The organism is Streptomyces sp. MBT53 (assembly GCF_016654115.1).
GTDB lineage: Bacteria > Actinomycetota > Actinomycetes > Streptomycetales > Streptomycetaceae > Streptomyces.
Genome location: NZ_JAEQAZ010000034.1, coordinates 1 through 93,485 on the forward strand (window position 1 = coordinate 1; position 93,485 = coordinate 93,485).

At 69.8% G+C, this 93,485-nt stretch carries 85 protein-coding genes and 4 tRNA genes; 51 read left to right on the top strand and 38 right to left on the bottom strand.

The window, feature by feature from the left end; all coding sequences use genetic code 11:
• Nucleotides 1–304: 304 nt before the first annotated feature.
• On the bottom strand, nucleotides 305–907 hold the full coding sequence (locus JHN45_RS14955) for a TetR/AcrR family transcriptional regulator (RefSeq protein ID WP_200712204.1): 603 nt from the start codon (nucleotides 905–907) through the stop codon (nucleotides 305–307).
• 106 nt (nucleotides 908–1,013) lie between these two features.
• Between JHN45_RS14955 and JHN45_RS14960 the strand changes: the two genes are divergently transcribed.
• From JHN45_RS14960 to JHN45_RS14975, 4 genes are read left to right on the top strand one after another with little or no spacing between them, the layout of a single operon-like run.
• Entirely contained in the window at nucleotides 1,014–2,630 is a 1,617-nt protein-coding gene (locus tag JHN45_RS14960; protein ID WP_201049319.1) for a carboxyl transferase domain-containing protein, read from the top strand.
• 32 nt (nucleotides 2,631–2,662) lie between these two features.
• Nucleotides 2,663–4,606, top strand: a complete 1,944-nt coding sequence (locus JHN45_RS14965) for a biotin carboxylase N-terminal domain-containing protein (RefSeq protein ID WP_201049374.1) — start codon at nucleotides 2,663–2,665, stop codon at nucleotides 4,604–4,606.
• A gap of 8 nt (nucleotides 4,607–4,614) precedes the next feature.
• Complete coding sequence (locus JHN45_RS14970) at nucleotides 4,615–5,553, top strand: hydroxymethylglutaryl-CoA lyase (protein ID WP_200712230.1); 939 nt, start codon at nucleotides 4,615–4,617, stop codon at nucleotides 5,551–5,553.
• A gap of 6 nt (nucleotides 5,554–5,559) precedes the next feature.
• Nucleotides 5,560–6,720 carry an acyl-CoA dehydrogenase family protein gene (locus tag JHN45_RS14975; protein WP_201049320.1) on the top strand — a complete coding sequence of 387 codons (1,161 nt, stop codon included), beginning with the start codon at nucleotides 5,560–5,562 and terminating at the stop codon, nucleotides 6,718–6,720.
• A gap of 19 nt (nucleotides 6,721–6,739) precedes the next feature.
• Here the strand turns inward: JHN45_RS14975 and JHN45_RS14980 are convergent, their stop codons facing one another.
• A complete protein-coding gene (locus JHN45_RS14980; RefSeq protein ID WP_201049321.1) occupies nucleotides 6,740–7,375 on the bottom strand; it encodes a biliverdin-producing heme oxygenase in 636 nt (211 codons plus the stop codon).
• Complete coding sequence (locus tag JHN45_RS14985) at nucleotides 7,372–8,499, bottom strand: class 1 isoprenoid biosynthesis enzyme (protein ID WP_201049322.1); 1,128 nt, start codon at nucleotides 8,497–8,499, stop codon at nucleotides 7,372–7,374. Before JHN45_RS14985 ends, JHN45_RS14980 begins: the two co-directional genes overlap by 4 nt.
• A 257-nt stretch (nucleotides 8,500–8,756) precedes the next feature.
• Between JHN45_RS14985 and JHN45_RS14990 the strand changes: the two genes are divergently transcribed.
• From JHN45_RS14990 to JHN45_RS15015, 6 genes are all read left to right on the top strand, one after another.
• The gene (locus tag JHN45_RS14990) at nucleotides 8,757–9,803 is read left to right on the top strand and encodes an ABC transporter substrate-binding protein (protein ID WP_201049323.1); all 1,047 of its coding nucleotides are present in this window, start codon (nucleotides 8,757–8,759) and stop codon (nucleotides 9,801–9,803) included.
• Between the two features lie 129 nt (nucleotides 9,804–9,932).
• Nucleotides 9,933–10,754 carry a siderophore-interacting protein gene (locus tag JHN45_RS14995; protein ID WP_201049324.1) on the top strand — a complete coding sequence of 274 codons (822 nt, stop codon included), beginning with the start codon at nucleotides 9,933–9,935 and terminating at the stop codon, nucleotides 10,752–10,754.
• A gap of 124 nt (nucleotides 10,755–10,878) precedes the next feature.
• The gene (desA, locus tag JHN45_RS15000; protein ID WP_201049325.1) at nucleotides 10,879–12,321 is read left to right on the top strand and encodes a lysine decarboxylase DesA; all 1,443 of its coding nucleotides are present in this window, start codon (nucleotides 10,879–10,881) and stop codon (nucleotides 12,319–12,321) included.
• Nucleotides 12,305–13,582: a lysine N(6)-hydroxylase/L-ornithine N(5)-oxygenase family protein gene (locus JHN45_RS15005; RefSeq protein WP_201049326.1), complete on the top strand. Its 1,278-nt coding sequence runs from the start codon at nucleotides 12,305–12,307 to the stop codon at nucleotides 13,580–13,582. The genes desA and JHN45_RS15005 overlap by 17 nt, the downstream gene beginning before the upstream one ends.
• Nucleotides 13,579–14,109, top strand: a complete 531-nt coding sequence (locus JHN45_RS15010; protein ID WP_200712213.1) for a GNAT family N-acetyltransferase — start codon at nucleotides 13,579–13,581, stop codon at nucleotides 14,107–14,109. Before JHN45_RS15005 ends, JHN45_RS15010 begins: the two co-directional genes overlap by 4 nt.
• A complete protein-coding gene (locus tag JHN45_RS15015) occupies nucleotides 14,106–15,878 on the top strand; it encodes an IucA/IucC family siderophore biosynthesis protein (RefSeq protein ID WP_201049327.1) in 1,773 nt (590 codons plus the stop codon). The genes JHN45_RS15010 and JHN45_RS15015 overlap by 4 nt, the downstream gene beginning before the upstream one ends.
• Before the next feature lie 67 nt (nucleotides 15,879–15,945).
• Here the strand turns inward: JHN45_RS15015 and JHN45_RS15020 are convergent, their stop codons facing one another.
• Nucleotides 15,946–17,535 (bottom strand): beta-N-acetylhexosaminidase, encoded by a 1,590-nt coding sequence (locus tag JHN45_RS15020; RefSeq protein ID WP_201049375.1) that lies wholly within the window; start codon nucleotides 17,533–17,535, stop codon nucleotides 15,946–15,948.
• Between the two features lie 103 nt (nucleotides 17,536–17,638).
• Between JHN45_RS15020 and JHN45_RS15025 the strand changes: the two genes are divergently transcribed.
• Nucleotides 17,639–18,520, top strand: coding sequence for a DUF4429 domain-containing protein (locus JHN45_RS15025; protein ID WP_201049328.1), 882 nt, complete (start codon nucleotides 17,639–17,641; stop codon nucleotides 18,518–18,520).
• A gap of 83 nt (nucleotides 18,521–18,603) precedes the next feature.
• Here JHN45_RS15025 and JHN45_RS15030 read toward each other — a convergent pair whose 3' ends face one another.
• The gene (locus tag JHN45_RS15030; protein ID WP_200712216.1) at nucleotides 18,604–20,184 is read right to left on the bottom strand and encodes a metallophosphoesterase family protein; all 1,581 of its coding nucleotides are present in this window, start codon (nucleotides 20,182–20,184) and stop codon (nucleotides 18,604–18,606) included.
• 165 nt (nucleotides 20,185–20,349) lie between these two features.
• Between JHN45_RS15030 and JHN45_RS15035 the strand changes: the two genes are divergently transcribed.
• Both JHN45_RS15035 and glmS read left to right on the top strand, forming a co-directional pair.
• A complete protein-coding gene (locus JHN45_RS15035) occupies nucleotides 20,350–20,607 on the top strand; it encodes a hypothetical protein (RefSeq protein ID WP_019065776.1) in 258 nt (85 codons plus the stop codon).
• 12 nt (nucleotides 20,608–20,619) lie between these two features.
• Complete coding sequence (gene glmS / locus JHN45_RS15040; protein ID WP_200712217.1) at nucleotides 20,620–22,437, top strand: glutamine--fructose-6-phosphate transaminase (isomerizing); 1,818 nt, start codon at nucleotides 20,620–20,622, stop codon at nucleotides 22,435–22,437.
• A gap of 118 nt (nucleotides 22,438–22,555) precedes the next feature.
• Here the strand turns inward: glmS and JHN45_RS15045 are convergent, their stop codons facing one another.
• Nucleotides 22,556–23,128, bottom strand: a complete 573-nt coding sequence (locus JHN45_RS15045; RefSeq protein WP_200712218.1) for a GPR1/FUN34/YaaH family transporter — start codon at nucleotides 23,126–23,128, stop codon at nucleotides 22,556–22,558.
• A 120-nt stretch (nucleotides 23,129–23,248) separates the two neighbouring features.
• Entirely contained in the window at nucleotides 23,249–23,776 is a 528-nt protein-coding gene (locus JHN45_RS15050; protein WP_019065779.1) for a universal stress protein, read from the bottom strand.
• 325 nt (nucleotides 23,777–24,101) lie between these two features.
• Here JHN45_RS15050 and JHN45_RS15055 point away from each other — a divergent pair, with 325 nt between their 5' ends.
• The 6 genes from JHN45_RS15055 (at nucleotide 24,102) to JHN45_RS15080 (ending at nucleotide 28,257) form a co-directional block, all read left to right on the top strand.
• Nucleotides 24,102–24,422: a hypothetical protein gene (locus JHN45_RS15055; protein ID WP_200712219.1), complete on the top strand. Its 321-nt coding sequence runs from the start codon at nucleotides 24,102–24,104 to the stop codon at nucleotides 24,420–24,422.
• Between the two features lie 377 nt (nucleotides 24,423–24,799).
• Nucleotides 24,800–26,062, top strand: coding sequence for a GlxA family transcriptional regulator (locus tag JHN45_RS15060; protein ID WP_201049329.1), 1,263 nt, complete (start codon nucleotides 24,800–24,802; stop codon nucleotides 26,060–26,062).
• Nucleotides 26,063–26,185: 123 nt separating this feature from the next.
• Nucleotides 26,186–26,788, top strand: coding sequence for an oligoribonuclease (gene orn, locus JHN45_RS15065; protein WP_200712221.1), 603 nt, complete (start codon nucleotides 26,186–26,188; stop codon nucleotides 26,786–26,788).
• A gap of 81 nt (nucleotides 26,789–26,869) precedes the next feature.
• A tRNA-His gene (locus tag JHN45_RS15070) sits at nucleotides 26,870–26,942 on the top strand.
• A 148-nt stretch (nucleotides 26,943–27,090) separates the two neighbouring features.
• Nucleotides 27,091–27,744 (top strand): restriction endonuclease, encoded by a 654-nt coding sequence (locus tag JHN45_RS15075; RefSeq protein WP_201049330.1) that lies wholly within the window; start codon nucleotides 27,091–27,093, stop codon nucleotides 27,742–27,744.
• Nucleotides 27,745–27,750: 6 nt separating this feature from the next.
• Nucleotides 27,751–28,257 carry a GNAT family N-acetyltransferase gene (locus tag JHN45_RS15080; RefSeq protein WP_201049331.1) on the top strand — a complete coding sequence of 169 codons (507 nt, stop codon included), beginning with the start codon at nucleotides 27,751–27,753 and terminating at the stop codon, nucleotides 28,255–28,257.
• On the opposite strand, the gene JHN45_RS15085 is transcribed toward JHN45_RS15080, so the two are convergent.
• Entirely contained in the window at nucleotides 28,229–29,005 is a 777-nt protein-coding gene (locus tag JHN45_RS15085) for a serine/threonine protein kinase (RefSeq protein WP_201049332.1), read from the bottom strand. The genes JHN45_RS15080 and JHN45_RS15085 overlap by 29 nt on opposite strands.
• Before the next feature lie 30 nt (nucleotides 29,006–29,035).
• Nucleotides 29,036–30,091, bottom strand: coding sequence for a LacI family DNA-binding transcriptional regulator (locus JHN45_RS15090; RefSeq protein WP_200712225.1), 1,056 nt, complete (start codon nucleotides 30,089–30,091; stop codon nucleotides 29,036–29,038).
• A gap of 330 nt (nucleotides 30,092–30,421) precedes the next feature.
• Here JHN45_RS15090 and JHN45_RS15095 point away from each other — a divergent pair, with 330 nt between their 5' ends.
• The 5 genes from JHN45_RS15095 to hutH all read left to right on the top strand — a co-directional run bounded on the left by JHN45_RS15095 (nucleotide 30,422) and on the right by hutH (nucleotide 36,775).
• Complete coding sequence (locus tag JHN45_RS15095; protein ID WP_200712226.1) at nucleotides 30,422–31,741, top strand: ABC transporter substrate-binding protein; 1,320 nt, start codon at nucleotides 30,422–30,424, stop codon at nucleotides 31,739–31,741.
• Entirely contained in the window at nucleotides 31,738–32,760 is a 1,023-nt protein-coding gene (locus tag JHN45_RS15100) for a carbohydrate ABC transporter permease (RefSeq protein ID WP_201049333.1), read from the top strand. Before JHN45_RS15095 ends, JHN45_RS15100 begins: the two co-directional genes overlap by 4 nt.
• On the top strand, nucleotides 32,757–33,662 hold the full coding sequence (locus JHN45_RS15105) for a carbohydrate ABC transporter permease (RefSeq protein ID WP_201049334.1): 906 nt from the start codon (nucleotides 32,757–32,759) through the stop codon (nucleotides 33,660–33,662). Before JHN45_RS15100 ends, JHN45_RS15105 begins: the two co-directional genes overlap by 4 nt.
• A gap of 102 nt (nucleotides 33,663–33,764) precedes the next feature.
• Complete coding sequence (locus JHN45_RS15110) at nucleotides 33,765–34,949, top strand: family 1 glycosylhydrolase (RefSeq protein WP_201049335.1); 1,185 nt, start codon at nucleotides 33,765–33,767, stop codon at nucleotides 34,947–34,949.
• A gap of 293 nt (nucleotides 34,950–35,242) precedes the next feature.
• Nucleotides 35,243–36,775, top strand: a complete 1,533-nt coding sequence (gene hutH, locus JHN45_RS15115) for a histidine ammonia-lyase (protein ID WP_236583701.1) — start codon at nucleotides 35,243–35,245, stop codon at nucleotides 36,773–36,775.
• A 49-nt stretch (nucleotides 36,776–36,824) separates the two neighbouring features.
• Here hutH and JHN45_RS15120 read toward each other — a convergent pair whose 3' ends face one another.
• Together JHN45_RS15120 and JHN45_RS15125 are read right to left on the bottom strand one after the other, a co-directional pair.
• Nucleotides 36,825–37,268, bottom strand: coding sequence for a hypothetical protein (locus tag JHN45_RS15120; protein WP_200717267.1), 444 nt, complete (start codon nucleotides 37,266–37,268; stop codon nucleotides 36,825–36,827).
• 122 nt (nucleotides 37,269–37,390) lie between these two features.
• Nucleotides 37,391–37,795 carry a hypothetical protein gene (locus JHN45_RS15125; protein ID WP_201049337.1) on the bottom strand — a complete coding sequence of 135 codons (405 nt, stop codon included), beginning with the start codon at nucleotides 37,793–37,795 and terminating at the stop codon, nucleotides 37,391–37,393.
• A 528-nt stretch (nucleotides 37,796–38,323) separates the two neighbouring features.
• Here JHN45_RS15125 and JHN45_RS15130 point away from each other — a divergent pair.
• Nucleotides 38,324–39,001, top strand: coding sequence for a hypothetical protein (locus JHN45_RS15130; protein ID WP_201049338.1), 678 nt, complete (start codon nucleotides 38,324–38,326; stop codon nucleotides 38,999–39,001).
• 48 nt (nucleotides 39,002–39,049) lie between these two features.
• On the opposite strand, the gene JHN45_RS15135 is transcribed toward JHN45_RS15130, so the two are convergent.
• From JHN45_RS15135 to JHN45_RS15175, 9 genes are all read right to left on the bottom strand, one after another.
• Nucleotides 39,050–39,385: a hypothetical protein gene (locus JHN45_RS15135; protein WP_200712469.1), complete on the bottom strand. Its 336-nt coding sequence runs from the start codon at nucleotides 39,383–39,385 to the stop codon at nucleotides 39,050–39,052.
• A 17-nt stretch (nucleotides 39,386–39,402) separates the two neighbouring features.
• Nucleotides 39,403–41,385, bottom strand: a complete 1,983-nt coding sequence (locus JHN45_RS15140) for a beta-galactosidase (protein WP_201049339.1) — start codon at nucleotides 41,383–41,385, stop codon at nucleotides 39,403–39,405.
• On the bottom strand, nucleotides 41,382–42,698 hold the full coding sequence (locus tag JHN45_RS15145) for a glycoside hydrolase family 36 protein (RefSeq protein ID WP_201049340.1): 1,317 nt from the start codon (nucleotides 42,696–42,698) through the stop codon (nucleotides 41,382–41,384). Before JHN45_RS15145 ends, JHN45_RS15140 begins: the two co-directional genes overlap by 4 nt.
• 41 nt (nucleotides 42,699–42,739) lie before the next feature.
• On the bottom strand, nucleotides 42,740–43,633 hold the full coding sequence (locus JHN45_RS15150) for a carbohydrate ABC transporter permease (RefSeq protein ID WP_200712472.1): 894 nt from the start codon (nucleotides 43,631–43,633) through the stop codon (nucleotides 42,740–42,742).
• A complete protein-coding gene (locus tag JHN45_RS15155; RefSeq protein ID WP_200712473.1) occupies nucleotides 43,630–44,610 on the bottom strand; it encodes a carbohydrate ABC transporter permease in 981 nt (326 codons plus the stop codon). Before JHN45_RS15155 ends, JHN45_RS15150 begins: the two co-directional genes overlap by 4 nt.
• Nucleotides 44,607–45,905: an ABC transporter substrate-binding protein gene (locus JHN45_RS15160; RefSeq protein ID WP_200712474.1), complete on the bottom strand. Its 1,299-nt coding sequence runs from the start codon at nucleotides 45,903–45,905 to the stop codon at nucleotides 44,607–44,609. Before JHN45_RS15160 ends, JHN45_RS15155 begins: the two co-directional genes overlap by 4 nt.
• A gap of 265 nt (nucleotides 45,906–46,170) precedes the next feature.
• Nucleotides 46,171–47,643 carry a cellulose binding domain-containing protein gene (locus tag JHN45_RS15165; RefSeq protein ID WP_201049341.1) on the bottom strand — a complete coding sequence of 491 codons (1,473 nt, stop codon included), beginning with the start codon at nucleotides 47,641–47,643 and terminating at the stop codon, nucleotides 46,171–46,173.
• Between the two features lie 107 nt (nucleotides 47,644–47,750).
• Complete coding sequence (locus JHN45_RS15170; RefSeq protein WP_200712476.1) at nucleotides 47,751–49,154, bottom strand: HAMP domain-containing sensor histidine kinase; 1,404 nt, start codon at nucleotides 49,152–49,154, stop codon at nucleotides 47,751–47,753.
• Nucleotides 49,151–49,855 (bottom strand): response regulator transcription factor, encoded by a 705-nt coding sequence (locus JHN45_RS15175; RefSeq protein ID WP_201049342.1) that lies wholly within the window; start codon nucleotides 49,853–49,855, stop codon nucleotides 49,151–49,153. Before JHN45_RS15175 ends, JHN45_RS15170 begins: the two co-directional genes overlap by 4 nt.
• Before the next feature lie 111 nt (nucleotides 49,856–49,966).
• Here JHN45_RS15175 and JHN45_RS15180 point away from each other — a divergent pair, with 111 nt between their 5' ends.
• The 3 genes from JHN45_RS15180 to JHN45_RS15190 all read left to right on the top strand — a co-directional run bounded on the left by JHN45_RS15180 (nucleotide 49,967) and on the right by JHN45_RS15190 (nucleotide 52,785).
• Nucleotides 49,967–50,515, top strand: a complete 549-nt coding sequence (locus JHN45_RS15180; protein ID WP_201049343.1) for a hypothetical protein — start codon at nucleotides 49,967–49,969, stop codon at nucleotides 50,513–50,515.
• A 105-nt stretch (nucleotides 50,516–50,620) separates the two neighbouring features.
• A complete protein-coding gene (locus JHN45_RS15185; protein ID WP_201049344.1) occupies nucleotides 50,621–52,180 on the top strand; it encodes an MFS transporter in 1,560 nt (519 codons plus the stop codon).
• Nucleotides 52,177–52,785 (top strand): TetR family transcriptional regulator, encoded by a 609-nt coding sequence (locus JHN45_RS15190; protein ID WP_201049345.1) that lies wholly within the window; start codon nucleotides 52,177–52,179, stop codon nucleotides 52,783–52,785. The genes JHN45_RS15185 and JHN45_RS15190 overlap by 4 nt, the downstream gene beginning before the upstream one ends.
• Before the next feature lie 51 nt (nucleotides 52,786–52,836).
• Here the strand turns inward: JHN45_RS15190 and JHN45_RS15195 are convergent, their stop codons facing one another.
• Complete coding sequence (locus JHN45_RS15195; RefSeq protein WP_201049346.1) at nucleotides 52,837–53,709, bottom strand: spermidine synthase; 873 nt, start codon at nucleotides 53,707–53,709, stop codon at nucleotides 52,837–52,839.
• 57 nt (nucleotides 53,710–53,766) lie between these two features.
• On the bottom strand, nucleotides 53,767–54,201 hold the full coding sequence (locus JHN45_RS15200) for a hypothetical protein (protein ID WP_200712482.1): 435 nt from the start codon (nucleotides 54,199–54,201) through the stop codon (nucleotides 53,767–53,769).
• Between the two features lie 272 nt (nucleotides 54,202–54,473).
• On the opposite strand from JHN45_RS15200, the gene JHN45_RS15205 reads away from it, so the two are divergent.
• Complete coding sequence (locus JHN45_RS15205; protein ID WP_201049347.1) at nucleotides 54,474–55,946, top strand: hypothetical protein; 1,473 nt, start codon at nucleotides 54,474–54,476, stop codon at nucleotides 55,944–55,946.
• Between the two features lie 91 nt (nucleotides 55,947–56,037).
• Here JHN45_RS15205 and JHN45_RS15210 read toward each other — a convergent pair whose 3' ends face one another.
• Entirely contained in the window at nucleotides 56,038–56,634 is a 597-nt protein-coding gene (locus JHN45_RS15210; RefSeq protein ID WP_200712484.1) for a histidine phosphatase family protein, read from the bottom strand.
• A 207-nt stretch (nucleotides 56,635–56,841) separates the two neighbouring features.
• On the opposite strand from JHN45_RS15210, the gene JHN45_RS15215 reads away from it, so the two are divergent.
• The 7 genes from JHN45_RS15215 to JHN45_RS15245 all read left to right on the top strand — a co-directional run bounded on the left by JHN45_RS15215 (nucleotide 56,842) and on the right by JHN45_RS15245 (nucleotide 63,188).
• Complete coding sequence (locus tag JHN45_RS15215; protein ID WP_200712485.1) at nucleotides 56,842–57,819, top strand: phosphatase PAP2 family protein; 978 nt, start codon at nucleotides 56,842–56,844, stop codon at nucleotides 57,817–57,819.
• Nucleotides 57,770–58,903, top strand: coding sequence for a hypothetical protein (locus tag JHN45_RS15220; RefSeq protein ID WP_201049348.1), 1,134 nt, complete (start codon nucleotides 57,770–57,772; stop codon nucleotides 58,901–58,903). The genes JHN45_RS15215 and JHN45_RS15220 overlap by 50 nt, the downstream gene beginning before the upstream one ends.
• Nucleotides 58,894–60,492 (top strand): hypothetical protein, encoded by a 1,599-nt coding sequence (locus tag JHN45_RS15225; RefSeq protein ID WP_201049349.1) that lies wholly within the window; start codon nucleotides 58,894–58,896, stop codon nucleotides 60,490–60,492. Before JHN45_RS15220 ends, JHN45_RS15225 begins: the two co-directional genes overlap by 10 nt.
• Nucleotides 60,489–61,829 (top strand): AAA domain-containing protein, encoded by a 1,341-nt coding sequence (locus JHN45_RS15230; RefSeq protein ID WP_200712488.1) that lies wholly within the window; start codon nucleotides 60,489–60,491, stop codon nucleotides 61,827–61,829. The genes JHN45_RS15225 and JHN45_RS15230 overlap by 4 nt, the downstream gene beginning before the upstream one ends.
• A gap of 184 nt (nucleotides 61,830–62,013) precedes the next feature.
• A complete protein-coding gene (locus JHN45_RS15235) occupies nucleotides 62,014–62,385 on the top strand; it encodes a hypothetical protein (protein ID WP_200712489.1) in 372 nt (123 codons plus the stop codon).
• Nucleotides 62,386–62,509: 124 nt separating this feature from the next.
• Complete coding sequence (locus tag JHN45_RS15240; protein ID WP_201049350.1) at nucleotides 62,510–63,124, top strand: bifunctional DNA primase/polymerase; 615 nt, start codon at nucleotides 62,510–62,512, stop codon at nucleotides 63,122–63,124.
• Nucleotides 63,115–63,188 (top strand) — tRNA-Lys (locus JHN45_RS15245). The genes JHN45_RS15240 and JHN45_RS15245 overlap by 10 nt, the downstream gene beginning before the upstream one ends.
• A 51-nt stretch (nucleotides 63,189–63,239) precedes the next feature.
• Here JHN45_RS15245 and JHN45_RS15250 read toward each other — a convergent pair.
• The gene (locus JHN45_RS15250) at nucleotides 63,240–64,556 is read right to left on the bottom strand and encodes a M6 family metalloprotease domain-containing protein (RefSeq protein WP_201049351.1); all 1,317 of its coding nucleotides are present in this window, start codon (nucleotides 64,554–64,556) and stop codon (nucleotides 63,240–63,242) included.
• A gap of 375 nt (nucleotides 64,557–64,931) precedes the next feature.
• Between JHN45_RS15250 and JHN45_RS15255 the strand changes: the two genes are divergently transcribed.
• A complete protein-coding gene (locus JHN45_RS15255; RefSeq protein ID WP_201049352.1) occupies nucleotides 64,932–66,761 on the top strand; it encodes a bifunctional diguanylate cyclase/phosphodiesterase in 1,830 nt (609 codons plus the stop codon).
• Here JHN45_RS15255 and JHN45_RS15260 read toward each other — a convergent pair.
• On the bottom strand, nucleotides 66,749–67,849 hold the full coding sequence (locus tag JHN45_RS15260) for an LLM class flavin-dependent oxidoreductase (protein WP_201049353.1): 1,101 nt from the start codon (nucleotides 67,847–67,849) through the stop codon (nucleotides 66,749–66,751). The genes JHN45_RS15255 and JHN45_RS15260 overlap by 13 nt on opposite strands.
• A gap of 260 nt (nucleotides 67,850–68,109) precedes the next feature.
• Here JHN45_RS15260 and JHN45_RS15265 point away from each other — a divergent pair, with 260 nt between their 5' ends.
• The 8 genes from JHN45_RS15265 to JHN45_RS15300 all read left to right on the top strand — a co-directional run bounded on the left by JHN45_RS15265 (nucleotide 68,110) and on the right by JHN45_RS15300 (nucleotide 74,725).
• Nucleotides 68,110–69,072 carry a D-2-hydroxyacid dehydrogenase gene (locus JHN45_RS15265; protein WP_201049354.1) on the top strand — a complete coding sequence of 321 codons (963 nt, stop codon included), beginning with the start codon at nucleotides 68,110–68,112 and terminating at the stop codon, nucleotides 69,070–69,072.
• A 22-nt stretch (nucleotides 69,073–69,094) separates the two neighbouring features.
• Nucleotides 69,095–70,477, top strand: coding sequence for an amidase (locus JHN45_RS15270; RefSeq protein ID WP_201049355.1), 1,383 nt, complete (start codon nucleotides 69,095–69,097; stop codon nucleotides 70,475–70,477).
• A gap of 29 nt (nucleotides 70,478–70,506) precedes the next feature.
• Nucleotides 70,507–71,424, top strand: coding sequence for an ectoine/hydroxyectoine ABC transporter substrate-binding protein EhuB (gene ehuB, locus JHN45_RS15275; RefSeq protein WP_201049356.1), 918 nt, complete (start codon nucleotides 70,507–70,509; stop codon nucleotides 71,422–71,424).
• Nucleotides 71,421–72,140, top strand: coding sequence for an ectoine/hydroxyectoine ABC transporter permease subunit EhuC (ehuC, locus tag JHN45_RS15280; RefSeq protein ID WP_201049357.1), 720 nt, complete (start codon nucleotides 71,421–71,423; stop codon nucleotides 72,138–72,140). Before ehuB ends, ehuC begins: the two co-directional genes overlap by 4 nt.
• Nucleotides 72,137–72,787 carry an ectoine/hydroxyectoine ABC transporter permease subunit EhuD gene (ehuD, locus tag JHN45_RS15285; protein WP_200712496.1) on the top strand — a complete coding sequence of 217 codons (651 nt, stop codon included), beginning with the start codon at nucleotides 72,137–72,139 and terminating at the stop codon, nucleotides 72,785–72,787. Before ehuC ends, ehuD begins: the two co-directional genes overlap by 4 nt.
• A 10-nt stretch (nucleotides 72,788–72,797) precedes the next feature.
• A complete protein-coding gene (gene ehuA, locus JHN45_RS15290; protein ID WP_201049358.1) occupies nucleotides 72,798–73,574 on the top strand; it encodes an ectoine/hydroxyectoine ABC transporter ATP-binding protein EhuA in 777 nt (258 codons plus the stop codon).
• A 220-nt stretch (nucleotides 73,575–73,794) separates the two neighbouring features.
• A complete protein-coding gene (locus JHN45_RS15295; RefSeq protein ID WP_200712498.1) occupies nucleotides 73,795–74,553 on the top strand; it encodes an IclR family transcriptional regulator in 759 nt (252 codons plus the stop codon).
• A 98-nt stretch (nucleotides 74,554–74,651) separates the two neighbouring features.
• Nucleotides 74,652–74,725, top strand: a tRNA-Lys gene (locus tag JHN45_RS15300).
• Between the two features lie 47 nt (nucleotides 74,726–74,772).
• Here the strand turns inward: JHN45_RS15300 and JHN45_RS15305 are convergent.
• From JHN45_RS15305 to JHN45_RS15330, 6 genes are all read right to left on the bottom strand, one after another.
• Nucleotides 74,773–75,216, bottom strand: a complete 444-nt coding sequence (locus tag JHN45_RS15305; protein ID WP_201049359.1) for a DUF3592 domain-containing protein — start codon at nucleotides 75,214–75,216, stop codon at nucleotides 74,773–74,775.
• Between the two features lie 87 nt (nucleotides 75,217–75,303).
• A complete protein-coding gene (locus JHN45_RS15310; RefSeq protein ID WP_201049360.1) occupies nucleotides 75,304–76,923 on the bottom strand; it encodes a long-chain-fatty-acid--CoA ligase in 1,620 nt (539 codons plus the stop codon).
• Between the two features lie 39 nt (nucleotides 76,924–76,962).
• Complete coding sequence (locus JHN45_RS15315) at nucleotides 76,963–77,430, bottom strand: DUF3592 domain-containing protein (protein WP_201049361.1); 468 nt, start codon at nucleotides 77,428–77,430, stop codon at nucleotides 76,963–76,965.
• 76 nt (nucleotides 77,431–77,506) lie between these two features.
• On the bottom strand, nucleotides 77,507–78,112 hold the full coding sequence (locus tag JHN45_RS15320; RefSeq protein WP_201049362.1) for a lytic polysaccharide monooxygenase: 606 nt from the start codon (nucleotides 78,110–78,112) through the stop codon (nucleotides 77,507–77,509).
• A gap of 133 nt (nucleotides 78,113–78,245) precedes the next feature.
• Nucleotides 78,246–79,382 carry an SPFH domain-containing protein gene (locus JHN45_RS15325; protein ID WP_200712503.1) on the bottom strand — a complete coding sequence of 379 codons (1,137 nt, stop codon included), beginning with the start codon at nucleotides 79,380–79,382 and terminating at the stop codon, nucleotides 78,246–78,248.
• Between the two features lie 66 nt (nucleotides 79,383–79,448).
• Nucleotides 79,449–80,816 carry a peptidoglycan-binding protein gene (locus JHN45_RS15330; protein WP_201049363.1) on the bottom strand — a complete coding sequence of 456 codons (1,368 nt, stop codon included), beginning with the start codon at nucleotides 80,814–80,816 and terminating at the stop codon, nucleotides 79,449–79,451.
• A 178-nt stretch (nucleotides 80,817–80,994) separates the two neighbouring features.
• Here JHN45_RS15330 and JHN45_RS15335 point away from each other — a divergent pair.
• The 4 genes from JHN45_RS15335 (at nucleotide 80,995) to JHN45_RS15350 (ending at nucleotide 86,289) form a co-directional block, all read left to right on the top strand.
• Nucleotides 80,995–81,068: transfer RNA gene (locus JHN45_RS15335), tRNA-Lys, on the top strand.
• A gap of 356 nt (nucleotides 81,069–81,424) precedes the next feature.
• Complete coding sequence (locus JHN45_RS15340) at nucleotides 81,425–82,138, top strand: FadR/GntR family transcriptional regulator (protein WP_201049364.1); 714 nt, start codon at nucleotides 81,425–81,427, stop codon at nucleotides 82,136–82,138.
• A gap of 315 nt (nucleotides 82,139–82,453) precedes the next feature.
• Complete coding sequence (locus JHN45_RS15345; RefSeq protein WP_200712506.1) at nucleotides 82,454–84,358, top strand: glycosyltransferase family 2 protein; 1,905 nt, start codon at nucleotides 82,454–82,456, stop codon at nucleotides 84,356–84,358.
• On the top strand, nucleotides 84,355–86,289 hold the full coding sequence (locus tag JHN45_RS15350; RefSeq protein WP_201049365.1) for a kelch motif-containing protein: 1,935 nt from the start codon (nucleotides 84,355–84,357) through the stop codon (nucleotides 86,287–86,289). Before JHN45_RS15345 ends, JHN45_RS15350 begins: the two co-directional genes overlap by 4 nt.
• Nucleotides 86,290–86,345: 56 nt before the next feature.
• Here JHN45_RS15350 and JHN45_RS15355 read toward each other — a convergent pair whose 3' ends face one another.
• Entirely contained in the window at nucleotides 86,346–87,374 is a 1,029-nt protein-coding gene (locus tag JHN45_RS15355; RefSeq protein ID WP_201049366.1) for a glycoside hydrolase family 6 protein, read from the bottom strand.
• 153 nt (nucleotides 87,375–87,527) lie between these two features.
• On the opposite strand from JHN45_RS15355, the gene JHN45_RS15360 reads away from it, so the two are divergent.
• Nucleotides 87,528–88,277, top strand: a complete 750-nt coding sequence (locus JHN45_RS15360) for an ANTAR domain-containing protein (RefSeq protein WP_201049367.1) — start codon at nucleotides 87,528–87,530, stop codon at nucleotides 88,275–88,277.
• A 263-nt stretch (nucleotides 88,278–88,540) separates the two neighbouring features.
• Here JHN45_RS15360 and JHN45_RS15365 read toward each other — a convergent pair whose 3' ends face one another.
• Both JHN45_RS15365 and JHN45_RS15370 read right to left on the bottom strand, forming a co-directional pair.
• On the bottom strand, nucleotides 88,541–89,224 hold the full coding sequence (locus tag JHN45_RS15365) for a class F sortase (protein ID WP_201049368.1): 684 nt from the start codon (nucleotides 89,222–89,224) through the stop codon (nucleotides 88,541–88,543).
• A gap of 6 nt (nucleotides 89,225–89,230) precedes the next feature.
• Nucleotides 89,231–89,776, bottom strand: a complete 546-nt coding sequence (locus JHN45_RS15370) for a hypothetical protein (protein ID WP_201049369.1) — start codon at nucleotides 89,774–89,776, stop codon at nucleotides 89,231–89,233.
• A gap of 114 nt (nucleotides 89,777–89,890) precedes the next feature.
• Between JHN45_RS15370 and JHN45_RS15375 the strand changes: the two genes are divergently transcribed.
• Nucleotides 89,891–90,670, top strand: a complete 780-nt coding sequence (locus JHN45_RS15375; protein ID WP_200717370.1) for an HAD-IIA family hydrolase — start codon at nucleotides 89,891–89,893, stop codon at nucleotides 90,668–90,670.
• Here JHN45_RS15375 and JHN45_RS15380 read toward each other — a convergent pair.
• The 4 genes from JHN45_RS15380 to JHN45_RS15395 form a co-directional block, all read right to left on the bottom strand.
• The gene (locus JHN45_RS15380) at nucleotides 90,616–91,362 is read right to left on the bottom strand and encodes a phosphonatase-like hydrolase (RefSeq protein ID WP_201049370.1); all 747 of its coding nucleotides are present in this window, start codon (nucleotides 91,360–91,362) and stop codon (nucleotides 90,616–90,618) included. The two genes, JHN45_RS15375 and JHN45_RS15380, sit on opposite strands and share 55 nt — an antisense overlap.
• Before the next feature lie 7 nt (nucleotides 91,363–91,369).
• The gene (locus JHN45_RS15385) at nucleotides 91,370–92,455 is read right to left on the bottom strand and encodes a TIGR03364 family FAD-dependent oxidoreductase (protein ID WP_236583708.1); all 1,086 of its coding nucleotides are present in this window, start codon (nucleotides 92,453–92,455) and stop codon (nucleotides 91,370–91,372) included.
• An 81-nt stretch (nucleotides 92,456–92,536) separates the two neighbouring features.
• A complete protein-coding gene (locus JHN45_RS15390; protein ID WP_201049372.1) occupies nucleotides 92,537–93,295 on the bottom strand; it encodes a GntR family transcriptional regulator in 759 nt (252 codons plus the stop codon).
• A 32-nt stretch (nucleotides 93,296–93,327) separates the two neighbouring features.
• A partial coding sequence (locus tag JHN45_RS15395) for an LPXTG cell wall anchor domain-containing protein (RefSeq protein ID WP_201049373.1) occupies nucleotides 93,328–93,485 on the bottom strand: 158 nt, incomplete at its 5' end.

The following is a 93,485-nucleotide window of genomic DNA, read 5'->3' on the forward strand; positions in this document are numbered from 1 at the left end:
CGGTAGGCCGAGAGGCCCCGACACGGGGCTCCGCCCCGGACCCCGGGGGCGGCTCGACCGCGCCCTCGTCGTCAGCCGCGCCTGCGTCCGACGACCGCACCCGGTCCGCGGCTTGCGGCCCGGCCTTTGCCCGGAGGGCTTCCGGTCTTCGGTCCTCGGTCGGGCGTTGGCTTCCGGTCTTCGGTCCACGGCCCTCGGCTGCCGGTTTTCGGCTTCGCGCCTCCAGCCTCCAGCCTTCGGCTTGCGGCTTGCGGCTTGCGGCTTCCGTCTCTCGCCTGGCGGTCCCGGCCCGGATCCGCGTCCGTCAGCCCGCCGAAGCCGCCGCCCCGAACGCCCCCCGGGCCATCCGGTGCAGCAGCTCCGCCGTCGCCCCCCTCCCGGGCAGCGAGCCGGGTCGGCCCAGGTGCGGGGTCGAGTTGAGCAGGCCGAACACCGAGTGGACCGCCGACCGCGCGCTGGGTTCGGCCAGGTCCGGGTACACGTCCCGGACCACCTCCACCCACAGCTCGACGTACTGCCGCTGCAGCTGCCGCACCAGCTTGCGGTCGCTGTCCCGGAGTCGGTCCAGTTCGCGGTCGTGGAGGGTGATCAGGGGGCGGTCGTCGAGGGCGAAGTCGATGTGGCCCTCGATGAGGGAGTCGAGGAGCGCCTCGGAGGAGGTCACGCCCTCCGCCTCGGCCAGCCGGCGCTTCGCGCCTGTCAGGAGCTGGCCGCTGATGCCGACCAGGAGTTCCGCGAGCATCGCGTCCTTGCCCGGGAAGTGGCGGTAGAGGCCGGGGCCGCTGATACCGACCGCGGCGCCTATCTCGTCGACCCCGACGCCGTGGAATCCCCGCTCGGCGAAGAGCCGCGCGGCCTCCTTGAGGATCTGCTCGCGGCGGGTGGGGGCGTCGGTTCTCGTGGTCATGAAAGCAATTCTAGACAGGGAGGTTAGCGGTCGTTAACCTGAAGGAAATGGTTAACGCTCATTAACAGCCGAGAGCGGTCGATCGCTGTGCGAGGGGACCCACAGAATGGAAGAGGCACCGGAGCTGACGAGCGCGGCGGACCCCGCGGCGGAGGCGTGGCGGGCCAACGAGGCGGCGCACCGCGCGCTGGGCGAGGAGCTGCGGCAGAAGCTCGCCGCGGTCCGGCTCGGCGGGGGTGAGCGGGCCCGGGACCGGCACACCGCGCGCGGCAAGCTGCTGCCCCGCGACCGCGTGGACACGCTGCTCGACCCCGGCTCGCCCTTCCTGGAGCTTGCGCCACTGGCCGCCGACGGGATGTACGACGGGGCCGCCCCGGCCGCCGGCGTCATCGCCGGGATCGGGCGGGTCAGCGGGCGCGAGTGCGTGATCGTCGCCAATGACGCCACGGTCAAGGGCGGGACCTACTACCCGATGACCGTGAAGAAGCATCTGCGCGCCCAGGAGATCGCCCTCGAGAACCGGCTTCCGTGCATCTATCTCGTCGACTCCGGGGGTGCCTTCCTGCCCATGCAGGACGAGGTGTTCCCGGACCGCGAGCACTTCGGGCGGATCTTCTACAACCAGGCCCGGATGTCGGGGGCGGGGATCCCGCAGATCGCCGCTGTGCTGGGGTCCTGTACCGCCGGGGGCGCCTATGTCCCGGCGATGAGCGACGAGGCCGTCATCGTCCGGAATCAGGGGACCATCTTCCTCGGCGGGCCTCCCCTGGTGAAGGCCGCCACCGGTGAGGTCGTCACCGCCGAGGAGCTGGGCGGCGGCGACGTGCACGCGCGTGTGTCGGGTGTCACCGACCACCTCGCGGAGGACGACGCGCACGCGCTGCGGATCGTGCGGAACATCGCGGCCACGCTCCCCGCGCGCGGGCCGCTGCCCTGGGAGGTCACCGAGGCGGTGGAGCCGAAGGTCGACCCCTACGGGATCTACGGCGCCGTCCCGGTCGACTCCCGTACCCCCTACGACGTACGGGAGATCATCGCGCGCGTGGTCGACGGCTCCCGTTTCTCGGAGTTCAAGGCCGAGTTCGGGCAGACCCTGGTCACCGGCTTCGCCCGGATCCACGGTCACCCGGTGGGCATCGTCGCCAACAACGGCATCCTGTTCTCCGAATCCGCCCAGAAGGGCGCCCACTTCATCGAACTGTGCGACCAGCGCGGCATCCCGCTCGTGTTCCTGCAGAACATCTCGGGGTTCATGGTCGGCAAGGACTACGAGGCGGGCGGCATCGCCAAGCACGGCGCCAAGATGGTCACCGCCGTCGCCTGCGCGCGCGTGCCGAAGCTGACGGTCGTGGTCGGCGGGTCGTACGGCGCGGGCAACTACTCGATGTGCGGCCGGGCGTACTCCCCCCGCTTCCTGTGGATGTGGCCCGGCGCCAAGATCTCCGTCATGGGCGGCGAGCAGGCCGCGTCGGTCCTCGCGACCGTGAAGCGCGACCAGTTGGAGGCGCGCGGCGAGTCCTGGCCCGCCGAGGACGAAGAGACCTTCAAGGACCCGATCCGGCAGCAGTACGAGCGTCAGGGCAACGCCTACTACGCGACCGCCCGCCTCTGGGACGACGGGGTCATCGACCCCCTGGAGACCCGCCAGGTGCTGGGTCTCGCTCTGACCGCCTGTGCCAACGCGCCCCTGGGAGACCCCCAGTTCGGCGTCTTCCGGATGTGATGAGGGTGCCCAAGATGCCCAAGACGGTCGACATGTTCGAGACGGTCCTGGTGGCCAACCGGGGCGAGATCGCGGTCCGCGTGATCCGCACCCTGCGCTCGCTCGGTGTGCGCTCGGTGGCCGTCTTCTCCGACGCCGACGCGGACGCCCGGCACGTCCGGGAGGCGGACACGGCGGTAGGGATCGGTCCCGCACCGGCGGCCGAGAGCTATCTGTCGGTGGAGCGGCTCCTGGAGGCGGCGGCCCGCACCGGTGCGCAGGCCGTGCACCCGGGGTACGGCTTCCTCGCCGAGAACGCGGCCTTCGCGCGCGCGTGCGCCGACGCCGGACTGGTCTTCATCGGTCCCCCGGCGGACGCGATCGCCCTCATGGGCGACAAGATCCGCGCCAAGGAGACGGTCGAAGCGGCCGGCGTCCCGGTCGTCCCCGGCGGCCGCGATCCCGAACTCGCCAAAGCAGCACACGAGTTGGGCGCGCCCGTCCTCCTCAAGCCATCCGCCGGCGGTGGCGGCAAGGGCATGCGCCTGGTCCGCGACCTCACCCTCCTGGACGACGAGATCGCCGCCGCCCGCCGCGAGGCCCGCGCCGCCTTCGGCGACGACACGCTGCTCGTCGAGCGGTGGGTGGACCGGCCCCGGCACATCGAGATCCAGATCCTGGCCGACGGCCACGGCAACGTCGTCCACCTCGGCGAGCGCGAGTGCTCCCTGCAGCGCAGGCACCAGAAGGTCGTCGAGGAGGCCCCGAGCGTGCTCCTGGACGAGGCCACGCGCGCGGCGATGGGCGAGGCAGCGGTCCAGGCGGCCCGCTCGTGCGGGTACGCGGGCGCGGGCACGGTGGAGTTCATCGTCCCCGGGAACGACCCGTCGTCGTACTACTTCATGGAGATGAACACCCGTCTCCAAGTGGAGCACCCGGTAACGGAGTTGGTGACCGGACTCGACCTGGTGGAGTGGCAGCTGCGGGTGGCGGCGGGCGAGCGGCTGCCCTTCGCGCAGGAGGACATCACGCTCACCGGGCACGCGGTGGAGGCACGGATCTGCGCTGAGGACCCTTCGCGCGGGTTCCTGCCGTCGGGCGGCACGGTGTTGAAACTGCACGAACCCTCCGGCGACGGCGTCCGCACCGACTCCGGGCTCTCCGAAGGCACCGAGGTCGGCAGCCTCTACGACCCGATGCTCTCCAAGGTCATCGCCTACGGCCCCGACCGCGCGACCGCGCTCCGGAAACTCCGGGCCGCCCTCGCGGACACGGTCACCCTGGGCGTGCCGACGAACGCCGGGTTCCTACGGCGGCTGCTGGCCCACCCGGCGGTCGTGGCGGGCGAGTTGGACACCGGGCTGGTCGAGCGCGAGGCGGACTCCCTGATCCCGGACTCGGTGCCCGAGGAGGTGTACGAGGCGGCAGCCGCCGTACGGCTGGATGCGCTGCGGCCGACGGGCGAGGGCTGGACCGATCCGTTCTCGGTGCCGAGCGGCTGGCGGCTGGGCGGTGCTCCGAAGCCGGTCGGTTTCCATCTGAAGGTCGCCGAGCCCGTGGAGTACGTCCCGCGCGGCGGCCACACCGTCACCGCCGACCAGGTCGCGGTCACCCTCGACGGGGTGCGGCACACCTTCCGGCGGGCCGGTGACTGGCTGGGCCGGGACGGGGACGCCTGGCAGGTGCGGGACCACGATCCGGTGGCAGCCTCGCTCAGCGGTGCCGACCGGTCCGGTGCCGGTTCACTGACCGCGCCGATGCCGGGGACGGTGACCGTGGTGAAGGTCGCCGTAGGAGATCAAGTGACCGCCGGGCAGAGCCTGTTGGTGGTCGAGGCGATGAAGATGGAGCACGTCGTCTCCGCGCCGCATGCCGGCACCGTCGCCGAACTCGACGTGACGCCGGGCGCGACGGTCGCCATGGACCAGGTGCTGGCGGTCGTCACACCTGTGGTCGTCACACCTGTGGTCGTCACAGCTGCGGAGGAGGACCAGTGACACTCCCGATGGTCGTACCGGCCCCCGATCTGCCCGCCCGGGTGCGCATCCACGAGGTGGGGGCCCGCGACGGACTCCAGAACGAGAAGTCGACCGTGCCGACGGAGGTCAAGGCCGAGTTCATCCGGCGGCTGGCCGACGCGGGGCTGACCACGATCGAGGCCACCAGCTTCGTCCACCCCAAGTGGGTGCCCCAACTGGCCGACGCCGAGCAGTTGTTCCCGCTGGTGCGGGATCTGCCGGGGGTGCACCTGCCCGTCCTCGTGCCGAACGGCCGCGGCCTGGATCGGGCCCTGGCCCTGGACGCGAACCGGGTCGCCGTGTTCGCCAGCGCCACCGAGTCCTTCGCCAAGGCCAATCTCAACCGCACGGTGGACGAGTCGCTGGCCGTGTTCGCTCCGGTCGTGGCCCGCGCCAAGGAGGAGGGCGCCCATGTGCGGGGCTATCTCTCCATGTGCTTCGGCGATCCCTGGGAGGGCGAGGTGCCCATCGCCCAAGTGGTGCGTGTCTGCCGGGCGTTGGTCGACATGGGCTGCGACGAGCTGAGCCTGGGCGACACGATCGGCGTGGCAACTCCCGGGCACGTCCTGGAACTTCTCGCCGCGCTCAACGAACAGCACGTCCCCACCGATGTGTTGGGCGTGCACTTCCACGACACCTACGGCCAGGCCCTCGCCAACACCCTGGCCGCCCTGCAGCACGGCGTCACCACCGTGGACGCCTCCGCGGGCGGCCTCGGCGGCTGTCCGTTCGCCAAGTCCGCCACCGGCAACCTCGCGACCGAGGACCTGGTGTGGATGCTCCAGGGTCTCGGCATCGACTCCGGAGTCGACCTCGGCCGTCTCACCGCCACCAGCGTGTGGATGGCCGAACAACTGGGCCGACCCAGCCCGTCCCGCACCGTCCGAGCACTCGGTAAAACGACACAGCCCCACAAGGAGCAGTGACCCACCATGGACCACCGTCTCTCCCCCGAGCTGGAAGAACTCCGCCGTACGGTCGAGGAGTTCGCGCACGACGTGGTGGCGCCGAAGATCGGCGACTTCTACGAGCGGCACGAGTTCCCGTACGAGATCGTCCGCGAGATGGGCCGCATGGGCCTGTTCGGGCTGCCGTTCCCCGAGGAGCACGGCGGGATGGGCGGCGACTATCTGGCCCTCGGCCTGGTGCTTGAGGAGCTGGCCCGGGTCGACTCCTCGGTCGCGATCACCCTGGAGGCGGGTGTCTCCCTCGGTGCGATGCCGATCCATCTCTTCGGCACCGACGCTCAGAAGGCCGAGTGGCTGCCCCGGCTCTGCTCCGGCGAGATCCTGGGCGCCTTCGGGCTGACCGAGCCGGACGGCGGCTCCGACGCGGGCGCGACGCGGACGACCGCGCGCCTGGACCCGGAGACCGATGAATGGGTGATCAATGGCTCGAAGTGCTTCATCACCAACTCCGGTACGGACATCACGGGTCTGGTGACGGTCACGGCGGTCACCGGTCGCAAGCCCGACGGCAAGCCGCTCATCTCCGCGATCATCGTGCCGTCCGGGACGCCCGGTTTCACGGTCGCGGCGCCGTACTCGAAGGTCGGCTGGAATGCCTCGGACACGCGTGAGCTGTCCTTCTCGGACGTACGGGTCCCGGCGGCGAACCTGCTGGGCCAACAGGGGCGCGGCTACGCCCAGTTCCTGCGCATCCTGGACGAGGGCCGGATCGCGATCGCGGCCCTTGCCACCGGTCTCGCGCAGGGCTGTGTCGACGAGTCGGTGAAGTACGCCAAGGAACGGCACGCGTTCGGGCGGCCGATCGGCGCCAACCAGGCCATCCAGTTCAAGATCGCCGACATGGAGATGAAGGCCCACACCGCCCGCCTCGCGTGGCGCGACGCGGCCTCCCGGCTGGTCGCCGGCGAGCCCTTCAAGAAGGAGGCGGCCCTCGCCAAGCTGTACTCCTCCACGATCGCCGTCGACAACGCCCGCGACGCCACCCAGGTGCACGGCGGCTACGGCTTCATGAACGAGTACCCGGTGGCCCGGATGTGGCGCGACTCCAAGATCCTGGAGATCGGCGAGGGCACCAGCGAGGTCCAGCGGATGCTGATCGCCCGCGAGTTGGGCCTCGCGGGCTGACCGCACCGCCGTACATGCCCTAAGCCACCTCACGGGCCGCGCTGTTGAGGCCTGCCGACAACTCCCCCGAGATCAGGGCGACATGCCGGTAGGCCCGTTCGGCTGCGGCCAACACCCTTTCCTGTACGGCGGGTTCGCCCAGTGCCCGGTCGAGGCGCTCGGCGAAGGCCGCCCAGCGGGCGCGGTCTCCGCTGCCGTAGTACGAGGTGCCGTTCCCGTCCGTGAGCCGGTAGGCCTCGGTGACGTACCGGAGCAGGAAGAGCGCGCCGAGGGTGGAGCCCTCCAACACATAGAGGAAGCCGAGGAGTTCGGTGGGTGCGGTGACGGCGGTGTGCCGTACCTCGACCGCGAACTCCTCGGCGGCCGGGCAGGGTCGAGGGGCGGTGCCCTGGGCCGCGAAGTGGCGCAGGTCGCGTTCGACGAGCGGGAGTTTGACCAGGTCCGGCGACCACACCGAGCCGACCGACGGGGACACCGCGCGGGCGAGTTCGGCTTCCAGCGCCGCCAACACCACGCGATAGGCGGCGAGTTGGCCGACGTAGCGGTCGAGCGGGAGGGTCCCGGCGAGCATCGCGGTGGCGAATCCGGTGCTCTCCAGGGCCTCGTGCCAGCTGCGGGTGCCGTTCCGCAGGCGCCTGCTCACCGTGTCCGTCATACGCCGCTCCGCTGCCGGACCGTTGCGAGCAGACGGTCGATGAGGTGGCCCTTGCGTTCGATCGTCACGTCGAAGTAGGCGGCACTGCGCTCGGAGCGGCACACCCCGTGGACGGCGTCCTTCGCGGCGCGCTTCAGGGCCACGGCCTCCTCGGCGAGCGCGAGCAGCGTGCGCTCCAGCTTGGGGTGTCCGAGAACGTACCGTTTGAATTCCGCTTCGGGCGGTGCGTCGTCGAGGAGTTCCAGGAGAACCCGGTTGCCGAGGCCGTCGAAGTCCTCGTGGGTGTTGGCGCCGCCGAGTTCCGGTACGAAGTCGGTCAGGTCGTTGAACAGCTGGCTGGCGAGCCCGAGTTGGCGCATCGCGCCGTCCAGGGCGAGCCGGTCGTCCTCGACCACCCGCAGTCCCGCGACCGCCGCGTCGAGCGGCATCCGGAACAGGGTGCCGGTCTTGAGGGCGGCCGTCTCCTCCCAGAAGCCGACCCGGACGGCGCGCGGCGCGGCCAGCAGCTCGGCGCGGGTGAGCGCCGTACGCGAGGACATGTCGACGGCCTGCCCGGTGAAGCCGTCGCCGACCGAGCGCACCAGGCTGTCCACGACGGCCGGGTCGGCCGTGTGGCGGAGCGCGGACATGATCAGCCAGGCGCCGGTGTTGAGGGCGAGGGGCACGCCGTGGGTGGTGTGCAGGGCGGGTTCGCCGTAGCGGACGTCGCTGCCGTCCTGGATGTCGTCGAGGGCGACGGCGGCCTTCAGCAGAATCCTTACGGCAACTGCCGTGCGGCGGATGACGGCCAGCTCGGCGGCCGGGTCGTCACCTGCGGCCGGGGTAACCCCGGCCGCCAACTCGCCGGGAAATCCACGGTAGTTGCGGTAGGCCCAGTAGACCATCGAGGGGCGCAGCGGGGCCCGGCCGCCGGGTGTCGCGGCGGTGGGGGGCAGTGCCTGCTGGCCGATCTTGGAGCCGACGGCGTCGGCGACGGGCTCGTACAGGGAACGTCTGAGTGCCGTGTCGTGGACGGCGGCCGCCGTCCGCGCCGGCGCGGTCAGTGAGCCGAGGAACTCGGCGAGGTCGTCCTCCAGCAGTGCCGCGTCACTGCGCACCACCGCTTCCACATCCGTCGTTTCCACCGTGGTAGCCACTCCACCTCCGAATATCACCGAACATCAGTGCGCAGGGCTCGCTACGAACGAGCATGATCACAACGGACCGATGGGACAAGGAGGTTGAAAGCCAAAGTGCGTGGGCGCCGCACCCACAGGCCCGGCACAGCACCGGCACGGGCCCGATCGGGCGGACACCCGCCCGCTGGACATCTAGTGAGGTTAGGCTAACCTACCTTCGAATTGTCCGGCGGGCACTCCGCCCTGTTCGAAAGCAGCCACACATGTCCAACGCCCGTGCCACCCACCTCTCCCGCCGCGGCATCCTCGCCGCGGGCGGCGCCCTCGGCCTCGGCGCCGTGCTCGCGGCCTGCGGCGACGACGACGCGAAAAGCGGTGGCTCGGTCAAGGAGACGACGGCCGCGAAGTCCGGTCCCTGGAGTTTCAAGGACGACCGCGGCACCACGGTGAAGCTCGACAGGATCCCCGCGAACATCGTCGCGTTCGTCGGCGTCGGCGCCGCGCTCCACGACTACGGCATCTCCGTCAAGGGCGTCTTCGGACCGACCGAACTGAAGAACGGCAAGCCCGACGTCCAGGCCGGCGACATGGACATCAGCAAGGTCACGATCCTCGGCAACACCTGGGGCCAGTTCAACATCGAGAAGTACGCGACCCTCGCCCCCGACGTCCTCCTCACCACCACGTTCGACGCCGCCGGGACCCTCTGGTACGTCCCGGAGGAGTCCAAGGACAAGATCGCCAAGCTGGCGCCGAGCGCCGCCGTCTCCGTGTTCGACCGCCAGATCACCACGCCGCTCCAGCGCATGTGGGAACTGGCCGAGTCGCTGGGCGCCGACATGACGGCCACGAAGGTCACCGACGCGAAGAAGCGTTTCGAGGAGGCCTCGGAGCGGCTGCGCAAGGCGGCCAAGGCGCGCCCCGAGATCAAGGTGCTGGCCGGTTCTGCGGCGGACACGGTGTTCTACGTCTCCGGGTCCAACCTCTCCGTCGACCTGGAGTACTACAAGGCGCTCGGCGTGAACTTCGTCGAGCCGTCCGCGTCCGCGCTCAAGGCGAGCGGTGGCTGGTACGAGAACCTCAGCTGGGAGAACGCGGACAAGTACCCGGCCGACATCATCATGATGGACGACCGGTCCGCGACGATTCAGCCCGCGGACATCACCGAGGCCACCTGGAAGGCGCTGCCTGCGGTCAAGGCGGGGCAGGTCATCTCGCGGTCGCCGGAGCCGATTCTGTCGTACGACAAGTGTGTGCCGATGGTGGAGAGTCTCGCCAAGGCGATCGAGAGTGCGAAGAAGGTCAGTTGATTTAGGGGTGGTTGAGCTTTCGTGGGGAGCTGCGGGCCGGTGGGGGCTGGGCGCGCCCACGCGGCGGAGCCGCACATTAGATGCGGCCCCGCGCCCCTTTAGGCCTCACGTTTCTTTTGAAGGAACCCCATGACCGTCCCGTTCCGCTTCTTCTCTCTCCATGTCTCGCGGACGGAGCGGCTCGGGCCGTCTCTCGTTCGGGTGACCTTTGCCGGGGACGACCTGGCGTGGTTCTTCTCCGACGGGTGTGATCAGTCCCTGTCGTTGTTCCTGCCGCATCCGGGTCAGTCGGAGCCCGCCGTGCCCTACGAACTCGGGGACGGGTGGTGGCAGGCCTGGCGTGAACTCCCGGACGACGTACGGGCGGTGATGCGGTCGTACACGCTTCGCGCGCTGCGTCGCGATCCCGACGAGATCGACATCGACTTCGTGCTGCACGAACCCGCCGGGCCCGCCTCCCGGTGGGCGTCGCGCGCCTCCGCCGGGGACCGGGTCGTGCTGCTCGGGCCGGGCGTCGCGGACAACCGGGCGATCCGGTTCCGGCCGCCGGAGGACGCCGATCTCGTGGTGCTCTGGGGCGACGAGACCGCCGTGCCGGCCGTGTCCGCCATCGTCGAGGCGTTGCCCGCGGACACGCGGGCGCGGGTCTGGCTCGAGGTCCGACATGCCGGTGATGTGCAGGACTTGGTGACCGCGGCCGATGCCGAAGTCACCTGGCTGGTGCGCGACGACCAGGGCTCCGAGGGGTCCCCCATGGCCCTCGGCGCCCTGCGCGCGGCCCAACTCCCTCCCACCGAGCGGCCGTACGTGTGGATCGCGGGCGAGTCCGGTCAAGTGAAGGCGCTGCGGCGGCACTTCGTGGGTGAGCGCGGGGTCGACCGGCGGCGGGTGACCTTCGTGGGGTACTGGCGGCAGGGGCTCAGCGAGGAGCAGTTGCGCGAAGCCGGGTGAGGCACGAGTGCACGAGTGCACGAGTGCACGAGTGACACCGGTCACGGGAGGGGTGAGCCTCGAAAGATCTAAGTTAGGTTAGCCTTACCTAAGTCCAAGCCCGTCCCCACCGGAGGACCCCCACATGCGCTCGCACCTGCTCAATGACACGACTGCGGAGCACTACCGCCGCTCCGTGACTCAAGGCGTGGAGCGGGTGGCGGCCAAACTCGCCACCACCGAACGGCCGTTCACCGGCGTCACGGTCGACGCCCTCTCCCCCCTCATCGACCGCATCGACCTCGACCGCCCGCTCCACGACACCGCCGCGGTGCTCGACGAGCTGGACGAGGTGTACCTGCGTGACGCGATCTACTTCCACCACCCCCGCTACCTCGCCCACCTCAACTGCCCCGTCGTCATCCCCGCGGTGCTCGGCGAGGCGGTGCTCTCCGCCGTCAACTCCTCCCTGGACACCTGGGACCAGTCGGCCGGCGGCACCCTCATCGAGCGCAAGCTGATCGACTGGACCAACGAGCGCATCGGCCTCGGGCCGCACGCGGACGGGGTGTTCACCTCCGGCGGCAGCCAGTCCAACCTCCAGGCGCTGCTGCTGGCCCGTGAGGAGGCGAAGACCGACACGCTCGCCAAACTGCGGATCTTCGCCTCCGAGGTCAGCCACTTCAGCGTGAAGAAGTCGGCGAAACTGCTGGGACTCGGGCAGGATTCGGTTGTCTCGATACCCGTCGGCGCCGACAAGCGGATGCAAACGGTCGCGCTCGCCCGGGAGTTGGAGCGCTGCAAGAACGCCGGGCTCGTGCCCATGGCCGTCGTCGCCACCGCCGGCACCACCGACTTCGGCTCCATCGACCCGCTGCCCGAAATCGCCGCGCTGTGCGAGCAGTTCGGGGTGTGGATGCACGTCGACGCGGCCTACGGCTGCGGGCTGCTCGCCTCGCTCAAGCACCGGAGCCGGATCGACGGCATCGAGCGCGCCGACTCGGTCACCGTGGACTACCACAAGTCCTTCTTCCAGCCGGTGAGTTCGTCCGCCCTGCTGGTCCGTGACGCCGACACCCTGCGCCACGCGACCTACCACGCGGACTACCTCAACCCGCGCCGCATGGTGCAGGAGCGCATCCCCAACCAGGTCGACAAGTCCCTGCAGACCACCCGCCGTTTCGACGCGCTCAAGCTGTGGATGACGCTGCGCGTGATGGGCGCCGACGGCATCGGCCAACTCTTCGACGAGGTCTGTGACTTGGCCGAGGAGGGGTGGAGGCTGCTCGCCGCCGACCCGCGCTTCGACGTCGTCGTGGAGCCCTCGCTCTCCACCCTCGTCTACCGCTATATCCCGGCCGCCGTCACCGACCCGGCCGAGATCGACCGCGCCAACCTGTATGCCCGCAAGGCCCTGTTCGCCTCCGGTGACGCGGTGGTCGCGGGCACCAAGGTCGCGGGCCGCCACTACCTGAAGTTCACCCTGCTCAACCCCGAGACGACGGCCGACGACATCGCCGCCGTCCTCGACCTGATCGCCGGCCATGCCGAGCAGTACCTGGGAGAGTCCCTTGACCGCGCTTCCTGAACCCGCCACCAAGACCTACGACTTCGTGGGCATCGGGCTCGGACCCTTCAACCTCGGCCTCGCCTGCCTCACCGAGCCCATCGCCGAACTCGACGGAATCTTCCTGGACTCGAAGCCCGACTTCGAGTGGCACGCCGGCATGTTCCTCGACGGCGCCCACCTCCAGACCCCGTTCATGTCCGACCTGGTCACCCTCGCCGACCCGACCTCGCCGTACTCCTTCCTCAACTACCTGAAGGAGAAGGGGCGTCTGTACCCCTTCTACATCCGCGAGAACTTCTATCCCCTGCGCGTCGAGTACGACGACTACTGCCGCTGGGCCGCCAACAGGCTCTCCAACGTGCGCTTCAGCACGACGGTGACGGAGGTGACGTACGAGGACGAGGTCTACGTCGTGCAGACCGAGGCCGGTGATGTCTTCCGCGCCCGGCACCTGGTCCTGGGCACCGGCACCCCGCCGTACCTCCCGGAGGCCGTGGCCGGTCTCGGCGGCGACTTCATCCACAACTCCCGCTATGTGCACCACAAGGCGGAGTTGCAGGCCAAGGAGTCGATCACGCTGGTCGGCAGCGGGCAGTCCGCCGCCGAGATCTACTACGACCTGCTCAGCGAAATCGACGTCCACGGCTACGAGTTGAACTGGGTCACGCGCTCGCCGCGCTTCTTCCCGCTGGAGTACACGAAACTCACGCTGGAGATGACCTCCCCGGAGTACATCGACTACTTCCACGCCCTGCCCGAGCACACCCGCTACCGCCTCACGGCTGAGCAGAAGGGCCTCTTCAAGGGCATCGACGGCGACCTCGTCAACGACATCTTCGACCTGCTGTACCAGAAGAAGGTCGGCGGGCCCGTCCCCACCCGGCTGCTCACCAACTCCTCCCTGAACGACGCCACTTACCGCGACGGCGTCTACGAACTCGCCCTGCGCCAGGAGGAACAGGAGAAGGACTACACCCTGCGCTCACAGGGCCTGATCCTCGCCACCGGCTACAAGTACGCCGAGCCGGAGTTCCTCAAGCCCGTGCACGAGCGGCTGCGTTACGACGCGCGGGGCAACTTCGACATCGCGCGCAACTACTCGATCGACACCACGGGCCGGGGCGTCTTCCTCCAGAACGCCGGCGTCCACGCGCACAGCATCACGTCCCCGGACCTGGGCATGGGCGCGTACCGCAACTCGTACATCATCCGTGAGCTGCTCGGCACCGAGTACTACCCGGTCGAACAGACCATCGCGTTCCAGGAGTTCGCCGTATGACCTTCGCCTTCCGCCCCCTCGACCCGCTGCGGGACGCCGAGTTGCTGCACCGGTGGGTCACCCATCCCAAGGCCGCGTACTGGATGATGCAGGACGCGAGACTGGAGGACGTCGAGCGCGCCTACATGGAGATCGCGGCCGACGAGCACCAGCAGGCGCTGCTCGGGCTCCAGGACGGGGTGCCCGTCTTCCTGATGGAGTACTACGACCCGCGGTACCGCGAACTGGTCGGCCTGTACGAGCCGTTGCCCGGAGATGTCGGGATGCACTTCCTGACACCGGCCACCGAGACTCCCGTCCACGGCTTCACCCGGGCGGTGATCACCGCTGTGATGGCCCGCCTCTTCGAGGATCCGGCCGTCGAGCGGGTCGTCGTGGAACCGGACGTGTCCAACACCGCCGTGCACGCCCTGAACGAGGCGGTCGGGTTCGTGCCCGAGCGTGAGATCCAGAAGCCGGAGAAAATGGCCTTGTTGAGCTTCTGCACCCGGGAACAGTTCCTGCACGCGACGGCGGTGACCGCATGAGTCTCGCCGACGCCGTCGCCCATCTCTCCCCCGAGCGCTGGGAGAAGGCCAACCGCCAGCTGATCCGCAAGGCCCTCGCCGAGTTCGCGCACGAGCGGCTCGTCACGCCGGAGGCCACTGCCGACGGCCGCTTCGAGGTCCGCAGCGACGACGGTCTGACCCGGTACGGGTTCAGTGCCGTCCGGCGCACCCTCGACCACTGGCAGGTGGACGCCGACTCCATCACGCGGCAGCGTGACGGCGCCGAACTCCCCCTCGCCGCGCTGGAGTTCTTCATCGAGCTGCAGAAGTCGCTGGGGCTGAGCGAGGCGATCCTGCCGGTCTACCTGGAGGAGATCTCCTCCACCCTCTCCGGCACCTGCTACAAGCTCACCAAGCCGCAGCTCCCGGTCGCCGAGTTGGTGCGGAGCGACTTCCAGGCCATCGAGACGGGGATGACCGAGGGCCACCCCTGCTTCGTCGCCAACAACGGGCGGCTCGGCTTCGGTGTCCACGAGTACCTCTCGTACGCCCCCGAGACCGCGAGCCCGGTCCGGCTGGTCTGGCTGGCCGCGCACCGTTCACGGGCGGCGTTCACGGCGGGTGTGGGCATCGAGTACGAGTCCTTCCTGCGGGACGAGCTGGGAAGTGTGACACTGAACCGTTTCCGCGACACACTTTCCGAGATGGGTGTCGACCCCGACGACTACCTCCTCATCCCCGTCCACCCCTGGCAGTGGTGGAACAAGCTCACCGTCACCTTCGCCGCCGAGGTCGCCCGCGGCCACCTCGTCTGCCTCGGCGAGGGCGACGACGAGTACCTCGCCCAGCAGTCCATCCGGACGTTCTTCAACAGGTCCGACCCCGAGAAGCACTACGTGAAGACGGCCCTGTCCGTCATCAACATGGGCTTCATGCGCGGACTTTCGGCCGCCTACATGGAGGCGACCCCGGCGATCAACGACTGGCTCGCCCAACTCATCGCCAACGACCCGGTGTTGAAGTCCACCGGCCTGTCGATCATCCGCGAGCGGGCCGCCGTCGGCTACCGGCACCTGGAGTACGAGGCGGCGACCGACCGCTACTCGCCGTACCGCAAAATGCTCGCCGCCCTGTGGCGCGAGAGCCCGGTCTCCTCGCTCCGGGACGGCGAGTCCCTGGCGACGATGGCCTCGCTGGTCCACCTCGACCACGAGGGCGCGTCCTTCGCCGGCGCGCTGATCGAGCACTCGGGACTGACCCCGGTGGAGTGGCTGCGGCGCTATCTGCGGGCGTACTTCACCCCGCTGCTGCACAGCTTCTACGCCTACGACCTGGTCTTCATGCCGCACGGCGAGAACGTGATCCTCGTCCTCAAGGACGGTGTGGTCCAGCGCGCGATCTACAAGGACATCGCCGAGGAGATCGCCGTCATGGACCCGGACGCGGTGCTGCCGCCGACGGTGGAGCGGCTGCGGGTCGAGGTCCCCGAGGACAAGAAGCTCCTGTCGATCTTCACCGACGTCTTCGACTGCTTCTTCCGCTTCCTCGCCTCCAACCTGGCCGCCGAGGGCGTCCTTGAGGAGGACGACTTCTGGCGTACGGTCGCGGAGGTCACCCGCGAGTACCAGGACTCGGCACCCGAACTCGCCGACAAGTTCCGGCAGTACGACATGTTCGCCCCGGAGTTCTCGCTGTCCTGCCTCAACCGGCTCCAGCTGCGCAACAACGAGCAGATGGTGGACCTGGCGGACCCCTCCGGCGCGCTCCAGCTCGTCGGCACCCTGAAGAACCCCATCGCCGGGTTCTGACCGCACAAGCAGGCGGGCACCCCGGGGTACGGTCCCCCGGGGTGCCCGTCCTCATGCCAGGAAACAACTACCGTGCGGGCCAAGGCACTTGGGGCGACCGGTAGTAGTCGATCCCGAGCGCGTCCCAGCGCGGGGCCTGTGCCGCGAGCCGGACCTTGTAGGTGTCCCAGTCGTGCGTCGACGCCGGCGACCAGCCCAGCTCGGCCACGCCCGGCAGCCGGGGGAAGGCCATGTACTGGATATGGGCGTCGGTCACGATGGTCTCCGTCCACAGCGGTGCCTCGACGCCCCGGATCGCCGAACTCGGCGCCCCGGGAAGGTAGTTGCCCGGATCCCAGTCGTAGGACCGTTTGACCTCGACCAGGCCCGCCCAGTCCTGGCCGAGCGGGGTGTCCTCGGTGTACTTCATGTCGAGGTAGACCCGGTCGGCGGGCGAGAGGATCAGTCCGGTGCCGTTCTTCGCGGCTTCGGCGACCTGGGCCTTCTCGGCGGCGTCGGTGTCGTCGAGACCCCAGTACTGGGCGAGGGCGCCCTTCACGGGGTGGGCGCCGGTGATCTGGTGCCAGGCGATCACCGTCTTGCCGTACTTGGTGACGATCGGCTGCACCCGGTCCATGAACTTGACGTAGTCCTCGTGGCTGGTGGACTGCGCCTCGTCGCCGCCGATGTGGAGATAGCGGCCCGGGGTGAGCGCGGCCAGTTCACGGATCACGTCGTCCACGAAGCTGTAGGTGACGTCCTTGCCGACGCACAGCGAGCTGAAGCCGACGTCCGTGCCCGTGTACAGCGGGGGTGCCACGCCGTTGCAGTTCAGGTCTGCGTAGGAGGCGAGGGCCGCGTTGGTGTGGCCCGGCATGTCGATCTCCGGGACGACCTCCAAATATCGCGAGGCGGCGTACCGGACGATCTCCTTGTAGTCGGCCTTCGTGTAGTAGCCGCCCGCGCCGCCGCCGACCTCGGTCGAGCCGCCGTAAGTGGCCAGCCGGGGCCAGGAGTTGACGGCGATGCGCCAGCCCTGGTCGTCGCTGAGGTGCAGATGCAGTTCGTTGATCTTGTAGAGCGCCAACTCGTCGATGTAGCGCTTGACTTGGGCGACCGTGAAGAAGTGCCGGGAGACGTCGAGCATCGCGCCGCGGTAGGCGTAGCGCGGGGAGTCCTCGATGGTGCCGCCCGCGATCCCCCAGGGTCCGCGCTGCACGGAGTTCTTCTCGACGGCGGCGGGGAGGAGTTGGCGCAGGGTCTGGACGCCGTGGAAGAGCCCGGCGGGCCTGCTCGCGGTGATGGTGACACCGGAGGTCCCGCTGACGAGCCGGTAGCCCTCGGCGCCGAACGTGCCCTTGGCGAGGCGGAGTTGGATACCGCCCTTGCCTCGCGAGGTGACCGGCAGCCGGTAGCCGGTGGACGGGCGCAGGATGCCCGCGAGGTACTCGCCGATCCGGCGCGACTCGCGTGACTCGCCGACGCGGATACGGGTGGTGCTCGTGATCCGGTACGGCTGTCCGCCGGGGGTGACGGACGCGGGCGCCGGGACCACCCGGCCCAGCGGGGTGACGGCGGCGGGCGGTGCGGAGGGTGCGGCGCCGACGACGGACACGCTCGCGGCGGCGACGAGCAGCAGCGAACCGAGGAGGCGGGTCGTTCTGTGGCGCTGTCTCACAAGGTGTCTCACAAGCGGTGCCTTCCTTGAAGCCGGAAGCCGGAAGCCGAAGCCGGACAGGTACAGACCATTCTGTCGCCAAGGCGATGGAACAATCCCTCCTATGGCGGAAATCATCCAGAAGGACGGCACCTGGATCTTCGACGGCGACGCCCTGCGGCTGACTCCCGGACGGGACAAGAACGTCGGCCTGTTCCGCAGGACGCTGGGCGAACTCGTCGTTCCCCTGGGCGCGTTGGCGGGCGTCTCGTTCGAGCAGGGCCGCAGGTCGGGGCGGCTGAGACTGCGGCTGCGCGACGGCGCCGACCCGCTGCTGCACGCCACCGGCGGCCGGCTCGCCGAGGGCGACGACCCCTATCAACTGACCGTGGAATCGGACCGGTACGGCGTCGCCGAGTACTTCGTGGACGAGGTGCGCAACGCCCTGCTGCTCGACGGGGTCCCGGCCGACCCCGTCGCCGAGTACCTGCTGCCGGGCCCGGCCGTGCCGCTCTCCGTCTCCGCCGGGGACGGCACCGCGAGCTTCGACGGCGAGCACGTACGGCTGGAGTGGAACTGGAAGACGGAGGACGCCAAGTCCGCGGCCGGTGCCCGCACCCTCGCCGTCACGGACCTCGTAGGCGTGGAGTGGCGGCCGTCGGCCGGTCTGGAGAACGGCTACATCCGCTTCGCGGTGCGCCACGCGCCGACCAAGGCACCGCCCAAGTACGACCCCAACTCAGTGGAGTTGTGGGGCTTCAAGAAGGACCCGCTGATGGCCCTGATCGCCGCGGCCGTCCAGGCCCGCCTCCCGCACCCGGCCGCCGCCGAGACGGACGTACGACTCGAACAGGCCGAGCCCGCCCGGGAGTTGACGGCCGCGGCGGAGGACGGCCACGACGCGCTGCTGCGGCGGCTGCGTGAACTCGGCGAGCTGCACCGGGACGGGGTGCTCACCGACGAGGAGTTCTCGATGGCCAAACAGGCGGTCCTCAAACGGATGTGACCATCCGGGACTTGAGGACCGCCTGCGGTGTCTACGCCCCGCCTTCCGGGCGTACGACGGAAGTCACTTGACAGTGACGGGAGTTACTTGGCCTTGCGGGCGACCGTGAAGCGGTCGATCTCGGCGCCGGTCTCGGCGATGCCGCGGACCGTCAGGGTGGCCGTACGGCCCTTGTGGGCGGGCTGGACGTCCACGCGCAGGAACGAGTAGTTGAGGTAGCGCACGCGCGACCAGGCGACCGTCTCGTTGACCTTGCCGTCCTTCGTGTTGATGAAGGCGGCCACGGAGTCGACGTCGGCGACGTGACCCTCGTAGGAGTCCGGGGCGGAGAACGCGTACAGGCTGCGGCCGGCCGCGCCCGCCGTCACGTAGACGACACCCTCGGTCTCCGGGTACGCCGTGCCGCCGATCGGCAGCTTCTTGACGACGGCGTTCTTCTTGATGACGTCGGTGCGCTCGTACTGGTGGTTGTGGCCGTTGATGACCAGGTCCACCGTGTACTTCTCGAACAGCGGCACCCACTCGTTGCGCACTCCCCCCTCCGAGGAGTGCGCGGTGGAGGTGCAGTACGCGCAGTGGTGGAAGAAGATCACCACGAAGTCGATGTCCCTGGACGCGCGGAACTTCTTGAGCTGCCCCTCCAGCCACGTGGTCTGGGTGCCGCCCGAGATGCCGAGGTTGGCCGGGATCTCGAAGGACACGTCGTTGGCGTCGAGCGAGATGACCGCCGTGTTGCCGTAGACGAAGGAGTAGACGCCCGGCAGGTTCGCCTTGTCGGGGCCGTTGTCCGGCAGGTTCCAGCGGGCGTCCTCGCCGCCGTAGCCGTTGGGCGAGTACCAGGCCTCCATGTCGTGGTTGCCGTAGGCGGGCATCCACGGCACGGACTTGGCGACCGACTCGGTCTGCGCGAGGAACTGGTCCCAGACGCGCGAGTCGAAGCCGGTGTCGGCGGTCTTGCCCGCGCCGGCCGGGTCGGCGTAGCAGATGTCGCCGGCGTGCAGGTGGAAGGCCGGGTTCTGGCCCAGCAGCAGGCTGTTGTTGGCCAGGCCGTGGTAGCCGACACCCTCGTCGCCGAAGGCCGTGAAGGTGAACGGCACGGCGCTGTCGGGGGCGGTCTTGAACGTGCCCAGCGTGCCGAGCAGGTGCGCCTCGGCCGGGTCGAAGCCCGCGTGGCCGACGCCGTAGTAGTACGTCTTGCCCGGACGCAGGTGCGTCAGCTTGGCGTGCAGGTAGTACTGGGTGTGGTCGCCGCTCGCGCCGACGCCCGCCGGGGTGTAGAGCGTGCGCACCTCGGCCTCGATCTTGCGGGAGAGGTCCCAGGGGTGCGCGCCGATCCGGACGAACGGCTTCTTGACGTTGGTCGGGACCTGCCAGGAGACCGTGACCTCGGTGCTCGGGTCGTTGCCGAACGCGAGGTGGCGACCGAACGGGGAGACGAGGGCCCCGTCGATCGACTCGCTGGAGGAGGTGGCGGCGTAGGTGGCGGAGGCCTGGCTGGGGACGGCCGCCTGGGCGACCGCGCCCGGGACGAACACGCCACCGGCGACGGCGCCGAGGGTCACGGCGCCGCCTCTGATCATCGTGCGCCGGGAGAATTTCGAGCGTAGGTACTCGTGCTGCTCAGCCATGCTCATGCGCTCGGCGAGCTCTTCGGGTACTCCCATACGAGGAATGTCCATGGCGTCTGAAACTCGTCCATATGAGCGACGTAACACAAGACACAGGATGGACAGCTTGCGAACAGAGTCCCATAAGACATTCAACAGACCGCTGCCCGATATCGGGCAGGATTCTTGCAAACCTTCCCCCGGTACCCCAGGATCAACCGGGTGCACGACGAACTCGTTGATCATCTGACGCGCTCCACGACCCTCAACCGGGGCGAGGCGCTGCGGGTGATCCAGGACGTGCTCGCGTACTTCGACGAGACGACAGAGGACTACGTCCGTCGCCGCCACCGCGAGCTCCAGGCCCAGGGCCTGGTCAACGCGACGATCTTCGACCGGATCGAGGCGGACCTGAAATACCGGGCGGTCGCACCGCCGGAGCTCACGCTCAGGCAGCTGCGCCGCATCGTCTACGGCTAGGAATACCTATATATGTGCGGAATCGTCGGATACATCGGCAAGCGTGACGTTGCTCCGCTTCTGCTGGAGGGCCTGCAGCGGCTGGAATACCGCGGCTACGACTCCGCGGGCATCGCCATCACGGCCCCCAAGACGGCCGGCCTGAAGGTGGTCAAGGCCAAGGGCCGGGTCCGTGACCTGGAGGCCAAGGTTCCGGCGCGCTTCAAGGGCACCACCGGCATCGCCCACACCCGCTGGGCCACGCACGGCGCCCCGTCCGACGTGAACGCGCACCCGCACCTGTCGGCCGACAGCAAGGTCGCCGTCGTCCACAACGGCATCATCGACAACGCCTCCGACCTCCGGAAGAAGCTCGAAGCCGACGGCGTCGAGTTCCTCTCCGAGACCGACACCGAGGTCCTCACCCACCTCATCGCCCGCTCCCAGGCGGAGACCCTGGAGGAGAAGGTCCGCCAGGCCCTCCGGGTGATCGAGGGGACGTACGGCATCGCCGTCCTGCACGCCGACTTCCCCGACCGCATCGTGGTGGCTCGAAACGGCTCCCCCGTGGTCCTCGGCATCGGCGAGAAGGAGATGTTCGTAGCCTCGGACATCGCCGCACTGGTGACCCACACGCGCCAGATAGTGACCCTCGACGACGGCGAGATGGCGACCCTCAAGGCCGACGACTTCCGGACATACACCACCGAGGGCACCCGCACCACGTCCGAGCCGACCACCGTCGAGTGGGAGGCCGCCTCCTACGACATGGGCGGCCACGACACCTACATGCACAAGGAGATCTTCGAACAGGCCGACGCCGTGGACCGCGTACTGCGCGGCCGCATCGACGACCGCTTCTCCACCGTGCACCTCGGCGGCCTCAACCTCGACGCCCGCGAGGCCCGGCAGATCCGCCGCGTCAAGATCCTCGGCTGCGGCACCTCGTACCACGCGGGCATGATCGGCGCCCAGATGATCGAGGAGCTGGCCCGCATCCCCGCGGACGCCGAGCCGGCTTCGGAGTTCCGCTACCGCAACGCGGTCGTGGACCCCGACACCCTCTACATCGCGGTCTCCCAGTCCGGCGAGACCTACGATGTCCTCGCCGCCGTACAGGAGTTGAAGCGCAAGGGCGCCCGCGTCCTCGGCGTGGTGAACGTCGTCGGCTCGGCGATCGCGCGCGAGGCGGACGGCGGCATGTACGTGCACGCGGGCCCCGAGGTCTGTGTCGTCTCGACCAAGTGCTTCACCAACACCACAGTGGCGTTCGCCCTGTTGGCGCTCCACCTCGGCCGCACCCGGGACCTCTCGGTCCGCGACGGCAAGCGCATCATCGAGGGCCTGCGCAAGCTGCCGGCCCAGATCTCCGAGATCCTCGACCGCGAGGACGAGATCAAGAAGCTGGCCGCCGAGTACGCCGAGGCCCGCTCGATGCTGTTCATCGGCCGAGTCCGCGGCTACCCGGTGGCCCGCGAGGCCTCGCTGAAGCTCAAGGAGGTCTCGTACATCCACGCCGAGGCCTACCCCGCCTCGGAGTTGAAGCACGGCCCCCTCGCCCTGATCGAGCCCGCCCTCCCCACGGTCGCGATCGTCCCCGACGACGACCTCCTGGAGAAGAACCGCGCCGCCCTGGAGGAGATCAAGGCCCGCAGCGGCCGCATCCTCGCGGTGGCCCACCAGCACCAGGAAAAGGCCGACCAGACGATCGTCGTCCCGAAGAACGAGGACGAGTTGGACCCGATCCTGATGGGCATCCCGCTCCAACTCCTCGCGTACCACACGGCGTTGGCGCTGGGCCGGGACATCGACAAGCCGAGGAACCTCGCGAAGTCGGTCACGGTCGAGTAGAGGTTCTTAGGGGCGCGGGGAACTGCGCGAGCAACCCCCACCGGCCTGCAGAGGCCACTCAACGCAAAGGCCCCCCACGTGTTGCCTCACACACGTGGGGGGGCCTTTCTGCCGCCGGTCAACTGGTAGCCGTCACGCCCCGACCAGCCGCCCGCCGCGGAAGAACCGTCGGCCAGTGAGCCAACGCAGCCGTCGCCGAATACCAGGCAACAGCCCCCGCAGCGACACCGAACCACCCGCCGACCTTGCTCAGCCCGTCGTTGCCGGCGAACTGCGCGATGGCAAGCAGCACAAGGGAGACGAAGAACAACCCGTATGTCCCCTGGGTGAGTTGATCCCCACCCGCGAGGGTCACGGAGAGAGCGACCAGGGCGAAGAGCAGCAGGAACAACCCCGCCGCGTTGTCCGACACGGAGTTGCCCGCGCTGACGGCCCAGGTGAACCAGAGTGCGCCGAAGGCCGCGAATGCGGTCCCCGTGGCCGAGTCACCGTCGCGGAACGCGAACAGTCCCGCGACGAAGAGCGCAACTCCGCCTACGTAGTGAGCGAGTGACACGGCGTCAGCCGCCGACACTCCGTTGATGACATCCGTGTACCCGAGCCCGAAGGCCAACAGGGTGATTCCCAGGGCGAGTCGGCCGACGACAGAGGTGGTGCTTCCCGTGCTTCCCGCGGAGACGTCATTGTCCACGGCGGGCTCCCTTCATGCATGTGCGGTTGTGCGGTGTGACCGATATATGCCCTTCACAAGGACACAAACACCTCTGCACAGCACTGAATTCGGAGCCGACCGGCGAGTTGGACCTACGAGTTACGGGATGACGACGACCGGCCGCTGCGCCCGCTTCGCGAGCCGCCCCGCGACGGAGCCGAAGATGCGTCCGACGATGCCATGGGTCGAGCCCACGACGATCGCGTCCGCCTCGTACTCCCGTCCCACCTCTTCGAGCTCGTGGCAGATGTCGCCACCGCGCTCGACGAGGATCCAGGGCACTTCGGCGAGGTACTCGGCGCACGCCAGCTCGAGCCCCAGCACCTCGGTGCGGTGATCCGGCACATCGACGAAGACCGGTGGCTCGCAGCCCGCCCACACCGTGGTGGGCAGCCGGTTCGCGACATGCACGATGACCAGGCCCGAGCCCGAACGATGGGCCATGCCGATGGCGTACGCGAGGGCACGCTCACTGGACGTGGAGCCGTCGAAACCGACGACGACGCCGTGCTTGAAGGCGGGATCGCAGGAATGACGTGGCTGTTCCGCCGCCAGGGGCTCGGCCGCCGTGGGATCGGCGACGGGCCGCTTGCGGTCCGCGGGTTCGAAAGATTCGTGACCGGCCATGGATGTCTCGGCTTTTTGATCCTCTTGGGAGGGGACAACAGTGTGCGGCGGAGCTGTGTCCGGAGCTGTGTCCGGGAATCATCTTCCCAACCCCATACCCCCAAGGGTACGGCGCCAGTCCTCCTTAGCCCATATCCCGCACACGCTCCGGCGGAGTTCCCCGGAGCATGCACGAGGGGGCGCCCGTAACGCAATGGTTGCTGCCCCGTACAGGCGGTTTGCACAGGATTCACTTATCCCCGCGTCCACCCGTGGGCTGCCCTACAGTGACCGACGCATCGAACAAGCGTTGAACCCGGCGAACCGCCGCCCCAGGGAGCACGCCATGTCCGGACACCGTACGACCTCCGAGGCACACCCCGGCCCGGACACCGCCACCGATGTGGTCCGCTGGGCGGTCTTCAGCTGTGTCCTCGTCCCCCTGGTCCTCCTCTGGTACGGCACCTCGCTCGCCGGCGCCGCCGGCACGGCCCTCGGTCTCGCGGCCGTCACCGCCGCCTGCCGGGTACTGCTGCGCCGCTCCGAACGGGGCACCGCCCGGCTGCTGGACGAGGAGGAGTCCCCGCACCGCGGCCACCGTCACCGGGCGGCTGCGGGGGCGCACCGGGGCGGTCGGCACGCGGGAGGAAACGCACCGGTCGACTGACCGGTTTCCGCGCACGCGCCCGACGCTTTTCAGCCAACTTCCGGCCACCGTGCATCTGTTGTCCGAACCACCCCCCAACCCCCGTTCCACCTGCACCGAAAGGGTCTGGGAGGGCCTGCGCACCCTACGGGGATTGGCCACTACGGGGAGGCGCACTTCCCTGCACGGCCCACGAGTGCAACGCTTCGTGATCGAATGCTTTACGCCAAGTTGCCATGTCGACAATGTGCCGGTTGCCGAACTGGTCACCCCGGCACCACTGGACACAGTAGATTCGATCTTGACGTCTTACGGCGGGGGACTCGTGCAGGACCGAGGGGAAACGTGCAGGAGCGACACAACCGAGGAGCCGCGACCACCGAGGGGGGCTTAGCAGTATGAGCCACGACTCCACTGCCGCGCCGGAAGCCGCGGCCCGGAAGCTTTCCGGGCGACGCCGCAAGGAGATCGTCGCGGTGCTGCTGTTCAGCGGCGGCCCCATCTTCGAGAGTTCCATACCGCTGTCGGTGTTCGGAATCGACCGGCAGGACGCCGGAGTTCCGCGCTACCGCCTGCTTGTGTGCGGCGGAGAAGACGGCCCCCTGCGCACCACCGGCGGGCTGGAACTCACTACACCGCACGGCCTGGAGGCGATCTCGCGGGCGGGCACCGTCGTCGTGCCTGCCTGGCGGTCGATCACCGCGCCACCGCCGGAGGAAGCACTCGACGCACTGCGCCGGGCGCACGAAGAAGGGGCCCGCATAGTCGGCCTGTGCACCGGCGCCTTCGTGCTGGCTGCGGCGGGCCTGCTGGACGGCCGTCCCGCGACCACCCACTGGATGTACGCGCCGACGCTGGCCAAGCGCTATCCGTCGGTGCACGTGGATCCACGGGAACTCTTCGTCGACGACGGAGACGTGCTGACGTCCGCCGGTACGGCGGCCGGAATCGATCTCTGTCTCCACATCGTGCGGACGGACCACGGCAACGAGGCGGCCGGCGCGCTCGCCCGGCGCCTGGTGGTCCCCCCGCGCCGAAGCGGCGGTCAGGAGCGCTACCTCGATCGGTCTTTACCAGAGGAGATCGGCGCCGACCCGCTCGCGGAGGTCGTCGCCTGGGCGCTGGAGCACCTCCACGAACAGTTCGACGTGGAGACGCTGGCGGCACGCGCGTACATGAGCAGGCGTACGTTCGACCGCCGCTTCCGCTCGCTCACCGGGAGCGCTCCCCTGCAGTGGCTGATCACGCAGCGGGTGCTCCAGGCGCAGCGCCTGCTGGAGACGTCGGACTACTCGGTGGACGAGGTCGCGGGCCGTTGCGGCTTCCGTTCGCCGGTGGCGCTGCGCGGTCATTTCCGCCGCCAGCTGGGCTCGTCGCCCGCCGCCTACCGGGCCGCGTACCGCGCCCGCAGGCCTCAGGGCGACAAGCAGCTGGACGGCGACGGCGCCCCGGGCCAGCCCGGCGGTCCGTCGTCCCTGGGCCCGACGGGCCTGCCGCCCTCGCTCCACCCGGAGGGCCCGGTCCCGATGCAGACCCGTCGTACGGCGGCGAGCGCGCTGTCCGCGGCGGCCTCCTCCGCTGCGGCGGCGGAGAACGGCCGTGAGGCGTACGCCACGAGTCGTACGGCGGCGAGCCTGCCCGGCCAGCGCAGCGCGACGTAGCACCAGAGCACGCCCTCGGGGGTCTCCGTCAGGAGATCTCCGGGGGCTTTCGCGCGCCCCCCGCACCACAAGGTCACCGCACGGTTGGCTCAGCTGAGCGACGCGCACCTTAAGGTTAGACACATGAACGATCGCATGGTGTGGATCGACTGCGAGATGACCGGCCTCTCGCTGTCGGATGACGCTCTCGTCGAGGTGGCCGCCCTCGTCACCGACTCCGAGCTGAACGTGCTCGGCGAGGGGGTGGACATCGTCATCCGCCCGCCGGACCAGGCGCTGGAGACGATGCCGGACGTAGTACGCCAGATGCACACCGCGTCCGGCCTGCTCGACGAGTTGGCCGGCGGCACGACGCTGGCCGACGCGGAGGAGCTGGTCCTCGCGTACATCCGGGAGCACGTCAAGGAGCCGGGCAAGGCCCCGCTGTGCGGCAACTCCGTCGGCACCGACCGCGGTTTCCTCCTCCGTGACATGCCGACCCTGGAGGAGTACCTGCACTACCGCATCGTGGACGTGTCCTCGGTGAAGGAGCTGGCCCGCCGCTGGTACCCGCGGGCGTACTTCAACAGCCCCGAGAAGAAGGGCAATCACCGCGCCCTCGCCGACATCCGCGAGTCCATCGCGGAGCTGCGCTACTACCGCGAGGCGATCTTCGTCCCGCAGCCCGGCCCCGACTCCGACACGGCTCGCACGATCGCCGCGAAGCACGTCCAGCCCGCGCGATAAAGGCGGGCGCGAGCACCCCTTCGGACCCTGTACACTTTTTCTCGGCCGGTCGGAAACTCGCAGAGTGAACGACCGGGCATGGTGGGTGTAGCTCAGCTGGTAGAGCACCTGGTTGTGGTCCAGGAAGTCGCGGGTTCAAGTCCCGTCACTCACCCTCGAAGATCAAGGGCCGACCCGTGGTTACGGGTCGGCCCTTGATCCGTTTCCGCCTTGTGGGAACACGGCGGGAACCACCCACCACCGGTTGTCACAAGCCGGTCACACCGCGTTCGCCGCACCCGTGCAGCGTCCATCATGCCCCTATGCGCAGAACGTCCCCGCGGGGAAGGACATCCAGGCCGCGTGGCCAGGCCAAGGCCGGGGACACCTTCCTCGTCATCGTCTTCGCCGGGATCGCAGGCGTCGGCCTGCTGCTCGCCCTGGTCAGCTGGGTCGCGACGACGCCCGCCGTGCAACCTGTCGCCGCCCTCGTTCTCGTCGGCGGCGGGGTCCTGGCCGTACGCCGGCGCGGCGCGCGCCAGGCCCGCCGGGCCGAGGAGGCCCGCGTCCGCGCCGCGCAGTCCACCGAGATCGCCCGCTACCACGTCATGGACCCGCGCCAGTTCGAGGACGCCATCGCCTACCTCTGCCACCGGGACGGATGCAGCGACGCCCGCCGGACCGGAGGCGCCGGGGACCTCGGGGCCGACGTCGTCGCGAACGCGCCCGACGGGCGGCGCATCGTCATCCAGTGCAAGCGCTACGGCCCGACGACCACCGTCGGCTCCGGCGACCTCCAGCGGTTCGGGGGCACCTGCTACAACGTCCACGGCGCCCAGGTCGCCGCCGTCGTCACCACCTCACGCTTCACGAAGCCGGCCACGAACTACGCACGGTCCATGGGCATCCGCCTCTTCGACCAGCACGCCCTGGCAGCCTGGGCCAGCCGCACCGGCCCCGCCCCCTGGATGCTGTGAGCCACGATGGACACCGAACTCATCACCACCGCCCGGCTGGATCTCGTCCCTCTGAGCGCGACGCACGCGGAGGAAATGGCCACGGTCCTGTCCTCCCCCGCCCTCCACACCTTCATCGGCGGCGAACCGCTGACTCCCGACGCCCTGCGGACCCGCTACGAACGCCTCGTCGCAGGCTCCCCGGGTCCCTCAACCGCCGTCTGGTGCAACTGGGTTCTACGACTCCGGGCGGAGTCCCGTCTGGTGGGCACGGTCCAGGCGACGATCACCGAGGCGGCCTCGGTCGCGGAGATCGCGTGGGTGGTCGGAGCACCGTGGCAGGGGCGGGGCCTGGCCACGGAGGCGGCGAAGGGCCTGGTGTCCTGGCTCGGCGACCACGCGGTTTCCACGATCGTGGCGCACATCCACCCGGACCATCGGGCATCCGCCGCGGTCGCCACGGCAGTCGGGCTGGCGCCGACCGCACAGTGGCAGGACGGCGAGATCAGGTGGCAGCGCGCCACGCACCCGTGAACTCCCGTACGCCCGCGAACCGTTCGGCGGGATCGGCGCGGGTAGCCCTTTCCAGTACGGCGAGTTGACCCGCCGTACCGCGCCAGGCCCGGCGCTCCCCGCCGTCGAGGAGGAGACGGGCGCTGCGGCCGAGGGCGTAGACCGTCGTACGGATGTCGATGACGGAGCCCCGGTACCACTCCTCGGGGGCCATGAAGCGGGCCGAGCCCGGGAGGCGGTCCGCGTCGAGGACGAAGGGGCCGGGGCGGTACTCGTCGAGGTCGACGAGGTGGAGCGCGTCGCCGCCGAAGTCGTACAGGAACGCGCCGTCGTAGAGGTCGACCGCCACCATGCCCGCGGCCTCGACCGCGAGGTGCGCGTCCAGGACCCGGTCGACCGCGCGCAGGACGGAGGCGAGGGGCAGCGCGTGGAAACGGGCGCGGGCGGGGCCGTACAGGGACTCCCCGTGGCGCCAGGGCATGACCGCCGCCGTACGGCCACTGCCCGCCACCGCGATCCGGTGCGGCTGCGGGACGATCGCCGGGTGCCGTACCGCCTGATGGAAGGTCCAGGCTCGGTCGAGTGAGGCCTGGGCGGCGGCAGTTGTCGCCTCCTTCACGAACCAGCGCTCGCCGTCCGGGAGTTGGACACCGTACGAGACACATCCCGAGTCCTGCTCGCGGAAGACGCGGAACACCTCGCCCACCGTGCGGAGGTACGGCTCGACGGCGGGGACTTCGGCGACGGCCAGGAGGGGATGGGAGGTCACGGGCAACAGCTTGGCCGAGCGACCGCTTCTTCATGAAGACGCTCGCGTCACCAACTCCGTTGCCAGTACCGCCTGTCGGCGTTCGAGTTCCCGGGAGGTGGCCGGGCGCCGGTCCGCGATCTCGGCCAGCAGGAGGTCGATCATCGCGCGGCCCATCTCCTCGATTGGCTGGCGGACGCTGGTGAGGGGCGGGTCCATGTGGCGGGCTATGGCCGAGTCGTCGTAGCCGACGAGGGCGACGTCGTCGGGGATACGGCGGCCCTCCTCGCGGAGCACCTGGCGGGCGCCGGCCGCCATGACGTCCGAGCCGGCGAAGACCGCGTCGACGTCGGGGCGGCGGGCGAGCAGTTCCTTCATCGCCCGGCGGCCGCCCTCCTCGGTGAAGTCGCCCGGCTGGATGAGGTGTTCGTCCACTTCGTGGCCCGCGTCGAGCAGTGCCTCGCGGTAGCCGTCGACGCGGCGCTGGGCGCCGTAGACGTCGAGGCGGCCGGTGATGTGGGCGATGCGGGTGCGGCCGCGCGTCAGCAGGTGTTCCACCGCCGAGCGGGCTCCGCCGTAGTTGTCCGAGTCGACGGAGGTGAGGGTTTCCGCCGCCGAGCGCGGGCCGCTGATCACCGCCGGGATTTCCAGTTGCGCCAGCAAGTCCGGCAGCGGGTCGTCCGCGTGGACGGAGACGAGAAGGACGCCGTCCACGCGGTGTGCGGCCAAGTACTGGGCGAGGCGCTGCCGTTCGCGGTCGCTGCCCGCGAAGATCAGGAGCAACTGCATCTCGGTTTCCGAGAGTTCGGCTCCTACGCCCTTGAGCATGTCCGAGAAGTACGGTTCCGCGAAGAAGCGGGTCTCCGGCTCGGGGACGACGAGGGCGATGGCGTCGGTGCGGTTCGCGGCGAGGGCGCGGGCGGCCGTGTTGGGGACGTAGCCGAGTTCGGCGACCGCCGCCTCGACGGCCGCGCGGGTCGCGTCGCTGACTCTTGGCGAACCGTTGATGACCCGGGAGACCGTGCCGCGGCCCACTCCGGCGCGCGCCGCGACCTCCTCCAAGGTCGGCCGGCCGCCGCTCCGGCCCCGCGCTCCGTGGCTTGCCATTGGCTCCGCCTCCTGTAGACCCACCCGTTGGCCTGGAATGTAACAGTCCTGATCAGGGAAGAGGGGCGTGCGGAGCCCCGCCTCCGGCCGAATCCCCGCCTCCCGCTCGGTTAGCTAACAGACGAATAACTGAACGCATCTCTCCGCGTCCGGTCCCTTGACACCCCCGCGCGAACCGACGACTCTTCAACACATCACCGGTGGGAGCGCTCCCACGGTACCTGACACATACACATCCCGCACGTTCCCCGCCCGAGCCGCAGCGTGAACTAACGGGCCCAACAATGCAGTTGGCCGGGGGGTCGGCACGTCAGGCAACAGGAGGACGCAATGCGCACGAGTACCCGACGGTCCCATCGGCTGATGGCCCTCGCGGCCGTCGCCGCCCTGACCACGGGGGTGCTGGCCGGTTGTTCCAGCGACTCGGACGGCACCTCGTCGAACGCGAGTGACAGCGGCAAGGGCAAGACCACGCTGACCGTCGGTACCTTCGGCGTCTTCGGCTACAAGCAGGCCGGTCTGTACGACGAGTACATGAAGCTCCACCCGAACATCACCATCAAGGAGGACGTCACCACCCGTACCGACGTGTACTGGCCCAAGGTCCTCACCCGGCTCCAGGCCGGCGCGGGCACCGACGACATCCAGGCCATCGAGGTCGGCAACATCACCGAGGCCGTCCAGACGCAGGCCGACAAGTTCGTCGACCTCGGCAAGGACGTCGACAAGTCGCAGTGGCTGCCCTGGAAGAACGCCCAGGCCACCACCAAGGACGGCAAGCAGATAGGCCTCGGCACCGACACCGGCCCGATGGCGATCTGCTACCGCAAGGACCTCTTCAAGAAGGCCGGTCTGCCCACCGACCGCACCCAGCTCGCCGCCCTGTGGAAGGGCGACTGGACGAAGTACGTCAATGTCGGCAAGGACTACATGAAGAAGGCGCCCAAGGGCACCAAGTTCGTGGACTCCGCGTCCTCCGTCTACAACGCGGCCATCGGCGGCGAGAGCCAGCGGTACTACGACAAGGACGGCAACGTCATCTGGGACAAGTCGACCGGCGTCAAGGCGGCTTGGAACGCGGCGATGGAGGTCGCCACCAGCAACATGTCGGCGAAGCTGAAGCAGTTCGACCCGACCTGGGACCAGGGCTTCGCCAACGCCAGCTTCGCGACGGTGGCCTGCCCCGCCTGGATGATGGGCTACATCCAGGAGAAGGCCGGCACCTCCGGCAGCGGCAACTGGGACGTGGCGGCGGCGCCGACCGCGGCCAACTGGGGCGGTTCCTTCCTCGGTGTTCCCACGGCGTCCAAGCACCAGGCCGACGCGATCGCGCTGGCGAAGTGGCTGACCGCGCCGGAGCAGCAGGAGAAGGTCTTCGCCAAGCAGGCGAGCTTCCCGTCCACCCCGGCGGCGTACCCGAACCTGAAGCCGGCCGCCGCCACGACGGCCTACTTCTCGAACGCGCCGATCACGCAGATCTTCTCCGACTCGGCGAAGACGATCCCGGTCCAGGTCTTCGGCATCAAGGACCAGCCGATCGGTACCGCGATCACTGACGTCGGCATCCTCCAGGTGGAGCAGAAGGGCAAGACCCCGGCCCAGGGATGGAGCGCCGCCACCAAGGAGATCAAGGACGTGCTCGGGCAGTGAGCAGCTCCAAGCAGGCCCTCGCACACCCCGCGCCGGGCTCCGGCGCCGCGCCCGGCCACGAGCCGGGCGCGGCCCGCGGCGGTCGCGGTACGCCGGCGCCCGGCCCGAGTTCGTGGCGGAGCCGGCTGTACCGCTGGGACATGAAGGCGTCGCCGTACGCGTTCATCTCCCCCTTCTTCATCATCTTCGGGGCCTTCGGGCTCATCCCGCTCCTCTACACGGCCTGGTACTCGCTGCACAACGTGCAGTTGTCGTCGCTGGACCACAAGTCGTGGGCGGGGCTGGACAATTACCGGAACCTGTTGTCCTCGGACTTCTTCTGGAACGCCCTGAAGAACACGTTCACCATCGGTCTGATCTCCACCGTGCCGCAGCTGTTGATGGCGATCGGGATCGCGCATCTGCTCAACTACCGGCTGCGCGGCTCGACCGTGTGGCGGGTCGTGATGCTCACTCCGTACGCCACCTCGGTGGCGGCGGCGACCCTCGTCTTCACGCTGCTGTACTCGTGGGACGGCGGAATGGTCAACTGGCTGCTGCACTTCGTGGGCGTGGACGCGATCAACTGGCGTGAGTCCACGTGGGGTTCGCAGTTCGCGGTGTCGTCGATCGTGATCTGGCGCTGGACGGGCTACAACGCGCTGATCTATCTCGCGGCGATGCAGGCGATCTCCGCCGACCTCTACGAGTCGGCGGCCATCGACGGCGCCAACCGCTGGCAGCAGTTCCGCCATGTGACGATCCCCCAACTCCGGCCCACGATCCTCTTCACGGTGGTCGTCTCCACCATCGGCGCGACCCAACTCTTCGGCGAGCCCCTGCTGTTCGGCGGGGTCAGCGGTTCGAAGGGCGGCTCCGAGCACCAGTACCAGACGCTCGGTCTGTACATGTACGACCAGGGCTGGATCATCGGCAACCTCGGCAAGGCGTCCGCGATCGCCTGGTCGATGTTCCTGATCCTGCTGATCGTCGCCGCGATCAACCTGCTGTTCACCCGACGGCTGAGGAAGTCCCAATGACCACAAGCGAATTGACACTCCCTCAGGACCGGGTGCCCGCACCGGCGGCACGCGCCCCGCGCCGCCGGGTGATGGGCGCGGGCAAGCAGATGCACGCGGGCCCGCTGACCTACGTCGTCCTGGTGGTCTTCGCGCTGGTCTCGCTGGCCCCGCTGGTGTGGACGGCGATCGCGGCCTCGCGCACCAACACGCGGCTCGCCCAGACCCCGCCGCCGCTGTGGTTCGGCGGGAACCTGTTCAAGAACCTCCAGACGGCCTGGGACCAGGCCGGCATGGGCACCGCGATGTTCAACTCCACGGTCGTCGCGGGCACGATCACCATCGGCACGGTGCTGTTCTCCACCCTGGCGGGCTTCGCCTTCGCCAAGCTGAAGTTCCGCTTCTCCAGCACCCTGCTCCTGCTCACCATCGGCACGATGATGATCCCGCCCCAACTGGCCGTCGTACCGCTGTACTTGTGGATGGCCGACCTGCACTGGTCGAACCACCTCCAGACGGTGATCCTGCCGACTCTGGTCAGCGCCTTCGGTACGTTCTTCATGCGCCAGTACCTCGTCCAGGCCCTGCCGACGGAACTGATCGAGGCGGCGAGAGTGGACGGCGCGAGCAGCCTCCGGGTGGTCTGGCACGTGGTCTTCCCGGCCGCCCGCCCGGCCATGGCGGTCCTGGGCCTTCTGACCTTCGTGATGGCCTGGAACGACTTCCTCTGGCCGATCATCGCCCTCAACCAGCAGAACCCCACCGTCCAGGTCGCCCTGAACTCCCTGGGCACCGGCTACATCCCCGACCAGTCGGTGATCATGGCGGGCGCACTGCTGGGCACGCTGCCCCTGCTGATCGCCTTCCTGCTCTTCGGCAAGCAGATCGTGGGCGGGATCATGCAGGGCGCGGTCAAGGGCTGACCCCCCGATCCGGGGCCGAGCACACCAGTCTCGGCCCCTCCCTCCCCCGTCCTCCCCTCCTCCTACTCATTGGTCTCCACGACCCCTTATGGGAGCGCTTCCATGCCTGAGCCCGTGACCCCCGTGACCTTTCCCCCCGCCTTCCTCTGGGGCGCCGCGACCTCCGCGTNCTACCGCCGCCTGGTGGACGAGCTGCTGGCGGTCGGCATCAAGCCGGCCCTCACCCTCTACCACTGGGACCTGCCGCAGGAGTTGGAGGACGCGGGCGGCTGGCCGGAGCGCGACACGGCGTACCGCTTCGCCGAGTACGCGCAGATCGTGGGCGAGGCGCTGGGCGACCGCGTGGAACAGTGGATCACGCTCAACGAGCCGTGGTGCAGCGCGTTCCTGGGCTACGGCTCAGGGGTCCACGCGCCGGGCCGCACGGACGCAGCGGCGTCACTGAAGGCCGCCCACCACCTCAACTTGGCGCACGGTCTGGCCACTTCGGCCCTCCGGTCCGCGATCCCGGCCCGCAACTCGATCGCGGTGAGCCTCAACTCGTCGGTGGTCAGGCCCGCTTCGCAGTCACCGGCGGACCTGGCGGCGGCCCGGAAGATCGACGACCTGGCCAACGGAGTGTTCCACGGCCCGATGCTGCACGGCTCGTATCCGCAGTCGTTGTTCGACGCGACGCGATCGATCACGGACTGGTCGTACGTCCTCGACAACGACCTGACACTAATTCACCAGCCGCTGGACGCACTGGGGTTGAACTACTACACGCCGACGCTGGTGGAGGCGGCGGAGTCCAGCGGGCCGGCCCCGCGGGCGGACGGCCATGGCGCGAGCGCGTACTCCCCCTGGCCGGGCGCGGACGACGTGGCGTTCCTCCAAACCCCCGGCGAGCGCACGGAGATGGGCTGGACGATCGACCCGACAGGCCTCTACGACCTGATCACCCGCTACACGAGGGAGGCCCCGGGCCTCCCGCTGTACGTCACGGAGAACGGCGCGGCGTACGACGACAAGCCGGACCCGGAGGGCAGGGTCCACGACCCCGAGCGGATCGCATACCTCCACGGCCACCTGTCGGCGGTACGACGCGCGATCGCGGACGGCGCGGATGTCCGGGGCTACTACCTCTGGTCCCTGATGGACAACTTCGAGTGGGCGTACGGCTACGAGAAGCGCTTCGGCGCGGTGTACGTGGACTACGCGACGCTGGCCCGCACCCCGAAGTCGAGCGCGCGGTGGTACGGGGAAGCGGCACGGACGGGCGTACTGCCGACGCCGAGCGAAGCCTGACCGACGGGGGACACCGGGGGACGGGGCGCGGCACGCCTAGGGGACGTGCCGCGCCCCGGCGGTGGGGGTACGGCAGACGGGAGGGCCCGGAGCCTCGCCTCGTCGTGGACGAGGACGCGAAAGCTGTGGGGCCTGGACTAACCTGTGCAGAGGATTACGGGGGTTAGGTTGCCCGCCAGCTTGCGGGCGTTGACGAGTCCAACGACACCATCCGCTCGACGGCCCTTGCCAAGCCCCAAATAAAGTGATTCATTCGCCAGGCAAGCGAATGGATGCATGCCAAGCGCGGGGAGATGTCCGTGGCCGCTGTCACTTTGGGCAAGGAGCCGATCACCGTCGAGCAGTTCGTCGCGGTCGCCCGCCACGGCACGCGGGTCGAGTTCGACGCGACCTACGTCGACCGCGTACGCAAGTCCCGCGCACTGGTCGAACGCTTCCTCGCCGAGAACCGCCTCGTCTACGGCGTCACCACCGGCTTCGGCGACAACGTCACGGAGGTCATCGACCCGGCGGACGCCGAGCAGTTGCAACGCAACATCGTCCGCTCGCACGCCGTGTCGGTCGGCGAACCCCTGCCCACCGAGATAGTCCGAGCCATCGCCCTGATGGAGCTGATCGGCCTCGGCGAGGGCTACTCCGGCATCCGCTTCGAGACCCTCGAACTGATCCGCCGCATGCTCAACGCCGGCGTCACCCCGCACGTCCCCGGCGAAGGCTCCGTCGGCTACCTCGCCCCCGAGGCCCACATGGCCCTCGTACTCCTGGGAGAGGGCCGGGCATCCTACGACGGCCAACTCCTCCCCGGCGCCGCGGCGTTGGCCCGCATCGACGAGCAACGCACCCGGCTCGCCTGCAAGGAGGGCCTGTCGCTGACGAACGGCACTCACTCCGTCACCGCGATAGCCGTCCTCGCCGCCCATGACGCAGGCGTCGCGGCAACGACGGCCGACATCGCCGCGAGCCTGTCGGTACAGGCCCTCAAGGGCACGGTCCGCGCCTACGACGCCCGGTTGCAGCAGCGCAAACGCCACCCCGAGCAGGCCGCGGTCGCGGAGAACCTACGACGACTCACCGCATCCAGCGCGATCAGCACCGAGTTCCTCGACCACCGCCTCCAGGACAGCCTCTCCCTGCGCGCCGTCCCCCAGATCCACGGCGGAGCGAAGCGGGCGCTCGCACAGGCCCAGGAGGTCATCGTCGAGGAACTGCACTCAGTGGGCGACAACCCGGTCATCCACCCCGAGGGCGAGGACGGGGTCGCCCTGAGCGGGGCCAACTGCGACAGCACCTACGTCGGCATCCAGGCCGACACCATGGTCAACGCGATGACGGTCCTCGCCAAGGTCTCCGAACGCCGCACCGACCGCATGGTCAACAGCAACTTCAGCGAACTGCCCGCGTTCCTCGCACCGCAGCCCGGCCTCAACAGCGGCTACATGATCGCCCAGTACACGGCCGCCGCTCTGACGATGGAACTACGGGGCATGGCAGTCCCGGCATCCGCCGACAACATCACCACCTCCGCCAACCAGGAAGACGCGGTCAGCAACGGCTACTTGGCCGCCCTGAAGGCCTACCGCGCGGCCCACAAACTCGCCTACGTCATCGCAATCGAGCTGATGTGTGCGACCCAGGCCCTCGACCTCCTCGCACCCCTTGCCCCCTCACCGGCGGCGGAGGCCCTGCGGACCCGCATTCGGGAAACCGTGCCGACCGTCGACGAGGACCGGATCTTCCACGCCGACATCGAGCACATCGCCCAACTGGTGCGAAGCGGCGACGCGTTGCGGGTGGTCGAGGGCGTGGTGGGGGCGCTGCACCACTGAGGAGGCCGAGTTCTGTCCGGCCGCCCAGCGGCGCGCCCGCGCCCACGCTTCAATGGGGGCGATGCGCGAGGTATTCGGCCCCCCACCCGATAAATCCTGCGTCGTCGTCCACCACACAAGGCCAACGCCCGCACAGGGCCGCCACGGCGAAGTCCGCGACGCCCATCGACCGATAGTCGATGACGAAAGCGGTCCAGCTCCCTATGAGCCCCTCGATCAGGACGAGTTCATCCGACTCGTACTCGCTTTTCAACTCGTCTTCCACACCCGATTCGATCCAGGCAACAGATCCCTCGTGCGAGACGAATATCCGCCCATCGCGAATATCCACATTTCCCCCGCGCTCAAGCAGTCGATCTCGCACATCTTCGACGGTCACACCACACGGAAGGAACGCGATCAATGATTCCATCCCAATGGACCCAAATTCTTCCGCAGTTGGGACACAAGAAGACAGGCCTTGCCACTTGTTGCAGCCTTGCGAAGTCTTCACATTCCCAAGACTCCTCCAGCTCCCGATCGGAGGCGAGATGCCATTCAAGCGGGTTGGGAATCTCTCCGCTCATGACAATATCAAATGACCGCCTCTCCAGACCGGCGGGCCCCCGTCGAGATCTATTCGAGAATATTCGGGGTTGGCGGAAGCAAACCGTCCGCAGATTCCGCAGACTCGACCAACCCATCCGATGAAACAACCAAAGGCATTGCTCCACCAACATCGGTGACGAGCCATCCCAGCACACTCTGCGAGACCTTCTCCCCGGCGTCTTCGTCTTCCCAGACAGCGGACCAACCCCCGCCTGGCAGTACCCCGACGATGCGACCGGCCCTTTCTAGGCGCGTAAAGTCCTCATAGGCAGTAACGGGTTTGAGCGACCCTTCATCCGGATCCACGACGAGAGCAACACCAGTCATTGGGTCCCAGGCCTCGACATCGCGCATCCTCGCCATTTCACCCCCGTCCACTCCAGCGAAGTACGCCGTCCACCCGATTTTATTGAAATAGCGCATCGAAGCCATCAACCATACAAAGACCCTCCCAGTTCGGGGAGTTCCACGTCTCCCACTTCATCCCGTTGATGCGACCCATCTACTCGTCGAAGGACATTCGCTCCGCAGGAACGTCGTGCCGTCGGGATTGGCGTACGTCGTCTCTCACTCCGTGCGGTCGTCGGTGACCTCCACCGGAGTACCGTCCGCCGTGGCCGGCCGGCCACGCCGTGCGCATCGGCCGCACACGTCTGCCCCCGGATTCCCCCACAACCCACCCCGTGGTTTTGGCACATCGATCACAAACACTTGACGATCGAGAAGACTGGCAGGGTCACTTCAATCGATGTACAAGGAATCTTTCAAGGTAGGGCAATAAACGAACCGCACTCGGGCAAAGGGTTGGTTCGTTCACCTTCAGGCAAGCAGGGGAACATCTCCCCGACCCGCCACGACTCACAGCCACCCCTCAGATCCCGCGCAGCGGCCTCTCAGCCCGGGGGCGTCTGATCACTCTCGTACGGGGTGATCCGATCCCGGCGCGGACGGGAGGACGTCGTGTTTCTCATCGTGTTGGTGCTGCTGGCCCTGATCGTCGGCGGCGCGGTCGCCTACGGCAAACGGCAGGTGGGCGGCGGGAGTTCGGGGTACGGAGCCGGGAGCGCTCAGCAGGTCTACGACGCCGACGCGGGCGCCGAGGCCACCCGGTGGGTGGAGCGGCTCGGCGGGAGTCTGTCCACGCTGGACGCGGGTGGCAACAGCGCCGCCCGGCAGGCCCTCGCCGACGCCGCCGAGCGGCACCGTGCCGCCGAGGGGCAACTCGCCGTCGCCTACTCGCCGATGCAGTACGGGCTGGTCACGCAGACCGCCGTCGAAGGGCTGCATCACATCCGGACCGCCCGTGGCGCGCTGGGGCTCGACCCGGGGCCCGAGTTGCCCGCGCAGGGTGCCGGCGGTCAGGTCACGGTCGGCGGACAGACGTACACCGCCTCCCCTCAACCCGGTGCGAACACGCCGTACTACTACCCCGGCGGGGTCGTCAACGGCCGTTCCATGCCCGGGGGTTGGTACACCACCCCGTGGTGGAAGACCGCCCTCGTCGCGGGCGCCGCGGGAGTCGGCGGCATGCTCCTCGCGGACGCGCTCCTCGACGGCTTCCACCATCACGGGCCGGGCGGCGGGATGTTCGGGGGCTTTGGTGGGCCTGGGCCCGGGCCCGGACCTGGAGGATTCTGACGAGGACGGGCCCGCCGGGAGTGCGGGGTCGGCGGCGCCGACCAGTTGTCACTCGTAGCCGAGATTCTCCTCGGAGCGCACGCGCCACCCGTCGGACCGCTTGACCAGGAGGAAGGCCGTGCGCTCGAAAGCGTCGTAGTACCCGGAATCCGGGTCGTGGCCACAGGTGAACCAGAGCGCCTCGACCCGCGCCGTGTCGAGGGTCTCGCTGACGACGGTCACCGTTTCCAGTGTGGACTCCGCGCCGAACGCATCGGTTTTGCCGGTGCTGTTCGCCTTGGCGTACTCGGCGCAGAAGTCGGCAGGGCTCTGGTGGAGCATCTGAACCTCTTGGGTGCGGATCGCGGCCAGTTCGTACGAGCATGAGGCTTTGCCGTCGCTCACGGAAGTGACCGTCCGTTCTACTCCCGGACCACCACCACGCCATCCGGCGGGACACTCACCGAACCGCCCGACACCCGCTCACCGGTGAGGAGTTCGACCGCGTCGGCCGCGACCGGTACCTCGGCCCCCTGCCCCGCATGGTCGATGAGGAACAGATAGTCCGCGTCCGTCCCGCGCCGCAGCACCGCCTCCACGCCCTCCGGTGTGACCCGTACCGGCTTCACGCCCGCCTCCCTGCGGATGAGGTCCAGGAGCCCGGCGAGGGTCGTCGGGTCGGGGCGGGTGGCCACGTACCAGGCCGTGCCCTCGCCGTACGCGTTCCGCGTCACCGCCGGGATGCCCGTCAGCGGGCCTTCCGCATACGTCGTGATCGCCTCGGCGCCGGCCAGGGCGACCCGCTCCGACCACAGGGACGCCGTACCGCCGCCGCTGCTCAGCGCGAGCGACTCGCCGGGCAGGAGCGGGAACAGTTCGTCCGTGCGGACGCCGAGCACCTCGCGGAACGCTCCCGGGTAACCCCCCAGCCGCACATGGCAGTTCTCGTCCACCGCCCCGCTGTGGAAGCCCACGGCCAGCGTGCCGCCGGACGACGCGAAGTCGGAGAGGTTGGCCGCGCCGGTGTCGTCGACCAGGTACAGGCTGGGGGCCAGGACCAGGCGGTACGGCGAGAGGTCCGCGTCGGGGCGGACGAAGTCCACCGCGATGCCCGACCGCCACAACGGCTCGTACCAGGAGCGGACTTGGTCCAGGTAGCGGACCTCCTCGCTCGGCTGGGACGGGAGTTCCAGGGCCCAGCGGGCGTTCCAGTCCCAGACCACCGCGACCGACGCCGTGCTCGTGCTGCCCTGCACCTCCGCCAACGCCCCTAGGTCCGCGCCCAGTTGGACCACGTCCTGCCAGATCCGGCTGTCCGTTCCCGCGTGCGGCAGCATCGCCGAGTGCCACTGTTCGGCGCCCGCCTTCGCCGCCCGCCACTGGAAGTAGGCGATGCCGTCCGCGCCGTGCGCGACATGGGCGAGCGCGTTGCGCCTCAACTCCCCCGCCGACTTGGCCCTGTTGACCGGCTGCCAGTTCACCGCGCCCGTGGAGTGCTCCATCAGCAGCCAGGGACGGCCGCCCGCCAGCGAGCGGACCAGGTCGCCGCTCATCGCGATGTCGATCTCCGACTCGGGGTCCGTGGAGCGGAGGTAGTGGTCGTTCGACACGACGTCCAACTCCGGTGCCCAGCGCCAGTAGTCCAGCGCGTCGAAGTTGAACATCACCATGAAGTTGGTGGTGGCGGGCAGCAAAGGGGCCGCCTCCCGCAGGACCTCACGTTCCGCCTTGTACAGGGCCAGCAGCGCGTCGCTGCAGAAGCGGCGCCAGTCCAGCTGGTGGGTCGGGTTGGGGACCGCGCCCGTCGCGCGCGGCGGCAGGATCTCCGCCCAGTCGTAGTACCACTGGCTCCAGAAGACCGTACCCCAGGCGTCGTTGAGCGTCGGCAGGCTGTCGCCGTACTTCGCGCGCAGCCACACCCGGAACGCCTCCGCGCTCTCGTCGCAGTAGCAGGCCGGATTGTGGCAGCCGTACTCGTTGTGGATGTGCCACATCGCGACCGCGGGGTGGGCCGCGTAGCGCCGCGCCAGTTCGCCCGCGATGCGCAGGGCGGCCGTACGGTACGCGGGACTTGAGGGGCAGAACGTCTGGCGGCTGCCGTACGACAGTCTCCGGCCGTCCCGGTCCACCGGCAGCGCCTCCGGGTGGGCGCGGAAGAACCAGGCCGGAGGTGCCGCCGTCGGGGTCGCCAAGTCGGCCTGGATGCCGTGCTGTTGGAGCAGGTCGAGGACCTTGTCCAGGAGGGTGAAGTCGTAGACGCCCTCGGCCGGTTCCAGCAGGGCCCACGAGAAGATGCCTACGCTGACCATGGTCACCCCGGCCTCTTGCATCAGGCGCATGTCCTCGGCCCAGACCTCCTCGGGCCACTGCTCGGGGTTGTAGTCGCCGCCGTAGGAAATGGTCATCGGTCAACTCCCGTCAGGAGACGACGGGTTGTCGTCACACCCCACTGGTCCAGGGACAGCAGGCGGTCGCTCGACGCCATCAGGCCGCCGGTGGCCTCGACATGGGCGGCCCAGCGTTCGCGGGTCTCGACGGCCGGGCGGGCCATGAGGCAGTCGGGGTCGTTGGTCCAGAGGCGGCCGTGCTGCCACTGGCGGGCGAATCCCGTGAACTCGGCGGAGTCCTGGCCGGGTTGGGAGAAGTCGTCGGCCTCGGGGCGGCGGTGCGGTGCCGTGTCGGGGCTGACCCGCATCGCGTCGAACAGGCCGAGGGAGGGCAGGATCGGCGCTCCGCAGCCCAGCAGGTAGGCGTCCGGGCCGATCGCCTCGCGGATCAGGGCGATCCCGGCCCGGTAGGCCTCGATGGCGTCGACCTCCTTGTGGCGTACGCCGTCCAGGGCGCCGGCGTAGAGGAAGTCGGCCTTGAAGTAGTCGTAGCCCTCGGTGCGGAGGGTGGCGTAGACCTCGGTCAGGTATGCCGCCGCGCCGGGGTGGGTGGGGTCCAGGACGCAGAGGTCGTGGCCCCAGTTGCGGCCGGCGTGGGCGAAGCCGCCGGCCGGGTCGCGCACCAGCCACTCGGGGTGTTCGGCGGCCAGGTCGCTGGCCGGGTCGACCAGGAAGGGGGCCGTCCAGATGCCCGCCCTGCGGCCGCGTGCGCGGATCGTGTCGGCGATGCCGGCCCGGGAGCGGAAGCGGCCGGAGAGGGTCAGCCAGTCGCCCAGGGCCTTCTGGTAGCCGTCGTCGATCTGGACGACGTCGATCGGGAGGTCGAGGGTGTCCATCGCTCGGAGGTTCTCGTGGATGTCCTCCTCGGTGACGGCGGTGAAGTACTCGTACCAGGAGCACCAGACCGTGGGCGCGGGGCGGGGGGACGGCAGGGCCAGGCTGTCGGCCCAGTCCCCCAGGACCGACTGGATGCCGGACCCCGTCCACTCCTTCACCGGGCCGGCGGCGGCGATCTCCGCCACCCCGTCCCGTACCGACAGCCGGATCGACGGGACCGATCCGGTGGGGTCGACCGCCGCCCACAGGCGGGCCGGAGAGCCGTCGCCGGGGTCCAGGGCGAGCAGACCCTCGCCCTGGAAGACATCGGCCGGGACGGTGGCGCCTGGGCGGTAGCAGACCGTCGCCCAGTTGGCGTTGGCCGGCCGGTACGGGCGCGCCCCGAGGGGGTAGGCGCCGCTCGGGCTCCAGGACTGCCAGCCCTCCTCGTGGGCCCGGGCGGTGCGCGGATTCACGGGGACGGAGGTGAGCGCGGTGAAGGGGTGGTCGTGCACGGTGGTTCTCTTTCAACAGGAAGGGCCGGACCGAAGTGGCGTCAGCCCTTGTTGGCGCCCAGCGTGAGACCGCTGACGAACTGGCGCTGGAGCGCGAAGTACACGATCAGGGTCGGGATCGCGGTGAGCAGGGCGCCGGCCGCGACCAGGTTGGGGTCGGTGAAGTACTGGCCGGAGAGGTTGTTCAGGGCGGAGGTGATCGGCATGTTCTCGCCGGTCGAGATCAGCACGATCGCCCAGAAGAAGTCGTTGTAGATCCAGATGGAGAGCAGGGTGCCCAGGGCCGCCATCGCCGGCTTGCACAGCGGCAGCACGATCTGCCAGTACTGGCGCCACACGGACGCGCCGTCCACGAGGGCCGCCTCGGTCAACTCGTGCGGCAGCATCCGCATGTAGTTGCTGAGCACGAAGGCGCAGAAGCCGGACTGGAACGCCACATGGATGAGGACGAGGCCCAGCGCGGAGTCGTAGAGCTTGCCGCTCATCGTGATGCCGGGCAGGTCGATCAGCAGGTACAGGCGGTACAGCGGGGTGATGATGACCTGCTGGGGCAGCAGGTTGCCGGCCGTGAACACCAGCAGCAGGGCGATGTTGAATCGGAAGTCGAACCGGCTGACGTAGAACGCGACCATCGACGCCAGCAGCAGCGTGAGCAGCACGGCCGGGACCGCGATGATCACCGTGTTGACGAAGTAGTGCGTCATGTCGGACTGCTGGAACGCGTTCTTGAAGTTGTCGAAGTTCAGCGTGTCCGGCCAGGAGACGTACCCCTTGTTGCTGGTCTCCGAGTACGGGCGCAGGGCCGCGTAGACCGCCCACAGGAGCGGGGCGAGCCAGGCCAGCGAGGTGACGACGAGGAACGTGTGCAGCAGGACCCGGGCGGGGCGGAGCGGGGTGCGCTGCTTCACGCCGAGCGCGGCGGTGGGGGTGGTCATGCGCGCCGCTCCTTCCGGAAGGTCGCGATCAGGTACGGAATGATGACCGCGAGGGAGATGATCAGCAGGACGACGGCGATCGCCGACCCGTATCCGATCCGGCTGGACTCGCCGATGATGTTGTTGGTGATCAGGATCGACAGCAGCTCGGTGCCCTGGGCGCCCTTGTTGAAGACGTAGACCAGGTCGAAGGCGCGCAGCGACTCGATGATGGTGACGACCAGGACGACCGTGTTGGTGGGGCGCAGCGTCGGGAAGATGACGTTCTTGAACGTCTGCCACTCGTTCGCGCCGTCCAGTGCGGAGGCCTCCCGCAGGGACGGGTCGACGCCCTTGAGGCCGGCCAGGTACAGGATCATCATGTAGCCGGCGTGCCGCCAGGAGGCGGCGATCAGGACGGCCCACAGGTTGAGCTTGGGGTCGCCGATCCAGTCGATGTAGTGGCCTGGCTTGTTGGCCCCGATGAGGCTGTTGATCAGGCCGGTGTCCGGGTTGTAGATCAGCTGCCAGACGAAGCCGGTGACCGCCAGGGACATGACGACCGGCAGGAAGAACGCGGTCTGGTAGACGCGGCTGAAGCGGATGTTCTTGTCCAGCTGCACGGCCAGGAACAGGCCGAAGGGCGTCGGCAGCAGGATGAGCACGACGAACCAGATGACGTTGTGCTCTAGGGCGGGCCAGAACTGCGGGTTGTCGGTGAACAACTGCTTGAAGTTGTCCAGCCCGACCCACTTGATCGAGGAGAAGCCGATGCCGTCCCAGCTGGTGAAGGCCAGGGCGATGGAGGCGAGGGCGGTGACCCAGACAAGGGCCACGTGCAGGACCGTCGGCACGCCCGCCATGAAGGCGAGCGTGATGCGGTCACGGCGGGTCAGCAGGCGCTTGGCGCCCTGCGGGACCCGCTTGTCGGCAGGCGCGGGGCCCGGAGGCGGAACGGCGTCCGCCTCCGGGCTCGTCGTAGTCGTCTCGGAGATCATGAGGAGGCGAAGATCGTCTTCTTCTGGCGCTCGATCGAGGACAGCAGACTGTCGACGCCCTTGGGGTTCTGGAGGAACTTCTGCAGTCCGGGCTGCATCACCGTCGAGGTGAAGTCCGGACGGGAGTCGCGGTCCATGAACTGGGTGAGGCTCTTGGCGGCGCCGATCATCTCGAACGCCTTCTTCTGCAGCGGCGAGTACGCGGCGGTGGAGGCCTTGCTGGAGGCCGCGACCACGCTCGGGTCGGTCTTGAGGTAGAGCTCCTCGGCCGCCGGGGTGCCCAGGTACTCCAGGAGCTTCACGACACCGGCGTGGTTCTTCGGGGCCTTGCTGACCATGAAGCCGTCGGTGGGCGCCTCGACGGTGTCCTGGCCGTACGCGGAGTTGATCTCCGGGAAGGCGAAGAAGTCGAGGTCGTCGAGGTCGGCCTTGACGGTGAACTGCTGGGCCACGAAGGTGCCGAGGAGGTACATGCCGGACTTCTTCGACACGATGCCCTGGGCCGCGTCCTGCCAGGTGCGGCCCATGAAGCCGTCCTGGTGGTACGGGAGCAGCTCGGCCCAGTGGTCGAAGACCGCCTTGACCTTGGGGTCGGTCCACGACTCGGTGCCCGCCATCAGCGACTTGTGGAAGTCGTAGCCGTTGAGGCGGAAGTTGATCTGGTCGAAGGTGCCCATCGCCGGCCAGGCGTCCTTGTCGCCGAAGGCGATCGGGACCAGGCCGTCACTCTTCATCTTCTTGCAGAGGGCGACCAGCTCGTCCCAGGTGGTGGGGACGGTGTAGCCCTTCGCCGCGAAGACGCTCTTGCGGTAGAAGATCGCCCACGGGTACGTGGTGATCGGCACGAAGTAGTACTTGCCGTCCTCGCCCTTGCTGAGCTTCTTCATCGCGTCGGGGAAGTTGTCCCCGATCTTCGCCCAGACGTCGTCGATGGGGGTGGCGAGCTTCTTGGCCGCGAAGAACTGCATCCGGTACCCGGCGAACCAGTTGAACACGTCGTCCGGGGTGCCCTGGAGGTAGGAGTTGATCTGCTCCTGGAAGGTGTTGTGGTCCTTCGTGTTGACCTTGACGGTAACGCCGGAGGTCTTCTTGAAGTCCGCGTAGACGCTCGCGAACGCCTTCTTCGGCACGGCGTCGGACGCGTTGGACCCGAGCGTGACGGTCTTCGAGTCGGACCCGCTGCCGCTGCTGCCACAGGCGCTCAGCAGGGGGATACCGGCTCCGAGGACGGCGGCGCCGCCTACGCCGCGCAGGACGGAACGGCGGCTCGCGGCGGGGAGGGAGAAGTCGGGCATGAACGGCTCCTGACGGACAGGGTTCGGCCGGAATGCGCCACGCCCCAGGTCGTCGTAACCGACCAGAAACCAACGCGACCAAACACGGTGGCGTAATAACAGTCCCATGTCTGGTCATGCGTCAACACCCGCCGCCTTCATTTGTCGAAACGTAATCGACACGCGCGAGCAAGAGAAGCGGACGTACAGCCGAGTGGCCATACGTCCGCCAAGGGGTGACTGGGGCCGCGGGAGCCGCGAGGGGCTCCTGGGGCGCGTGGGGCGACTACTGCAAGGCGGAGAAGGCCTTGGAGAACGCGGACGGGGTCTGCGCGATCGAACTGCAGGTCGCGTCGGCGGTGGGCTTGGTCCCGCCCGCGCACTGCTTGTCGCGGGCCGCGGACCACATCGAGATGCCGCCGAGCCCCTTCGCCTTGGCGAAAGCGACGAGCTGGGTCGCGTCGTCGACCTTGAAAACCTCCGATGACACGTCGTTCACACCGATCATCGGCGTGACAGAAACCGCTTTCCATGCAGCGCTTTCAGAGAGCCCGAGAACACTCTTGACTTGGGCCTGAGTCGCTGTAGCCGCTTGCTCTGAGTACGTTCCCATATCTCCGCTGTAGGCCGGTCCGTAGTCCATCGCCATGATGTTGACCGTGCTGATTTTCACGCCGTTGGATTTGGCGTTGGAGAGCAGGTTCACACCGTCCTGGGTGAGTCCCTCGGGCATCACCGGGAGGGTGAAGGAGACGTCCAGGTTCGGGTGCTGCCGCTGGAGCCCGGCTATCGCCTGGGCGCGGATCGTGTTCGCCGCCGTGTTGGGCAGCGCGGCGCCCTCGATGTCGAAGTCGACCTTGGTGAGGCCGTACGTGTCCACGACCTTGCCGTAGGCGCTCGCCAGCGCGCTCGCCGAACCACAGGTCGTCGCCAGCTCGGAGCCGGCCGCGCCGCCGAAGGAGACCCGTACGTCGCCGCCCTTGGCGCGCAGCGCGCCGATCTGGGAGGCCACGCCGTCGCTCGCGAGGTCGGTCACCCCGCCCCACTTCGGGGTGCAGCCGCCGCCGTCCAGGACGAACGCGAGGTTGTAGTTCTTCACTCCGGTCGCGGTGACGTTCCCGAGGAGGTCGAAGGCCGGGTAGAGGGAGGTGTCGACGTACGGGGCGAAGCCGCCGGCGGCCGTGGTGCCGCCGCTCGGGGTTGAGGTCGGAGTGGGAGTGGGGGTGGGCGTGGCCGTCGGGGTCGGCGTGGGCGTCGGCTTGGTGGTGACGGTGGGTGTGGGGGTCGGCGTGGGGGTCCCCGTCGGGCGGCCGGTCGGCTCGGGGGTCGCGGTGCCGTCGGCCGAGCACTTGGCCTTGTCGATCAGACAACTCGTCGGCTGGCCCGTGCCGTTGACCACGAAGCCGACCGTGACCGACTCGCCGGCCGCGAGCCCGTCCGTGTCCCACTTCGGCGGCTTCACGGTGACGTGCTGCCCGCTCACGCTCGACTCGGCGTTCCACAGCGAGCCGATCTTCGAACCGGACGGCAGGTCGAACTCCAGCGTCCAGTCCGCCTTCCTGGCACCGGTGGTGTTGGTGACGACGTACTGGGCGGTGTACCCGGTCGACCACTCGCTGGTCCTCGTGTAGGCCGCGCCGACGCTCGCCGCCTGGGCGACGCCGGTCAGCAGGATCGCACCGCCGCCGACCACCGCCGCGGCGACCGCGCCGCCGACCACCTTGTTCCTGTTGCTGATCCTGCGCCGGTGGGTGCTCATCGCGTGCCTGCCTTCGCCGTACGGGGGTGGGGTGCGGCAGCACGTTAGCGATCCGGAATCGGGCAAAGCGCCTGATCCGGGCAGGGGTTGGCGATCTTAGGGCGCGCTTAAGGGAGGGATCGGGACCGGTTAAAGGTAGAGACCAATCTGCCGGGCCGGCGCCGTCGTACGGCTCCTCGATGCCCCTTGCGCTCCGGCTCCCGCCCGTCCAGCTGGATCCAGATCCGCACCTCCGTGCCGCCGAGCATCGAGGAGCCGATCCGGACGTCCCCGCCCGTCGACTCGGCGAGCCTGCGCACGATGTCGAGGCCGAGCCCGGTCGACCCGTCGCTGCCGGAGCCGCGCCCGCGGGCCATCGCCGCCTCGGGGTCGCGTATGCCGGAGCCCGCGTCCGAGACGAGCATGATCACCGCGTCCTCGCTGTTGTGCACGTCGACCGCGAAGGCCGTGCCCTCGGGGGTGTGCCGGAACACGTTGCCGAGGAGGGCGTCGAGGGCGGCGACCAGGTCGGCGCGGGCCACGGGTATCCGCACCGGCCGCTCCACCCCGGCCACTCGCACCTTGCGGCCCTCGTCCTCGGCGAGCGCGGACCAGAACCGCATCCGCTCGCGCACCACCTCGGCCGCGTCGCACCCGGCACCGGGCCCGGCCGCCACGGTCTGCGGCTTGGCCTCGCGCGCGGTCCGGATGATCGTGTCGACCTCCCGCTCCAGCTGCGCGACGGCGGTCCGCGTCTGCTCGGCGGCCGGACCGTCCCCGAGCGAGGCCGCGTTGAGCCGCAGCACGGTGAGGGGTGTGCGCAGGCGGTGCGACAGGTCGGCCGCCAACTCCCTTTCGTTCGCCAGCAGTTGTACGACCTGGTCGGCCATGGAGTTGAACGCGACCGCCGCCAGCCGCAGTTCGGTCGGCCCCTCCTCGGGCACCCGCGAACCCAGCTTCCCCTCGCCCAGTTCGTGCGCGCCCTCGACCAGGCGCTGCGCGGGCTGCACCATCCGCACGCCGAGCCGGTCGGCGACCGCGACGGAACCGACGATCAGCGCGATGCCGACCCCGGCGAGCACCGCCCAGGCCGTGCCGACGCCGTTGCTGACCTCGGACTCCGGGACGTAGACCTCGACGACGGATATCTCGCCGGAGCTGAGCGCGACGGGCTGGAGCAGGACGGAGCCGCCGGGCACCTCGGTGGTGGAGGCGCGGCCCAGCTTCCGTACGGTCGTGATGTCCTTCTCGGCGGCGCGCTGCCGCCCGATGTCGAGGGCGGCCTTCCCCTCCCCCGCCGGTATGTGGACGGCCATCCCGGAGTCCGCGCCCGCCGAGGCGACGACCTTCTCCAACTGGTCCCGGTCGGTGGTGATGGACAGCGCGGGGGCGACGGCGGCGGCCTCCCGCTCGGCGTTCGAGAAGGCACGGTCGCGGGCCATCTCCTTGATGACCAGGCCCAGCGGCACCGCGAAGGCGACGACGACCATGGCCGCGATCGCCAGACAGACCCTGACCAGTGCCCACCTCATCGCGGCGACTCCACTCCTGGTGGCTCGAGCTTCACGCCGACACCGCGCAGGGTGTGCAGATAGCGCGGCCGGGCCGCCGTCTCGCCCAACTTCCGGCGCAGCCAGGACAGATGGACGTCGATCGTCTGGTCGTCGCCGTAGGACTGCTGCCAGACCTCGGCGAGGAGTTCCTTGCGCGGGACGACCACACCGGGCCGGCCGGCCAGGAAGGCGAGGAGGTCGAACTCGCGGCGGGTGAGGTCGAGTCGGACGCCGTCCAGGTCGGCCTGGCGGCGCAGCGGGTCGACGGTCAGTCCGCCGACGCGGAGGACCGAGGACGGGGGCGCTTCACCGGTGGTGGCGCGGGAGCGTCGTAGAACGGCGGACATGCGGGCGGAGAGGTGGTCGACCGAGAAGGGCTTGGTGAGGTAGTCGTCCGCGCCCGCGTTGAGCAGCCGGACGATCTCCGACTCGTCGTCGCGGGCGGTGGCGATGATCACCGGTACGTCGGTGATTCCGCGCAGCATCTTCAGCGCCTCGGACCCGTCCAGGTCGGGCAGTCCGAGGTCCAGGATGACCACGTCGAAACGGAAATGGGCGACCTCGCGCAGCGCCTCAAGTGCCGTACCGACACTGCGCACCGTGTGCGCGGCATCGGTCAGATGCCGGATGAGGGCCGAGCGTACGAACTGGTCGTCCTCGACCACGAGCACACTTGCCATGCGCCGCACCGTAGCCCATGCGGGCGAACCGTATCCGGGCCTGTGGACAACTCCCGGCTGTGGACAAAGCGATGGCCATCGCCGGGACACCTGTGGGGCGCGTGAGGCAGTATGGCCGCGATGCCCAGAGGACTCGTCAACGGATTCGTACACGTGCTGGCCTGGTTGCTCGCCACCGGCGCGGCGGTCACGCTGACCTGGTGGGGTGTCCACACGGTCATGACGGGCACGGCCTACGACCCGCCGCGCGCCCTGCCCATCGCGGCGGCCGGCGCGACCGCGCAGGAGGCGACACCGCCCGCCGAGCCGACGGTACGGGCCGAGTCGGACCCGAGCCCGTCGAGCACCCCGACACCGACCCGCACCCCGAGTCCGACCCCCACGGAGACGGCGCCCGCGAGCCCGTCCCCCTCTCCCTCCGTCTCCACGTCCGGCCAGGTCAAGAGCTACGACACCGACGGCGGGCGGGTGGTGCTCGAACTCGACTACGCGCCGGCCTATGTGACGCTCGTGTCGGCCACGCCGGGTACGGGCTGGTCGATGCAGGTGTGGAAGACGGACTCATGGCTCCGGGTGGAGTTCACCAAGGGCACGGGCAAGGTGTCGGTGATCTGCACGTGGCACGACGGGGCGCCTCGGGTGGATGTGGGGAACTACTAGCGCCCGGACCACCCGGGTCCAGAACTGAAAGCCAACTACATATTGACAGTCGACTCCCATTTGGAAGTAGCCTCTCATTAGGTTGCCACCTTCTGGGAGGTCCGCATGTCCGCGCACGCCCTCACGCCTCTGTCCTCGTCCCCCCGCCGCTGGCTCGCGCTCGCCGCGCTCACCCTGAGCGTGCTGATCGTCGGCCTCGACGGGACCGTCATCAACGTCGCCCTGCCGACCATCGCGGGCCAACTCCACGCCGACAGCGCCCAGTTGCAGTGGATCGGCGGCGGCTATCTGCTGACCCTGTCCGTGGCGATGCTCCCGGTCGGTCTGCTCGGCGACCGCTACGGCCACAAACGCCTGCTCCTGTCCGGCATTGCGCTCTTCGGACTCGCCTCGCTCGGCGGGGCGCTCGCCTCCTCGACGGCACAGGTCGTCGCGGCCCGCGCGGTCCTCGGTCTGGGCGCCGCCGCGATCACCCCGCTCTCCATGGCGATCCTGCCGCGCGTGTTCGCCAAGGAGGAACTGCCCCGGGCCATCGCCGTCTGGACCGCCGCCACCGCCCTCGGCATGCCGATCGGCCCCCTGGTGGGCGGCTGGCTCCTGAACCACTTCTGGTGGGGCTCGATCTTCCTCTTCAACCTCCCCGTGGCCGCCCTCGCCCTGGCGGCAGGCGTCTGGCTCCTCCCCCGCGACAAGGCCCCCGCGCGCGAGGCCCCCGCCTTCGACACCCTCGGCACCCTCCTGGGCGGCCTCGGCATCACGACTCTCGTCTACGGCACGATCCTCATCCCGCAGCTCGGCTGGACGCACGCGCGCGTGGTCGTCCCGCTGGCCGCCGCGGCCGTACTGCTCACCGCCTTCGTGGTGCGCGAGCGCCGCCACCCGCACCCGATCGTCGACCTGCGGCTCTTCGCCGACCGCCGTTTCCTGTGGGGCACCCTGATCGCCGTGTTCGTCAACTTCGCGGTGATGGGCATCCTGTTCGTCGTCCCGCAGTACCTGGAGGCGGTCCTCGGCAACGACTCCTTCGGCACCGGACTGCGCGTACTGCCCCTGATCGGCGGCCTGATGGCGGCGGCCGCGGCGAGCGAGCCCCTGGTGCCGCGGCTGGGCGTCCGTACGGTCATCCCCTTCGGCCTGTCCGTGCTCGCCGCCGGCGCCCTGCTCGGCGCGACCTCGGACGGCTCGACCGGCTACGGCTTCACCGCGCTGTGGCTCTCCCTCACCGGCCTCGGCTTCGGACTCGCCGTCGTCCCGGCGACCAGCCTGGTGATGGGCTCGCTGCCCACCGACAACACCGGTTCGGGCACCAGCCTCCTGGAGACCGTGCAGCAACTCGGCGGAGTCCTCGGCGTGGCCGGCCTCGGCAGCCTCCTCGGGTACGGCTATCTCGCCCGCGTCCGCACCGACGGCCTCCCGGCGCAGGCCGCGCACACGGCCCGCGACTCCGTCTCCGGCGCCGACGAGGTGGCCCGGCAGCTGCACGACACGGGCCTCGCGAACTCCGCCCACGAGGCCTTCGTGCACGGCATGAACCTGGTGCTGACCGCCTGCGGCTCGATCTCCCTGCTCGCCGCGGTGCTGGCCCTGCTCTTCCTGCCCGGCCGCGCCACCTGCTCCCGGACGGTGGCCCGGTCCCGGCGGGAACACGCAGAATCGGTGGCATGACGACGCACGAGACCTCCGCCGCCCCCCTCGGCCTGCGCGAGCGCAAGAAGCGGCAGACCCGCGAGCGCATCCGCCGCGAGGCCTACCGCCTCTTCGCCGAGCACGGGTACGAGACGACCACGGTCGACCAGATCGCGGACGCGGCGGAGGTCTCGCCGAGCACGTTCTTCCGGTACTACCCCACCAAGGAGGACGTGGTCATCCAGGACGAGTACGACCCCGCGCTCGCCGAGGCCCTCCGCACCCGCCCGGCCGACGAACCGATCGTGGACGCGATCCTCAACTCCCTGAAGGGACCGCTCGGTCAGATGCTGGACCAGGACCGCGAGGATCTGCTCCTGCGCACCCGCATCACCTTCACCGACCCCGCGATCCGGGCCCGCAACGTCGTCGAACAGCAGCGCAGCGAGGACGTGATCGCCACGATCATCGCCGAACGCACCGGCCGCGCCGCGACCGACCTGGAGATCAAGTGCGCGGCGGCGGCCATCATCGCCGTGTTCACGACGCTCGTACGGCACTGGGTGGAGGGCGACGGTCAGGAGAACCTGGCGGAGCTGTACCAGCGCCATCTGCCGCTGCTGGCACGGGGGTTGGCCTTCTGACCGATCGTGTCCGGATTCCGCTCCGGTAGGATTTCCGAACTCGGTTCGAACTCAGCGGAACACGGACGGCGGCGGCGCCGGTGAGGCGACCGCGGCGGCGTCCGTCACCGGTACGGCGCCGCCCGTGAAGTCGGTGAGTTCGCGGCCGTGTTGGAGCCGGCCGGGGTGCGGGTCGGAGGCGGCGCGCCGGGTGAGTTCGGCGAGCGACAGCGGGTGGTCGGAGGCGACGAGCACGGCGTTGCCGAACCGTTTGCCGCGCAGCACGGTCGGGTCGGCGATCAGCGCGAGTTCCGTGAACCGGGCGGCCACGGTGGCGACTTGGCCCCGCAGATGGGCGAGCGGGGGGCCGTCGGCGAGATTCGCGGCGTAGATCCCGCCGGGTCGAAGCGCGCGGCGCACCTCGTCGAGGAACTCGGTGGAGGTGAGGTGGGCGGGGGTCCGGGCGCCGCTGAAGACGTCGGCGACGACGAGGTCCGCCCAGCCCTCGGGGAGTTTCGCGAGTCCCGCACGGGCGTCGGTGGAGCGCACCCTGATCCGCGCGTTGGGGTCCAACGGCAGCTCGCGGCGGACCAGTTGGACGAGGGCCGCGTCGAACTCGACGACCTGCTGGGTGGATCGGGGGCGGGTGGCGGCGACGTACCGGGCGAGCGTGAGGGCGCCACCGCCGAGGTGCACGGCCTGGATCGGCTTGCCGGCCGGTGCGGCGAGGTCGATGACGTGGCCGAGGCGGCGCTGGTACTCGAAGGAGAGGTACGCCGGGTCGTCGAGGTCGACGTAGGACTGCGGCGCCCCGTCGATCAGCAGGGTCCAGGCCCGTGCGCGGTCCCGGTCGGGTATCAGCTCGGCGAGCCCGCCGTCGACGGCCTCGACGACGGCTTCGGCGGAGCCGGCACCACCTCGCCGGGTGTTCCTGGACTTTCCCATTGGCCCATTATCGGCGGGCGGGGGTGGTCCGGCGCGTCCGGCCTCGGCGCCCGGCGCTCAGCGACAGCCGTCCGCCGCCTCGATCAGGCGGGCCGCCTCACCCAGCGCGGCCCGCAGGACCGCCGGGTCGGTCGCGAGGTCCGCGTCGCCGGGGGGCAGCAGCCAGTCGGAGCCCTCGACCGGGGGCTCGGGGTCGGGGGCGAGGCTCAGGCCCCGGCCGTTGGTCTCCGTGCAGGTGCTGCCCGGGACGTCCCAGGCCGCCGCCGTGCCCGGCGGGACCAGGAAGCCGAGGGTGTCGCCGCCGTCGTCGTGCAGCACGGGGCCGACCCCGTCGCCCGCACCGCGCCGCAGGATGTCGACTGCCTCAAGGCCCTGCCGCGTCGGCACGGTCACCAGATCGCAGGCGGAGTCCGCGAAAGGTGGCGCACTGCACTCCGCGCTCGGCATTCGAGGATCGACGCTCTGACTGGTCTCCATCCCGGTCTCCACCACGGAACCCCTCCTTGGACGAGCGGGTCGGGAGTCGGGTGGCTCCCGGGTCCATGGAGTTCAACGCGTCGAAGCGTCAACGGCTACGGCACAAGTCAGCCGCAAAGGATGGCAGTTCATGGCAGATCCCGGATGAGATATCCGGTTTGTAGCCAAACCCTGCGTGGCGGGTCGTGCACAGCAGGTACGTTCTTGCCCGCTGGAAACAGGGCGTCACTCACACAAGTCACCCTGAATCCGGCATGGTTCGACGGTTCGCACGAGAGGACCCGGCCATGGCGTCGTCAACGGTGCCCCTGCCCCAGTTCCCCCAACCACCGAGACCCAATCTCGCCTTCCGGCGGCTGCGCGGACAGCGCTCACCGGCGGAGTTCGCCGCGGCCGTACGCCGGTCCGCCCGCGAGATCGGCGAGCGGGTCAGCTGCGACGCGCGCTACGTCGGCCGCGTCGAAGCCGGTGAGATCCGTTGCCCCAACTACGCGTACGAACGGGTGTTCCTGCACATGTTCCCCGGCCGCACGCTCGCCGACCTCGGCTTCGCGCCCCGCTCGTCCGTGCGCGGACGCGGGGCGCGCACCGCCGAGGACACGCCCCCCGCACACCCCACGAGCCTGGCCTGCACCCCGGGCGAGACGGGTGGGACGGATGAGACGCAGGGGGCGTACGAGCCGTATGACACACCGGACCCGTACGACACGCACGAGAACCACGAGAACCACGAGGAGAGCGACGTGCTGCGTCGCGCATTCATGAGGGGCGGCACCGTCACGGTGGCCGCCGGCACCCTGGGCCCGCTGGGGCTCACATTGGACGCCGTGGCAGCGGAACGTTCCGTCCGCCGCCCCGGTACGAGCGAGGCGGGCGCCCTGGAAGAGGCCGTCCGCAGAATCCGGCTGCTCGACGACCGGCACGGCGCCGACGGCCTCTACCGGCGCGCGGCGGCCCCGCTGCGCGCCGCCTACGCCCTGCTCGACGCGGGCACCACCCGCCAGTCGGTCGCCGAACGGCTGCACTCCGGAGCCGGCGAACTCGCCATCTCGGTGGGCTGGCTGGCCCACGACTCCGGCCGCTTCGACGACGCCCGCTCGCACTACGCGGAAGCCCTCGCCACCGCCCGTATGACCGGCGACGCGGGCCTTGAGGCACACGCCTTCTGCAATACGGCCTTCCTCGCGCGGGACGCCGGACGCCCGCGCGAGGCGGTACGCGCCGCACAGGCCGCGCAGCGCGTCGGCCGCGCGGTGGGCTCCGCCCGTCTGATGTCGCTGCTCGCGCTGCGCGAGGCGGGCGGCTGGGCGGGGCTCGCCGACCGCACCGGCTGCGAACAGGCGCTGGCCCGCGCGCAGGCCCTCTACGAGCGGGGCCACTCGGACGCCGACCCCGAGTGGATGAGCTTCTACGGAGAGGCCGAGCTGGAGGGTCTCGAGGCGCAGTGCTGGTCGACGCTGGGCGACTGGCCGCGGGCTTCGCGGCACGCTCGGCGTGCCGCCCAGCTTCAGGATCCGCACTTCACGCGGAACATCGCGCTGTACACGGCCGAGCTGGCCGATGATCTCGCGCGGGGCGGCCGGCCTGACGAGGCAGCGACTGCGGGAATGCGGGTGCTTGATCTTTTGGATCTGGTGCAGTCGTCACGGATTCAGACGATGCTGGCCGGGACTGCGCGGGTGTTGTTGCCTCATCGGCGGGCTTCGGGGGTTTCTGCGTTTCTGGAGAGGCACTCCAGTCTGCCTCGGACGGCTGCGTAGTTTTTTACCTGCGGCCGGTGGGGGCTGGGCGCGCCCACGCGGCGGAGCCGCAAATCGACACAGCCCCGCGCCCCTGAAGGGGCGCCTGCTCTTAGGCCACTAGATGGCCCAGGTCGTTCCAGCTCTCGATCGCTGGTTCGCCGTATGCCCAGCCCAGTACCGACAGCGACGTGGGATTGAGGCGTATCCGGGACGCGAAGTCGATCGGCAGGTCCAACCAGCGCGCCCCGATCGAGCGGAGGATGTGGCCGTGGGCGAAGACCAGGACGTCGCGGTCCTCGGCACGTGCCCAGGCGACGACCTCGTCCGCGCGGGCGGTCACTTCCGCGAGGGTCTCCCCTTCGGGGACGCCGTCGCGCCAGATCAGCCAGCCCGGGCGCAGGGCCGCTATCTCCTGCGGGGTGAGGCCCTCGTAGGCGCCGTAGTCCCACTCCATGAGGGTGTCCCACTCGGTGGCGCGGTCGCCGAAGCCTGCGAGTTCGCAGGTCTCACGCGCGCGTGCCAGTGGGCTGGTGCGGACCTCGACCCCGGGAAGGCCGTCCAGCGGGGGCCGGTGCAGTCGCTCGCCGAGCACCTTGGCGCCGCGTCGGCCCTCTTCGAGGAGCGGGACGTCGGTCCTGCCGGTGTGCTTCCCGGACAGCGACCATGCCGTCTGTCCGTGCCGGGCCAGCAGGATGCGCGGTGCCATGGGGGACCTTTCCGGGAGATGAGCAGAGGCGGGTCATTCCATCATCGCGCACCCTGGAGAAGGGCAACCCGGGGGGCGATCTCTGCGTCTTTGAGGTCCGGGGCACCCGAAACGGGGCGCCCGCATACGCCGTAAAGTGTCCCGACCGAACACCGGCGAACCGGAGTACCGGGCACCGCACCAGGAGAGAAGGGGGAGGGCGATCGGATGCCGCAGACCGAGACACCAGGCATCGAGGCGGACCGGCGAAGCCGGCTGCGCTGGTGGACCGAGCTGCCGCTGATCCTCATGGTGTACGCCTCGTACTCGGCGGGCCGCCTGCTGGCCAGGGGCGACACGGCCAGCGCCGTGGACCACGGGCTGGCGATCCTGCGTATCGAGAAGTTCCTGCACATCAACGCCGAGCACCCGCTCAACCGGCTCTTCACGCGCGAGGCCTGGCTCGGCATCCCGGCCGACTTCTGGTACGCGTCGCTGCACTACCTGGTCACACCGGCGATCCTGATCTGGCTGTTCCGGTCACGTGCACAGGTCTATCGGGCGGCCCGTACCTGGCTGATGACGTCCACGTTCATCGGTCTGATCGGCTTCACCCTGCTCCCGACCTGCCCGCCGCGGCTCCTCTCCCCGGACTACGGCTTCGTCGACACGATGGCCAAGTACAGCTCGTACGGCTGGTGGGGCGGCGACGCGAGCGCACCGCGCGGCCTCGGCGGGATGACCAACCAGTACGCGGCGATGCCTAGCCTGCACTGCGGCTGGGCGCTGTGGTGCGGAGTGATGCTGTGGCGCTACGGCGGTACGCGGCTCACCAAGGTCCTCGGTGTCGCCTATCCGCTGCTGACGGCGATCGTGGTCATGGGCACCGCGAACCACTACCTCCTCGACGCGGTCGCGGGTGTGTTCGTGATGGGGCTCGGGTTCCTGCTGGCGCCGCAGGTGATGAAGGGCGCGGACCGGATCAGGGCGCGGTTCGAGGGGCGCGGCTCACTCGTCGCGGCCAGCTCCCGTGGCGCCGCTCCGGGCGCCTCTCTCGGCACAGAAACCTCAATTGTCAGTGGTGGATGCCAGACTTCCCCGGGTGAACGAATTCCACGGCAGCGCGAGTCGCAGCTCGGTACCGGAGCCGAGCCGGGTGCCTCTCCCACGGACGCGGGGGACGGCGCTCCGGCACCGGCTCGCTGAGCTGCGCGGCCCGGACGTCCCGGCCAAGGCGCTGGACGCGCGCGCTCTGGCGGCCCTGGCCGCGAACCCGGGCTGCGAGCGGCGGGCGATCCTGGACGGCGCTGGGGTGAACAAGGCGGTGCTGGCCGACGCGCTCGGCTCGCCCTCCGCCTTCGGGCAGTCCCAGTTCGCCTTCATGCGGGGCAACGCGTTCGAGGCCCGGGTGAAGGCGGACGGCGGCGCCGAGCTGCTGCGGCTGGTGCACGAGAAGCTGGACGCGAGCGCCGAACCGCCGACCCGCGCGCACGTGCCCGAGCTGTCGGCGGTCGGCCCCGAGGGACGCGCGGCGCGTACGGCGCTGGCGCTGCGCGAGGCGACCGAGGCAGCCGCCTGGACGCTGCTGGACCACCCGATGCTCGCGCTCGACGTGGCGGGCTCCCCTGCCTTCCTGGAGCCGGACGCGGTGGTCGTGCACCCGGACGGCAGTTGGACGGTCGTGGAGATCAAGTCCTTCCCGATGCTGGACGGTTCGGCGGACCCGGCGAAGGTCGGCGCGGCGGCCCGCCAGTCGGCGGTGTACGTGCTGGCCCTGGAGGAGGTCGCCGCACGGCTCGATCCGGTAGCCCGGGTACGCACGCGCGTGCTGCTCGTCTGCCCGAAGGACTTCTCCAATCTGCCGACCGCATCCGCCGTCGACGTCCGCAAGCAGCGTGCGGTCACCAGTCGCCAACTGGCCCGGCTCACCCGCATCGAGGACATCGCCGACACCCTCCCCGAGGGCACCTGTTTCGCCCCCGACCGCCCGGCCGCCGAACTCACGGCCGCCGTCGAGTCGGTTCCGGCGGCCTACGCCCCCGAGTGCCTGGCCGCCTGTGAGCTGGCCTTCCACTGCCGCGACCGCTCCCGCGCGTCGGGCGCGGTCACCGCGCTGGGCCGTTCCCTGCGCGCCGAGTTGGGCGATCTGACCACGATCGACGAGGTCCTGGCGGCGGCCCACGGCGAGTCCGGCGACCCGGACGACCCGGCGGTGGCGGCACTGCGCAGAGCGGCCGAGTTGCGGGCCGAGGCGCTGGCGCACGTCCCGGAGGGCACTCCATGTCGCTGATCTCAACTCTCGCCCGGCTGGAGGCCGTTCGCACCGGCCGCGCCCAGCCCACCGCGACCGTCCGCCACCGGCACCTCTCCGAGCGTCCGCTGGTCCTCGTGCCGCTCACCACCGCCGGTGAGGCAGGCGCGCCCCTCGGTGCGCTCGTCGGCACGGACCGGGACGCGCCGCGGCTCCTCGTCGTACCGCAGCCGCGCGACCGTGACCTCAGGTTCGCGTTCCTGGCCGAACTCGCGGACGTGGTCCTGCCGTACATCGACACGTTCGCGGACGACGTGGAGGCGGCCGAGCGCAGCGAGACCGATCCGGAGACCGGCAAGCGGGTCAAGGTCGAGGTCGAACTGTGCGCGGACGCCCCGCAGTTGATCGTGCCGAGCCGCCCGGGTGTCGAGCTGGTCCGGCTGCTCGGGCGCTCGATGCGCTTTCGCCGTACGGCCGAGCAGGACCCGGAGACCCCGCATCCCGCGCCCCCGCACGTGCCGTTGCTCGGGCGCTGGCTGACCCACTTCGGGGAGCGGGCCCGGGTGCCCGGCTCGGCGCTGCTGCTCGCGCTCACCGAGGTGCTCGGCCGGCACTGGGCGACCGGTCAGTCCAGCCTGGAGGACCAGCACCTGGTCGCGCTGCTCGCCTGGATCGACCCGCCGGACGGTGTCTCCGGTGCCGAGGCGGCGTTCGAGGCGGAGCTGCGGCGGGACGCGCAGGGCCAGTTGGTGTGCCCGCCGGCAGGTCCGGCCACGGACCCGGCGTTCGACAACAAGCTGCTCGCCCCGGCCATCGAGCGCTACGACCGCGCCCGTACGGCCCTCGCCGCCGCCGAGGACGGTTTGGAGGCCGACGACCGGCTCGGTGAACTCACCGCTGCCGAGCGGGAGATCAGGGCCCTCGTCGAGAGCCGCACCCGCCCCACCTGGGACGCGGTGTGGCACGGGCTGGACCTGCTGCGGGCGCTGCCGGAGGGCGCGCACGCCGTCGACCGGTGGACGCGCGACCGCTGGTCGTTCACCGGACACCGCGACCGAATCACCGCCGGTGAGCCCCCACAGCCGCGCCGCGACGACGCGGTCACCGCGGCCAACAAGCTCGCCACGCGCGAGCGCGAACAGGCCCGTCTGGACGCCCAGGAGGCCCTGGACGACCCGCTGGTGATGGCCGGGCGGCGGCTCGCCGGGGAGGCCTTCGCGGGCGAGGTCACGGATGTGGTGATGGCCTACAGCGAGGGCAAGAGCCCCCGTCCGCGCCCGCTGGTGACCGTGCGGACGGACGACCGGCCGCATCTCGGGGAGCGGGTGAAGGTGTTCCGGTCGCTGGGCGGCAAGCCGCAGTCGGCGGAGTTCGTGGGCCATGAGGAGGACGGCGCTCTCGTCGTCCTCCGGGTCGTCGACAAGATGGGCCGGGGCAAGGAGCCGGACGTCGGTTCCGTGCCGGAGAAGGGCGACCGGATCTGCTTCACGCTCTTCGAGCACGAACAGCGGGGCGGGGCGAAACTGCCCGACCAGGAGGACACACCGTGGACGCACGGCGGCCCGCCCGGCGAGAAGATCGCCGTACAGGAGTCGGCGGATCCGGTGACCGAGGAGGACGTCCTGTGAGCGCGCACGCGGCTTTCGACCCCGGTGCCGAGGCCGGCCGGGCCACCGACGCGATCCTGCGCGACACCCTGCACGGCACGGCGCGCGGAGTGGTCGTCGACTCCCCGCCCGGCGCCGGAAAGTCCACGCTCGTCGTCCGCGCGGCGCTCGAACTGGCCGACGCGGGGCGCCCGTTGATGGTGGTCGCGCAGACCAACGCCCAGGTCGACGACCTCGTCGTCCGGCTCGCCGAGAAGAACGGCGAGCTGCCCGTGGGCCGCCTCCACAGCAGTGACGCGGACCCGTACGACAAGGCGCTGGACGACCTGCCCAACGTACGGAAGTCGGCGAAGGCGGGTGAGCTGGCCGGGCTCCCGGTCGTCATCTCGACGGCGGCCAAGTGGGCGCACGTCAAGGTGGACGAGCCGTGGCGGCACGCGATCGTCGACGAGGCATACCAGATGCGCTCGGACTCGCTGCTGGCCGTGGCCGGGCTGTTCGAGCGGGCGCTGTTCGTGGGCGACCCGGGGCAGTTGGACCCCTTCGCGATCGTCGGCGCGGAGCAGTGGGCGGGCCTGTCCTACGACCCCTCGGCCTCGGCGGTGACGACCCTGCTGGCGCACAACCCCGAACTGCCGCAGCACCGCCTGCCGGTGTCCTGGCGCCTCCCGGCCTCGGCGGCACCGCTCGTCTCGAACGCGTTCTACCCGTACACCCGTTTCCGCAGCGGCACAGACCACGGCGACCGGCGGCTCACCTTCGGTGTCCCGTCGGACGGTTCGGGCCCGGACCGGGTGATCGACGAGGCCGCGGAGTCGGGCTGGGGCCTGCTGGAACTCCCCGCCCGCCACACCCCCCGCACGGACCCGGAGGCGGTGCGCGCGGTGGCGACGGTCGTACGACGGTTGCTGGACCGGGGCGGCGCGGCCACGTCGGAGCGCTCGCCCGACCCCACTCCCCTGACCGCCGACCGGATCGCGGTCGGCACCGCGCACCGGGACCAGGCGGCGGCGGTCCGCGCGGCGCTGGCGGAACTGGGCGTCACGGACGTGACGGTGGACACGGCGAACCGGCTCCAGGGCCGGGAGTTCGACGTCACGGTCGTCCTCCACCCCCTCTCCGGCCGCCCCGACGCCACCGCCTTCCACCTGGAGACGGGCCGCCTCTGCGTCCTGGCCTCCCGCCACCGCCACGCGTGCATCGTGGTCTGCCGGGCCGGGGTGAGCGAACTCCTGGACGACCACCCGTCGACGGAGCCGGTGCAGCTGGGGGTGACGGTGAAGTTTCCGGATGGATGGGAGGCCAACCACGCCGTGCTGGCGCATCTCGCGGAGCACCGGGTGGTGTGGAGACCCTGACGGCTGGGAAGCCAATCACGCGGTGCGGTCGCGCCTCGGGGAACATCTCGGGGTCCGGGAGGCTTGAGGGTTCCCGGGACCGTGCCTCGGTGGTATGCCCGGGGCCTCTTGCGCGGTCGGGAGACAATGGACGGTGGTCCGGCTCGTGAGGCGGGTCATCCGTGACGTACGAGGAGGAGAAGACATGGCGGAGCACACGCCGCGTCGCAACGAATCGCGGCTACGCCCCGCGCCCCTGCTCTTCGAGCCCGCGCAGGCGGCCGAGGATCCGGAGCACTTCTTCGACCTGGAGTCGATGGACGACCCCCGCGCGCTGCTGGCGCGGGCGACGGAGCTGACGCACGCGTTCCGCGCCGCGACGGACCGCGCGGTGGAGTTCCAGGCGATCGCGGCGGCCCAGCTCGCCGACCCTCGCCGCTTCGACCGGCTGACGCCTGCGGACATCGCCGAGCGGGCCGAGTGGACCGAGGACTACGCGAAGAAGATGGTCGAGTTCGGGCGGGATCTGCTGCGCGGCACCGAGGGGCGGGACAGCGGGGCCGGGGACCCGGTGTGACCTGAGGGGCAAGAGCGCTTCTGGCATATGCCCGGCGGGCAAGATACTCCCTCCCGCCCCCTCCTGTCCCGATTTCTGGCAACTCTCGGAGAGCACGCGCTCACGGCCGGTAGATCTGTTCGCCATGAGCCGCACACAGGACGACCCCTTCGCCGACCGCTTCGACATCTCGGGCGTGACCCCGGACGGTGCCGCGTGGCTCGCCTCGGCAGGAACGTATCCGCGGAGCACGCTCGCCCTGTGGCGGGAGCGGCCGGACGCCCCGGTCGTCCTGCCCTGCGGCTCCGCCTTCGACATCGTGAACGCTCCGGCGGTCTTCGGCCGCCGTATGGTCGACCGCTTATGGGAGGAGGGTCCCGGCTCCGGGCCGGTCGCGACGTACCGGGGCCGGATGCTCCTGTTCGCCACCGCCGGGACGGCTCAGCGGCTGCCCTCGCTGCTGGGCTGGGAGGAGTGGGGCACGACTGCCGCGGAGCGCGGCCGTGCGGAGTCCGTCCCGCCGCTGCTGTGTCACGGCAAGGGTGACGCGGTGACCGTCCCGGCGCTGGTCGGCGCGGCCGATCCGGCGCCGTTCGACTCGCGCTGGCTGGTCGCTCCCGACACGCGCCGCCCGTGGCTCCCCGGCGCGGAAATCCTGCTCTGGGCGGCCGTGCGCGCCGCCCGCGCGACCGTGCGCATATCGATTTTTCCTCCCCGGGATCAGGATGCTAAGGTCTACGACGTCAGCAGGCGCCGCTAGCTCAGTTGGTTAGAGCAGCTGACTCTTAATCAGCGGGTCCGGGGTTCGAGTCCCTGGCGGCGCACCTGTGAAGGGCCCTTCGCGAGAGCGAGGGGCCCTTTGACGTACCCGGTGTTCAGGGGCTGCCCCCCGGCGTGATGCTCACCGTCCATCCCCCCGAGTCCGTCCGCCCTTCCACCGCCACGCGTACGTCGTCGCCGGGCACGGTGAACGTCTCGCCGAGGGCGACCGGGGCGTCGGCGAGGGGTGGGTAGACCGAGGTCTCCCAGCAGGCCTCGGTGCGGGGGTGGGCGTCGACGACCTCGATCGGGCCGTTCCCGGAGGCCGCGCCGTCGCGTACCCGGTAGACGAGGATGCCCTGTTTGCAGGCCGTGCTGTCGTTGCCGACGGGACTGCGGGCCTCGAAGGCCAGAGCGCTGTCGGTGCCGGTGCGCACCACGGCCAGCTTGACGCCGAGGCCGAGGCCGAACGCGGGCGATCCGGCGTTGCCGGCCGTCGGCGGCTCGGCGGCCAGGGGTTCGAGGGTCAGCCGGGTCGGCCCGGCCCCCCGTACGCACACCACCTGGCGCGGGTCCAGCCAGCCCAGCTTCCACTTGTGCCAGGCGAACAGGTCGGGGGCCAGGCCGAATTGACTGCCCATCAGATCCCAGTCGCCGACGTACGTGTCCCAGTCGCCCTTGCCGTCCACCGGCCGGTGGTAGAGGTCGGGCAGGTCGAAGACATGGCCGGTCTCGTGGGCGAGGACGAGCCGGTCCGGCGGGTGCTTCTCGAACACCGTGACGACCCGGCGGATGTCCGTGCCGTCGGCCCGCAGCGGGGTGTCCAGGTTGACGACCTTCGTCGCGTCCGAGTCCACCCCGGGCGCGTCCGGATCGGCCACGAAGTAGACGACGTCGTAGCGGGAGAAGTCGACCTCGGGGTCGGCGGCGGCGAGCGCGTCGCGGAGGTACGCGGCGCGGTTCACCGGGTTCCAGTCGCGCTGTATGGCGTACGACGTGGACGGCTTCGGCATGCGGATCCAGGTCCGCAGCGGGTGCGGGCGGAGCGTGAACCTGCCGTAGGAGGCGCGTTCGTAGAAGCGGGTGGTGGCCGGGAAGTGGTCGGCGGCCAGTTCGGCGGGGGTGGTGCGCGGGGTCGCGTCGGGGAAGGAGAGGAAGATCATCACCGCGTCCAGCGGGCGGACCGGGCGCGGGTAGGCGGCGTTCCAGGTGTCCAGGCCCTCGGAGTGGTGGGCGTCGGTGCGCTTGAGGGCGCAGGGGGTGGACGAGAAGGGCTCGGCGACCGACTGGCTGGACATGATGGAGGTCGCGGCGAGCGCGGACATCGTGGTGAAGACAGCCGCGGTGCTGCGCAGCCGGGGGCGCGTCCGCCACTGGCCGAGCCCCTTGAGCGCCGTACGGGAGAGCCCCTTGAGGGGGAGCTGACACGGCACGTTGGACCTCCGGGAGCGGTTCGCGGGACACCGACACCCAGCCTGTGATGGTTTGTTGGGGTATGCCTCGTTTATCTGCACCAGATGAGTGAGGGGGACGCCTGGGACGGCTGAGACACGCCCGGGCCGACATCCGGAAACACTCACGGAACGTCACATGTGGTCGGCCATTTGGCGAACCCGTCCAGGTGCGGGCGGAATCGATCTGCCGGAACGGGCCGTTGTTCCGGGACACTGGAGAGTGGCTGGAAGGGCCGGGGGCCAACCTCTATGATCGGCACACTTTCCTGCACGGACACGGCACGGCGGCCTCCCACCCGGTCGGCCATCCCGACGAGACCCATCCGAAGATCGAGTGCACTGCGGGAGCGAGCGGTGAGCGGAACGTCCGAAGGGCCGGCGCCCGCGGCAGACCTCATCCGGCCGGCCGTAACAGAGAGTAAGGGCAAGGCGTCGCCCGGTGTCAGTCTTCCCGCGGACGGTCGGCTGGGGTCCGCCTTCTCCGCGTCCCCCCTCGCCATGGCCGTCGTGGACCGCGACGGGCTGGTGGTGAGCGCCAACGACACGTTCGGCGCGCTGCTCGGCAAGGGCGGTGCGGCCCTTGCGGGGCTGGTCGCGGCCGATCTGGTGGACCTGAGGTCGGACGCCCGCACCTGGCACGCCTATCGCGAGGTGCTGCGCGGCCGGCAGGCCAAGCTGAGCCGCACCCGCCGGGTCAAGCATCCCGACGGGCACTCCCTGTGGGTGCAGGTGACCGCGGCGCCGCTGCCGGCCGCCGAGCACGGGGTGCTGCTGTCACTCACCGACATCAGCGACCGCCGTGAACTCCAGGCGCGGCTACGGCACTTGGAGATGCACGACCCGGTGACCCGGCTGCCCAACCGCACCCTGTTCTTCGAACGGCTCTCGGCCGCGCTGGAGGCGGAGTCGTACGAGCAGGGCGGCACCGGGCGGATCGGCCTGTGCTATCTGGACCTGGACGGCTTCAAGGCGGTCAACGACACCCTCGGCCACCGGGTCGGCGACCGGCTGCTGGCCGCCGTCGCGGAGCGGCTGACGCGGTGCGCGGACGAGGCGGGCCTGGCCCGGGCCACCGCTCCGCTGGTGGCGCGGCTGGGCGGGGACGAGTTCGCGCTGCTCGTCGAGGACTCGACCGGCACCGACCAACTGGCCGATCTCGCCGAGTCGGTGCTCAAGGCGCTGCAGGCGCCCTTCGACCTGTCCGGGCAGCGGCTGTCGCTGTCGGCGTCGATCGGGGTGGTGGAGCGGCAGGCGGCCGGTACGACGGCCACCGGGCTGATGCAGGCCGCCGACACCACGCTGTACTGGGCGAAGGCCGACGGCAAGTCCCGCTGGACGCTGTTCGATCCGGAGCGCAACGCGCACCGCATGACCCGCCAGGCGCTGGCCTCCACGCTCCGCCCGGCCATCGAGCGGGGTGAATTCACCCTGGAGTACCAGCCGTTGGTGGGCATGGAGAACGGACGGCTGCGCGGGGTCGAGGCGTTGGTGCGCTGGAACCACCCGCAGTTCGGCATGCTGACGCCGAATCGGTTCATCGGACTGGCCGAGGAGGACGGCTCGATCGTGCAGCTCGGCCGCTGGGTGCTGGTCACCGCCTGCCGCCAGGCCCGCCGTTGGCAGCTCGACCACCCGGACGAGCCGCCGATCTTCGTGAGCGTCAACGTGGCCGTACGCCAGGTGTGGGACTCGGACCTGGTCGCGGACGTGGCGGAGGTCCTGGCCGAGACCGGACTCGCTCCGCGGCTGCTGCAGTTGGAGCTGACCGAGTCGGCGGTGATGGGGTCGGCGGGGCGGCCGTTGCAGGCGCTCCAGGCGCTGAGCGACATGGGTGTGCAGATCGCCATCGACGACTTCGGCACCGGCTACTCGAACCTGGCGTACCTGAGCCGACTGCCCGTCTCCGTCCTGAAGTTGGACGGTTCCTTCGTACGGGGCTTCCAGTACGAGGGCGAGGGCGTCGCGCCGAACCCGGCGGACGAGGTCATCGTCGAGGCGATGATCCAACTCGCCCACCGGCTGGGCCTGTCGGTGACCGCCGAGTGCGTGGAGACCTCGGCACAGGCGTCCCGGCTGCGCAGGATCGGCTGCGACACCGGGCAGGGGTGGCTCTACTCCCGCCCGGTGGCGCCGGATCGTATCTCCGAGTTGCTGGGCACGAAGGCCTGCAATCAGGCCTCCTGAGCGGCCGTCAACTCATAGGCGTCGGCGATCAGTTCGTACGAGCGCAGGCGCAGGTCGGCGTTGTGGGCGTGGGACGTGAGCATCAACTCGTCGGCGCCCGTGCGCTTCTGCAGATCGTCGAGGCCGGTGCGGACCTCGTCGACCGTGCCGTGGATGACGTTGGCGTTCCAGGAGGTGATGAACTCCCGCTCCATGGGGCTGAATTCGTACGCCTCGGCCTCTTCCGGGGTGGGCACGAGCCCCGGGCGGCCGGTGCGCAGCCGGACCATGTTGAGGGCGGCGGCCAGCACCTGGCGGCGGGCTTCCTTCTCGTCGTCGGTCGCGAGCGCGGAGACACCGATCAGGGCGTACGGCGCGTCGAGCACCGCGCTCGGCCGGAACGACTCGCGGTAGAGGTCGAGGGCCGGGACGGTGTTCTGCGCGGAGAAGTGGTGGGCGAACGCGAACGGCAGACCGAGCATGCCGGCCAGCCGGGCGCTGAAGCCGGAGGAGCCGAGGAGCCAGATCGGGGGGCGGTGCGGAGACTGGACGCCGCCGGGCGAGGTCGACTGGATCGGGCCGGGGACCGCGTGGATACGGGCGTAGGGGTGACCGCTCGGGAAGTCGTCGTCCAGGAAGCGGGTCAGCTCGGCGAGTTGCTCGGGGAAGTCGTCGGCGCCTTCGTTGAGGCTCTCGGTGCGGCGCAGGGCCGCGGCGGTGGCGCCGTCGGTGCCGGGGGCACGGCCGAGGCCGAGGTCGACGCGGTTCGGGGCGAGCGCCTCCAGGGTGCCGAACTGTTCCGCGATGACGAGCGGCGCGTGGTTCGGGAGCATGACGCCGCCGGAGCCGAGGCGGATGCGGTCCGTGTGGGCGGCGAGGTGGGCCAGGATCACGGCGGGCGAGGAGGAGGCGACGCCCGGCATCGAGTGGTGCTCGGCGACCCAGTAGCGGTGGAAGCCGCGGGCCTCGGCGAGCTTCGCGATGCGCACGCTGGTACGGAGCGCGTCGGTGGCGGTGCGGCCGGCGCCCACGGTCACCAGGTCCAGTACGGAGAGGGGGACGGGGGCGGTGCCCTGCGCCGTACCCCGGATCTCGTCGTCTGTCGCCACGGTGGGTGCCTCCTGTTGTGAGCTGTGCGGTGTCTTCACGGGCTAACAGGAGGGTGTCTCCGCTTTATTCCCGGGAGGTTCGGGTGGGTGGGGCGCTGGGTGCGGTGTGCGGTGTGCGGGACGCTGGGTACGGGGCGCCGGGTACGGGGTACTCTCCGAAAAAGTGTGACACTTCCGGTCAGAAGTGACACACTTTTTTGGAGGGGTACCCCCGCCGGGGCCATCGACCCCGCCCGGCGGCGAAGGTAGGTTCGAGTGCGATGACCGCGACTCCCGCTGCTCTGCCCACCCTTCTCGTCCTGGACGCCGACCCGCTCCCCCGCCTCGGAAAGCTCACCGGCCGTGTGCGGGTGAAGCACGCCGACGCGTCGACGCTCGCGGAGCAACTGCCTTCCGCCGACGTCCTGTTGGTGTGGGACTTCGCCTCGCGCGCGGTGCGCTCCGCGTGGCCGGGTGAGGGTCCGCGACCGCGCTGGGTGCACACCGCGAGCGCGGGCGTGGACCATCTGCTGTGCCCTGAACTCGCCGACTCCGACACGGTGGTGACGAACGCGCGCGGGATCTTCGACGATCCGGTCGCCGAGTACGTCGCCGCCCTCGTCCTCGCGATGGCGAAGGATCTGCCGAGGACACTGGACCTCCAGCGCGAGCGGACCTGGCGGCACCGCGAGGCGCAGCGGGTGGCCGGGACCCGGGCCTGTGTGGTCGGCTCCGGGCCGATCGGGCGGGCGATCGTCCGCGTTCTCAAGGCACTTGGCGTGACGACGGCGCTGGTCGGCCGTACCCCGCGCACCGGGATCCACGGCCCCGGCGAACTCGACCGGCTGATGGCCCGCGCCGACTGGGTGGTCTCGGCGGCCCCGCTCACCGACGAGACACGGGGCATGTTCGACGCCCGCCGGTTCGGCTGTATGCAGCCCTCGGCCCGTTTCATCAACGTGGGCCGGGGACAGCTCGTCGTGGAGGGCGCGCTCGCGGAGGCGCTCACCAAGCACTGGATCGCGGGCGCCGCACTGGACGTCTTCGAGACCGAACCCCTCACCCCGGACAGCCCGTTGTGGCAGGTCCCGGGGCTGATCGTCTCCCCGCACATGAGCGGCGACACGGTCGGCTGGCGGGACGAACTCGGCGCGCAGTTCGTGGAGTTGTACGAGCGCTGGGCGGCCGGCAAGCCGCTGCGGAACGTGGTCGACAAGAAGCGTGGGTACGTACCGGGTCACTGAACTCCCAAGCCTGGAGGGCCGGATGACGACCGAACTCACCGAGCTGACCGCCGTGGAACTCCTGGACGGCTACCGCAGAGGGGAGTTCAGCCCCGTGGAGGCGACCCGCGCGACCCTGGAGCGGGCCGAGGAGATCCAGCCCGTCGTGAACGCGTTCGTACGGCTCGACGCGGAGGGCGCGCTCGCGCGGGCGGCCGAGTCGGCGGAGCGCTGGCGGCGCGGCGAGCCGGCCGGGCTGGTCGACGGGGTGCCGGTCACCGTGAAGGACATCCTGCTCCAGCGCGGCGCCCCGACCCTGCGCGGCTCCAAGACCGTTGCGGAACAGGGCAGTTGGGACGAGGACGCGCCCTCGGTGGCCCGACTCCGCGAACACGGCGCGGTGTTCGTCGGGAAGACGACGACCCCGGAGTTCGGCTGGAAGGGCGTCACGGACTCCCCGCTGTCCGGCATCACCCGCAACCCGCACGACCCCTCCCGCACGTCCGGCGGTTCAAGTGGCGGGAGTGCGGCGGCCGTTGCCCTCGGCGCGGGCCCGCTGTCGCTGGGCACGGACGGCGGCGGCAGCGTCCGTATCCCCGCGGCCTTCTGCGGGGTCTTCGGGCTGAAGCCGACGTACGGCAGGGTGCCGCTGTACCCGGCGAGCGCGTTCGGCACGCTGTCGCACGTCGGCCCGATGACCAGGGACGCGGCGGACGCGGCGCTGCTGCTGGACGTGATCGGTGTCCCGGACGCCCGCGACTGGTCGGGCCTGGACCGGCCGTCGGGATCCTTCACGGAGGCCCTCGCACACGGCATAAAGGGCCTGCGGATCGCGTACTCCCCGTCCCTCGGCGGCCAGGTCGCGGTCCGTCCGGCGGTCGCGGCGGCCGTACGGCGGGGCGTGGAACGGCTGGCCGCGCTCGGCGCGTACGTCGAGGAGACCGACCCCGACTTCACGGACCCGGTGGACGCCTTCCACACCCTGTGGTTCAGCGGCGCGGCCCGCGCGACCCAGAAACTCGCCCCGCCGCAAAGGGAGTTGCTCGACCCGGGGCTGCGGGAGATCCGCGCCGCCGGGGCCCGCCTCTCCGCGCTGGACTATCTGGCGGCGGTGGACGTCCGCGCGGAACTCGGCCGCCGCATGGGCCTGTTCCACGAGCGCTACGACCTTCTCGTCACGCCGACCCTCCCCATCACCGCGTTCGAGGCGGGAGTGGAGGTCCCGAAGGGTTCCGGGCACCGCCGCTGGACCGGCTGGACCCCGTTCACGTACCCCTTCAACCTGACCCAGCAGCCCGCCGCCACCGTCCCCGTGGGGAGCGACGGGGACGGGCTGCCGATCGGGATGCAGATCGTTGCGGCCCGGCACCGGGACGACCTGGTGCTGCGGGCGGCGCACGCGCTGTTCGGAATCCGGGGCGCATAACCCGTTTGCGATCGGGTAGCCGCGCGCCCATGGCTCCACCACATGGGAACGACAGACACACACCCGGTCGCGCGCCGGGTCACACCCGTCGGGCACTGCTCGCCGGGGTGGCGGCGGCCGGTGCGCTGGGCGCGGCCGGCTGCAGCCGCGTGGCCACCGCGTCGGCCGCGGGCGGCGGCGATCTGCTCGACCGGCTGAAGGCGCAGGGCGTCGTACGGCTGGGGATAGCGGGTGAGATCCCGTTCGGCTACATCGACAGGGACGGTCAACTGACCGGTGAGGCACCGCAGTTGGCGAAAGCAATCTTCAAGCGGCTCGGCGTCGACAGGGTGCAGCCCGTGCCCACCGAGTTCGGCTCGCTCATCCCGGGGCTGAACTCGCAGCAGTTCGACGTCGTGGCCGCCGGGATGTATGTGACCCCGGAACGCTGTGAGCAGGTCGTCTTCGCCGACCCGGACTACCAGGTGCTCGACTCCTTCGTCGTCCGCAAGGGCAATCCGAAGGGGCTGCACGACTACAAGGACGTCGTCGCGAAGAAGGCGAGGTTCGCCACCGGCACCGGGTACGCGCAGATCCAGCACGCGGTCGACGCCGGGTACGAGCAGGGCGACATCCTGATCGTCCCGGACCAGGTCGCCGGGCTGAACGCCGTAGAGGCAGGGCGAGTCGACGTCTTCGCCGGCACGGCGCTCACCACCCGCGCGGTCGTACGGAAGTCGGCGAAGGCCGAGTCGACCCGGCCCTTCGCACCGCTCGTCGACGGGAAACCGCGGATCGACGGGGGCGCGTTCGCGTTCCGGCCGACCGAGACGAAGCTGCGCGACGCCTTCAACGCAGAGCTGCACCAGCTCAAGAAGAGCGGGGAGTTGTTCCGCATCCTGCGGCCCTTCGGGTTCACGAAGGCCGAGATGACGGACCTCACCGCGAAGGAGCTCTGCGGCGCATGACCTCAGGCCTCTGGGAACTCGTCCTCAAGGGGATCTGGACCACCGTCCAACTCCTCGTCCTCAGCGCGCTGTTGGCGACCGCCGTGTCGTTCGTCGTCGGCGTCGCCCGGACCCACCGGCTGTGGGTCGTCCGCTTCCTCGCCGGTTTCTACACCGAGGTGTTCCGCGGCACCTCCGCCCTCGTCATGATCTTCTGGGTGTTCTTCGTGCTGCCGGTCGCCTTCGGCTGGCAGCTCGTCCCGCTGTGGGCGGGCACCCTCGCACTCGGGCTGACCTATGGGGCGTACGGCTCGGAGATCGTGCGCGGGGCGCTCAAAGCGGTCGACCCGGCGCAGCAGGAGGGCGGGGTCGCGCTGAGCTTCACGCCCTGGCAGCGGATGCGGCTGATCCTGCTGCCGCAGGCGGTGCCGGAGATGGTCCCGCCCTTCTGCAACCTGCTGATCGAACTGCTCAAGGGCACCGCCCTGGTGTCGGTCATGGGCATGGGTGATCTCACCTTCAGCGCCAACCTGGTGCGGCTCGCGCTGCAGCAGAGCGCGGAGATCTACACGTACATCCTGCTGATCTACTTCGTGATCGCCTTCACCCTCACCCGGCTGATGCGCGGGCTGGAGAAGCGGCTGAGGGCCGGGATCGGCAAGGCACCCGGAGACGAGCGGACCGCGCGGCAGCTGAAGCGCGCGCAGACCACCGGTGTCGGAGGTGGGCTCGCGTGAACTGGGACTGGAACGCCGTACGCGACTTCATGCCGTACTTCTGGGACGGACTGGCCGTCAGTCTGCAGGCGCTGCTGCTCGGGTCGTTGATCTCGTTCGGGCTGGGGCTGGTGTGGGCGCTGCTGATGCGGGCCCCGACTCGCTGGGTGCGCTGGCCGGTCGGGGCCGTCACCGAGTTCGTGCGGGACACCCCGCTCCTGGTGCAGCTGTTCTTCCTCTTCTACGTGCTGCCGGAGTGGGGGCTGACCTTCTCCGCGCTGACCACCGGCGTCCTCGCGATCGGGCTGCACTACTCGACGTACACGATGCAGGTCTACCGCGCCGGTATCGAGGCCGTGCCCGTCGGCCAGTGGGAGGCGGCGACCGCGCTGAACCTGCCGGTGCGCCGGACCTGGACGGCCGTGATCCTGCCGCAGGCGATCCGCCGGGTGGTCCCGGCACTGGGCAACTACGTGATCGCGATGCTCAAGGACACCCCGATCCTGATGGCGATCACCGTGCTGGAACTGCTGGGCCAGGCCCGGCTCTTCTCCCAGGAGCACTTCCAGTTCACCGAGCCCATCACCGTGATCGGGGTCGCCTTCGTCCTCGTCTCCTACCCCGCCTCTCTGCTGATCCGAGCCCTGGAGCGACGCCTTGTCCACTGACACTCCCCTGATGAACGATCCCGACGCGGGCGCCAACCCCCCGGTGGACGGCAGCGAGTTGATCCGCCTGGACCACGTCACGAAGCGCTTCGGGTCCAACACCGTGCTCGACGACCTCGACTTCTCCGTCGAGTCCGGCAGGCACGTCACCCTGATCGGCCCCTCCGGGTCGGGCAAGACCACGATCCTGCGGCTGCTGATGACCCTGACGAAGCCGGACGAGGGGACGATCACCGTCGACGGGGAGCAGCTCTTCCCCGCGCCCGAGAAGCGGGTCCGCGAGATCCGCAAGAAGATCGGTATGGTCTTCCAGCAGTTCAACCTCTTCCCGAACATGACCGTGCTGCGCAACATCACCGAGGCGCCGGTGACCGTCCTGGGCCTGCCCAAGGACGAAGCGGAGGCGCGCGCCCTGGAGCTGCTGGACCTGGTCGGCCTCGCCGACAAGGCCGGCGTCCGCCCGACCCAGCTGTCCGGCGGCCAGCAGCAGCGGGTCGCGATCGCGCGGGCGTTGGCGATGCGCCCGCAGGTGCTGCTCCTGGACGAGGTGACCTCCGCACTGGACCCGGAGCTGGTCGCGGGCGTGCTCGACGTGCTCAGGGACATCGCCCGCACCACCGACATCACCATGCTCTGTGTGACCCACGAGATGAATTTCGCCCGGGACATCTCGGACCAGGTCCTGATGTTCGACGCGGGCAAGGTCATCGAATCCGGCCCGCCGGAGCGGATCTTCGGCGATCCGGAACACCGGCGGACCCGGGAATTTCTCGGCGCGATTCTTTGACGTTTGTTCAACTACGCCGAGTGAACAACCGAACACCCAAGGTCTACGCCACGTGGCATGCCGATGGCATATGCCAAAGGTCCCGCGTCCCAGTTGGGAGGGCATGAGCAGGAACACAATCTCGCCAACAGCCGCTCCACATCGGCCGTTTGACAGCTATCGTGGAAGGGATTCGCTGTCCGGTATCACGGCCCAAAAAGCGAGCGCAGGGAGAAACACCGTGGCGCTGATGCACGAGCCGACCGCTCCCTACCACTCGGTACAGGACGCACTGCGCATCCTGGAGACCGTCGCGGGACACACCACCGGTGTCACCGACACCGAACTGGCCCGCCGCACCGGCCTCGGCGTCGAGCGCCTGACCATACTGCTGCGGACCCTGCGCCGCGAGGGCTACGTCGAGCAGCTCACCGACGGCGCCTACGTCACCGGCGAGGCCCTGGGCCGGCTCGGCTCCGCGGCCGGCCGCGACCAGGCGGTGCGCGCACAGATCCAGCGGACCCTGGACCGGCTGCGCGACTCCCTGGGCGCGGCGGTCTACGTCAGCCGGTACGTCGACGGCGAGGTCACGATCACCCAGTACGCGGCCGGGCCCACCACCCCGGCGGTCAACGAGTGGGTCGACTTCCGCTTCTCCGCGCACGCCACCGCGCTCGGCAAGAGCCTGCTGGGCCAGCTCGACCACAACGGCCGCCGCGACCATCTCTCCCGCCACAAGATGGCCCGCCTCACCTCGCGCACCATCACCAGCGACAAGCTGCTGCTCTCCCGCCTGGAGACCCAGCCGCCGACCGTCCCCCACCTCGACCTCCAGGAGTACGCGCTGGGCACGGTCTGCGCCGCCGTCCCCATCACGGCCGGCTCCTCGGTGGGCTGCCTGGCCCTCTCCCTCCCGGTCGAACACGCCCACCGCCTCCGCCAGGCGGCGGACACCCTGAACCGCGAAGCGGGCCCTGTACTGCTGTCTCTCGCGATCTAGCCGCCGACACGGACCTGGTCCGGAGCACCCCTCCGGACCAGGTAGTATTTTCTCGTCGCCCTCCGCGAGACTCAGATCCAGCGGAAGGCGTGAGTCATGCGCCGCTAGCTCAGTTGGTTAGAGCAGCTGACTCTTAATCAGCGGGTCCGGGGTTCGAGTCCCTGGCGGCGCACTGTGTGTGATCAAGGGCATCCTTCTTCGGGAGGGTGCCCTTTGTCGTCAGATGACGGTCATCGTGATCGCCAGCAGCGCGCCCAGCGCTACAAGCGTCAGCCCCGGCACCCAGAACAGCTTCACGAAGCGCCAGTCATCGGACAGATCGATGTCGGCGATGTCCGCGAGCGTTCCCGTTCTGGCCCGGTCCGGGTTCCTCCGGTCGTACACCACCGGTACGACAGTGCCCACCGGCCCGCGAGGTTCCACCCCGACCTCGATGAAGTGGGGCTGCCGGCTCCCGGACGGGGCCCCGTGCAGGAGGACGAGGTAGTAGACGCGATGCCCGCCGCTGATCCACTCCTGCAGTGTGGAGACGGCCTCGCCCTGGACTCCGTGCCGTTTCAGATTCCGCAGCTTCAGAACCTTGACGAGACCGCCGGAGTTCGCGAAGCACATCAGCGCACCGATGCCCATGACGATGATTCCCACGGCCGCGAAGTTGCTCATCGAGTCCCCCTCCTCGAAGCACCGGACCACGGTGCTTCGAGGATTCAACCGGCAAGGAACTCGTAGATCAACCAAGGGCCGCCATCCTCAGCCGGTCCGACCGGTCCCCGCTGCCACGGCGGCGTCCTGCGGAGTGAGCCGTCGATAGGCCGCCTCCCCCGGTGGCCGCCACCACACCGGATCCGCGCACCGGATCCCCTCCCGCCGCAGTCCCGCCCGGTGGATCTTGTTGGTCGCCGTGACCGGCATCCGCCGTACCACCCGTACGAAGCGGGGTGCCATCTTCGTCCCCAAGTCCGGCTGGGCGAGCAGGAATTCGGCGAAGGAGAGCGGGTCGAAGTGCCCGGCGACGGTGGCCATGACCTGGTCGCCGGTGACCGGGTCCGGTACCGCGTAGACGGCCACGGCGTCGGCGCCCTCGTAGCGGGCGAGGATGTTCTCGATCATCGCGGCGGCCAGGTTCTCGCTGTCGACGCGGAGGCGGTCGTCGGTGCGGCCGGCGAAGTAGAGGTAGCCGTCGGTGTCCCGGTAGAAGAGGTCCCCCGTCCAGTACCAGCCCGCCCGGCGCCGCTCCGCGTCCGCCTCCGGGTTGCGCCAGTAGCCCTCGAAGGGGTTGGCGGCCCGATTCACCAACTCCCCTATCGCCTCCTCCCCGTTGAGCAGCCGCCCGGCCGAGTCGAAGACCGCGGGCGGGCACTCCGCCCGCGTCTGCGGATCGAGTACGGCGAGCCCGGGCGCCGCCCGTCCGACCGCCCCGGACGGTGTCCCCGGCGACCACTGCACCGCCGCCCCGCCCTCCGAGGACCCGTACCCCTCCACCAGCCGCACCCCGAACCGCCGCTCGAACGCCGCCGCGTCCACCGCCCCGGCCTCCGTGCCGAAGCCCATCCGCAGCGGGTTGTCCCGGTCGTCGGGGCGTTCCTCGGTGGCCAGGATGTACTGCACCGCACGGCCGACGTAGGTGAAGTACGTGGCCCCGTACGCCCGTACGTCGTCCAGGAACCGGGAGGCCGAGAAGCGGCGGCGCAGTGCCACGCCCGCCCCGGCCGCCAGCGCCGGTGCCCAGTCGGCGATCACCGCGTTGCCGTGGAACATCGGCATGCAGATGTAGTGCACGTCCTCCGCCAGCACCCCGAAGCTGTCGACCAGGGAGCTTCCGGCGGCGGCCAGGCGGCCCTGGGTGCAGATCGCGGCCTTGGGGGCGCCGGTGGAACCGGAGGTGAAGTAGAGCAGGATGCGGTCGTCGGGGGTGGCCCGGGAGAAGGCGTCCGGTTTCGCGTCCGCGTAGGGCGCGAGGAGGTCGTCGTAGGCCTGAGTGTCCGTCACCAGCAGGCGAACGCCGGGGAGTTCGAGGCCGTCGAGGAGTGGCAGGTGTCCGCGCTCGGTGACCAGGACCCGGCATTCGGTGTGCAGGATGTCGCGGGCCAGTTCGGGGCCGCGGCGGGTGGGGTTGATGCCGGCGACGGCCGCTCCCGCGAGGGCCGCGGCGCTCAACCACAGGGGATATTCGGGGGTGTTGTCGAGCAGCACGCCCACATGGGGTGCGGTGCCGGCCGGCAGGAGGTCGGTGAGGAGCGCCGCCCTGGCCGCGGCACCGGCGGCCATCTCGTGGTGGGTGAGCACCCGCTCCTCGCACCACAGTCCCGGGCGGTGGTCGTCCCACCGTGCCTGTACGAGTTCCGCGACGGTACGCCTCCTGGACTCCATGGAGGCGCACGGTAGTTGACGTACCGTCAGATGTGGAGCCTATGAACCCGTGAAGTAGTCCGCCGCTCGGGCCATCTCGTGGGTCACCACGATGAATCCGACGCAGAAGGCGATGAACACACCGAGGAACACCAGCACGCAGCCCGTCTCCGCCGCGAGCTTCCCGCGGGCCGGAGCGTGGGCCGTGGCGTGCTCCGGGTGGTCGGCCGTGTAGTGGACGGTGACGATGTCGCCCTCCAGGACGGTCCCCGGTCCGTTCGTCTCCTCGAAGCGGACGGTCCGGCCCTCGCGGGTCGTGAACTCGTAGACGTGGTGCAGCGAGGTCGACACCATGGTGTCCCCGGCGCCGCCGCTGGTCGTCGTGTACGTCCGCAGACAGCGGCCCTCGGCCGTGAGCCCGCCGTTCCAGGCGCTGCTGACCCGCCGCGAACGGCGGACCACGCCGACCATGCCGGCCACCGCGAAGGCGATCATGAGCAGAGGCACTACGTAGAACAGCGCTTCCATGGTGTCCCCCGAGGTCAGATACCGCTTGATGGAGGGAACCTACCCCCGGGGAACACCGGACTCTCTCAAGCAATGCTCAGAAAGTGACGTCCGAGCAGGCGTAGAACGCGTTGGCGGTGTCCGCGATCGTCCACACCGCCACGATCACGTGGTGGCCGGTCAGGCCGGACGGGAGGGTGCCGCTGTGCGAGAGGGTGGCCGGCGGGCGCTGGCCGTTGTAGGGGACGGTGAGGAACGGCGTGGTGTTGAGGTCCGAGCGGGCCAGGTTGTGATTCTGGTTCCAACCCGCCTTGGTGACGTAGTACTTGAAGTCCGTGGTGGCGTGCATGGCCGTGAACTGCCAGCGGAAGGTGTACGACTGACCACCCGTCACCTTCGTCGTCGGCCAGGCGGCGCCGGACGGGGCCTTCGGTGCGCTGAGTTGGGCGAAGCGGCTGATGCCGCCGTTGCAGATCTGGCCGTCGGCGGGACCGGCGGCCGGGAAGCCCTTGGGGCCCTCGACACTCTGCGGCTCGTACTGGATGTCACCGCAGTTCGTCACCGTGCCGTTGGCACAGAGCTTCTGCCTGCTGATGGGGAGGTCGGTGTAGCCGTGGCTGCTCGCGGCCCCGGACGAGAGCACGATGGCCCCGGCCGTGGTGAGCCCGAGCACGCCCGCATACCATTTGGTCTTTTTGCGCATGCTGCCGCTCCTGGAGAACGTGTGGGGAGTTCCGTGAGCCGTGCAGGTCTAGACCAAGTCCCAGATTATTGCCCCTACTTGACTGTGTCCATACCAAAAGCGGCGCCCGTCTTCAGGGACGCCTCCGGGTCCGTCACGGCGCCGCCTCCCCCCGTCCCGAACAGAACGCGACCGTCAAGTCCTTGACCAGCGCCTTGCGTTCGTAGTCGTCCAGTTCCACCAGGCCGCGCATGGTCAGCCGGGTGACGGTGTCCTCCACCGAGTCGACCACCGACGTGAGCATCGTCGCCCGCTGCTGCGCGTCCAGCGTGGCGATACGGCGCCGGGTCATCGCCGCGGCCACCTCCGGGGCGTACTCGACACGCAGCGGCTGCACCGAGAACACCTCGATGCCGACCGGCGCCGCGTCCGCCGCGACCAGCCGGGTCAGCGCGTCGACGGCCAGTTCGGCCGCGCCCTTCGCGCCACCGCCCGGCGGCTCCACCGGCACCCGGGTCAGCGCCGCCTCCACGCACTCCCGCAGATACGTCTCGTGGTCCTCGACGCCGAGCGTGGCCCGCGCGGTGTCCCGCACCCGCCACACCACGAGCACGGCGACCCGCAGCGCGACCCCGTTCGCGTCGGCGGCCGGCATCGGCTCACTGCGCCAGTGCCGCAGCCGTACGTCGACCCGGCGGCGCAGCAGCAGCGGGTTGACCCACATCAGCCCGGTGCGCCGGACGGTCCCCCGGTACCGCCCGAACAGGCCGAGCACCCAGGCCCCTCCGGTACGACCCCGGGCCAGACCGCCGAAGCCGAAAAGACCGAGCGCGCCGGCCCCCGCGTACGCGGCCCACTGCGCGGGACCGAGCCCGGCACCGCCGTAGACCGGCAGCCGTAGCGCGTCGGCCGCGAGCGGGGGCAGGACGCCCGCCCACCACGAGGCGGCGAGACAGCCGGCGAGTCCGCAGGAACCGGCGAGCACGCCCGCCGTGCCGGGCAGCACCCGGGCGGGCCGCTCCACCAGCTCGGGGTCGACCTCCGGTGCCGGGCGCGGCTTGGCCGGGAGGGGGCGACGGAAGCGCGGCTGTTCACCGGTGCCCTGCCTGCGTCCTACGACGGCGGGTCTGAGCGGCAGCGACACCGGGTCGGGGTCGTCGCGGAACAGCAGGTGGACGGGGATCTCGGTGGTCGCCTCGTTCTGGATGAGCCGCGCGGGTCGGGTCTGCCCCTCGGGCGGTCCCGCGGGTTCCTCGTTCTCGGGCGTCTGTGAAGTGGTCGTCGTACTCATGGTTGCCTCCAGCCTCCGCGCCAGATGCGTCACAACGGGTGGGGACGAGCGGGGTGATGAGCGTGCTTACGAGAAGAGGCGGCGCCAGGTCTCCGGCCCCGGGTAGCCGTCCGCCGCGCCGCCGCGCCAGCCCTGGGCGCGCTGGAACGCCTCGACGTTGCGCCGGTCCGGCTCGCCCCAGCGCGGTCCCGGGCCGGTCGTGTAGTACCGGCCGAAGCCCTTCTTGAGCAGCTGCTTTCCGAGCTCGGTGACGTACTTGTTGGTCGCGCCCGGGCGGAACATGGCCCGGCCGGGGTAGCCGGGGGCCGCGTGCGAGGCGGGCGGGCCCGCCGCCCCCACCACCGCGCCGCCGCCGATGTTCCGGCCCTTGCCGGTGACCAGCAGTTCCCAGGTCAGCGGTCCCGGCAGACCGTCCGCGTCCGCGCCGGTCCAGCCCTGGGCCTGCTGGAAGGCCTGGGTGGCCAGCAGGTCCGCGTCCGACCAGACCGGGCCGGGGCCCGCCGCGTAGTAGGCGCCGGCACCCCGGGCGACGAGCATCGTGCCGAGCTGGGTGACGTACTTGTTGTTGGCGCCGGGGCCGAAATACGCCGCTCCCGGGTACGCCGTCTTCGGTGTGACCGCCCCGGCCGGGGTCACCGGGGGCACCACGGGCTTCGAAGGCGCCGCGGGCTTCGGGTTGACCTCCGCCGCGCTCATCGTCAGGCCCTTGTAGCTGTAGGGGACGTAGTTGGCGGAGTGGCTCCAGTACGCGTACGGCGTGGACTGGCGCCGGGCGTGCGAGGGCGTCTCCTCCAGGGCGATGTAGTAGGTGTGCGTGTAGTCGGTCCAGCCGCCGAAGATGACGACGTGGGAGCCCTTCTCGGGATTCTCCGGATTGTGGAACAGCAGAATGTCGCCGGGCTGCAGTTCCTCCTTGGAAATGCGCGTCCCGTACTGGTCGAGGCTGCCGGTCCATTCGTTCCCCGGCAGCCCCCAGGCCATCGAGACGAACCCCGAGCAGTCCTGCCGGTAACCGTCGGACCAGTATTCGTTCATGCTGTACGGCACCTCGGCCGTGATCCAGGTCTTGGCCCGGTTGATGATCTCCGCCCGGGTGGTCGCGGGCGCCTTGAGGACACCGGCCGGCTTCGCCGGTTTCCCGCTCGGGCCGTGCAGCGGGGCCTTGGTGCCCTGCGGGGTGGCGGGCTCGTCGCCCGTGTCACCTGCGGGGACGCCGGGTCGGGGTGAGGTGTGGGGGGCGGCGAGGGCCGGTACGGCGTGCCCGGCGGCGAGAGTCGCGGACGCGGCGGCGGCCACCACCAGGACTCGTTGGGCGGTGGGGTGACCGCCGGTTCGGACGGTCGGGGAATGCGGCAGGGTCCGCCGCCGGTGAACGCATTCCGGGCAATCACAATCGCTCGCGGGATCGAATTCCTCGAATACCGGAGTCTCCATGCGATGCCCCTCACACTCCAGATGGATATTTCCGCGCTCGTGCACGTGCGCCAGTTTCTCAACTGTCTTCCGGACTCGCATGTTGACGGTCCGAATGATGTACAAGGGCCCGCCGAGGGGCCGAGGGGGGTGGTCGGGAGCACCCCCGGGCGTCCGGTAGAGTTGTGCAGGTCAGCAGGCGCCGCTAGCTCAGTTGGTTAGAGCAGCTGACTCTTAATCAGCGGGTCCGGGGTTCGAGTCCCTGGCGGCGCACGCTAGCGATGGCGAGGCATGTTCGCGGAAAGCGCGAAGCGGCCTCGCTATCGTCGTTTTTGCACGGCTTCGCCGCGCGTGGCGGGGGCTCCGCCACCCACACCCCCTCGCTCCGGCACCGCGGTGACCCGTGCCCGAGAGTCCGACCCCGAAGTCCCTGGTGGCGCCGGAGGCCTTCCGCACTGCGGAGGGCCTTTTGCATGGGCGGAGACATACGCCGAGGCGGAGACATACGCCGGGGCGAAGGCACACGCCGTTGCGGAGGCTCCGTACGGGCACCGAGGCAGCCGCGCGGCCGGAACATCCGTGCGGGCGGAACACAGCTCTCCCCCCGTTTGGCCGGATACCCTCTCGCCATGGCAGCCCGTGACCTTCAGGAGCGGATCAAGAAGCTCATCCTCGACCGTCGGCTGCCCTCGGGGGCGCCGCTGCCGACCGAGCCCGAGCTGATGGTGTTCCTCGGCGCGAGCCGGAACTCGGTGCGCGAGGCGCTCAAGGCACTGCAGGCGATGGGGATCGTCGAGATCCGGCACGGGTTCGGGACGTACGTCGGCCCGATGTCGCTCGCGCCGATGGTCGAGGGTCTCGCGTTCCGTACCGTCGTCGGGCACTACCGGGGCGAGGACAGCCTGCTGCAGCTGCTCGAACTGCGGGAGGCGGTCGAGTCGGGGCTCGTCGCCCGGCTCGCGGGGCGGCTGCCCGAGCGGGATCTCGTCGAACTCGACGCGCTGGTACGGCAGATGGAGCGGGAGGCCGCCGAGGGAGTCGGGCTCGCGGCCACCGACCGCGCCTTTCACGCCACTCTCTACCGGGGTCTGGACAACGCGCTGCTGAGCGAGGTCCTGGAGGCCTTCTGGGACGCCTTCCACCGCGTCCGCGCCGATCTCGCGACCGGCCCGCAGGACCCCGAGGTCACCTGCCGCCAGCACCGGGAGATCCTCGACGCGGTCAGGTCCGGGGACGCGAAGCGTGCGGAGCGGGCCATAAGGGAGCACTTCGACAACGTGCGCACAAGGTTGTCCACAACGACTCCACCTGATCCCCACACACGCCCCAATGAACGCGTATGACCGGTAAACACCGCGTTTCGTGTCTTGCGATCAAGATGAACACCGTAGAACCCTGGTTTTGAAGATGCTGTCGGTACATGGCAGTTGAGGGGGTACGGAACCGGTTGCGCGGTTTCGCGGGGAGGAGGGGCCCCGCCCGGGAACAGATGTCGGAGGGGGCATCGCGCAACCGGACGGTCGCAGTCGCATGTCTTTGTGAGTGGACTGTGTGGTGACTGTGGCCACCACTGACACGCCCGTCGAGGGTCGAGGGGGACCCTGACGGGCGGCCGCGACAAACAGACACGCGCGTTCTCGCGTGTGGGGGGATGACTCATGACGTCGACGCCGACGGGCGCCCGACAGGGCTTCGACCCGTCACAAACCACCGAACTCAGAGTCCCGGGACACCGGACCGGCAGCTTCCGCCGGATCAGGAACACGCTTCCGAGATACGACTACGAGCACTACAGCCGCCTTGCGGGACCCCTCACGCAGCCCGCCCCGGACCGGCCGTACAAGGTCCAGTACCGGTCGCTGCTGTCGCAGGAGACGCACCGCGTCCGCGCCGCGCTCATGCTGGGCGCGGCGCCGCTGCTCTCCCTGATCCTGCTGGGCTGGCTGCTCCAGCCCAAGCACTGGACCCAACGCGACTATCCCGCCTACGACTTCCTGCCCGCGCTGGACATCGTGATGCTGGTCGCGATCGGTCTGATCGAGTTCTTCCGCTGCATGAACGTGCTGTCCAACGCGCACGCCACGCTGGTCGCCCGCGACCCGATCCCGGTGGTGCCCGAGACCGGCACGAGAGTCGCGTTCATCACGACGTTCGTGCCCGGCAAGGAGCCCCTGGAGATGGTCACCAAGACCTTGGAGGCGGCCGTACGGCTGCGCCACCGGGGGCTTCTGCACGTGTGGCTGCTGGACGAGGGCGACGACCCCGAGGTCAAGGCGGTGTGCGGACGGCTCGGCGTGCATCACTTCTCCCGCAAGGGAGTCGAGAAGTGGAACCGGCCCAAGGGGCCCAACCGCGCGAAGACCAAGCACGGCAACTACAACGCCTGGCTGGAGGCGCACGGCGACGAGTACGACTACTTCGCCTCCGTCGACACCGACCACGTTCCGCTGCCCAACTACCTGGAGCGGATGCTCGGTTTCTTCCGCGACCCGGACGTCGGCTTCGTCATCGGCCCCCAGGTGTACGGCAATTACGACACCCCGGTCACCAAGGCCGCCGAGTCGCAGCAGTTCCTCTTCCACGCCCTGATCCAGCGGGCCGGCAACCGCTACGGCTCGCCGATGTTCGTCGGCACGTCGAATGCCGTACGGATCAAGGCACTTCAGCAGATCGGCGGGCTGTACGACTCGATCACCGAGGACATGGCCACGGGATTCGAGATGCATCGGGCCAAGAACCCGGCCACCGGCAAGAAGTGGAAGTCGGTCTACACGCCCGACGTGCTCGCGGTCGGCGAAGGGCCCAGCGCCTGGACGGACTTCTTCACGCAGCAGCTGCGGTGGTCGCGAGGCACGTACGAGACGATCCTCAAGCAGTACTGGAAGGGCTTCTTCTCGATGCCTCCGGGCAAGCTCTTCAACTACACCATGATGATCATCTTCTACCCGATGTCGGCCCTCAACTGGATACTGGCCGCGCTGAGTTGCGCCCTGTTCCTCGGCCTTGGCGCCTCGGGTGTGAACATCGACCCGACGATGTGGCTGATGCTCTACGGCAACGCGTCCGCGCTGCAGATCGGCCTCTACATCTGGAACCGGCGGCACAACGTCTCCCCGCACGAACCGGAGGGGTCGGGCGGGGTCGCCGGCATGGTGATGTCCGCGCTGTCGGCGCCGATATACGCGCGCTCGCTGTTCGACGCCGTACTGCGCAGGAAGAGCAAGTTCGTGGTGACGCCCAAGGGCGACTCGGCCAGCCCCGACACGCTGTTCGGGACGTTCCGCGTGCACTGGTTCTTCATTCTGATCTTCGGCGGCTCGCTGATGGCCGGGTTCGAGAACGGGCACTCCCACCCGGCGATGATCACCTGGGCGACGTTCGCGCTGCTGATCACCGCGTCGCCGATCCTCGCCTGGCGGTACATGCTGCGCCAGGAGAAGAAGCAGCCGCCCGTCGCCCCCGCCCCCACCGTCCCGCAGCAGAAGCCCAGTTGGGCGGCGGCGGGCAACAGCGAGCAGACCATGCAGATCGTGCTCGGCGGGACGGGGGGCCGTAAGGAATGAAGGAAGCCGGCCGGCGCCGTGCCCGTCGACTCGCGATCAGCACGGTGGTCGTCATCGCCCTGGCCGGGATGAACGGGCCCTGGCTGTACAGATTCGGCACCGAGAGATACCACCAGTACGTCATCAACAAGCCCGAGTACAAAGCCGACAACGGGCACTGGGACATCATCCAGTTCCCCAAGAAGTACCGGCAGGACACGATTCACGCGGCGCTGCTGCGCACCGGCAAGGTGCTGCTCATCGCCGGGTCGGGCAACAACCAGGACAACTTCAACGCGAAGAAGTTCGACACCCGGATCTGGGACCCGGTCAAGGGCACCATCAAGAAAGTGCCCACCCCCGCCGACCTGTTCTGCACCGGGCACACCCAACTCGCCAACGGCAACCTGCTGATCGCGGGCGGCACCCAGAAGTACGAGAAGCTGAAGGGGGATGTGAAGAAGGCGGGGGGCGTGATGATTCTCTACAACGAGAACCCCGACAAACCGATGACACTGCCCCAGGGCACCAGGTTCACCGGCAAGGCCAACGGCAAGTCCTTCCTCTCCACGGACTCCGTCATCGTCCCGCGCGCGATCAAGGTGTTCGACAAGAAGACCGGCAAGTTCCTGCGGAACAACCCCGGTTACGCCCGGGTCGTCGTCGAGGCGCCCAAGGAGGGCACCCAGTACGAGACCGGCACCCAGGACAACTACCGCATCCAGGGGCTGACCGGCGCCGACGAGCGCAACACCTACGGCATCGGGAACAAGTTCGGGCTCGACAAGCGGGACTTCGAGGGGATCAAGAACGCGTACGAGTTCGATCCGGTCGCCGAGAAGTACATCAAGGTCGATCCGATGAACGAGGCCCGCTGGTATCCGACGCTGACGACTCTGTCGGACGGGAAGGTGCTCAGCGTCTCCGGGCTCGACGACATCGGGCAGTTGGTGCCGGGGAAGAACGAGATCTTCGATCCGGCGACGAAGACGTGGACGTACACGAAGACGAAGCGGCAGTTCCCGACGTATCCGGCGCTGTTCCTGATGGAGAACGGGAAGCTGTTCTACTCGGGGTCGAACGCGGGGTACGGGCCGGACAACGTGGGCCGCGATCCCGGCATTTGGGACGTCGACACCAATCAGTTCACGAAGATTCCCGGGCTCAGTGATCCGAACATGATGGAGACCTCGGCGACCGTGCTGCTCGCTCCCGCGCAGGACGAGAAGTACATGGTGATCGGGGGCGGGGGTGTCGGTGAGTCGAAGCTGTCGACGAACAAGACGCGGCTCGTCGATCTCAAGGACGCCGGCCCGAAGTTCGTGGACGGGCCTTCGCTGGAGAAGGGCACGCGGTACGCGCAGACCTCGATCCTGCCCGACGACACCGTGCTGGTGTCGGGCGGTTCCGAGGACTATCGGGGGCGCAGTGACTCCGACATCCTTCAGGCTCGGCTGTACCACCCCGACACGAACACCTTCGAGAAGGTCGCCGATCCGCTGGTGGGGCGGAACTACCACTCCGGGTCGATTCTGCTGCCGGACGGGCGGGTGATGTTCTTCGGGTCCAACTCGTTGTACGCGGACAAGGCGAACACGAAGCCGGGGGTTTTTGAGCAGCGGATCGAGATCTATACGCCGCCGTATCTGTACCGGGATTCGCGGCCGGACATTTCCGGGGGGCCGGAGTCGATTGCGCGGGGCGCGTCGGGGACGTTCACCTCGCAGCATGCTTCTTCGATCAAGAAGGTGCGGCTGATTCGGCCCAGCGCTTCGACGCATGTCACTGACGTGGATCAGCGGTCGATCGCGTTGGACTTCAAGACGACCGGGAACAAGATCACAGTGACGGTACCGAAGGACAAGAACTTGGTTCAGTCCGGGTGGTACATGCTGTTTGTGGATGACGATCTGGGGACGCCGAGTAAGGCCGTGTGGGTCAAGGTGCCGTAGAGGGTTGTCGGTTGGGTGCGGGTGCGTGGGGGCTGGTCGCGCAGTTCCCCGCGCCCCTAACGAGTTGATGCTCGCGCCAGCTTCAACGCATAACTTGCCCACCACTCGCCCGCCTTGGGGCCGCCCTTGCACTCGCCGTCGGATTCCCCGGGGCGTTTGATCCACAGGTAGGCATCCACCAAGGGGTCTGCCGTCTTCGTCGTCGGGGTTTCGCCCAGGGAACGGCCCGGTGGGTTGCACCAGTTCTCGTCCTCGTCGCCCGCCGTATACGGTCCGTTGCCGTTGCGGCTGGTGTCGATGACGAAGTGTTTGGCGTTCACCTTGGCCGAGAGTTGTTTGCCGTACGCGATGGAGTCTTCCGTGGAGTAGAAGTTGGAGACGTTCACCGCGAAGCCGTCGGCCTTGGTGATGCCTGCTCGTTGGAGGGGCTGGTAGATCTCGTCGGGGTGGCCCCAGCCGGCGTTTCCGGCGTCCAGGTAGACCTTCGTGTGCTTGAGGGACTTGAGCTTGGTGATGGCGTAGTTCAGGAGGTCGTAGCGCTCGTCCTGGAACTGGGCGGGGGTGCAGCCGTCCACCAGGTGGAGCAGGGCGTCCGGTTCGAGGATCACCGTGGCGGAGCGGTCGGCGATGCCCTGGGCCACCGCGTCGATCCAGGCGCGGTAGGCGTCGCCGTCGCCCGCGCCGCCCTGGGAGTACTGGCCGCAGTCGCGGTGCGGAATGTTGTAGAGGACGAGGAGCGCGGTGCGGCCGGCCTTGTCGGCGGCCTCGGTGAAGCCCTGGGCCTCCGCCTTGGGGTTCTCCGGGCCGATCCACTCGCCGGTCGGCTGTTCGGCGATCTTCCGGATCTGTGCGGCGTCGGCGGTCTTGCCCGCCTTGGTGTAGGCGGCGAGCTGCCGGGCCGCGTTGGTGTCGGGGTTGACCCAGATCGGGTCGGCGCCGCCGGGCTGTTGGGTGATCTTCGCTCCCGCGTCGGGTTTCTTGTCCCCGCCCCCCGAGGAACAGCCCGCGAGGAGCAGTGCCGCCCCCAGGACCAGTGCCGACGCCCGTGTGCCGAAGGGAACCGGGGTCCCCTGGCTGCCGTACATCCAACTCCCCCTTGGCTGTACCGATCCAAGGCTCAATCGTGACATACGTGGCGTGCCGCCCACGAGAACGCCCGGGATGTTGTCGGCCGGTTGTTACAGCACGGCCGCGTTGGGTAGGCGCCCGGCCCCAGGACACAGGGGAAGGTGGCCGTCATGCACCGAACGAACCGGGAGGGCCGGCTCGCCGCGGCGCTGGTGGAGGCGGCCGACACCCTCACCGAGACCTTCGACATCGGTGACTATCTGCGCCGACTGTCCGACCACTGCGTGGAGTTGCTGTCCGCGTGGACGGCCGGGGTGATGCTGATCGACGGCGGGGAGGCCGTGTCGCTGGCCGGGAGCAGTCATCGGGAGGAGGTGGCGCTCGATCTGCTGGCGGCCCAGCACGGTGGCGGGCCCTGTCTGGAGAGCTACGGCTCCGGGCGTGCCGTGGCTCCGGTGTCGATCGGGGTGGCCCATGCCGCCGCCCGCTGGCCGGAGTTCACCGAGCGGGCGCTGCGGCACGGGATCGTGGCGACCTTCGCGGTGCCGGTGCGCCGCCGGGACACGCTGCTCGGCGCGCTCAACGTGTTCGTGGCGACGCTGCCCAACGGCGGCCCGGACGGCGGCCGTTCGGAGTTGCTGGTGGCGCAGGCGCTGGCCGACGCGGCGGGCCTGGGGCTGCAGAACCATCGCGCGTACACCCAATACCGCTCCCTGGCCGGGCAGTTGCAGGAGGCATTGTCGAGCCGGGTACGGATCGAACAGGCCAAGGGGATGCTCGCGGAGCGCTGGCAGGTCGGCACCGACGAGGCGTTCGTGGAGTTGCGCCGGTACGCGCGACGACGTCGGCTGCCGCTGGACCGGGTGGCGCGGTCGGTGATCGAACGGGGCGTGGACGACGCCGAGTTGAGGGCGCCGTAGCACCGCGAACCACCTGTGCATATGACAGGGAGCTACCACATGTGGACATGGCGTCATTCGCCCTCTAGGCCCGGGCGCTCATTCGTTCTACAGTCGACTCCAACGGCCCCGGTCCCCGGCCGGTTCACATCCTCCACCGCGGTGTTTTCCCATACCTCCCGCGCAGTTCGCCGGGTTACTCCCGCAGCCCGGGCGCGCGCGGTCGAGGACCAGCCCGGTCGGCGGCTTCGGGGGGAGCGGGTCGTCGGCCGGGCCAGGTGCCGTCAGAAACCGGTTCCGGTGAGGTATGCGGACACGATGACGTTCGCCGTGTAGCTGCGGTCTGCGCGGTCGAAGGTGCCGCCGCAGGTGATGAGGCGCAGTTCGGCGCGGCCCGACTGCCTTGTGCCGTAGGCCTGTTGGGCGTCAAAGTGGGCGCGGGTCAGCACGCGTACGTCGTCGACGGTGAAGTCGGCGACCTTGCCGTCGTCGCGGACGACGCGGATGGTGCGGCCCGGGCGCAGCGTGCTGAGCTTGTAGAAGACGGCGGGCCGGGTCTCGGTGTCGACGTGCCCGACCATCAGGGCGGTACCGGCGGCCCCCGGCCGAACTCCGTTCCCGTACCAGCCGACCACGCCGGCCTGGTCGAAGGGCGGCGGGTCGATCGCGCCCTGCGGGTCGAGTCCGCGGTTCACGACCGGTGCCTGTACGGCCAGGTCGGGGATGTCGATGCGTTGCGGCAGGGCGTTGCCCAACGGCTTTGCGGCGGGCGGCAGTTCGGCCTCGGGGGGCCGTCCGACCGCGGCCACGTCGCCGGTGGTGGGCGCGGATATGCCCTGCCGTATGTCGGTCAGGTCCTGGCCCCACAGCCAGAGCCCGAGCAGCAGCATGGCCCAGGCCACGCCGGTGAGCAGCCGTCCGGTGCCGGTGGAGCGCTCGTGCTCGGCGGGCCGATCGTGATCGAACACGGCCGGTCAGTCCGTCCGGCTGGGCCTACGGCTCCGGCGGGCGCTGCGCAGCGCCACGGCCGTCGCGGCGACACCGGCCAGCAGCAGCCCGACCACCGCGTGCACGGTACCGGGACCGGCCGCGCGGGCGTCCACGGCGGCGAGGTGCGCGGTACCGCCACCGCCCGCGTGGACGGGGGCGACGGGTGAGGCGGGGGGCTGCGCGGAGGGGGATCCCGATTCATTCGCCACGACCTTGATCGCGCCCTTCACCGTCACGCCGCCGCAGGTGATCTTCACGTCGTAGTTGCCCGGTTCCAGGGCGGAGCGGACCTGTGTCTCGCCGGCGAGGGTGCCGGCCGTGCCGACGAGTTTCGCGTCGGCGACGAACGCGTCCGACGCCGCCGAGCCCGTCGTACCGGAGCAGCCGCTGATCTTGAGCGCTACGTCGGCGCCGGGGGCGGGGGACGCGGGGGTCACCGAGACCGTGCCTCCGTCCGCCGCGTACGCCGTCGGGGTGAGTGCCGCCAGGACCGCGGCACCTGCACAGAGAGTGACTTTCAGTGAGCCCATCGTGAACCTCCAGATAACTGGAGACTCCTCCTGGTCACCCGGTCGCGCATCCCTGGCGGGGCCCGATTGCTCCGTATGGGGGAGGTGACATCCGGAGTGCTTAGCATGGTCGCCATGACAGAGCGCAAGCCCATCGAATCGTGGCTCACCGACATGGACGGGGTGCTGATGCACGAGGGCGTCCCGGTTCCGGGCGCCGACGCGTTCATCAAGAAGCTGCGGGAGACCGGGCGTCCGTTCCTGGTCCTCACCAACAACTCGATCTACACCGCGCGCGACCTGCACGCCCGGCTGAACCGGATCGGCCTCGAAGTGCCGGTGGAGAACATCTGGACCTCGGCCCTGGCCACCGCCGCCTTCCTGGACAACCAGCATCCCGGTGGCACCGCCTACGTCATCGGCGAGGCCGGCCTGACGACGGCGCTGCACGACGCCGGTTATGTGCTGACCGACTCGGACCCCGACTTCGTGATCCTGGGCGAGACGCGGACGTACTCCTTCGAGGCGCTGACCAAGGCGATCCGGCTGATCAACGACGGGGCCCGGTTCATCGCCACCAACCCAGACAACACCGGCCCCTCCCCCGAGGGCGCGCTCCCCGCGACCGGCTCGGTCGCCGCGCTGATCACCAAGGCCACCGGCAAGGAGCCGTACTTCGTCGGCAAGCCGAACCCTCTGATGATGCGCAGCGCGCTGAACACCATCGGCGCGCACTCGGAGACGAGCGCCATGATCGGCGACCGGATGGACACCGATGTGCTGGCCGGGCTTGAGGCCGGGATGACGACCTTCCTGGTGCTGACCGGTCTGACGACCCGAGCCGACCTCGACCGTTACCCCTACCGCCCGACGAAGGTCGTGGACTCCATCGCGGACATCGTGGACCTCGTCTGAAGGTCCAACTCGGTGAGTAGCGCGGGCAGTTCGGCGACCGAGTCGAGGACGTGGGTCGCGCCCGCGCCGCTCAGCGCGTCCCGCCGGTGTGCCCCCGTGAGCACACCGGCGACCACGCCCGCCCCGGCCCGGACGCCGCTGAGCATGTCGTACGAGGTGTCGCCGACCACCGCCATCTGTCCTACGGCGTCTGCGGCGGCCGTCCGCAGGAACGCGGTGAGGACCATGTCCGGGTACGGGCGTCCCCGGCCCCCGGCGTCGGCGGGGCACAGGGTGAGGTGCGCGAGGTCCTGCCAGCCGAGGGCGGCCAGGATCGCGTCTTGGGTGCTGCGGGCGAAGCCGGTCGTCAACACCACTGTGCGGCCTTGGGACTTGAGGGTCTCGATGGTTTCGCGGGCGCCGGGGAGGGCGGTGACCCGGCCGCCGTGGACGAGGTCGGCGTAGGCCGACTCGAAGGCCCTGTTGGCCTGTTGGGCTTTCGCCTCCTCGCCGAACAGGTGCCGGAAGACGGCAATCTTGGACTCGCCCATGGTGGCGCGGACGTGGTCCAGCATCGTGGCGGGTTCCGCGCCCAGGTGTCGGGCGGCGGCGGTGAAGGCCTCTTCGACGAGACCGTCGTCGGTGACGGTGGTGCCGGCCATGTCGAGGACGACGAGACGGATGTCGTGGTTCAGGGGGCTCAGGGGGCTCATGGGGGTGTCACCAGTCCAGTTCGTTCGCGGTGGTCTCGGCGATCGCCGGTGAGCAGGTCATGCCGCGTCCGCCGGGGCCGGTGACCAACCACACGCCGTCGCGCACCTGTTGACGGAGGACGACCCGGGCGGGGTCGGTGCACTGGGCGTACACACCGGCCCAGCGGCGGCGGATCTTCGGCAGCGGGCGGCCGAGGAGCGACTCGGCGACCTCGGCGAGGTGGTCGTAGGGGTCCTCGACGGTGTCGAAGGCGAAGGGGTGCTCGTACTCGTGGGTGTCGCCGATGGTCAGGCCGCCGTCGGCGCGCTGCACCATGAGGAGTTGCATGGCGTGCGCGGCCGCGGTGGGCAACTGCGGTTGGTGGGTGGCGAGTTGGTCGAGGGCGGGGCCTCGGTAGGCGGGGTAGTAGCGGAAGCTGTCCGCGTCGGCGACCGAGGTGGGGAGGGGTTCGCCGAGCGGGTCGGTCTGCATCATCTGCAACCGGACGCGGCGGACGGGGAGTCGGGGTCCGGCGAGTTCGCGGACGAGTCCGCCGAGCCAGGCGCCCGTGCACAGGATCACCGCGTCGGCGGGGTGCACGTCGCCGTGGTCGTCGCGTACGGCGTGTTCGCCGACGACCTCGCGGACCTCGCGTCCCGACAGGAACGTGTAGCGCGGGGACTTCGACAGCTCTGCGCGCAGGGCGAGTTGGGCGGTGCGGGGTTCGACGGCCGCGTCGCGCTCGCAGTACAGGGCGGCGGTGAAGTCGCCGCGCAGGGCCGGGTTGAGGGCGCGGGTCTCGGCGGGGGCGAGGAGTTTGCAGCCGCGGGCGGCGGAGTCCTCGCGGGCCACGGCGGCCTCGGCGACGGCGAGTTCGTGCGGGCCGCGCACCACGGTCAGCGAGCCGTTGGCGCGGAAGCCGACGGCGGGGACGCGACGGCCGATCTCCTCCCACAACTCCCGTGCCCGCAGGGCGGTTTCGACTTCCTCGCCGCCCGCCCGGCCGCCCACCCAGATCAGTCCGAAGTTGCGCAGGGACGCGCCGCGCGCCTCCGTCTCGCGTTCGATCTGGACGACCTCGTGGCCGCGTTCCACTGCTTGCCAGGCGTGCATGGTGCCGACCACGCCGCCTCCGACGACTGTGACTCTCACGCCTAGAGCGTGAACCAGGGCCGCGGGTTTGGGCTAGACCCGTTATCGATTCGTTAGGTTGGTGACGAACGAGAAGCGGTCGCCCCGGTACAAACCCCGGACCCGTTCCAGCGGCTGCCCCTCCGCGTCCCTCGACACACGGTGGATCAGCAGCATCGGCAGGGCGGGCGGGGTGCCGATGAGCAGGGCCTCACGCGGGGTGGCGAGCACGGTCTCGATGCGTTCGTCGGCGTCGCCGAAGCGGATGCCGCGGGCGTCGAGGTAGCCGTAGAAGGAGGAGCCGGGCTCGAAGTCCGTGTCCAGGTGCGGGAGTCGGGCGACGGAGACATAGGTGCTTTCGAGGCCGACCCGCTCCTCGTCGGCGAGCAGGACACGCTCCAGGTGCCAGACGGGTTCGCCGCGGGTCAGTCCGGTCTCGGCGGCGAGGGCGTCGGGGCAGGGGAAGCGGTCGAGGCCGACGAGACTGCGGCCCGGGGTGCGTCCCTGCCGTCGTACGCCCTCGGTGTAGCTGGCCAGGGACAGCGGCTGCTCCAGTTTGGGGCCCGCGACGACCGTGCCCCGGCCCTGCCGTCGCAGCCTGCCTTCCAGCAGGAGTTCGCGCAGCGCCTGGCGGACGGTCTCGCGGGCGACCGCGTACCGCTCGGTGAGGTCGCGCTCGGTGGGGATCACCGCGCCCTCCCCCAACTCGTCGACGAGCGCGGCGATTTGGGCCTTCACCGCGTAGTACTTGGGGATGCGGCCGTGCTCGGGGATGCCGTCGCGCACGGGGGCGCCGGGGGCCTGGTCGTTCGGGTAGTCCACGCGGAGATGGTCGCAGAAACGACGTTCCGCGTTTATCGGCGCCTCCGGGAAAGCAGCAGGGCGCCGGTGGTGACGAGGAGGACGGAGGTGGCGGCGAGGACGAGGTGGGCGGTGCCGATTCCGGTGCGGGCGAGTTCGTCGGTGAAGGAGAGGTCCTCGGCGGGCGGGGTCGCGGCGGGGGCCGTAGTGG

Bases quoted from the DNA above. Each gene is read 5' to 3' on its own strand.
- JHN45_RS14975 (WP_201049320.1), top strand. From the start codon at position 5,560: ATGGACCACCGTCTCTCCCCCGAGCTGGAAGAACTCCGCCGTACGGTC.
- JHN45_RS15215 (WP_200712485.1), top strand. From the start codon at position 56,842: ATGCCGCAGACCGAGACACCAGGCATCGAGGCGGACCGGCGAAGCCGG.
- JHN45_RS15320 (WP_201049362.1), bottom strand. From the start codon at position 78,112: ATGCGCAAAAAGACCAAATGGTATGCGGGCGTGCTCGGGCTCACCACG.
- JHN45_RS15050 (WP_019065779.1), bottom strand. From the start codon at position 23,776: ATGGCCGGTCACGAATCTTTCGAACCCGCGGACCGCAAGCGGCCCGTC.
- JHN45_RS15010 (WP_200712213.1), top strand. From the start codon at position 13,579: ATGACCTTCGCCTTCCGCCCCCTCGACCCGCTGCGGGACGCCGAGTTG.
- JHN45_RS15195 (WP_201049346.1), bottom strand. From the start codon at position 53,709: ATGGGAAAGTCCAGGAACACCCGGCGAGGTGGTGCCGGCTCCGCCGAA.
- JHN45_RS14965 (WP_201049374.1), top strand. From the start codon at position 2,663: ATGTTCGAGACGGTCCTGGTGGCCAACCGGGGCGAGATCGCGGTCCGC.
- JHN45_RS15125 (WP_201049337.1), bottom strand. From the start codon at position 37,795: ATGGCTTCGATGCGCTATTTCAATAAAATCGGGTGGACGGCGTACTTC.
- JHN45_RS15175 (WP_201049342.1), bottom strand. From the start codon at position 49,855: ATGGCAAGTGTGCTCGTGGTCGAGGACGACCAGTTCGTACGCTCGGCC.
- JHN45_RS15340 (WP_201049364.1), top strand. From the start codon at position 81,425: ATGGCAGCCCGTGACCTTCAGGAGCGGATCAAGAAGCTCATCCTCGAC.
- hutH (WP_236583701.1), top strand. From the start codon at position 35,243: ATGTCCGTGGCCGCTGTCACTTTGGGCAAGGAGCCGATCACCGTCGAG.
- JHN45_RS15330 (WP_201049363.1), bottom strand. From the start codon at position 80,816: ATGGAGACTCCGGTATTCGAGGAATTCGATCCCGCGAGCGATTGTGAT.
- JHN45_RS15015 (WP_201049327.1), top strand. From the start codon at position 14,106: ATGAGTCTCGCCGACGCCGTCGCCCATCTCTCCCCCGAGCGCTGGGAG.
- JHN45_RS15270 (WP_201049355.1), top strand. From the start codon at position 69,095: ATGACGACCGAACTCACCGAGCTGACCGCCGTGGAACTCCTGGACGGC.
- JHN45_RS14960 (WP_201049319.1), top strand. From the start codon at position 1,014: ATGGAAGAGGCACCGGAGCTGACGAGCGCGGCGGACCCCGCGGCGGAG.
- JHN45_RS15055 (WP_200712219.1), top strand. From the start codon at position 24,102: ATGTCCGGACACCGTACGACCTCCGAGGCACACCCCGGCCCGGACACC.
- glmS (WP_200712217.1), top strand. From the start codon at position 20,620: ATGTGCGGAATCGTCGGATACATCGGCAAGCGTGACGTTGCTCCGCTT.
- JHN45_RS15210 (WP_200712484.1), bottom strand. From the start codon at position 56,634: ATGGCACCGCGCATCCTGCTGGCCCGGCACGGACAGACGGCATGGTCG.
- JHN45_RS15305 (WP_201049359.1), bottom strand. From the start codon at position 75,216: ATGAGCAACTTCGCGGCCGTGGGAATCATCGTCATGGGCATCGGTGCG.
- JHN45_RS15265 (WP_201049354.1), top strand. From the start codon at position 68,110: ATGACCGCGACTCCCGCTGCTCTGCCCACCCTTCTCGTCCTGGACGCC.
- JHN45_RS15155 (WP_200712473.1), bottom strand. From the start codon at position 44,610: ATGATCTCCGAGACGACTACGACGAGCCCGGAGGCGGACGCCGTTCCG.
- JHN45_RS15185 (WP_201049344.1), top strand. From the start codon at position 50,621: ATGTCCGCGCACGCCCTCACGCCTCTGTCCTCGTCCCCCCGCCGCTGG.
- JHN45_RS15025 (WP_201049328.1), top strand. From the start codon at position 17,639: ATGGCGGAAATCATCCAGAAGGACGGCACCTGGATCTTCGACGGCGAC.
- JHN45_RS15355 (WP_201049366.1), bottom strand. From the start codon at position 87,374: ATGTACGGCAGCCAGGGGACCCCGGTTCCCTTCGGCACACGGGCGTCG.
- desA (WP_201049325.1), top strand. From the start codon at position 10,879: ATGCGCTCGCACCTGCTCAATGACACGACTGCGGAGCACTACCGCCGC.
- JHN45_RS15385 (WP_236583708.1), bottom strand. From the start codon at position 92,455: ATGCACGCCTGGCAAGCAGTGGAACGCGGCCACGAGGTCGTCCAGATC.
- JHN45_RS15150 (WP_200712472.1), bottom strand. From the start codon at position 43,633: ATGACCACCCCCACCGCCGCGCTCGGCGTGAAGCAGCGCACCCCGCTC.
- JHN45_RS15140 (WP_201049339.1), bottom strand. From the start codon at position 41,385: ATGACCATTTCCTACGGCGGCGACTACAACCCCGAGCAGTGGCCCGAG.
- JHN45_RS14970 (WP_200712230.1), top strand. From the start codon at position 4,615: ATGGTCGTACCGGCCCCCGATCTGCCCGCCCGGGTGCGCATCCACGAG.
- JHN45_RS15375 (WP_200717370.1), top strand. From the start codon at position 89,891: ATGACAGAGCGCAAGCCCATCGAATCGTGGCTCACCGACATGGACGGG.
- JHN45_RS15190 (WP_201049345.1), top strand. From the start codon at position 52,177: ATGACGACGCACGAGACCTCCGCCGCCCCCCTCGGCCTGCGCGAGCGC.
- JHN45_RS15315 (WP_201049361.1), bottom strand. From the start codon at position 77,430: ATGGAAGCGCTGTTCTACGTAGTGCCTCTGCTCATGATCGCCTTCGCG.
- JHN45_RS15325 (WP_200712503.1), bottom strand. From the start codon at position 79,382: ATGAGTACGACGACCACTTCACAGACGCCCGAGAACGAGGAACCCGCG.
- JHN45_RS15090 (WP_200712225.1), bottom strand. From the start codon at position 30,091: ATGGCAAGCCACGGAGCGCGGGGCCGGAGCGGCGGCCGGCCGACCTTG.
- JHN45_RS15205 (WP_201049347.1), top strand. From the start codon at position 54,474: ATGGCGTCGTCAACGGTGCCCCTGCCCCAGTTCCCCCAACCACCGAGA.
- JHN45_RS15310 (WP_201049360.1), bottom strand. From the start codon at position 76,923: ATGGAGTCCAGGAGGCGTACCGTCGCGGAACTCGTACAGGCACGGTGG.
- JHN45_RS15360 (WP_201049367.1), top strand. From the start codon at position 87,528: ATGCACCGAACGAACCGGGAGGGCCGGCTCGCCGCGGCGCTGGTGGAG.
- JHN45_RS15350 (WP_201049365.1), top strand. From the start codon at position 84,355: ATGAAGGAAGCCGGCCGGCGCCGTGCCCGTCGACTCGCGATCAGCACG.
- JHN45_RS15080 (WP_201049331.1), top strand. From the start codon at position 27,751: ATGGACACCGAACTCATCACCACCGCCCGGCTGGATCTCGTCCCTCTG.
- JHN45_RS14990 (WP_201049323.1), top strand. From the start codon at position 8,757: ATGTCCAACGCCCGTGCCACCCACCTCTCCCGCCGCGGCATCCTCGCC.
- JHN45_RS15370 (WP_201049369.1), bottom strand. From the start codon at position 89,776: ATGGGCTCACTGAAAGTCACTCTCTGTGCAGGTGCCGCGGTCCTGGCG.
- JHN45_RS15380 (WP_201049370.1), bottom strand. From the start codon at position 91,362: ATGAGCCCCCTGAGCCCCCTGAACCACGACATCCGTCTCGTCGTCCTC.
- JHN45_RS15030 (WP_200712216.1), bottom strand. From the start codon at position 20,184: ATGGGAGTACCCGAAGAGCTCGCCGAGCGCATGAGCATGGCTGAGCAG.
- JHN45_RS14980 (WP_201049321.1), bottom strand. From the start codon at position 7,375: ATGACGGACACGGTGAGCAGGCGCCTGCGGAACGGCACCCGCAGCTGG.
- JHN45_RS15240 (WP_201049350.1), top strand. From the start codon at position 62,510: ATGAGCCGCACACAGGACGACCCCTTCGCCGACCGCTTCGACATCTCG.
- JHN45_RS14955 (WP_200712204.1), bottom strand. From the start codon at position 907: ATGACCACGAGAACCGACGCCCCCACCCGCCGCGAGCAGATCCTCAAG.
- JHN45_RS15060 (WP_201049329.1), top strand. From the start codon at position 24,800: ATGAGCCACGACTCCACTGCCGCGCCGGAAGCCGCGGCCCGGAAGCTT.
- ehuA (WP_201049358.1), top strand. From the start codon at position 72,798: ATGAACGATCCCGACGCGGGCGCCAACCCCCCGGTGGACGGCAGCGAG.
- JHN45_RS15105 (WP_201049334.1), top strand. From the start codon at position 32,757: ATGACCACAAGCGAATTGACACTCCCTCAGGACCGGGTGCCCGCACCG.
- JHN45_RS15345 (WP_200712506.1), top strand. From the start codon at position 82,454: ATGACGTCGACGCCGACGGGCGCCCGACAGGGCTTCGACCCGTCACAA.
- JHN45_RS14995 (WP_201049324.1), top strand. From the start codon at position 9,933: ATGACCGTCCCGTTCCGCTTCTTCTCTCTCCATGTCTCGCGGACGGAG.
- ehuB (WP_201049356.1), top strand. From the start codon at position 70,507: ATGGCTCCACCACATGGGAACGACAGACACACACCCGGTCGCGCGCCG.
- JHN45_RS15225 (WP_201049349.1), top strand. From the start codon at position 58,894: ATGTCGCTGATCTCAACTCTCGCCCGGCTGGAGGCCGTTCGCACCGGC.
- orn (WP_200712221.1), top strand. From the start codon at position 26,186: ATGAACGATCGCATGGTGTGGATCGACTGCGAGATGACCGGCCTCTCG.
- JHN45_RS15160 (WP_200712474.1), bottom strand. From the start codon at position 45,905: ATGCCCGACTTCTCCCTCCCCGCCGCGAGCCGCCGTTCCGTCCTGCGC.
- JHN45_RS15180 (WP_201049343.1), top strand. From the start codon at position 49,967: ATGGCCGCGATGCCCAGAGGACTCGTCAACGGATTCGTACACGTGCTG.
- JHN45_RS15235 (WP_200712489.1), top strand. From the start codon at position 62,014: ATGGCGGAGCACACGCCGCGTCGCAACGAATCGCGGCTACGCCCCGCG.
- ehuC (WP_201049357.1), top strand. From the start codon at position 71,421: ATGACCTCAGGCCTCTGGGAACTCGTCCTCAAGGGGATCTGGACCACC.
- JHN45_RS15170 (WP_200712476.1), bottom strand. From the start codon at position 49,154: ATGAGGTGGGCACTGGTCAGGGTCTGTCTGGCGATCGCGGCCATGGTC.
- JHN45_RS15075 (WP_201049330.1), top strand. From the start codon at position 27,091: ATGCGCAGAACGTCCCCGCGGGGAAGGACATCCAGGCCGCGTGGCCAG.
- JHN45_RS15165 (WP_201049341.1), bottom strand. From the start codon at position 47,643: ATGAGCACCCACCGGCGCAGGATCAGCAACAGGAACAAGGTGGTCGGC.
- JHN45_RS15095 (WP_200712226.1), top strand. From the start codon at position 30,422: ATGCGCACGAGTACCCGACGGTCCCATCGGCTGATGGCCCTCGCGGCC.